The organism is Acinetobacter sp. AHP123, assembly GCF_023757925.1.
Classification (GTDB): domain Bacteria; phylum Pseudomonadota; class Gammaproteobacteria; order Pseudomonadales; family Moraxellaceae; genus Acinetobacter; species Acinetobacter oleivorans.
This window is the reverse complement of record NZ_CP092454.1, coordinates 2420896-2536238: the sequence shown is the minus strand read 5'-3', so window position 1 is coordinate 2536238 and position 115343 is coordinate 2420896. Positions and strand designations below refer to the sequence as shown.

The window sequence follows — 115343 nt, the reverse complement described above, 5'->3', positions numbered from 1 at the left end:
GATTTCTGTATCTGATAAGACAGGAATTGTCGAATTTGCTCAAAACCTTGCAGCTTTAGGGGTAGAATTATTATCTACAGGCGGCACATACAAGTTGCTTAAAGATAATAACATCGCAGTTGTTGAAGTATCTGAACATACTGGCTTCCCTGAAATGATGGATGGTCGTGTTAAGACATTACATCCAAAAATTCATGGCGGTATTCTTGCTCGTCGCGGCTTAGACGAAGCAGTAATGGAAGAACACAATATTGATCCGATTGATCTAGTTATTGTAAACCTTTATCCATTCGCTGCGACAGTTGCAAAACCTGACTGTACTCTTCCTGATGCAATCGAAAATATCGACATCGGTGGTCCTACAATGGTTCGCGCAGCTGCTAAAAACCATGCTTCTGTAGGTATTGTAGTAAATGCTTCAGATTACGACACCGTAATCAATGAATTAAAAACTGCTGGTTCACTTTCTTATGAAACACGTTTTGATTTAGCTGTTAAAGCATTTGAACATACTGCTCAATACGACGGCATGATCGCTTCTTACTTAGGCGCTCGCGTTGGTAAGACCGAAGGTGAAGCTGATTTATTCCCTCGTACGTTCAATACTCAATTGAACAAAGCACAAGATCTACGTTACGGTGAAAACCCACACCAATCTGCTGCATTTTACGTTGAAGCAAATGCAAAAGAAGCATCAGTTTCTACAGCAAAACAGTTACAAGGCAAAGAATTGTCTTATAACAACATTGCTGACACAGATGCTGCACTTGAATGTGTTAAATCATTCGCAAAACCTGCTTGTGTAATTGTAAAACATGCTAACCCTTGTGGTGTTGCTGTTTCTTTAGACGGCATTAAAGCTGCTTACGATTTAGCTTATGCAACAGATCCAGAATCTGCTTTCGGTGGCATTATTGCATTTAACCGTGAGTTAGATGTTGCAACTGCTCAAGCAATCGTTGACCGTCAATTCGTTGAAGTGATTATTGCTCCAAGTATTGCTGATGGTGTGCTTGAAGTTACTGGCGCTAAGAAAAACGTACGTGTTTTAGTATGTGGGGAATTACCTGCGATTGACGCACGTGCACCACAACTTGACTACAAACGCGTTAATGGCGGTTTATTAGTTCAAGATCAAGACTTAGGTATGATTACTAAAGATGATCTTAAAGTAGTCACTAAATGCGCACCAACTGAACAAGAAATTGATGACCTCATCTTTGCTTGGAAAGTTGCAAAATATGTAAAATCAAATGCAATTGTTTATGCGAAAAATCGCCAGACTATTGGTGTTGGTGCAGGTCAAATGAGCCGTGTTAACTCAGCTCGTATTGCTGCCATCAAAGCTGAACATGCAGGTTTGGTTGTTGAAGGTGCTGTGATGGCATCTGATGCATTCTTCCCGTTCCGTGACGGGATTGATAATGCGGCTAAAGCTGGCATTAAATGCATTATTCAACCAGGTGGTTCTATGCGTGATGAAGAAGTAATCGCAGCAGCTGACGAAGCTGGTATTGCAATGGTCTTCACTGGTATGCGCCATTTCCGCCACTAATTTAAATTTAGTCCTCCCTAACCCTCCTTTTATTCAGGAGGGTTTTCCACAATAATGGAGCTAACTCTCCAACTTGAGGGATAGAGGGAGATGAAAAGGATTAAAGTTAAGGAACAAATTAAAAATGAATATTTTAGTTTTAGGTAGTGGTGGTCGTGAACATGCTTTAGCATGGAAAATTGCGCAAGATACCAATGTTACTCAAGTTTTTGTTGCGCCAGGTAATGCTGGAACTGCAACAGAAGACAAATGTGTTAATGTTCAACTTGATATTTTAGACAACTCAGCAATCATCGCTTTTGCTAAAGAAAATAATGTTGATCTTATTATTGTCGGCCCAGAAGCACCATTAGTTAATGGCGTGGTAGATGCTGCACGTGAAGCAGGTTTAAAAATTTGGGGACCTACTCAATATGCAGCGCAGCTTGAAGGCTCAAAAGCATTTGCTAAGCACTTCTTAAAGCGTCACAACATTCCAACTGCTTTCTATGACGTTTTCACTGAAGTAGATGCAGCTAAAGCATATGTTGAAAAAAATGGTGCTCCAATTGTAATTAAAGCTGATGGTCTTGCTGCTGGTAAAGGCGTAATCGTTGCAATGACCAACGAAGAAGCTTTTGCAGCAATTGATGACATGCTTGCTGGTAACAAATTTGGTGATGCTGGTTCACGCGTTGTGATTGAACAGTTCCTTGCGGGTGAAGAAGCTTCTTTCATTTGTATGATTGATGGTAAAAATATTTTACCAATGGCAACTTCACAAGATCACAAGCGTATTTTTGAAGGCGATCAAGGTCCTAATACCGGTGGTATGGGTGCCTACTCTCCTGCTCCAGTGGTAACTTCTGACATTTTCGAACGCGTTATGACTGAAATCATGCGTCCGACTGTTGATGGTATGGCTGCTGATGGACATGTTTACACTGGTTTCTTATATGCTGGTCTAATGATTGATGAGCAAGGCCAACCACGTGTGATCGAGTTTAACTGTCGTTTTGGCGACCCAGAAACTCAACCGATCATGATGCGTTTAAAATCATCTCTTGTTGAATTGGTAGAAGCTGGTATTGCTGGTAATTTACCAAAAGAAGCTGAATGGGATGAGCGTAAGTCAATCGGTATTGTACTCGCAGCTGAAGGCTATCCGGATAGTGTACGCAAAGGCGATGTAATTTCTGGTATCGGACAATCACCTGAAGATACTAAAATTTTCCATGCAGGTACTGCAACTCGTGAAGATGGTCATATCGTGACTTCTGGTGGTCGAGTTCTTTGCGTAACAGCATTGGGCGACAGCGTTCTTGAAGCACAAATTAATGCGCTAGAAGTATGTGGTCAAGTTACCTTTACTGGTATGCAATATCGTAATGACATTGGCTACCGCGCAATTGCACGTGAAAAAGCTTAAAAAACCTACAAGTTTAAAATGCTAATAAAAAAGCCTCTATATAGAGGCTTTTTTATTACGTATCACGATATAAGAAAATCGTATAAATCTTTAAAATTTTGCTAAAGATATCAACAAATAAAAAGAAGCCCCCTATATCAAGCATACTTTTATTGATATCATTAGCATAACGTTGTAACTGTCATCAGACACTGCTGTTTTAATAATTTCCATAAAGACTTGCTCTACACATTATGACTGTAGAGAGTTTTTTAATATTCTAAATTTATGAATGCTCGTTTGGCTACTGTTGGGGATGAACTGTTTGGGGAAACAGTTTTTGTTTATTAAACAATTACCCTCTGTTATAGCCAAAATATGCAAGCAAATTATGGAACCCCAGAAAAAGATCACAGAGTTTAGACTAGTTGTAATTCCAACTCCTCTCTTTTCATATTGATATAGATCAATCGTTATTGTTCTATATCTTAATCAGGACTTTTTTAAATGAAAAAGCTGATCAGCCTTTTTTTAAGCATGTCAGTAGTATTATTGACAGCATGTAGCAAACAAGAAAATGCTCAACAAGCCGAACAAAACAATGATAGCTCACAAGTACAAACTGTAGTGATTGCCTCTACAGGTTCAGATGCTGACATTTGGCGTTATATCGCATCTTTACCTGAAACCCAAGCTGCTGGACTGAAGTTAGAAGTAAAAAACTTCTCAGACTCCGTTTCAATGAATACAGCAATTGCAAATAAAGAAGTAGATTTGAACGCATTCCAAGCTTATTCTTATCTTACTGCATTTAATAAATCAAACCAAGATAAGATTGCAGCGGTTTCTACCACTTATATTGAGCCAATGGGGATTTATTCAAGTAAATACAAAAAAATTGAAGAACTTCCTGAAGGTGCAATTATTTCAATCCCGGATGATGCTGCCAGCGAATCTCGTGCGCTACTCTTGTTACAAACTGCTGGCTTAATCAAGCTTAAAGCTGACTATAATCCTGTTCAGGGCAGTCCAATTGATGTTATCGAAAATCCCAAAAAGATCAACATCAAACCAATCAAAATGGAAACTGCATTACGTCTTAAAAATGAATTTGATGCAGTTGTATTAAATAATACCATAGCACTCGAGGGAGGTTTAAACGTACTCAAAGATTCTATGTTCTATGAACCTATTGATCAAATCTCAAAAATTAGTGTAAACGTTCTAGCAACTACTGAATCACGTAAAAATGATCCTGTCTTGCAAAAAGTTGGTAAGCTTTACCACAATGCAGCTGTTAAAAAATACATTGAAGAACACTTTGGTGGAACAAAAGTTGACGTAGATCAACCGATCAGCTATCTCTCAGAAGCTAAATAGTAATATAATAGCGGTAACATGAAACAGGCAAATTCTCTTTGCCTGTTTTTTCTTTCCAGCATAGTTTCTGAAGATATGATTCAATTTAAAAACATTTCAAAGCACTATCAGCTCAAAAGTCAAACCATACGCGCACTCGACGAAATCAATTTAGAGATTCCAGAGGGCAGTATTTTTGGCATCATTGGCTATAGTGGTGCAGGTAAAAGTACCTTAATCCGCCTGATCAACCTACTTGAGCGACCAACAGAAGGTCAAATCATTATTAATCAGAAAGATTTCACCGCTTTGGATGCGCGCTCATTACGTCAGGAACGTGCAAGTATTGGAATGATTTTCCAGCACTTCAATTTGCTACAAACCAAGACAGTTGCTGAAAATATTGAAATGCCAATGCGCCTACTGAATTACAATAAGGTAGAACGTGAAAAACGCCTGAATGAGTTATTGGAATTCATTGATCTTAAGCATAAAAAAGATGCTTATCCAGATGAACTTTCTGGCGGACAAAAGCAACGTGTCGGTATTGCCCGTGCTTTGGCAAATCATCCAAAAATTCTTTTGTGTGATGAAGCAACTTCTGCTCTAGACCCGCAAACTACCAAATCAGTTTTAGAACTGCTGAAGAAAATTAATCAAGAGCAAAAAATCACGATTGTTATGGTGACCCATGAAATGGATGTCATTGAAACTATTTGTGATCATGTGGCTGTGATGGAAGCAGGTAAAGTCATTGAACAAGGTTCAACGATTGATATCTTTAGTAAACCTCAACATCCAACGACTAAAAACTTCATTCAAACTGTTTTACATCAACAGTTGCCTGTAAATATTTTAAATCAGCTCGAAAACCAGCATCATCATAGTATTTACTGCTTACAATTTTTAGGACGTTCTGCTCAAGAACCTGTAATTCAGTCACTAATTAAACAATTCGATATTAGCTTAAATATTTTATTTGCTAATATGACTGAAATTAATGGCACAGTCATTGGTCAAATGTTTGTGCAGCTTTTAGGTGATCCTCAGCTCATCAAACAAGCTATTGAGTTTTTGGAACAAAATGAAGTAGGTGTAGTTCAATCAGGAGATCAAGTATGAGAGATTTAATCGTACAATGGTTAACTGAACTTACTCAACCTTTCTGGCACAGCTCCCTTTCTATTGATCAATTCGTTACAGCTTTGCAAGAAACCTTTAATATGGTTTTCTTCGCACTTTTGTTTGGTGGTATTTGGGGATTTATTCAGGGAATTATTTTATTAGTTACCCGTCCAGAGGGCATTTTACCGAATAAAGTGATTTATCATTTACTTAATCCAATTGTAAATGCTTTACGCTCCCTCCCTTTTATTATTTTACTTATTGCAGTGATTCCTCTTACTAAGCTATTAGTAGGTACTTCAATTGGTACATGGGCAGCTATTGTTCCATTGACTATTTATGTTGGTCCTTATATGGGACGTCTGATTGAAACTTCATTGCTTGAAGTCAATGAAGGAATTATTGAATCTGCTCAAGCAATGGGTGCTACACCTTGGCAAATTATCTATCGCTTTATTTTGCCTGAAGCACGCAGTTCGCTCATTTTAAACCTTACAACAGCGACAATCAGTCTTATCGGTGCAACCGCTATGGCTGGTGCAGTTGGTGCAGGTGGTATTGGTGATTTAGCGATTTCTTATGGTTATCAACGTTTTGATACAAGCGTTGTGATTTTAACAGTCATTATCCTATTACTATTAGTACAGATTGTACAAACGCTAGGAAACTGGCTCGCTAAACTCCGTTAAGTCATCCATACAAAAAAGCTCTCTTCTAGAGGGCTTTTTTTGTTTTATACAACTCTTTTCTTAAAGATAGTTGAGTACATGGCTCAATACCATTTTCTGGTATGATCAGATTTAGTCATTATTATTCATTTACTCTTTGGATTTAGTTTCAGGATAAAACAATGCGTTATAGAATTCATTTTATTGATGTGCAGAATGCCCTCCAAAACTATATCTGGATTTTAGAAGATACTGAAACCCAAGAAGCTGTAGCAGTTGACCCAACAGAAGCAGAACTAGTCACCCAATTTTGTCAGAAGCATCAGTTAAATTTAAAACAAATTTGGCTTACTCATTGGCATAAAGACCATATAGGTGGTGTTGCTGATTTAACGGCTGCTCAAAATATTACTGTCTATGGTCCCCGTGATGAGCTCTCAAAGATTCCGGGAATTACCCACCCCTTACAACATGATGATCATCTAAAATTTAATGATTTAAAAGTAGAGATTATTGCAACTCCAGGTCATACCTTAGGGCACATTGTATATTTTATTGAAGAATTAGAAGCTGTATTTTGTGGTGATACTTTATTTGCAATGGGATGTGGTCGCTTATTTGAAGGTACGGCTGAACAAATGTATCACTCACTGAGTCGTCTAGCAGCATTACCAACCAACACAAAAGTTTATTGCACACATGAATACACGCTTTCAAATGCCGAATTTGCTTTAACGGTAGAACCGCATAATCTTGCCTTAGCAGAACGAGCTCAAGAAGTCCGAGAACTACGTAAACAAGGTTTAATCACGCTACCAAGTACGATTGAACTTGAATTGGCAACCAATCCCTTTCTTCGCGCAGAAAGTGTTGAAGACTTTGCACATATACGTACTCTTAAAGATAATTTCTAAAATTGAGCTTTAAAAAAAAGATACGGTTTCATTTTAAGAACTGTATCTTTTTGCCTATTAGCTGTTGCCTGTAATTATATTTTACATTTACTCTGTTTTTTATTTGCTCACTATTCTAAAAATAACGTTGAATTTATATTTTCAAAAACACTCAAGAAGACAGCTCTTTAAATAAAAAGTTATTATTTTTCATATATATAATTAATTTATTATTTTATGAAAATGAAATCTTTTCTTACTTTTTTACAAGTTGAAAAATAAAAAAAAGTTTTACCCCTTTAAAAAATCCAATTAAAACCCTATTAATAAATAAGATGTAATGCCACGGATAGAAGGAGTTCTCACGTGAAAAAGGTTGTTAAAGCTAAAAATTTGATTGCGTTTCGCATTTGGTTAGAAAAGTTAGGGTATTCAGTTAAAAATCTCGCTGACGGGAAAGGTTTTACTTTTAGTTTTAAAAAAGAATATGGTTTGGTCACTTGTGAGTTAGCAGGTAATTCATTAGCTATGCAATTAGGTGAAGAGTTTGAGGATCACTTAAAAGCATAATTTTTTACGACTTGATTTTAATTACAGTACGGTCTTTCTTGAAAGACAAGTAATGTTGCAGAACTTTAGAATGGCTTAATTAAAATATATTTTTTAGTTATTAAATAAAAAATCTGTAGCAGGGCTACTCTCCCAAATTGCCCTTAGCTACAGATTTTTTTATTTTGTAAGGTTAATCTGCTTTATGGTTCTTTAATGCTTTATCAAGAAGATCTTTATCTAAAGCCTTATCCCAACGTGCCACCACAATTGTTGCACAAGCATTACCAACTAAGTTTGTTAATGCACGGCATTCAGACATAAAACGGTCGATACCAAGAATTAAAGCCATACCTGCGACAGGAACAGCCGGCACAACGGATAGAGTTGCAGCCAGAGTAATAAAGCCTGCACCAGTCACCCCTGCTGCACCTTTAGAACTTACCATTGCAACAAGAAGCAATGCAATTTGTTCACTAATTGATAAATCTACATTACACGCTTGTGCAATAAACAGAGCTGCCATAGTCATGTAGATATTTGTACCATCAAGGTTAAATGAATAACCTGTTGGAATGACTAAACCTACCACCGATTTTTCACAACCTGCTTTTTGCATTTTGTCCATTAAAGATGGCAAAGCTGCTTCTGAAGAACTTGTTCCTAAAACCAACCAAAGTTCATCTTTGATATAACGAATTAAATGAATAATTGAAAAACCGTTGTAACGAGCTACTGCACCTAAGATCACTACGACAAATAACACCGCAGTAATATAGAACGTCATAATTAATAGTAATAAATTACCAATTGATTCGATTCCATAAGCACCGATGGTAAAAGCCATTGCACCAAAAGCACCAATTGGAGCAAGCTTCATTAACATACCGACCAAATAGAAAACTGGAGCTGTTAAGTTATTTAAAAAATCGGTAATTGGGCGCGCTCGGTCGCCTAAAGCAGCTAAAGAAATACCAAATAACACCGCTACAAATAACACCTGCAAAATCTCGCCACCAGCCAGAGGACTGACTAAGGTTTGCGGGATAATATTCATGAAGAAGTCGGTAATATTTGTTGCATGTGCCTTCTCAACGTAAGTATTTACTTTATCGTTGACTAAGGTAGCAGGATCGATGTTAAGGCCTTTACCCGGTTGGATAATATTTGCCACAATCATACCAACCACAAGAGCCAAGCTTGAGAAGGTCAGAAAATAAAGCATCGCTTTACCAGTTACACGACCCACACGGCTCATGTTTGTCATACTGGCAATGCCTGTAACAACTGTTAAAAAGATGACGGGAGCAATAATCATTTTAACGATCTTGATGAATGCATCACCAAGCGGTTTTAAACTTTCGCCAAGTTCTGGGTAAAAATGACCAATTAAAATGCCCAAAATAATTGCAAAAATGACCTGTACATACAAAATTTGGTGAAATTTCTGTTTTTTCTGTACCGTTTCTTGGTCAAGGGTATTGAAATCCATTATCTAAATACCTTTTCGATGGGGATAAAAAAATAAAATATAAAGCTAGCACCACAAGCTGCTTTAACAAGGAAAAGCCATTGTAAAGAATAAAAAACACCCTGTGTTATAAATTTAAAAAATGTCAAATTCAAAAATCATGCATTAATTTGTATAGAATACTTTTTATTTTAAGATTTAAAAAATTATAAAATTTATTAAAAATAAGATTAAATTATTGTTTATATTAAAATTAAACTCTATTTAAGTTAATAAAACCGGCTTTAATAACTTGTTTAACTGATTCAGGACTATCATTTATTAAATAAATGACTTTATTAAAAACATGTAAATTATAAATTATGAAAATTTAATTTAAAAATAATAAGAAAAATTGATATATAATTTTTTAACAAGAGAAAATGCCTATTTCTTGTTAAAAAATTACACTAATAAGCTGTGATAAATTAATTAAAATTAGGGTGGGCCTTAAATAACCGCTCTAATAAAATATGGACATAGTCTAAGCTTAATGTACGATCAGTGAATAAGATGCGGAATAACATAGGTGCAATAACAGCTTCGATAATTTCTTGATTTTCTATAGTTAATTCACTACGTGCCTTAGCTCTGGCTTGAATAATATCAAGTTGTTGAACGATTAAAGTTTCGCACTTTCGAGCGTTTGAAGATTCAGTTGCATATAGCAAATCTCGTAGCAGTGTTTGTCCTACTTCAGAAGAGTACTCTTCAAAATATTGTTCGACCCATGTCGTGATATCAAGCTGAAATGAGCCTAAATCTTTTGGCTCCATATCGGGTTTCAGCTCATTAAGAGCAACATCTGAAAATAACTGATTGATATCTCCCCAACGACGATAAATTGTAGAAGGTGTTACACCTGCTTCATCAGCAATCATGGGTATAGTAATTTGGCTTTGCTCCAGATTTTTTTGAAGCTCTTTTACTGCTTGATGTACCGCAGTTTGAATTCTTTCACTACGACCACCCGGGCGTAACCCAGTAACAACTTTTGCCATTAATTAGCTCTACTTCAATAAAAACGATTAAAATAATATTTGTATATACAAAATACACTAAAGCTAAGGATTTGCTTTAGTGTAAAAATCATGTATAAAAGCTAAATATTCGCTTTTATGTTATTCATCTTATATGAACAATTCAAGTTCAAAACGGTCTGGATCAGTTTTTCAGTTAGATTCAACAGTAGCATTGACCTTAAACACAATCACGCTTATGACCTTTATGGCGGCGTCTAGTGCCCCTACGCCTTTATATCGTTTGTATCAGCAGATATGGCAATTTTCGCCCGTTATCTTAACTTTAATTTTTGCAACCTACGCGTTTACCTTACTTGCTTCTTTACTCATTATTGGTTCTTTATCTGATTATATCGGACGTCGGCCCGTCATTATTTCAGCAATTTTTTTGCAAATCGCTTCAATGAGCTTTTTCCTTTTTGCCTCAGATGTTTTTATGTTATTTATTGCGCGTGGCTTACAAGGTATCGCAACAGGTCTTGCTGTTTCTGCAATTGGAGCTGCAATTTTAGATTTTAGTAAGCATCATGGTTCCCTAATTAATAGTATTGCTCCAATGGTCGGAATGGCAGTAGGCGTTTTTATTACATGTTTTATTCTGCAATTTTCAGCTCAACCCTTACATTTGGTTTTTGAACTCTTATGTGTTTTGTTTGCATTTGAACTTATTCTAAGTTTCTTTAACCCTGAGACTGTACGCAAAAGATCAGGAGCTTTGGCTTCATTAAAACCCAACATGGCTATTCCTCATCAAGCAAGAGGTGCTCTATTAAGTATTAGTCCTATTAATATTGCGCTTTGGATGGTGAGTGGTTTTTTCTTATCACTTATGCCCTCTTTACTGGCAAAAATTTTTCAGACATCTTCAGCTTGGCTAAACGGCAGTATGTTTATGGCGCTCGCCCTTTCAGGTGCGGCAGGGATTCTGACGCTTAGAAAATCTACTAATTTTCGTATTTTGCTCACGGGCACCTTATCCATCATTATTGGTGCAACCGTTTTATTTTTAGCGATCAATTTTACAAGTGCCGTGGTTCTACTTATTGGTTCTATTATTACCGGAGTGGGTTTTGGTACAGCTTTTATGGGAGCAATTCGCACAGTCATGCCCCTCGCTTTACCCGAAGAACGCGCAGGTTTAATGGCTGCATTTTTTGTTGAAAGCTATTTGGCTTTTAGTGTTCCAGCAATTCTGGCAGGCTACTTTGTGGGTAAAATCGGACTTATGAACAGTGCCAATATTTATATGAGTTTAATTATTGGTCTTGCACTGATTGCCCTTCTAATGATTTTTAAAAATATTAAACGTGAATAAGGATTAAAAAAAACAGCCTCCATCAAGGCTGTTTTTTATTTTACTGATCACGCCAAGGTTTCAAAAACCGTTTTACATACTTTTTAAAAGGCCAAGTAAACTGTTTTACAAAACTATTTGGGATTTTATAACCTACTGTTCCATATACACTTGCCAAATGTTTAGGCATATAGACGGTTTTAAAAATGACATCATAGAGTGGAATAAAGGCGGCGTAATTTTTATCAATGGCAGGTTTTTCTGAAGAATGATGCCAATGGTGAAATTCTGGTGTTGCGATAATCCAGCGCAAATATGGAAAACGAAAACGTACATTGGAATGAATGAAAATAGCGTGAAATGAAATAAAAACTAAATAAGCAAAAACTGCTGAAGTATGAAAACCTAACAGGAAAATCGGTAAAGTCGCAATAAAGCGAGTCATTAGCACTTCAATGACATGCAAACGAGAAGATGCTAACCAATCCATATATTCAGTCGAATGATGAATCGCGTGAAAGCGCCATAAGAAATTAACTTCATGCATAGCGCGGTGCAACCAATACACCGTAAAGTCGACCACAATTAATAGTTCAATAAATTGCAGCCAAATCGGCTGAGCTTGTACATAAGGCACAATTGGATTATCAGGTAGATGCGTAATCCAATATTGAATCGGCATAACGGTTAAAAAGCTAAATAATTGAATGCCAATATGACTGACCATGAAATACTTCATATCGGTCACCCAGCCCACTCTTAATATTTTCTGTTCAGGATTTTTAGCAAAAAAACCTTCAAGCGGAATAAAAACAAACGCCAAAATAAATAGAGTTAAGACAAAATAATCGATACCTGCATAAAACGGTACACTTGGTAAAACGGGTGCCTCAATTACACCACAGCCCAAAACTGCTGCTATAAGTGAAAAACATAGTCCGTAAAAGCCATATCGGTTTTGACGGACAATTGCACTAAATGCACCGAAACCAGCGCTAATAATAATGCCCGTAATCAGGCCATAATAAAAAATATGATAATGTTTTGCGTAAAGAGGACGGAGTTCTGGGGTCGTTAATACACTGGGAAATAAAAAACATAATGCACCAAACAGACAAAGTAAGCTGAGTGACATTGAAATAAAGGCGCTGATTTTCCCTAAACCTGCGTTCAGTTCTAAATTCTCAAATTTTGCTCTTAATTGATCTGTCATAATTCATATACAATTCTTATTGTGTATAACGCGAATGCTATCAAAATTTAATAATAAATTGGAAAGAACTTTAACTTCTCAGATCAAAGCCATTAATCTGAAAATGAATTTTAAAATAGCTGTAAATTGTTCTTATAAAACTTCAAATATTTGACCGACAGATTGAATCAGCCATTTTCTAGCAATAATATCATCACTACGATTAAACCAGTTCAAGCTCACTTTAAAAGAATCCATAGCAAAAGGTAATTCAAACATTTGGACATTACCATGAGCTAGATAATGCCGAGCTGCTCGTGACGGTAATGTCACTAACATATCTGAACTCTGCAAAACACCTTGTAAAACACTAAAATGTGGAACTTCTAAACGAATTCGTCGCTTCAAATCCATTGTTTTCAAATATTGCTCAACTTGGATATGCCCTGTTGATGACTTGATGGCAACATGATCTTCTTGCAAATATTGATCTAATGTCAGTTGCTGCTGTAGCCTGGGGTGGTCAGCTCTAGCAATGCATACATATCTTTCTTCAAATAAAGTACGTGTTTCTATTTTAGGCATTATGGTCTGTGTACTATTAAATACGGCTAGATCTAAAAAACCATCAATAAGCCACTGTTCAACCTTAGATGACTGAATCTCTTCAATCTCAATTTGAATATAGGGCGCTGTTTTCTGCAAAAAAGCCATAAGACTAGGCAATAGGCAAATCTCCCCTGCGTCGGACAGTCCGATTCGGAAAGTTTTATTGGAGTTTTGAGGATGAAACTCCTGTGCTTGAGCAATCGCTGACTCGATATTAAAAATCGCTTGATGAAAAATCGGATAAAGCTCATGTGCAACTTTTGTCGGTTCGACCCCACCTCGACTTCGGGTAAACAACTCGTCATTTAACTGACGGCGTAAACGGTTCAAATTATAAGTCACAGAAGGCTGACTCAAATTTAATTTATCAGCAGCTTTACTAATATGACGAGACTCATAGATACAGACAAAAACTTTAATCAAACCTAAATCCATGGTTCTGATCCTTTAAATACTCTAAACAAAGACTTTAACTTCTTTGCTTAGAGTTTAGTTCCTTTTATAGGAATAAAAATGCTTAACTCTTATGGAGATATACTTGAATTTAGCATTACACGTTTAGTTCGATTACAAATACTTATGGCAATAACACTTAAGGTTGCCAGTACGCAAGGAATGGCTAGTGCGATAAAATTATATTCAATCGGTAGGTGCAAACTTAAAAGCCAGCCGCATAAAATCGGACCTAAAATCGCCCCAATACGGCCTACACCTAAAGCCATACCAATGCCCGTACTGCGAATTGGTGAAGGATAGAACTGAGCCATATAAGCGAGCAATAAAATTTGCCCTCCAATAGAAGCCGCACCTGCAACAGCAATGCAGAGATATAAAATCACCATAGGTAATGCATAGCTTAATAAATAAAGTGAAATTGCACCCGCCAAGAAAAGTGAACAAATAACTTTACCTAGGTGAAAACGATCAGCAAAGTAACCACCACCGATTGCACCTAACATCCCGCCCAAGTTTAGCGCCAATAAAAAGACCAGACTGGTTGATAAATCATATCCGGCCTCGACCATAAGTTTTGGTATCCAGTTACCGAGCGCATACACCATCAGTAAAGCCATAAATACACTCAGCCAGAAAAACATAGTGACTAAAGCACGGTTCTCGGTAAATAGAGCAACCAAAGGTCGAGCCGCAGTTTGTTGATTTTCTTGGTGTAATACGATGCTCGTATGATCAGCTATGCTTTGTTCTGGCGCTAACTGTTTAAGTAAATCACGTACCTCATTCCATTTTTTCTGGCGAACCAGATAATCAATTGATTCGGGTAAAAATTTCCAAATAATCGGTAATGAAATGAGTGGAATACCTGCCAAAATAAACATGATTTGCCAACCAAACTTAGGAACTAACCACATGCCTAAAAGCGCTGAGCTCATGCCACCAATCGCATAGCCGCTAAACATAAGCGATACTAAAGTTGATCGTAATTTCTTTGGGGCAAACTCGGTCATTATGGCAATGACATTTGGCATTACGCCGCCCAAACCAAGGCCTGCAATAAATCGATAAATGGCAAACTCTTTAGGACTGTTGGCAAAACCACATAACACCGTAAAACCACTAAAAATAAAGACACACAGCATAATTAAACGTTTACGGCTAAAGCCATACGACTCTAATTTGTCGGCCAAACTCCCGAAAATCATGGCACCAAACATCATGCCAAATAATGCAACACTGCCCAGCAATCCAGCAGTCATACTATCTAACTGCCAATGTTGCATGAGCTTAGGCAATGCCACACCATAAATGACTAAGTCATAGCCATCAAAAATAATAATGAGCGCACTCAGCAAGATCACCCGCCAATGTAATGGCGTTAATCTTGCATCATCAATCAATTGATTTGCATTTAGTTTTTCCATAATTGCTTTCCTTAGCAAATTGTGTATAAAACAAAAATTTATTTAAATGGTTGCCATTCCTAGCTGATGTAATTGTTGCTGTGCTTCTGCAACATCCTGTTCTAGATCGTGTTGCCATAACCAGTCAAAGCGATGCTCAAGATGTTCGCCAATTTCTGCAAACGTTGGGTACTGAGTCGAATAACACTCATAAATTTCGCCAGACTCACGAGAAGTTTGCTGAACACGACAAGCACGTTTTAAACGGAGCTTTTCATATATCGAAGACACATCAGTTAACTGATCTGCTTGTAAGTTTTTTGTCGACAATAAGGCCGCAAGGATTAATGCATCTTCAAGACCTTGGCCTGCTCCTGCACCTTGGTGAGGTAACATGGCATGTGCAGCGTCGCCCATGACAATGACATGACCTGAGGTACTTTGATAAGTCGAAAGTTCTTCAATTTCATGTAAGGCCCAAATGGTAGGCTGTTCAATTAAACCGAGTAGTGTTTGGCAACTTTCACTCCAGTCTGAAAAATCGGAAAGCATTTGAGCTTTATCGACAGGTTTAGTCCACGGTGTATCGGCTGGTAGTATTGTATCTTCGCGGTTTGAGCAGAAAGCAACAATATTAATTTGCTCCCCCTTACGAATTGGAAACGTTAAAATATGTTTGTCTTTGCCCAATAGCATTTGTGGAATATCTGCTAAATCTGTATCGCCATTAATTTGCTGCAAAGCTTCTTTAAATGAAGCGTGAGAAATAATGCCACGATATGCCCAAGTTCCTGAAAAACGTGGATGAACTAGTGGTAAATGATGAGAAGCTAAAACATATTGGCGTGCCACAGAGCGGATACCATCAGCTCCAATCAAATAATCGCACTCATGTTGACTACCATCATTAAAGTATAAAATCACCTGATCATCTTGTTCTTCAATCGTCTCTAGGCGTTTAGAAAAATGCACATTTTGTGTAGGCATGTGAGGAATAATGGCATCTAGAAAGTCAGCACGATGAACAGATGACTGCCCTACACCTGTCGCGATGGATGCAGATAAATATTCATCGGTATAACCATTGCGCCATTGAAACCAAACATCTTGAAAGGGTGGCGATACTTGATCTGCAATTGCATGATATTCGTTAGCTAAACCTAACAGTTCAATGGCTTTGACAGCATTAGCACCAAAAGAAATACCTGCCCCAATTTCAGAAAACTGAGGTGCAGATTCAAACATTTGGACATCTAAATGGGCGTGTTTACTTAAATTACTTGCTAAAGCCAGACCAGCAATACCACCACCGATCACGGCAATTCGAATATGTGTATTCATGTGTTTGTTCCTTAAACATCATTATCGTTTTCACATATTCATTTTTGAGAAGTTGGCTTATAAAGTCCAATTAGTATTTTTTTTATTCAATTATTTAAAAATTAAATAATAGGCATTGGGCGAGCCTCTATAAAACCTAAAGACCGCCCATGCTAATAAATGATTGTTAAAACACTTTATGGTGTGCCTGGCGGGGTTCCAATAGCATATTTCATTGGAGCTTCATAAGTTGTCTCTGCAACTGGCGAAACGCGCCAAATCGTATTGCCCACATCATCTGCAACTAATACAGCACCTGAGAAATCAATTGCCACCCCCACAGGACGACCATACGCTTTGCCTTTATCACTGAGGAATCCAGTCAAAATATCTTGCGGCGGACCAGAAGGTTGACCACTTCTAAATGGTACAAAAATGACTTTATAACCACTGTGAGGCTTACGGTTCCAAGAACCATGCTGACCGATCAATGCACCTCCTCTAAATTGCGGCATGAGTTCGGCTGCATAAAATGTGAGGCCTAAAGAAGCCGTATGGTTGCCTAGTGCATAGTCTGGTTTAATTGCACGGGCAACCATTGCTGGATTTTGTGGTTTAACTCGTACATCAACATGTTGACCATAGTAGCTGTAAGGCCAGCCATAAAAAGCGCCATCTTGAACTGACGTCATATAGTCGGGTACTAGGTCACTCCCAATTTCATCGCGCTCATTAACCACCGTCCAGAGTTTTCCACTTTGAGGTTGCCAAGCCATACCATTTGGATTACGCAGACCTGTTGCAAATGGGCGTGACTGACCACTTGCAATATCAAACTCCGTAATTTGTGCGCGACCTTTTTCTTGATCTAAACCATTTTCAGCAACATTACTGTTAGAACCGACAGTAATGTAGAGCTTTGTACCTTCGCGATTGGCAATTACATTTTTGGTCCAATGGTGATTTAAAGGGCCACCCGGTAAGTCCAACACTTTGGTTCCACTGGCCGTAATTTGAGTTTCACCTTCTTGATAAGGAAAACGCACCAGTGCATCTGTATTGGCGATATATAAGTTATTACCGACCAATGCCATACCAAATGGAGAATTTAAGTTTTGAAGAAATACTGTTTTCTGGTCAGCGACGCCATCCCCATTGGTGTCACGAAGTAAGCTAATACGGTTTGCACTTGGATGAGATGAGCCTGCACGTCTCATCACAAAAGACATAATTTTACCTTTAATTCCTTTGCTGTCTTCTGGTTTAGGCGGGGCATCCGTTTCAGCAACTAATACATCGCCATTTGGTAATACATAAAGCCAACGTGGGTGTTCAAGTCCTTTGGCAAATGCTTTGACCTTTAAACCTTCTGCTGGTTTTGGCATTACCCCACTCGGCCAGCCTTCTGCTGGAGCTATATTAACAGTTGGTAATAGGCTTGATTTAGGTTCAGGAAGTTTTGGGTCTGGCCCATAACTGTCGGTAATTGGATATTGAGAGGATGAAGCGCATCCAGCTAATGTAATTAAAACCGTAGTGCCCAAAATTGGCAGTAAAAAACGTATCGCCATGGGTTATCTCCATTTATTTTTTGTCGTCATGGAAATAGCGTAATTTATGTTTGCAATTAAACAAGCAACTTTAATGGAGTCTTTTGTTTATGGCTTGAAAAAAACGTTCTTTATCTTTTGGTGAAATCATCACTGAAGTAATTTCTCCATTTTTCATATAATAAATTTTGAGTCGATCTAATGAGAGTGCTGGAGATGAAAGTGGATTATGCGTCGGCTCTATTTGGGTAATATCATCAATATTAATTTTCCATCGAAATACCAAACTCTTAATCATTAAGGTGTTGTTTTCTATCACATAATAAGTATTAAAGATGGGAAGCCAAATAAGAAAAATGATTAAACTATAAATGACGAGATGTGGAAAATTTGAAGCTAAAGAATAATGATGATTTGCTTCATAAATCTTCATAAGGATATTGGCAGTGATAACAACAAATATTAATAAAAGCCACCAATCAATTTTTGATCTAAATTTCAAAAGTTATCCTCCACGTCTAAATCTCATTTATAACGAGTCTTTCTATATTTTTTATAAAATAATTGAACTAAAAATTAGCTTTAAATGTTAATGATACAAAATCTCGATCATCTATGGTGCTAAATTCATTAGAACCAAAAAAGTTATTATAGGCAATCTCTGTTGTATATTTTTGCTGATAAGCCATAGATAACGCCGCACTTATACTCATTTGCCCTTCTTGAAAGTTTTGGCTATATCCATAAACATCATGCCTAAAACTAAGACTTGGCGTAATCACTGTAGAGGGTAAAATATCTTGATAATTTAATGCACCACGTAAGCGATAGCCAAATGACCATTCATTAAAAAAACCATTTTTATTACAAAAGCGTTCATTCAAGTTATCTATTTCTGCGTTTGTAAGATGGGCTGTACCATACGGCGTACATTTAAAGTCACCTGTTTCAGGATTATAAGCCCCTGTTGAAAGCTCACTACGGCCAAATGCGCCTGTCCGGCCAAACCGATGATTACCAATATCTGCAATATGGTTTAAGGCAAACTCTGTAGACCATGTCATCGAATTTGCGCCCCAAATATTGAATATGCTATCAGTTGCTCCAACCGAAAATTGTGTTACGGGTAAGCGTACATATCCTTGAATATATTGACTTAATTCAACAGTTTTTCCCGGCGGCGCAAATGGTGTTCCTTCCGATAGTACTTGAGCATAGACAATGTCTGTGCCGTTTAGTTGTAAAGGTTGATTAAGTTTGTGGGTTAACTCACTAAAAACGGTTGTTGTTCCAAATTTCCCAGTCAAACTTAATCCAAACATTTTGATATTTTCAGGATAGATAGAAAAATAACTTGCGGTATTAAAATGTTCAGGTCCGGGTGCTGTTACAGCGGTTCCATCAAAGTTTGCATTACGGCTATGGTAGTTCGCATAGTAAATACCTAACTCAGCATTATTTAAACTTGGTAATGTCTGTTTTAAAGCAATGCCATATTGACCATTGTCCTTTGCTTTTCTACTTTCTGCACGTGGAATATAAGTACGTAAACGAATTGCAGTATCCGATAACTTATCTCCACCTCCAGCAATCAGAACTGGACCTGCGTTTTCGGGCACAAAGTCTGAAATCTCAAAGAAAGTTCCGTTACCATCAACAACTGAAGGTCTAAATTTAAATTGATAGAACCCTTCTATTTTCAAATTTTTATTAATGCTTGTGTCGAACGAAAACATTTCGGTTGGAATGATTCTTTCTTTTGCATCCCCACCCGGTCGGTTAATCGCGGCAAAATCAAATGCACTCACCGAATTTAAACCGTTTTGAAAAAACTGAGATTTCCCCCAATTTAAAGTCTGTTTGCCTAATTTTAAATTGATGTTTTTTCCACCACCCAGTTCAAAATCTTTCCATATATAAGCATTCCATAAATCGATACCTTTGAACTTTGCGAGCCTTGGCCACGCTGAATCATTAAAGGGTTTAAAGTCTCCGTGTCCTGTCTCATAGGCATGGTCATACCAGTATTTAGTGCTAATAACCGCACCTTGTTGTTTTCCATTTAGCTTAACTTCAGTTATGCCTCTGATAATCTGTGAAATAGCATCATATTTACTAAAATTCATACGCCCATCATCACCATTCACATCAATGCTAGCGCCTTGTTTGCCTATTTTGTTTGCGTCAGGCCGATAAAGTAATGAAACGGATGGGTCTTGCGTACTCCAACTGGCTCCTAAGCTTACTGTTGTCTTTGTCTCGAACTTCCAGTCTTTATCAATATCAAAATTGGCTGCATTTGCTTTAGACATAAATAAAATTAGGCTTAATGAAACACCTATTTTTTGAATATATAAAACGTGATTATTTCTTTGATTTAAATAGACGTAATGACCCATCATATTATCTCCCTATAAATATGATTTTTTATTTATTGCTTATTACTCAAAGCCATCCATTGGCTTTTAAATGGTTTACATAAGCAGGTATTTTTTGTACTAGGCAGGTTGTTCGACCTGATCTAATTGTTGAATGAATTGTTCAGCTAAAGGCCAATAGCCAAAGCCAGATGCAGGGTTTAAATGCCCCACTTCACCCAAATTTACGAGTTGACTACCCCACTTTTCTGCCATTTCACTTACAGCTTCATAACGAGCTAAATGGTCATTGGTGCTTGCAACCAAAATGCTGGGAAAAGGTAGTTCTTGATCTGGTAAAGGGCTCCATCCTTCTTGATGAAGTACGGTTGAGCTTGGATAATTTTCTGGCCAGCTTTCGTTTAAGTCAGGGGGAGCCACAAGTAAAGCACCCTGAATTGGTCTTTGATATTTTGCAGCCCATTGTATTGTCATCAGCACGCCTGCGCTGTGTGCAACCAAAATGACAGGCCCATGTATTTGTTCGAGTTGTGCCTGAATAGCAGCAACTCTATTTTCACAATTGAGTTTATTGGTTTGCACAGGTGGTACAGAGCGAACCTTTGCTAGCTTTGTTTCTAAGATTGTTTGCCAATGCTCGGGAACATGATCGCGTAACCCTGGAATAATTAAAATTGTTGCTTTGGTTTGTATTTTTTCCATTTCAACGCCTGTGAATTTTGCCATCTAGGATGCATAAGAATTTTTATAAAACTCCACTCACAATAAAGGCTCATTTCAGTTAATGGTGTACATAAGACGTCACGGACTTTTCATTTGACGACACATCTTTTTAAAATTTCGTAAATTAATTAAAGTAATTTTTGTAATTACAAATGAATTAAAAGAACAGCTTTAAAATTGATTTGACATCATGATTAGGCTCTTAAATAAAAGCTTTTTTAATGTAGATATTTTAGTTATAACTAGATATGAGCTGTAAGGAATATGGCTGATTAAGAACAGGAGATAATAAAATGGTGCCTCTTGCACATACCGCCTCTTTAAAAAATTATTTGGCAGTTGCTCAGCAATTAGATGTAAATCCCTACCATTTATTATCACGTGTTGGGCTTAGCCAAACTCAATTGAATGATCTTAAACAACGTATTCCTGTAGATAAAGCCATTACCTTGCTTGAAGACTCAGCCCAAATGAGTAACTGCGATGTTTTCGGTTTACATATGGCAGAGCAACGCGAAATCGCGGATTTTGGTGAACTGAGCTTATTATTAAGCTACCAATATACCTTGAGAGAAGCACTACAAACGATTGTTCGTTATAGGAATTTACTCAATAACTCACTTGAAATATATATAGAAGAAATTGACGATACGGTTGTTATTCGAGAAGAAGTTATAACCACAACTTGCGGATATAGTCGTCAAGCCACAGAACTTGCTTTAGGAATCACCCATCGTTTTTGTGCAGCGCTCATGATGCAAAAATGGCGACCGTTAAGTGTACACTTCACTCATAATCCGCCTAGTGATTTAACTTTGCATCGGCGGATTTTTGGCTGTGCACTCGAGTTTGGTAGTGACTTTAATGGCATTGTTTGTACGGCAGCCGAACTTGATACAACAAACCCTCAAGCAAATCTGGCGATGGCCAACCATGCACAGCGTTATTTAGATATTTTGCAGAATAGCAATGAATCGACCATGATTTTTGATATTCGTAAAAGTATTTATCTTCTTTTGCCAATGGGACGCGCTACGATTGATCAAGTCGCTCAAACACATGGTATTCACGTACGGACTTTACAACGTCGATTAGAAGAAGCTCAGACGAGTTTTAGTGATTTAATGAATGAAGTACGCAAAGATCTCGTATTTCGTTATTTAAAAAATCTAAATTATTCACTTGCTCAAGTGTCTGATATTTTAGGTTACTCAATGCCGAGTTCTTTTACGCGTTGGTTTATTAGCCAATTTGGTATGTCACCGAATACGTGGCGTAGTCATAATAAAGCCCTGCTCAATTAATTTCTCTTTATGTGAGGCTAAATGAAGTCATTTAAAATGTAAGGAAGCTGGAGAACCACTCCAGAACTTCCTTAAAAATCTAATTTTTGAAATTAAAACCACAAGCGCATAAGCCCAAGAACCAATACCACTAAAAAGATGCTTTCGCCGATCATTAAAAGAATCGGTTTAATGCCGACAGATGCTAATTCTTTTAACTGAGTTTTCATTCCTAAAGCACTAATTGCAATGACTAAAAACCAGCGTGATAAATCATTAATTCCATTTTGAACCATTGTTGGCACCCATCCTGTACTGTTAATACAAGCGAGTAGTAGAAAGCCAACGGCAAACCAAGGTAGTAATGGCGGTCGTTCTCCCGTTGAATCTGCACCTTGCATACGGGTAATCATGGCCGCACAAACAATTACTGGAAGCAGCATTGCCACACGCATCAGTTTAACTACAGTCGCCGTATCACCCGTTTGAGTAGACATGCTATAACCAGCGCCGACCACTTGCGCCACATCGTGAATCGTAGCACCTAGAAACACACCAGCTGCTTGTGGAGATAACTCTAGCCACTTCGCAATCATCGGATAGACAATCATTGCAAATGTTGAAAGTGCCGATACGCCAATCACGGTAAATAAAGTCGCTTTTTCTTTTTGCGGATGATTTGGAAAAGCAGCCGATAGCGCCAGTGCGGCTGAAGCACCACAGATTGCCGTTGATCCACCAGTGAGCATGCCAAATAGTTTTTGGAAACCTAAAATTTTAGCGGCAATGACAGAAACGGCGATTGTGACAATAACCAGAGTAACGACTAACGCAACAGGCTGCCAACCGAGTGCAGTAATTTGCCCCAAAGTTATACGCATGCCGAGTAACGCGATGCCCATCCGAAGCACACTACGTGCGGTAAACTCGATACCTACCTTGCATTTACTTTCAGCTGCTAAAAAATTCACGCTCATGCCGAGCAGTAGTGCAAATAGCATGACTGGCGCACCATAGTGCTCTGATAAAAAACAGGCAGCCGCAGCAACGACCGAACTGACCACAAAGCCTGGTGCTAATTCTCTTGTACGCTGGGAAAAATTTTTCAAAACTAAACTACTCATGATTTTCCCCACAGCCCATCATAATAAATACTTTGTCCTCGATCACTTCTACGGGATAGGTTGCAACTTTGAGCTGAGAAGAATTAACTAAACAGCCATTTGTTAAATCAAAGCGTAGACCATGGGCACAGCACTGAATCACTCGTCCTTCTAGACGTCCACTAAATAGCGATGCGCCCTGATGAGGACAGCTGTCATCGATTGCATAAAATTGAGCCGCAACGTTAAATAGTGCGAGAGTTTTATCTCCAATTTTTAAAAAAGCCCGCTCACCTGAATTCGGTATTTTCTCAAAAGGCACTTCAAATCGATTAGTCATATCAACTCTCCTTGCCCCAAAAGTGCTTCTTGCATCGCTTGATAAAGTGCATCTGCTGATTGCGCGCCCACCAAGGCTGAAGCCCGATCAAAAATAAAATAAGGCACGCCATTACCTCCTGTACTTGCAGAGATAAAATCTTGATGATCATGAATAAGTAAATCTTTGATCAGTTCATGCGGAAAACCACAGCGTTTCGCAATTTTGTATAAAGTAGTGGTATTTCCGATGTCTAACCCATCATAAAAATATGCAGCAAAGAGTTGTTCTAACAACGCATTGCACTGCTCAGGAGTACCTATCTTTAAAGCTTTATCAAATAAGCGATGAGCTTTGGCCGTATTTGGCATCCGTTTAATCTGTTCAAAATCGATCTTAAGCCCAACTTTATGTGCAGCTTTATTGACCTGCTCTTGTCTCATACGAACTGCTGTCAAGCTACCTAACCGTTTCAAATAAAACGTTTGAAAAGGTACCCCTTCAATTGCCAAGTCGGGTATGAGCTGAACACCTCGCCAGTGCACAACAACTTTGACTTCGGGGTGAAGCTGATAAAATCTATTTATAGCGATCAATAGCTGACGTTTTCCGATCAAACACCAAGGACAAATAAAGTCAAAAAATACATCAATGTGTAGTTGCCGAATCATCATTTGTTATTCATCCCGCATTTTTGTATTTGGTTACCTGAATAATTTTTAAGCTCAGTTATTCCTTGCTGCTCAAAGCGTGCAATATCTTTGTGATAATGGCGTTTGGCATAAAAAAATATGGTTGCGGCTGCAATACTGACCAATGGCATCAGTTGAAATGCACTGTGTAAACCAATCACATCAGATACTTTGCCAACGACTAAAGGACCAAGCGCTAAACCAAGAAAATTGTTAGCTAAGGTGAGTGTTGCAAATGCAGAGCCATGAACTGAGTTATGTGTGAGATTGGCCACCATGGCACTAGATGGCCCATTGGTTCCTAGAGCAATAAACATTCCGAGGCAGATGAGAAGTAACTGGTTACGTCCCGCAGGCACAGCAAAAGCAATTAATAAAAGAACACAACCAAGCAAGCAGTATGTAATCGCTAAGCTGACCTTACGATCTGGACAGTTACGGCCCAAATAATCACACAACATCCCGCATAGAATTGTGCCTACTGCACTACATAGCAAAATGACCGCTGCCATCACACCAGCCTTGTCGGTACTCATGCCATAATAGCGATTGAGATAACTCGGCATCCAGACAATCACTGTGCCACCAACAAATAATTGCAGACCACTACCAATGTAAGTAGCAATGACTGAACGACTTGAATATAAAGTTTTTAAAGGGCTTTTAATGTGCTGAGTTTTACTACGAATTTTATTTTGAGGTGCTGCGTTTATTCTGTTTTCTTTCACTAAAATTGGATATAGAAAAGCCAAAATGAGACCAAATAAAGCAATACCACCAAAAGCCCAACGCCAACCGAAATGCTGTGCGAGTACACCACCTAAAGCCACACCCAAAAATGAGCCAAATACGCCACCCGCCATAAAAGCACTGGCGAGTGTTGCACGCATTTCTCGTGGAAAAACAGCCACAACCACCGCGATTCCCACGCTGCCATAAGCAGCTTCACCCACACCAACCATAAAACGAGCAATAAACATTTGCTCATAATTTTCAGCCAGTGCACATCCTAAAGTCGCCAAACTCCATAAAGCCGCCATAATGGCCAAGCTTTTAACTCTTCCAAAACGGTCTGCCATTAAAGACAAAGGCAGAGTCAATAAACCCACCATTAAGGCGACAATGCCACTGAGCAAACCTAACTGGCTATCGCTGAGCAACCACTCATTTTTAAGTAAAGGAAAGACTGCGTTTAAGACTTGTCGAGACATGTAATCTGAAATGAGCAAACCAAATGTCAAAGCAAAAACAAGCCATGCATAACGACGAGGTATACTGATTGACGTATCAACATCGCTCATCTGATCTGAATACTGATGTGCATTCATACGACCTCCTTGTATTTTTTATAATTTCTATTTAGCTAGTGCAGCAACGCACTTTTAAAATCAAAGCGAATAAGCTGCACTACAATTGAGGTCTAAATTCCGTTAGACCTTGTCACATTAGTTACGCTGCGGCACACCCTTTTGCCCTGCTTTACGATTAGGTGCCATACCATTTGCGATTAGGGTTTCTTCAATACTGTTGTATTGCACCCCAATACGATAAATTTCACGGGCTTCTTTTCCTGAGGCAATTTCACGGCCTAATTCATGGGCAATCCGAACAGTTTGTTTAATTTGCTCTACAGATGAAAAACGGCGTCCGTGATGATCAATGATCGTGTCTTCATTACCCACACGGGCATGTAAACCCATTGCCATCGACATCGTGTTAAAAGGCAATACATTTTTGAGTAGCGATTCTGATGTCAAAGTACATCCATCAGGTACGCGATGAATAAAATTAAAGAAATTAAATGGGTTTGGACCATCAAAACCGCCACCGATTCCAATCCAAGTTAAGTTTAACGGCCCCATGTACAACCCTTTACGCACCATACGTTCTAGCGTCTCAAGCCCATGCATACCCGTTAACTGAAAGTGCGGTTGAATATTGTTTTTGCATAAACGTTTAATATGTTCAGTCACCCATGCAGGCCCTGCTGGCACAGTCATCTCTGCATATGCTACTTGAGTCGCAGGATGTGCCAATGAAGTCCCTTCTAAATATTCAGGATAGAGCAATTCCATAATATTCATTTGTGTGGTGTTAATTGCTACTGTAACCTGATCGGGCTTTGGAGTGAGTTCAGCCAACATATGTCGGGTGTCATCACTTAACCATAGAGCTGCCTCACCTTCACTCTCTGGTGCAAATGAAATCGAACCGCCTACCTGAATAATCATGTCAGGCACAGCTTCACGAACACCTGCGATAAGCTCATTAAATTTTGACAAGCGTTTAGAGCCTTTCCCATCAAGCTCACGGACATGTAAATGCAGCACCGTCGCGCCCGCTTCATAGCACTCAACCGCTTTTTGTATTTGCTCATCCATGGTCACTGGAATATCTTCAGGAAAGTCTTCTGGCATCCATTCGGGACCATACGGCGCAACCGTGATTACCACTTTTTCCATATTTTCCGGGTGCAATGAGTCGTCAAAGAATTGCATGCGCATCTCCATATATTTTTTAGAATTTTCAATTAGATAAAATTATTTAGCCTATAGATTTAATAGGTTGCGTCACCAATAATGCCGGCCCGTTCCATTTTTCGGTGGCAAGGTGGATAATCCATGACTGCATAATGTTGTGTACTGCGGTTATCCCAGATCGCAATGCTGTTAGGCTTCCAGCGCCAACGCACTTGAAACTCAGGAATATAGGCTTGAGAAATTAAGTAACGCAGTAGTTCAGCTGCGCCCGGATTGGCATCTTGTCCAAATCTGACTCGCTCTTTGGTGTGATAGTTACTAAAATGGGTTGTGAACGCGTTGACGTATAAAATTTTCTCACCTGTTTCAGGATGAGTACGTACCACAGGATGCTCAGCATCGGGAAACTTTGCTTTTAAGTCCAAGCGTTTTTCAAGCGGCATAGCCGCACCAAAACTCGCTTCTATGCTGTGATAAGCACGTAAGTCAGCAATCTTATCCTTAATATCATCGGGTAACGACTCATAGGCCATGACCATATTGGTCCACATGGTGTCACCACCTACTGGTGGGCATTCAACACAGTGCAACACACATCCCATCGGTGGAACTTTGCGCCAGCTTGCATCACTGTGCCAAGCATTTTCATAACGATCAACAGGGCTTTCCGGATGTTTATAAATCTGTACCAACCCCGGATGATCAGGATGGCTGCCTACCGCAGGATGATCTTCTAACTGTCCAAATTTTTCTGCAAATGCGACATGATCCTGACGGGTTAAGTGCTGATCTCGTAAAAACAACACACGATGTTTAAGTAGTTGTGTGCGAATTTCAGCAAATAATCCATCATCATAAATCGCATCGGCAAGTTTGACGCCACTGAGCTCTGCACCAATATTGCAAGTTAACTGTTCAATTTGCATAAGAAATCCCTTCAAATTACAAAGATTGATGAACCTATTGTTTTACGTGCTTCCAAATCACGATGAGCTTGTACGGCATCCTTTAGCGCATAACGCTGATTAATTTCAATTTTGATTCGTCCATGTCGAACATGATCAAATAATTCATTTGCCAGTTCTTTCTTCTCGGCAGGATCTGCAATGTAGTCGGCCAAAGCTGGACGTGTGACAAACAATGAACCTTTCACGGCAAGTAATACTGGATCAAAAGCAGGGATTGGACCCGATGCAGTTCCTACGCAGACCAACAAACCACGGCGTTTGAGGGAGTCTAATGAACTCATGAAAGTGGCTTGGCCAACACTATCGAAAACGACATTTACACCCACGCCACCTGTTAACTCACGTACACGTTCGGCAACATTTTCATGACTGTAGTTAATAACATGATCACAACCATGAGCTCGTGCTACAACAGCCTTTTCTTCTGAAGATGTGGTACCGATAACAGTCAAGCCAAGTAATTTAGCCCATTGAGAAACGATCAGCCCAACACCACCTGCGGCTGCATGTAATAAAATTGAGTCGCCCGCTTTAAAGTCATAAATACGGCGCATCAGATAAGCAGCAGTCAGCCCTCTCATGGTCATGGCTGCCGCTGTTTCACAAGTAATTTCTTCGGGTAATTTAATTAAAGCATTTGCTGGAATTAGACGGTGGGTACTATATGCACCTAAGGTATTTAAAAAACCTGTATAAGTAACTCGATCACCTACTTTAAGCTGAACCACTCCTTCGCCTAAAGCTTCAACGACACCTGAAGCTTCGACGCCCATGCCATTAGGCATTGGAATTTGATAGGTTCCATTACGAAAATATGTATCGGCATAATTTAGGCCGACTGCCACATGACGTAGGCGTACTTCTCCAGCTTTTGGATCTCCTACTTCTACATCTTCATAGCGCATTACTTCTGGCGTTCCTGTTCCATAGAAACGTATAGCTTTCGTCAACGTCATGTCCTATTCCATATTTTGGTTTTTTATTGAGTGCCTTTAAAAGCAATAACCAAAATTACAACAGTTAGGATATGGGCCACTTTACATTTCACGACACAAGCTTAACGTTTAATGACAAAGGATATTCCAAATATTGCTAAAGAATACTCCCAGCAATCGCAACAGATTTATGTAGATTGGCGCTATTAGAGTTTTTATTTTCGTTTAAGCTAAAACTTACCGCCTCTTTTGCATGAATGGTCGTAGTATCAAATAAAGGAACCGAGAATTTAAGCTCACCAATCAACATACAAATTTCAGTACAACCCAAGATAACGCCTTGGGCGCCTTCAGCTATGAGTCTCTCTACAATAGCGATGTACTGTTGCTGAGAATCTGGGTTGATCACACCTAAACAAAGTTCTTCATAAATGATGCGATGAACTATCTTTCTATCGGCTTCATTTGGAATAATTACCTCAATTCCATGATCTCGTAATCGAGCTTTATAAAAATCTTGCTCCATTGTAAAAGCGGTCCCTAACAGTGCAACTTTACCAATGTTTTGACTCAAAATTTCTTTTGCAGTTGCGTCAGCGATGTGTAAGAACGGAATCGAAATTGAATCTTCAATCTGTGCAGCAACTTTATGCATGGTGTTAGTACACACCAAAATACAATCTGCCCCTGCTTTTTCTAAATTTTGTGCTTGCTCAGCTAAATATGCGCCAGCTTCTTGCCATAAACCCTTCGCTTGCAAGGCTGCTATTTCTTCAAAATCTACACTATTAATAATGACCTTAGCAGAGTGTAATTTTCCTAATTTACGATGAACCATTTTATTGATTTGTTGATAATAAAGTGATGTAGATTCCCAACTCATTCCGCCTAATAAACCGATTGTTTTCATTATTGAACCCTTCTATTTATGCAAAACTTATCTATATCTCTTATGGGTAAAGCGCAGCTAGAATAAAATTGCTTTTTTTGATACTTAGAACTTTAAATGAAGTTAAAATATTTTGAGTAAATTTATACTTGATAAAAAAGATATGAACATCGATATATTTAATGATAATTATGAACACATTGGGATTATTGATAAAAAATTAGCCCACCAATTAGGTCTATGGCATAGGGTGTTTACTTGTCTTGTATATAACCCATCAACTCGATATGTTTATTTTCAGCTTAAAAATTCTGATAACTATACTTTTGATAGAAAAAATTTTCTTGATATTTCTGTTGGTGGGCATTACGAAGCAGGTGAAACCATTGAACAAGGAATAAGAGAGTGTGAGGAAGAGTTAGGAATTAAAATAGAATTCAACCAACTTATCTCTATTGGAATTCGACAGACTGCTTGCCATATTGCAGAAAATTATATTGCAAATGAATTTCAGCATATCTTCTTACTCCCTTTAAATATTGAATTATCTGAGCTAAAACCAAAAGATAATAAGGTAGTAGGATTTGTAGAAGTTCAAATATATGATTGCATTGATTTACTTCAACATAAAGTTAATACAATACAAATAAAACAGAGTATTAAAATCAAAGAAGACTTATGGGAAATAAGTACCGGAACCATTACATTAAAAGACTTTCCTCCAAATTATTTAGCTATTGATAAAATAATTGAGAGATTGCTCATCGCAGCTACGAGACAAATTTCTGGCGAAAATAGAGACAATATTTATTGGTGAGTTAAGAGTCAATTTAATGGAATTTTATTCATGCTTATATATTTTATAGGTCCGGGAGGTGCTGGAAAAACAACACTAGCCAAGCAGTTTTCTAAAGATTTTAATGCTATTTGCTATGATTTAGATGAACACTTTATGCTTAAAATAGGAAATATTTCTCAATTTATAAACACATATGGATATGAAGAATATGCAATTCAAAATATTGAGTTGTATCAAAATTTAATAAAAAATATAGACAACAATTTAATCAATATTATTGTGTATTCATCAGGATTCATGACTTATCCAAATGAACTCACAGCTAATTACCGCGAAATAAAGACTCAGATTGAAGATCATTATTTAACGTTTTTGGTCTTACCTTCTTTTGAGTTAGAAATTTGTGTAAAAGAAATTGTAAATAGACAGTTGCAACGCAAGTATTTAAACGGATCCGCCACAAGTGAAGAACATAAAATTAGAAATCGCTTCCCTTTATATATAAATTTAAAGTGTCAAAAAATTTTAACTAATGAAGCACCTTCAAAAATAGCATTCAAGCTATATAAACAATTTTTTTAATAAGAACGCTATGTTAGAAAAAGAACGTTGAATGTCACGACCATTTCTTGAAGTAAACTTATCTATTCTAGAAAACTCTCTCCATTAAACCCAAATCATAAAACAGAAGAATTCACGCAAACTTCACGACCAGCTCTTTAATTTAACCTTATAAAGTTGGCTCGGATATAGACATGAAAATTATAACTACAGCCCTAGGGTTGTTTACCTTGGCAGGTTTAACAGCGTGTAAAAGTGTGCCTAGCTACTCAGGTGACTACAGTAAAGCCGAACAAAAAATTACTGGAATAGAATTAAATAACCAACAAGCGCTAGATATTGGCAATCGTTTTGTTGCTGCATTTAATACACTTGGCACCCCTTCTTTTGTGAATAACGCGAGTCATCTTTACGCTGATCAACTTTATATCAACGATACACTCTCGCAGTTCTCTCAGAAAAAAGATCTGATTAAGCATTTTGAAGGTATGAATGCCCGAGTGAGTAATGTCACTGTAAAACTCATTAGTGCAACTCATCACCAAGATACAGCCTACATTCATTGGTACATGAGCTATGACTTTAAAATGTTAGGTCGCTCAAAAACCATGGCTTCTTATGGAATTAGTCAAATTAAGATTAATGAGCAACAAAAAATTATTTTCCAGCAAGATTATTGGGATCCGGCGAATGGCCTTTACCGTTCTTTACCAATATTTGGAGGAGTATATAAATGGATATTACCGTTCAAAAAAGTCGAATCTTGATATTTCTGGGAATCTTAATCGTATCTCAAGCGAATGCGGCTGAACTAAAAAAATGCAGTTCAGCTCCTTTAATGGTGACGAACAAGAAGGTGGGAAATGTCAGTTACTTTGCTGAAGATTGCCTAAAAAATTGGCAGAGCCAAAGCATTAAAATGGACTTTAGCTATAACCGCGATATTCCCGAGTGGGCATTTAAACGCGCAGCCACCCACTTTTTGAAGAAAAATGTTAGCGGCTTTGATGCAAAATCTCCGCTTAATCAGATTAATGAACTATATAGACCAATTAAGAGTGGAGATCTTTACAGTCTCTACTACCAACATGAAAATCAAAAACTAGAACTAAAATTAAACCAGAAGCTGCTCGGTTCTATAGACAATCCGAATGCAAATCAATATTTTAAAATCTGGTTTGGTAGCGAACCGTTTAATGCTAAATTAAAACAACAACTATTAAATTAATGGCTTAATAAAATCTCATGGGTAATCACTTTATCCTCATGGTTGAGGACCATTTTGAACTCGCAGCAACGGTCTGCGAATTTCTTGAAGTGCATGGTTATGTCGTCGACCATGCGCGTAATTTAGATGCTGCACGGACTTTTCTTAAATCTCAGCATTATCACCTTTTACTGCTCGACATAAATCTGCCTGATGGCTCTGGTTATGACCTATGTAACTGGCTACGTACCGAACAAGGTGTTGATATTCCCGTTCTTATGCTAACAGCAAGAGATACTTTAGATGACAAACTTAAAGGCTTTACTGCTGGCACAGATGACTATTTGGTAAAACCTTTTGATTTTAATGAATTAGTGATGCGGATTCGTGCATTAATAAAAAGAGCAGCTGGTGAAGTTACTCATCATAAAATTCAAATTCATGACTTAATTCTTGATAGTGCAACTCAAACCGTGGTTCGTGCCGGAAATAATATTGAGTTACCCCCTATTCAATTTAAACTATTAAAAATTTTGATGCGCCAGTCTCCAAAAGTGGTAACCAAACAAGAACTGATGATGGAGCTATGGGGAGACGAAGAACCTGAAAGCGATGCATTACGCAGTCATATCTATAATTTGAGAAAAATGGTTGATAAACCTTTTGACCCTAAACTATTACACACAGTAGCAGGTGTCGGTTTAAAAATTGCTTTAGACAGTTCTACAAGTTAACTCAAATAGACCACAACAATTAAGCCCGTGGTCGGCTCCAAATCGAGTTCAGGATGAGTGATTAAATAATATTGTCGATCAAACAACTCGACTCGCCATCCTAATTGTTTACAAAGCTTTTGTACCAATTGCAAACCAATGCCATGGCCTTTAGCCTTTAAAGAGAGTTGCGAATCGCTGAGCTCTTGTACTTTCACATCGTTAGGTAAAGAAATTCCAATTCCATTATCTGCAATAATTAGGCTGTTTTTTTGTTGAATGATGTCAATTTGTGAGCCTTGAGAATAGTTCAGCGCATTACGTAAAATATTGCTTAACACCATTTGTGTTATAGAGGGATATAACCAACGCGGCTGTTCAGAAAGATCGGGTTGAATATGAATATGTATGCCCTTACTCTCGCTGACCGCATCTAAACTTTCGACTAAATCCCTCACAATTCTGGATAAAAAATTCTTTTCAGACGGTAAGCTTTTTACTGTATTACGTGCGATTGCCAGTAAGGTATCGACTAATAACTGCATATCTTCAATTGTATTATGAAGTCGAATCAGGGCTTTATCCTCTCCATACTTCGCCTGACAAAGTTGCACATTACCCTTTAAGATTGTGAGCGGAGTTCGTAACTCATGGCTCACATCTCCAGTAAATTCCCTTTCGCGTCGAATAAAATCACTTAAAACCTGATGATATTTTTCCAAGGCTTGTTTGAGATATTCTGCTTCCATATTGCCATTGGTATTAATATCTTTAAAAGGAGAAGCTTGAGTGTCTTGATGTGCCCAATCAATATTTTCTAAAGCATTTGCTAAGCGCGTAATTGGGGAAAAATAGCGTCTTGCTCTTCGGTTTGACCACCACAAAAAGCTATATAAAACAGATAAACTGAACATGAGTGGAGCAAGTCCAAATAACCAGATCAGCTTATTGACATTACTTTCGCCAAATACTAATAGAACATGCTGACCGTTATGCTCACCATAGACCGTCATCCGTTCTTTACCATCAACAAATACTCGATGCACGCCACTTTCTAAACGCATGTCTTTAAAAGGTTGAGGTGCGACCTGTGTATTCCACCGATATCCATATAAATTTTTGGTATCAGGTAAATCTGCATTTGGATTACGTTCGATGCGTAACCAGTAATGTTCCATTTCCTGTTCTAAAGCAGTTTTAAGTAAAGAGCCTTTAATGACCCAAGCACTACAAGCCAACCCGACCACGATCGATAATGCAATCAGACCAATCTGCAACCAATAATATCGATTGAACATTTGGGCTAATGGATGACTAGCTTTGCCATCATGTCGAGTTTTTATCATATCTTTATCGCCGGGATAGGCTGTAGAAATTACAATGCTCTCTTTTTAAATAAAAAGTGACCAATGACCCATTCTTGTCCTTGCTCAAAACCGAATAGCTCAGCACAAGCCATAAAGAAAATACGCCAGCGTTGCCACCAAATATTGGCATCTTTTCCATAGATTTTTTTAAACAGTGGTTTCAGTTCGACTTCTTGGTTATCCATATTCTCAAGCCAAGCGTTTGCCGTTCTCATATAGTGCTCACCCGACCATTGCCACTGTTGAGCCAACTCTAAATGCTCTTGAAAATGCAAAAAAGTGGAAGTCGACGGCATTAAACCGCCAGTAAAGAAATATTTGGACATCCAATCATAATCTGATTTCACTTCAAAAGGATAATGTAAAAAGCGATGGCAAAAAATATGACACCAAAGTAAGCCGTCTGCCTTTAACCAGCCCTGAATTTTTTCAAAAAGACGTTGGTAATTACGGACGTGTTCAAACATTTCAACCGACACAACACGATCAAATTGGCCTTTATCTAATTCAAGTACATTTACATCACAGGTGAGCACTTCAACATTAGTTAAACCTCTCAATTCTGCTTGCCCGAGAATATGCTTTTTCTGAGTTGCAGAATTTGAAACAGCTATAATCTGTGAGCGTGGATAGTTTTCTGCCATCCACAAGGTTAAAGAACCCCAGCCACAGCCTAACTCTAAAATGTGTTGGCCATTTCTAAGTTGTGCTCTTTCGCAATAAAGCTGAAGTGCGAGCTCCTCTGCCTGATCTAAAGTTGTTATTTTAGTCGGGAAATAACAGGCACTATATTTGAGTCTTTTTCCAAGCACCGCCTGAAAAAACTCAGTCGGTAATTCATAGTGCTGCTCGTTTGCCTTGTCCGTTTCAACGGCGATTTCGCTCTTCTTCAGCATATTAAGCACATCCATGTAGCGCTGCGCCCCTTGTTCAGGGTCATAACGGCCTTCTTGAATTAAGCGTTTTTTGCTTAAAGCACGGATTGCAGCTCGAATTGCATGATCTGGAAGCACACCACTTTCAACAATTCTCAAAGACTGATGAACAATAAAATCCATATGCGCACCTATTTTTTGGGTTTTCGCGGAATAAACATTGATGTTTTTTGCTGATAATCACGATAATTTTGACCGCGACTTTTAATTGCTTGTTTTTCACTAAATGGAATACCCGTGACGTAATATAAAAACAGCCACATCAATAACGGATAAATCCACAATAAATATTGGCCTGCCGCTAAACCAATGATTGGATAGGCAAACCAATGTAACCATTCAAAAAAATAATTGGGGTGACGTGAATAACGCCATAAGCCCTGATCCATGGTTTTGCCATGATGATCTGGATTTAATTTAAACCGATATAACTGCTGATCAGCGATCTGCTCTCCAATAAAGGCAATCGCCATGATGACGGCCGCAATCACTAAAGTGACTTTATATCCACTACTCCATTCAGTTTCTTCTACATTGAGTAGCGTCCACATTGGTAAGAAGAACAAAAGCACTAAAAGTGTTTGAAAGATAAAAAATAAGAAGAAGCCAAAATGCTGAAACTTTCCCATGGCTTGACGCATGTTTGCGTAACGGCCATCTTCTTTTTGTTCAGATTGATAACGTCTTAACAGATGCCAAAATAATCTTAAAAACCATAGGCCGCTAAAAATACCGATAAAAAATCGTACTTCAACAGGAGCAACTGAAATGAGTAAAGAAGACACAATAATGTTTACTGCCAGACAGAAACTCCATGCGGCATCTACAATTCCAGCTCGACCATTTAGAGTGGCAAGTAGCCAGCTCAGTAACATGATCATTAAATCTAGAATCAGTAAATTCAAAAACATCAGCAGTCTCCTTACTTGAGTTGTTTGAGTTAGTAACTAGCACTCTCAAACAACAAGTGAACATTGCTTATCACGCCTTCTTTAAAGCCACCCTCGCAATAACATAAATAGAAATCCCACATGCGAATGAAGTTTTCATCGAAACCCAGAGCCAATACTTCTTCTCGTGCGGTTAAAAACCGTGCTCTCCAGTGATGAATTGTTTGTGCATAACTTAACCCAATGTCATTTAAATGCTTTAGCCTTAAACCACTTTCAGAGGCGGTTTGAGTCAATACACTCACACTAGGAATAAAGCTACCAGGGAAAATATAGCGCTTAATATAATCAACTGTATTTAATGCTTTTTTATAACGAAAATCTTCAATGGTAATGGCTTGAATAAATGCCAAACCTTTTGGTTTTAATAGCGCTTTACACTGATCAAAGTATGTTGATAAATATTGCGCACCAACGGCCTCAACCATTTCAATTGAAACTAGCTTATCGAACTTGCCTTCGAGCAAGCGGTAATCTTTTAATTGCACATCAATTCGATGTGCTAAGCCTGCGTCATTTACACGAGTAATCGCTTCATCATATTGAGCTTGTGAAATGGTAATGGTGGTCACTCTACAGCCATAATGTTGAGCTGCATAAATGGCAAAACCGCCCCAACCGCTTCCGATTTCAACCAAATGATCCAATGGCTTTAAATCTAACTTTTTACAGATTAGCTCTTTTTTAAATTCAGATGCGTCTTCGAGTGTCATATTTTCATTTTCAAAAAATGCGCTCGAATACATTAAAGATGGATCTAGAAATAATTTAAAAAAGTCATTGCTTAAGTCGTAATGCTCAGCAATATTTTTACGGCTACCGCTTAAAGAATTCTTTCTATTTTTATACCAAGCTTTAAGAAAAAGCTGGCTCGCTTGTGCAATAACATTCTGGTTGAACTGGTCCAATACATCTCGATTACGTGCCAAGATCTGCACCAACTCTACAAGTTGCTCGCTGCTCCAGTCACCACGGATATAGCCTTCCGCTGCCCCTAAAACCCCATTTTTTAAAATCAGATCCATCAGTAGAGGATTGCGAACTTCAATCACAGCATGTAAGTCTGAAACCTCGCCAACCGTACCACTCCACGCGCCCTGAAAAGTAATCTGTCCATAACGTAGTTTAAGAAGACTCTTGAGCAGTAACGGTAGTGAGTCATCTTCACCATAAAGAAATGTTTTTATCATGTCTTATCTACCTTTATCTTTTTAGGATGGCGATAAAATGGAACTTTTTTTCGCCACAACTTAAATGCCTCTAAATATATTGAAAACAGCATTTTAAAAGGCGCTAGGCTGTTCATAAGAGCATATCGATATTGCTGTGAAGGAAATGTGATGGGCACAAGTTCAAAGCGCATAGTGGCATCAAAGAGTTGTTTTTGTTCTTCAAAGAGCTGCATATGAATGACATTTTGCTGATCTGAAAAACTAAACCGCCAGTGATAAGTCAACTGCATGGGCATGAACGGCGAAACATGAAATGATTTTTCAAAATGAAAATCAAAACTCTGATAATCACCCATATTTCTTTGTTGTTTTGAGCAGTCATGTATATAAACTTTTCGTTCATTCCACGGGGTATTGGTAATTTCACTGACAATAAATACGGGTTTTCCAGTTTTATTTAAAACAAAATAAAATACGACCGAATTAAACCTAAAACCCAAACTACGAGGCAAAGCCAAGACTCTGATTTGCCAGTCTGGCCGAAGATGTGAGTTGTTATTTTGCAGTATCGCTTTCTCGACTCTATCCCTTATAGAGCCACGATACATGTTTAAAAAATCATTTTTAGATAGCTTTAATACATTCCAATGATCCGTCGACCAGAGTGAACAATCTTTTGTAATATCATCTAATTGATCTGGATCGAACCATAAATAATTTAAGGTCGATGTGAATTGATGCGGTTTTGGGCTATAGCGTCTGTGACGAATAAGTGCAGGAGCGATAGCAAGTTTATTTAATAACATTTGAAAGCTCCTTACCTATTTTTATAACGCTAAGAGTTGCTCTACAACACGTGCCGCACTGCGGGCACCATCTTCGTGAAAGCCCCAGCCCCAATACGCTCCACAAAACGAAGTCCGATTTTGTCCATTAATTTCTTGCCAACGAGATTGAGCTTTAATCGCTTTTGTATCAAACACAGGATGACGATATTTACGCTCAACCAAGATGTCTTCAGCTTTAATTTTCATATTCGGATTTAACGTAGAAAAAATCTGAGTAGCGCAGGATAAATTCTGCAAATTATTCATCCAGTAGGTAAAACCATAATGTATGTCGGATACTTCGTTTTGAACTTGAGATGCAGGAGTTACATGTACATGCCAGCTTGCCCACTGCAAACGGCTTTTAGGCATAATTGAAAGATCACGGTGAACCACCATTCGATTATCTTGATAACCAAATTGACTTAATATTTCCTGTTCAAGCAAAGAACTATCTTTAATTAAACTTAGGCTATCGTCGGCGTGGCTTGCAAAAATTACCCAGTCAAATTGGGCGTGCCCTTCAACGGTTTCAATCAAAACTGTTTCTGGTGAACGGCTCACAGCTTTTACTTCTGCAAACTTCCACTGAATGGATGGGCAATGCTTTTGAATAGCACGAATGTAACTTGCTGAGCCATGTTTAACTGTTTGCCATTGTGGCCGCTCTTTTAGCTGTAACATGCGGTGATGTTGAAAAAAACTCACCACAAATCGATATGGAATTTGGCCTACCTGCTCAACCGGAGCCGACCATAATGCGCCGCACATCGGATAAAGATGCTCATAACGGAACTCATGACTATATTTATGGAGGTCCAAATACTCTTCAATCGATAAATTAGGATCAATATCCGCCACATCTATATCTTTATTGTCATCATAAAAACGCAGCAAATCTGAGAGCATTTGCAGGAATTTACGGTTTAAAAAGTTCTGCGGACGGGCAAAGAGCGACCATTTTTTTGAAGGATTATATTGAAGTCCACTCACCAAATTATTTACTGAAAAACTCATATCGCTACTTTGAGTTTCTACACCTAATTTTTTAAGCATGTTGGTAAATAACGGATAGTTATAGTCATTAAACACAATAAAACCACTATCTACCGCGACTTTAGTGCCTTCTATCTCTAGCTCGTGAGTGTCAGTATGACCGCCAAAATAGTTATTTTTTTCATACACAGTGACCTGATGTTGTTCTGACAATCTCCAAGCTGAGTAAAGTCCAGATATACCTGAACCAATAATGGCAATTTTCATAACACTTCACCGTTTTCAATTTTTTCTATCGATAGGTTTTTAATCTTTTTATATTGGTAAACTTTATTTGGTACGGGCTTTAGTCCCCAGACTAAACCAAATAAAGACATCAGTTTGAGCACATAAAAAGTGATATCAATCTGCCACCAATAAAAGCCTTGACGCACACTGCCTGCGTAAAAGTGATGGTTGTTGTGCCATCCTTCACCCAAGGTAATTAAAGAAAGTAGAAAATTATTACGACTGTCATCTGGGGTATTAAATTCTCGTGAGCCATAACGATGAGCGAGTGAATTAATACATAAGGTTGCATGCGTTAATAAAACTGTGGAAATTACAAAACCCCACACTAAAAGCTGTAAACCATTCGTGCCCAACTCAGGGAAATGTTGTGCAAGCCATGAACCGAAACCATAAATTGCTAAGGCCGTCAAAATCACAATAGGCAAACTAAATCGGTCTAGCCAAATCAACTCAGGATATTTCAACCAGTCTTTAATGACTTTTTTTCGAGTGGCAAAATTCTGTTCATTTAAAAACCAGCCTACATGGGAATACCAAAAGCCTGCTTTCGCTGAATGCGGGTCCTGATCGGTGTCGGTAAAATGATGGTGATAACGGTGATGTGCTGCCCACCATAAAGGTCCGCGCTGCGCACTCATGGTTCCGATCAGTACAAAAATGAATTGAACAATACGTGATGTCTGAAAAGTTTTATGCGAAAGATAGCGGTGAAAAAAAGCAGTAATTGCAAACATGCGAAGAAAATAAAATCCAAGCATGAAAACAACCGCGAACCAAGATACGCCCACCCAAAATGCTGCTAAACAAGCGATATGTAATAAAATAAAAGGAATAATTCTTAACCATTGAATTTTCTTTTCAATGACATATTCGCTAGAAGCACCCACTTGCGCATTTTCTGAATCTGACCAGCTATCGATCCAGCGCAGAAAAAATTTAGACATTGATTCTTCCTGATCTAAAGCATTTCTTTTGGTTCTAATTTAGAAAATGCGCAATGAATTTTATGTGAAGTTCACTCAGTTACGAGATAAATATGAGCATCTACGCAACCAGCACTTCGCTATTTAGACTGTGTTGTCTTAACGAGTTTAGAAACGTCGTAGCCATAGCTCTTTGCGGTTTGCAGATAAGATTGATATGTCGCCTCATCAATTTGAGGACTACGAGAAAGAATCCATAAATATTTCTGGCTTGGGCCACCCACTAAAGCGACCTGATAATTTGGGTCAACTCTTAAAACCCAATAATCGCCTTTTGTAAAAGGAATCCATCTTAGTCCAGAAGGTAGAAAGCTCACCTTCAATTTACTGTTGCCTTCATTTTGCGAATAAGCAACGCCTTCAGATGAGATCGTTTCTCCATTTTTATTCGTACAGCTATTTAAAACACCAACGGTTTTGTCCGCGTTAATAGAATAGTTTGCAGTTGTATTGGCTACACAATTACGCTGAAAAAACATGGGTAAATGCGCAATTTCATACCACTTACCCGCGTATTTATTAATATCGATAGAATCAACAGCGACAGGTTTAGTATTTGTGTCGGCAAAGGTGCTCAAAGGAAGCATTAAGCTGACCGCTGTAAGACTGCTGCTCATGACCAGTGACTTAAATAATAATTTCATAACTACCCTCTTCTGTTTATTTCATATGATTAAACATACGTCAGAGGGCTGTGAACAAAGTGTGAATTTTAAAAATTAAGGAACATTAATAAGGATTTAATTGTATTTCTTTGCAGCATCTGCAACTGGAAAATCAAGCTCAAAGCACACACCCTCGACCGTGTTATAAACTCGATAAAGGCCATGATGTAGATCCATAATTGAAGCGACAATCGACAAACCTAATCCACCTGTCTGGTTCTCATCACTTCGACTTGAGTGGCATTGGTAGAATCTTTCGAAAAGGTGCTCAAGTTGATGGTCAGCAATTGAAATACCACCTGTTACAACAGTCAGGCTCACCCATTGCGTATGCTCAATCATCTTATGTCTAGTGGCAATATAAATAGATCGCTTGTCACCACCGTGAACCAGTGCATTTAAAATCAGGTTATAAATGGCTCTTTGAAATAACTCAGGATCTGCAAATAACGTTTGAGCTTCTAAGTTAAAACTAAAATGACACTTTTGTTCTTCAGCTTGATATTCAAAAATCTGGCATAGGCTATCTATAAGGTCTTGGACGTTTATTTCCTGTTTGTTTACAAGAACCATTTTCTGATCGGCTCTTGCCAAGAAAAGCATACTATCAATCATACGTTTTAATCTGTGGTAGTCCTCTAAATGAGACACCAGTAAATCTTCATATTGTTCAACCGAACGTTCACCAGTTAAAGCAATCTCGGTTTGCCCAATCAGATTATTTAAAGGTGTACGGAACTCATGAGCGATATCTTCAGAAAAACGGTTGAGCTGCGTATAGCCCTTTTCGATACGCTCAAGCATATGGTTTATATCTTTAGAAAGTAGCTCAACTTCTAAAGGTGAATTTGATAGATTTAATCTTTTCTGGAGCTGATTTACGTTAATAGAATGAGTTTGCTTACGAAGCTGCTGTAGTGACCTTAAACCTAAATGACACGCTAAAATACAAAGTACAAAGATTGCAAACACGCCCCCAACCACATACATCAAGAGACTTTCTTGAAAAGGTAAAAGAATATTGATGCGTTCCGACCACTGTTTACCTGCAATCAGCAAATAAGGTTCGTTATTAATCTTTATAGTTTTCCAAGCAATTCGAGTTGGATATGGGTTGTTAGCTAAATCTTGAAATTGAAGACTGTTGCGCTGTGCAAGCTCAGGTAACTGAATATGGAGCGGATTGATATTAATTAAAGTTGAGTCTTTATGAATGAGTAGAAACAAGTTGTCTTGGTTGCCAAGCATGTTTTGATACAGCTTAGGACGCGCAATGATTTGCTCTACATTTTCGCTATCTTGTAGCAAAATTTCCAAACGGTTAATTCTGTCTGCTAAAGCTTTATCTTGCTGCTTCAATAAAATTTGGTTAATGCCTAAATAGGTCATAAAGCCGACTGAACATAAAATTAAGGCAGAACAAAGCGTGACCAGTAATGTAATACGGACTTCAAGAGAACGCAGAAATTTAAAGTTCATAAGCTAACCGAAATTTTATAGCCCAAGCCACGTATGGTATGAATGAGTTTTAACTCATATCCCTCATCAATTTTGCTTCGTAAACGGCGTACAGCAACATCAATAAAGTTGGTATCAGTGTCAAAATTAATATTCCAAACTTCGGAACCAATTTGTCTACGCGTCACGATTTGCTCTTTGTTAAGTAGCAGGTAACGCAACAAATTAAATTCGGTCTTGCTCAGCTCAATTAAGTTGCCACTACGCCATACTTTATGAGCAACCACATCCATTTTTAAATCGCTAATAGACAATTCGTTTTCTTGCAGATATTGCTGTCGTCTTAACAGGCTTTTAATGCGTGCCAACAGTTCAATATAGGAAAACGGTTTAGCCAAGTAATCATCTGCACCTAACTCTAACCCTTTCACTCTATCCATCACCTGATCTTTTGCCGTTAAGAAAATAACCGGAATTTTGGAGAACTGGCGTAGTACTTGTAATACGCTCCAGCCGTCTATATCAGGCAACATCACATCAAGAATAAGCAAGTCATATTGATCTCTCTTTAGCATTTCCAAACCTTGAAGCCCTAAGTGAACACAATCCGCTTGATATCCAGACTCTTTTAATCCTTTGACCAAATAAGTGGCGATCTTGATCTCGTCTTCAATAATAAGGATACGCATTTTGTAGAGACTCATTTGAAAGATGACAACTTTGTAATGTGATTGTCACGCTTGAAGTTAAGCAATTTGTTTAAGATTTTCAAAGCGACATAGAGGCAATCATTATGAAAAAATTGAACTGGCTGATGTTAGCAGCCGTGCTATTCGGTAATAGTACTTTTGCACAGCCCCCTGCTTTGAATCAAGTTTATTCGTTAGATCTAAAAACCGCCCACCTGTTAGCCGATAGTGCGAAAGAGGCATGCAAAAAATTAAATCAAAACATTGCGGTTGTTGTTGTAGATCGCGGCGGTAATCCATTAACTGCCGAACGGCATGAGCTGGTGGGTCCGCATAATTTAATGGCTGCCGAGAAAAAAGCATATACCGCGTTATCTACCAAAACATCGACCTTAGTTTTAAGCCAAAACAGTAACCAAAACCCCGATGCAAAAAATTTAACCACCGTAGCAAATTTACTTTTGTTAGGTGGCGGCGTACCTGTTCGTTTTGAGAACCAAGTAATCGGAGCGATTGGAGTCGCGGGTGCTGGCGGCGCACAAAATGACAATCAATGCGCAAGCAAAGCCATTGAAACCATTTTTCATTCATAAGGAGCTTCAACATGCCTAAATCATTTATTGCTTTATCTTCATTATTTATTGCTTCGGCTACATTTGCACAAACTAATCCGCTAAGTGTGCATGTGTTAAATCTAGAGACGGGTTTGCCCTCTTCTCAGGTTGAAGTGATTTTAGAAAAAAATACCAATAACCAGTGGGTTAAACTCAATCAGCAAGTGACCGATTCAAATGGTCGGATCACTGCACTCTATCCAGAAAATAAAAAATTAGAGCAAGGAGTTTATAAAGTTACTTTTAAAACTGAAGACTGGTTTAAAAAGAATAAACAACAAACTTTTTTTGCCGAAGTACCTGTAATTTTTAAAGTTGATGGAAGCGTAAATCACTACCACATTCCGTTACTACTTAGCCCTTACGGTTACTCAACCTATCGAGGCAACTAAAATAGAAAACCCCTTTATCTGTTGTACACAAATAAAGGGGTTGGTTAAAAGCGATGCGTTTTACGAACAAACACCATTGCTAATAACCGATTTTTTGTTTGAATCTAACTCCACAATTGAAGAAGAAACAGTATTAATAATTTGAGTCATTGCCTCACTTGAAGCACTCACAATCGCATCCATCTTTTTAGCTTTTTGATCAATCGGCTGCTGAAAAGCAATTCGACAATTTAACTGAGATCCTGCATTTGTGATGACTTTTGGATTGTTTGACTCTAATTGACTAGGCGGTATTTGACGCTTCACCACCCAAGACACTGCAATATTAATATAGCTTTTATCTACAATATCAAAATGAGAAAAGTCTGTAGAAACTCGATATAAAGGCTGATTATTTCCAGCAAGCCCACTGCTATAACTATCAATTGCCCCTAATTTTTGCTGCAAACCCGCCGACAAGGTATCGCGTAATTGCGTGCCCATGGTCGATGTCCAGCGTTCATTATTTAACACTGTAGACTTACCACTACTGTCTTGGAGCACCAAAGGTGCACGGTCCAATCGGTCTGGAATCCCGACGGGTAACACCTCAATTACCTGCACAGTTGATTTGGTGGCCGCAGTGATTTTAGGGGAAATCGTATAATAGTTTGGCGTTGGCGAACTCGAACATGCCGTCATGGCAACCGCCGTTAAAAACAGGCCGCTCCCAAGCAGCCATTTAGCTGCTTTAGGATATTGAAAAGATAGAGTGTTTTTATTTTTCATCATCGGCCTCTGGTGTCTTACCACGAATAATTGATTCAGGGTGTTGCTCAATATAATCTGCCATTAACTGTAGTGAAGCTGCCGCACGTGTCATTTGCTGCAATGCTTTACGTACGTCTTGTTGTAACGGTGCATCACTCGACAAAATAGACTCGGACGATCTTACAGTTTTACGAACATCGTCTAGAGTTGCTTGTAAACCAGGGGCAACTTTTCCATCTAACTGTTTAATCAGTTTGTCAGTAGAGGCAATGGCGGTGTTCATATTATTGAGCGTTTTACGTACATCTTGCCCAATCTCAACTAATGGGAATTTCGTTAACTTGTCAGCAATCTGAGAAACTTGAGCTTGTAAGCCACTCAGCTCGGTTGGTGTAGTCGGAATTACTACACGGTTATCACTCAAAATTTGTAATGTCGCTGCTTTCGCTTTAGGGAACTTATCTAGTGCAATGTAATTTTGACCCGTGAGCAGATTGCCTGTTCTCATTTGAGCACGCCAGCCATGTTCAACAAAATCTTTGAAAATTTCACTATTTGGATTAAGCGCTTGACCATTTTCAACACGTGAAGGATAGATAACCGCCTCAACACGCATACGAATCTGTTTATAGTGGTCATAAAACTCTGCATTAATCGATTTAACATTACCAATTTCAATACCCATGAAATCAATTGGCGCACCAACAGAAAGCCCACGCAATGAATGATCAAAATACATAATCACGCCACGAGGTTGTCCGTCAGGCTCTTTTAATGCTTCAGATTTTGAGTCCCAGAGATTAAAGCGACTCTGATTCGCTGCCATTGTGGCATGTGAACTTTCAGGGAATCCAAATGCAATACCACCTGCGACAATACTTGCCAAAGATTGAGTATCTAAATTAAAGCCTGAAGCATTTAAGGTTACATCGATCCCGCTCGCCTGCCAAAAACGTGCATCGGTAGTGACAAACTTGTCATACGGCGCACGAATAAAAGTTTGCAGCTCTACAGATTTACCATCATCAGATAATTTATAGGCTGTAATTTGCCCTACGTTAATTCGACGATAATAAATTGGAGAACCTATATCTAAAGATCCCAAATCATCTGCATTTAAGAAAAATACTTTTCCGGGAACGTCTGAAGAAATCACTGGTGGTACTTCTAATCCAGTAAATTCGAACTTATCCTCTTCTGATTTACCGCCATCCACTTCAATGTATGAACCTGACAATAAGGTGTCTATTCCTGAAACTCCACTCGTCCCAATACGCGGTCGCACGACCCAAAATCGTGAATCTTTTGCTGCAAAGTTACTGGCGCCTTTACGTAAATCAATTCTGGCAATAACGTGTGAACGATCATCTGAAAGATCAATCTGCCGTACTACACCAATATCGACCTGCTTATAGCGAACTGTTGTTTTACCAGCAACCAACCCTTCAGCTGTGCGAAAAGACACATCAATGGTAGGGCCATGAGACAGCAACGCCTTTATAGCCAATGAAAGCGCGATTAAAAGAGCAATTAATGGAATCAGCCAAATCAAAAGAGGCTTCCATCGACTTTTCTTTTCTTGGGGTTCTGGCAAATCATTCATGTTATCCAGTTCAACATCCGGATCACGATGATCTGAGTTACCAGTGGTTATTTCGTTTTCAGACATACTCATTGTTCTTTTATTGACTGGGATTAATGGAATCATTATTCAACGGCGGATGTTCTGCCTGAATAATCTTTGGTTTTTCTGAAGCAAAAGAAGAAGGTTTATTTGTATTTTGAGATACGTAGAAATTATCCCAAATAATACGTGGGTCAAAACTTAACGATGCAAACATGGTTAACACCACAACTGCACCAAAAGCAATCGAACCCGGCCCCGCTAAAATGGTAGCAAGCGATTGAATCTGAATGAGTGCTGTTAATAATGCCACAACAAATACATCAATCATTGACCAACGGCCAATAAACTCAACAATTCGATATAATTTTACGCATTGCTCGGGTAAAAATTTCCAACCTGCCGATTGTTGAAGATATACCGCCACTAATAAAAAATACAAAATCAGTAGCTTCAACATGGGAATAAAAATACTGGCCATGAAAATAACCACTGAAACCAGATAGTCTCCGCTTTGCCAAAAGTAAATGACCCCACTCATGATGGTATCTTGCTGACTTCCCAAAAGTGAGTCAGTCACCGTCATGGGAAGTACATTGGCTGGAATATAGAGGATGGTTGCAGCCACTACTAAGGCAAAAGTTCGATTTAAACTCGCTGGCTTACGTGAATGCAGCACGCTATTACATCGAATACAACGTAAAACTTGAGGACTTTGGTTGAGTCGTCTTTTTTCATTTTTAGCAGAATTTACAACACCACAGCAGTGACACACAATTAATGAAAGATCTTTGGCTCTTGGATATTGCTTAAGCACTGACCCTTGCTGCGAGCTTTGGGTTTGGGTCACATTTTTTATCGTTTTCATGGCAGTGACCTATCAATTTCATTCCATATATCACTCACCTTTATGGAAGTAATATAGACCAACAATACACTTAAGATCGCAAACGCCCATAAAGCAATCTCAGGAATTACCAAGACCATTCCCATTAACTTCACAAGCGTGACCAAAATTCCGATTAAGAACACCTCAACCATTCCCCACACTCTCATAAAGAAAAGTGTACGTAAGGCCATCACCAAAAATGTAGGTCTTTTCTTCAATACGCTTACTGTGCCCAGTACATAAGAAAGTAAGAGAAGATAGGAAAGCGGCACAACAAAGGTAGTGATTAAAATGAGTACACCAACAAAAGCCCGATCATAATGAAACATCACCCAAACTGCCCCAAGTAAGGTGGTTTCAGATGTGTTTCCCTGTAATTCAATTTTTACAATCGGAAAGCTATTGGCAATAACAAATACGATTAATGCCGTTAAGATCAAAGCCAATAATGTCGAAAAAGGTTTGGTGTGCCGATAGAGTTCAGCACCGCAGCATAAGCAATAAGCTCTTTTTCCATAAGCAAGCGGGGTTCTACGATAGACAGTATCGCACTCCTCACAACCTGCTAATTCTTTAAGCTTCATAGTTATACCCTAAGGTTTATCGTTTTACTGTGTCACACAAAGCTCTTTTTATTACTAAGATAAATTAAAATATAAATCAATCTAAAAGCTATATCAGACAATGGAAATTACCATAAGTACTGTTCAATATATTGTTGAAACTGCTAAATAATCTGTACATATTCGGTGATCAAATAAAAATAGTTATATAAAGTCATAAGCTTAAGCTCAGATAATACACTTTTTGCCCCAAGTAGCTGAGCGTCAAATGAGTAAACCCTAACTATTGCTTAACATCTTTCCCTATTGAAAAGTTCATGTTGCTCTAGATCACTTTTGCCCCCTAAACGGCGCAACAAGAATCAGATTTAACGCAGCATATGACAGAACAGTTTCTGCAAAAATTTAGCATTCCTAAGCAGGATGTCATGTTTGTGATTGTGCAAATTAGCACAGAAGATTGGCACTTTGGTCATGCAAACGAGTAGCTCTTTTATTAAAAACGTTAGTATCAATAAACTAGGTTCCAAATTTAAAACCACATCAAACTTCTCTTTTTAATATGATAAATTTATTCAAATATAAAGATTAGATACCAATAAAACTCAACTCAAATATAAGCAGATTTAAAAACTTAAATATTATTATGAAGATTAATTTAAATATAAAAAATAAATTATGCGACACAATTAACAAAAATTTAATTTTAAGTGGATTATTTTTTAATTTTTTATAAATTAAAATACCCAATAAGAATAAAAAATAATTAATTATAAATATCAATACTTTAATAAAAATATTAAATCAAAAATTAGTATATATGCTCTTTTACATTATGAAACATTCTTTATATTATTGTAATTAAATTTTACTCCAAGTTAAAAACAAAAGTTGATTTAATCACTCAGAATTACCGATATATCTGGATCACAAGCATTTTAAATATATTATTTCTACAATTAAACTTAAGAAAGTCACCAGATTTGAAGGTTTGCTTAAGCAATTTTCATACTGTATTTTAAAAAAGGAAAAATAAATAATTTCATATATTAAAGATAGATCTAATAATAAAAGTGAGATCAAAATGATTGAATGGTTACAAAGTGTCTTAAAGCACAGCCCCGAAATATTATTGTTCTTATCACTCGCAATCGGCTTCTGGATTGGACAGTTCCAGTTTGGAAAATTTCAGTTTGGCGGAGTCGCAGGCTCCTTACTTGTCGCAGTTGTTTTAAGTCTTATTGGCGTACCTGTCGATAATGGCGTTAAAGCAATTTTATTTGCCCTTTTCATTTACGCGGTAGGCTTTGAAAGTGGCCCTCAGTTTTTTAAATCACTGGGTCCACAGTCCATAAAAGAAATTCTTTTAGCGGTATTTATGGCAGTGTGTGGCTTAGTCACCGTCTTAGTCATGGCTAAAATTTTTCACCTCGATAAAGGCTTGGCTGCGGGTCTCGCTGCGGGCGGCATGACTCAATCAGCCATTATTGGGACTGCTGGAGATGCAATTTCTAGACTCGACCTCCCACTCGCAGAAATTCAAAGGCTTCAAGCCAATGTCGCGATTGGCTATGCCGTAACTTACATTTTCGGATCATTGGGAGCGATTATTGTCTGTGTGAATATCTTGCCTAAATTTATGGGTAAAGAAATTCACGACGATGCATTAAAAGCTCAGAGTGAACGACTCAAAGGGGCTTTCGAATTAGCCCCAGGTCAAGAACTGGCAATGCCGGAAATTGTTGGCCGTATTTATAAAGTTAAGCAAGCCAATGGACACACTATTGCGGAGATTGAAGCAAAAGAACCGAGTATTACGATTGAACGGTTAAAACGTAAAGATCAATTTATTGATGTTGCTCCCGAACTGACCTTACAAACTGATGATGTCGTCTTGCTGGTTGGTCGTCGTGCCAATGTAGTTTCAGTTGCCGAGCAAATCGGTAGCGAATTACAGTCATCGCAAGGTATGGAAATGATTATGGATACCAGCGATGTCATCCTAAGAAATTCCAAATATCTCAACCGCACCTTAGGAGATATTAAGGCAAATACGCCTGCGTATTTAAAGCACGGTATTTATGTACTTGCGATTAAGCATAACGATGAGCCACAACCTTTAAGTGACGACACTGTTTTACGCCAAGGTGATGTAGTCACCGTCTACGGTACGAAAAGTGACCTCGATCGTTTAGTGAAAGAAGCTGGTAAAGCCCTACCTGAAAGCTTAAAAACGGACTGGATTTTCCATGGTGCTGGCCTTGTGGTCGGTTTAGTGATTGGTCTATTTGTGATTCGTTTAGGTGATGTGCCCTTAACTCTTGGTGCAGGTGGTGGAGCTTTACTATCAGGTCTTCTGTTTGGTTGGATTCGAAGTCGAAATCAGGTGCATGGCAATATGCCTCTAGCAGCTTCGCAGCTTCTTAAAGATTTGGGTCTGGCAGGATTCGTTGCTGCCGTCGGCTTACAATCAGGTTTGCAAGCCATTCAAACCATTAAAGAAAGTGGCCTTTCACTCTTTATGATCGGTGTTGTGGTAACACTGGTTCCGCTGCTACTTTCCATGCTCTTTGCTCGTTATGTTCTGCGTTATAACAACGTTGCAGTGATGGCAGGTGCACTATCGGGTTCACGCAGTGCAAACCCTGCATTTGGGGCCATCTTAGATAAAGCAGGAAACTCAATTCCGACCGTTCCATTTGCAATTACCTATGCCCTAGCAAATGTGTTCTTGACCTTACTCGGACCACTAATCGTAGGCTTGGCCTAACTTTATACATTGAATTAGAAATTTTATTCATCTCACTATAATTAAGGAGACGTCCCATGGGGAAAGTCGATTATTCTAAATATGCAAAACTCAGCCCATTTGAACTAAAAGATAATTTAATAGAATTAGCTCAAAGCAGAACTGACCGAATGATGTTAAATGCTGGGCGTGGTAATCCGAACTTTCTTGCGACTATCCCACGTCGCGCATTCTTCCAACTGGGTCTATTTTCAGCGACCGAATCAGAGTTCTCGTTTTCATATATGCCAGAAGGTCTAGGTGGTTTCCCGCGCCCTGTTGGACTTCAGTCACGTTTTGATAACTTCATTTTGGAAAACCGCGACAAACCCGGTGTGGTCTTTTTAGGTAAAGCCGTGTCTTATGTACGTGACCAGTTAGGTCTCGACCCAGATCTTTTTTTACTTGAAATGGTTGAAGGGATTTTAGGTTGTAACTACCCTGTGCCGGACCGAATGCTTAGAGTCAGTGAAACGATTATTAAAGAGTACGTCTTAAAAGAAATGGGCGTACAAGGCATGCAAAAAAGAGACTTAGATTTGTTCGCTGTTGAAGGCGGAACAGCCGCGATGGCATACATTTTTAACTCATTAAAAGAAAATAAAATTATTAAAAATGGCGACCGTATTGCTATTGGTAGCCCAATTTTCACGCCATATCTTGAGATTCCAAAACTTAATGACTATCAGCTTGAAGAGGTACTCATTGAGGCAGACCCTAATCTCGGTTGGCAATATCCAGAATCGGAGCTTAGAAAGTTAGAAGATCCGTCTATTAAAGCATTCTTTTTGGTGAACCCAAGTAATCCCCCATCTGTAAAAATGAGTGATGAAGGACTTGCGATTTTGGCAGATATCGTAAAAAAACGCCCTGATCTAATTATTTTGACCGATGATGTATACGGTACTTTTGCAGATAACTTCAAATCGCTATTTGCAATCTGTCCTGACAATACAATTCTGGTTTACTCATTCTCTAAATACTTCGGTGCAACGGGTTGGCGACTTGGTGTCATTGCACTTTCAAATAACAATGTGCTTGATAAACAAATTGCGAACTTATCAAAAAAAGAGAAGAAAGAGCTTGAAGAACGCTACTCATCTTTAACCACCGACCCTGCAAGCATTAAGTTTATTGACCGTTTAGTTGCAGACAGCCGTAATGTTGCTTTAAACCACACTGCGGGCCTATCTACACCACAGCAAGTTCAAATGGTTTTATTTGCCTTGTTTAATTTAATGGACTCACGTCAGAGTTACAAAAAAGCGGTTAAGTCTGTTGTGCGTGAACGCGATGCGGCACTTTACCGACAACTTGGTGTCGAGGTTCCAACAGATCCAAATGCTGTTGACTACTACACCTTGGTTAACCTTGAAAACACCTCACGTACTCTTTATGGAGATGAGTTTGCCGACTGGGTCATGAAAAATAAAAATCCGACAGAACTTTTATTTAGAGTAGCTGATGAAACAGGTGTGGTTTTATTACCGGGTTCTGGCTTCGGTGTGCAGCATCCTTCTGCTCGTGCATCTTTAGCTAACTTGAATGAATACCAATATGCAGCTATTGGTGATTCTCTAAGACGCTTTGCGGATGAAGCTTATGCAGAATATTTAAAAACCAAAAAAGGAAAATAAGTACCTATATAAAGTGAGGCTCTAACAGCCTCACTTTTCCTTTCTAACACAAATTCTCTATTTTCAGCTTTTTCAAATTAATAAGTTCAACTTAAGAAGTTATCTTTAAAAAATAATCTAGCAACTTATCAGGCTCTTCATTCTTATTTGAACTTAAACGCCCAAGAATTGCGCCATCAATCATAAATACAAAAATATCAGACTCCTCATACGAAGCTGTTTTCTTATTTTCCATGAGCAGGCTGAAAATTTCATTTTTAAGCCATTGTCTATATCTCACCGCACTTTGATAAGCATTGGGATAAAGCTTTTCAATTTCAAAAATCGCTTTAAACAACAAATAATAAGCACTTTTTAAGTCAGCATGTAAAAGATAGATTTGTCTAAGCTTAAGAGACAAATCTGGATATTGGCAAGATTCACACACTGCTCTCACTTTTTCTTTTAACTGGTCTTTTTGAAGGACCAGACACATTTCAATCAGTCTTTCTTTTGAATGAAAGTAGTTATAAAAAGTGGCTTTGGGAATTTTGGTCTCAATCATGATTCGGTCCACCCCGACCTTGTTGAAGCCATATTGTTTAAATAAATCTGCTGCTATGTGAAGCGCTCGCGTCGCTCTAGATGAAGCCTCTAAATTTTTCATATGTACCGCTTAAAATATTTTTTTGTTGTAAGTAAATGAGATAGAAATACCTTCACCAAAATATTAGGCGAGAAAACAGGCATGCCAAGGCAGCATAAAACCATGCCCTAGCGTATCTCAGACTTTATTGTTGCTATGAGTTTTAGTCGTAACGAAGTACAGTTTAATCTACAAATATTTAAACCGTTTTAAAGACCAGTTGAGCGGTATGGATAGAGAAAGCTTGGCAAAGGCCAAAAAATAAGAAGAAATAGTACGCATGGCGGACTCCTAGATGAAATAGAAGCTCTACCGAATTACTGTCAAATAATTATGGTGGCAGAACGAAGGTGGGTTGACAGACCAGTCATCTAGGAACCGGCACGCACAAGGCGTCCCACCTCCGTCCTACCGCTACGAAGGGAGGACGAACAAGTTCGTCACCAAAAAATTACTTTCTTGGTGCCCTAGATGAAAAACAGCCTGTCAAAGCCGGCTGGCAATGTAGGCCAGCAGGCAAAGGATAATCGGCGGGGTTTAGAGTGTCAATGTAGGGTTGAATAGAAAATGGTTAAATAATTATTGTTTTTCATTTAATTAGATATTTAAACTAAAGAGTATGTGAGCTTAATGCTAGTTCCGCTAAATATTAAAAGATTAAAAACCCGCTACCGAGTTTTTAATCTTTCGCTAAACAACCAATGAATCAAAATTCAACTTGTACCGTTACGGTGTCTTGATAAACTCCCGCTGGGGTAGTGTCTGCATTTTCATCAGTAATTTTGGTAGTAAAAACATAGTTCTGCTGCGTGACCGCATCATGCACACCCGGATTAATAGTCGCATTTAAACTCGACCAACGTTCACTACCACTTCCCCACCGATCATTAGATGAGTTTTTAAAAATATCATATTTTAAAAATACATTACCCGATTGAGACTTCATCGCCCGTTGATCACCATTTTGTGGAGATAAACCATTATTTAGACTGACGTAATATGGGGTCTTTAAAGAACATCGAATTCCCATAGAAGACTGTACAGGTTCAAGCTTCGATGCAAACGCAGCCGTACCAAAGTTAACATCTTGAGTTAAAATTCGGCAGTCTGGGAGAACCGTCACAGATAATGAACCTAGTGAATCTACGCCACTTCCCCAATTAAAACCAAGACCTAATATTCCCCGTGAAAATCCAGGGCTTTCAAAGAAAAGTCCAATTCCAGCAACAGCAATTGCTGGTACAGAATAAAACCATTTTACTTTTAAAGAAGTATCAGCTCGATACACACCTGGCGATACACTTTGTCCAGCTGGTAACCGTATATAAAAAGGTAAATTTCCATCTGGTCCACTAAAGAGGTTAACCAGTGTAAAACTACTCATATCTTTTTCTTGACCTAGACTAATGACTGAATTACCGCTGTCTAAAATAATGGCATTCAGTTGTTCTCCAGTTTGAGCATTAGTGAATGTATTTGGCATTTGATCTACGCGATATTTTAGGTAAGTCATGTTTGCTAAAGCTAAACTAAAGCCAGTACATGACAAACCTGAATTAAATTGCGAAGAATTTTCACCATTTTCCATCAAATAAATTGAAGGAACCGAAATTGATGATGTACCTGAAGCACTTACACTACACGAAGCATGTGCTAAATTTCCGGCTGCCATTAATCCAGAAAATATAAATAAATGACTAATTAATTTTTTGACTTTAATTTTCATGGTAAAGATACCTCATGGCAAATAACAGGTTTAACTACCACAATTTGTTGTTTCGCCTGCTCTACATCAACAGTGAAGTCTGCTTTGCAGATTGACTGATCTGAATGCTGAACGGTAATGGTGTTATTGGCTTTTAAATTCTCTAGATAAACAATGCCATCCATTCCCACATAAGAAGATTCTTGGTCATCTCTATGAACCACAGAACCTACAGAGATTGGTTTGCCATTTTCTTGAGTGAGATAAACATTTGCAGCAATTGATTCTTGAACTGGGAACTTAATAACAACGCCTGAACCACGTTTAGCAGCAATACGTTGTTCAACTTGAGTAATTGTAAAGTTCGAAGGTAAATCAATCGGATCAACACTATATTTACCCGAATAGTAAGGTGTTACTGAAGGCACAAAAATATGGCCCTTTTTATTACTACGACCAATTAAACTGTTTTCATATTTGACTAAAACATCTGCTACTTTGTTGGTATCAACTAACGCAAAAGACTCACCTAAACGATTCGATGCGAACAGATCCCCTGACATATATACCAAAGAGCCAGATAAACCAAACCAATAGTTATAATCATGATTTCCAGATAATCCGAAATCAGTATTAATATAATTATTTCGGTAATTTACTCGCGCCTGATTTAAATCTTCACTATTTTCATTAAAGCGTCGAGTTAAATCGACTCCAAAACCACCTTCGGATGGTACAGAGTGATTAAAGTTAATATAACCATAATCGCCATGATCATTAAATGAATAGCCTGTGTTTACGCTAGACTTACGATGGAATAAAGGTACAGAAAGCTGAAATGCAGCACTCCATTCATTCTCAACAAAATCTCGGTTTGCACTTAATGAAACAGTCACGCCGCTCATATAGGTAGGTAAAATCGGTGCCCATGACAAATTTAATAATTCATTTTTAAAGTCATTTGCTTCAGTATTAATATAACCGACTCCAAATGTACCTGAGTTTCTTGTTGCAAAATAAGTATTTGCCGTTAGGCTTTTATTACTATTTACTGAAATTAAATTACTATATTGCATTCTTGAAAGATCAGTATATTCGTCATCACGATGATTATGATTAATACTGAAACCAAATCGATTACGGTTATAACTATAGCCAATCGTATATTGCTTTCCGTCAAGATCTTTAACTTGATCTTGAGCCATAGATTTATCGGCTCTACTTTGCGTAAAAGAAGCACTTAATACACCTAAGTTTGCTAGCTTTAAAACAGACCCTGCACCCAATAATTGTAAGTCCGATGAAAGCTCCGTCCGCCCCTCTACTGTAAACCAATCATTTACCCCATAACGGGCATCGGCAGCACTTGCAAACTTCCCATAAGAAAAATTCTTAAGACCATAATCTTCACGAATGTTTCCTAAAGACAATGAATAGTCAAATAAGCCAGGTTTTAACAACGTATTAGAAATATAAAATGGCACAGCTGTAGTCACTTGACGTCCTACTGCATCAGTTGTAACCACAACTGCTTCGCCCTTACCGTTAATAAAGGGAACATTGTTTAAAATAAATGGACCAGATTGTACATCTGTTGAACTTGCCTTCTGCCCATTAATAATTAAATCTACAGTGCTCGGCAAGGCGGCTTGGCCTATAAATTGAGGCAATGGATAGGTAATTAAATCGGGGCGAGTTGAGTAGTTTCGTTGAACCTGAAATCCGCCCAATCTAACAGAACTGCCCCAAGTCGTTTTGTTACCGGTAATAATGTCGCCAAATAAGAACGATGTTGCGCTCTTTTGGCTATCAAATTGCCAAGATGTGTCATAACGTCGATAACCGTCGTTATTAAATGACTCTATGCCCTCTTCATTTTTAAATTGATTCTTTACATAGACACCAGAGTTCTTAATCACACCTAATGGAGAAAAAAAACGTTGCTCAGTAAACAAACTACTCGTTGACCCACCTTGAGAGGGTCTATATGTATAAAAGTCATAGTTATTCAGCAAGCCAATTCCTGACTGGGCTGTTTCTGGTTTATACCATGAGTCTTTACCCAATATTTGTGTTGGCATCCAAGCGGGTGGAATGTTTAACTGAAAATATTGATTTGATGAATTATATTCATAACTCACATCTTTCAAACGATCTAAAGAAATCCAGTCCGCTGCGTCTCCACTAAACCCTAAAGTTAAAATATCTTTATCTGTTAATACTGTTTCACTACTTGAAGACAGCATTTCTTCTGGAATACTAATTTCCAGCTCATCAACCAACTTCTTTTTTTGTATAAAATATTCGTCATTCTTAACAATGACTGGGACCACTTGCTGAATAGCGTATTTATTCACAACCAAGTCTAAATACAATTTAAACAATTGGTTAATATCATTTATGTTCTTTGGTGGTGGTGGTAAATCTTCAGCAAACACTATCTTGGGAACACTTAAACAACCACCAGCCAATAAAACCAACAAAATACTTTTGCACAAGGTATTATGCTGAAGGATCATGATGGATCCTCCATTTTTGCGATTTCAATTAACTCTTGTTTTACACCTGAGCTATCAACACCATATAAAGTAGAACTTTTTAATAATTCATTAGCAGTCGACTTATCAATTGCAAATTTTACAGTGCTATTTGATAAAACATAGCCAAAAGCTGCCTTACCTAAAGCAATGTTATTTGCAGTCTTTGACGTTTTAACCGCCGAAAGTCGAGCAAATTTCTGACCACTATTTTTAAGATATAATTCTGATTGACCGTTTTCGCCATTATGAACCGACCACTGTAAAACTGGTTTTGCTAAGGCATTTTTTGCATTAATTTTTTGACTTTCTTCAGTCAAACCACTACCAAGGCCTTTCCCATAGGCAAATAATGGAATTGAATAGCGCATTTGAAAATTTACTTTAGATGCATCTTGCTCATTTCCATCAGAGAGACGAATAGGTAATTCATCAACAATCAAACGATATGATTGCTCTTTACCATCTGGCAAATTAGCACTTTTGGTTAGACGCAACATGTGCTTCTCACCTGCTTTTATTTTTGCCACAGGTGGACTTGGTATAATTTCTAATTGCTCACCATAGTTATCCTTTAAGCCATCTTGATTCCATTTAAAAACACGAATCTGAACCATAGCATCTGACTTTCCAGTATTTTGGAGCCAGACCGCAGTCGCTTTTTCATTTGCTTCAATTTTGGGATAAATTGGCCAAATTAAAAAAGTTGCTTGAGCCATGACTGGCGTAACAAGTGATAATGTACTTGCAAATAAAAAAGATTTTAAAAGGCCATTTTTAATAAATGCTGAATTTTTCATACAAATCACCACGTAATCATTATTGAAACAGTATCTTTATAAATTCCGGCTGATCGGGATTCATTATTATTTTCTAAATCAACCACACCATATATCTCAAAATTTGCCAGATTGTTAGTTGCTGTTGTAACAGGTAACGAGAATTTATTACCGGCTACATATTCAGTAGTTAAACTACTAGAGTTATATAACTTATAATCAACATAATCAGAAGATGAACTATTTTTCATACGTCTACTATTATTTTCTAGATTTTCACCACCATCTAATGAAATACTAATAGGTAAATCTTCAGTACAGCGAATACTCCAAGTAGAAGCTGCATTAATAATACTTGCAACAATCTTATCTTTAGACAAATTTGAATGTTGACCAAAATCTATTTTCTGTTCCACATTATCAATTGAGCAACCATTTTCAATTGTTGCCTGAACTTTAAAACTAGATGAAGTTTCTGGACTTGCTGCATATTGAAGTTGACTATAAAAAACTAAAATAAATCCAGTTAACCAATAATATTTCATATTCTTAAAACTCAATAGTAATTGGCACTATATCTTTATATTCCCCTTTGGAAATATGACTACCATCATTTATAGCTTGCCCAAAAATATCTATATTTTTTTTAACACTCATATCATCAAGAACAAAAGTATCATTTGCTTTAATAACTTGCTTATTTAATCCATACAATAAATTATAGGCCACAAAATCTGTACCATTAGTTAATGCATGATAATAGTTCTGTGAAAATGATGATGGAACATTATTGTCATTATTTCCTGCACCAAAAATAATTTTCACTGTAGAAATGCCAGAACATTGAATTTGAAAACCTGAATTTCCATTATTAATTAAGCTTGCATCTAATATGCCACTAAAAGCAGAAGTTACCTCACCAAAATCAACACTACCAAAATTTAAGTTTGCAGTATTCCCCTCTACAATCTGATCACTTATAGAACAAGAAGGTAATAATTCAATTTGTGTAGATAGTTTTGCTTCAATTTCACCAGCATTAACTGAACAAATAAAAAAACTGAAAGATATAAATGCAAAAAAACGATTAATAACCATCCCCCCTCCTTTAAAAACAGGCTTACTCAATAACGAGTAAACCTGCTACTCAATTAATCATTTCTTTTTAATTTAGAAATTTACTGTCACTAATAGAGTATCGGTATAATCACCTTGTGTTTTGGCTGTACCTGTATTTGGAGCAATTGCACCGAAAACTGGTACAGCTGTAGCTTCTCCACCTACAGCACTAAACTGTTGAGGTTGATTAATAGCGTAAAGGTTTGTACGTGCTGCATCACGGTAAACGTTATAGGCAACTAAATCAGCAGATGCAGTATTTTTTAAACTACGGTCTGTACGTTCACCACCATCAATTGCGACTGTAAAATCAACAGGATCAGTACCATCACAAGTCACTGTAATATCACCGCCACCAGCCGCTGAAGCAACTTCTGCTGTCAAAACGTTGTTCCAAGTACCAGAAGTTTTACCGAAGTCTAAAGTACCAAACTTGTTCATATTTCCGTCAACTGTACTCCCACCTACTGTACAACCTGTTGAAACATTCAACTTAACATCAACTTGTCCTGTAACAGCTGCTTGAGTATTTACCGCATAACCAGCAACCATTAATGCAGCAAGAAGTGATTTCTGAATTTTTTTCATATACATAACCTACATATAAATAATATAATGCTTGAACTTGTAGAACAAAAAAGAATCAGATCAATAAATAAAATATATAAAATTTATTTTATTACTAAAACAAATCAATTATTTACCATTGTGTGATTCTTTTCACAATTTAGTAAAATTCATTTAACTTGTATACGTATATTACAAAAGAACAATCTTTCTTATTCAAAATTTAGATTAAAAAATAATAATGAAATCGACTAAAACATCTAATCTTCTTTTTAAATCACCATATTTCTTCATTTCAAAAAATAAAAATACACCCCAAAAAAAACAGATTTATCTTTAAAATACAGCAAATTAAATAAGCAGAAAAATTAGACAGATTTATAATAAAAAAATAGGTATTCTGACCTATTAATTCATCACCAAAATATGGTTAAATAAGTCGCATGACCTATTTTAAAAATAAATTTCTATACTATGACCTATAATTAAGTTTATAGGTCAAATGACCTAAAATCACATTAATAAATTGTTAAGATTTTATTTATATTTTTATTAATTCATAGTTTAAAATGCCGCCTTATTTTTTAATTTCAATTAAAGGTTGGACGATGATCAAAATTGATATTTTTGATAAAATAGAGAAAAAAAAGTCTTTTACCACCATTAAAGGGCACGTGAGAATAAAGGAAATCTTAAATAATGCTGAAATAATTTTTCTTAGTAAAGGTTATTCTGGGCTAAGTATGAGAGGAGTCGCAAGCCAAGCCAACATAACATTAAGCACACTACAGCACTACTTTAAAAATAAGGATATTTTATTACAAGCTCTATTAAATAAGCTAATTAGCGACTACAAAAATCGGATTGAGTATTTAATAAACATAAATCTTACTGAGATTCCACTTAATCGATTCATGAATATTATTACCAATATATTTCATGAGATAGAAAAGCCGAAAGTTACAAAAACTTTTAAAGAATTTTTTTCTATTCCAGATCATTTACCTTATGTACATGAAGCACTAAAAATCATACAAAACTATAACTTCGATCTTATGTATAAAATAATTTTACCAATACATAATGAAATATCATCAGAAGAATACAAAGAAAGAGCCATTATTATAATTACTCAATTAAATGGGTATTTAGTTCAATACTCTAACAATAATAAAAATGAATCCCATAAAGAGTTTATAAAAAATATTCTTTTAAAGAACATATCAAAATTAGTAAGCGAACCATAGGTTACAAAACATAGGAGTAAACTCCTCCTATGTTCTAAATTTTTTTTGTATTAGCGGATCAGAAGATTGCTTTCAAATTAAACGAATTGAGAAGCACATATCCAAATGCAAAATAGACTTCAGCAATATCTCTTGAAGAAATAAATGAACCTAAAGATAATAGGCCAAACCTAATTTAAAGAAAATTTTAAACTCCTAAAGTACTTCCATGAAAAATATTAATATTTTCAAATTTATAAACCTTGTGCTGGCCTTTTTATGGATCTATCAAGGCCTCGTTCCCAAATTTCTATTTCTGAATTCTGATGAAATTTTTGTGTGGCAATGGATAGGGCTATCACTTGAACATGCAAAACTTGCAGGCCATGCAAGTGGTATTGCCGAAATGATTTTTGGTTTATGTTTTCTATTTACTGCACATAAATATATTCACTATTTAAGCATTTGGGGTTTGCTTGGCTTACTTCTTTTAATTGGTTTCTTAATACCATCTACCCTGATCTTGCCCTATAACCCTATCGTAATGAATCTTTCAATGATAAGTTTATCTATTGTCTATCTCATCTTATTAAATGAGCAAAATTAACTTACAGCCATTCATTTAACTATTTTTAAAGATTTTATATAGAGCGTTCAATGAGTCTACCTAAAAGTGAAGTTTACTGTGTGGTTATTACAGGAAGTACAAAGGGTATTGGCTTAGCACTCGCCGAAGCTTTTTTAAAGCTGGAATGTTCAGTTGTAATTGCTGGACGTAACGCTGAGCACTTAAATCATGCCCTCACCCACTTAGACACTCATTTCAATAAAGAAAAATTTATGGGCCTATGCTGCGATGTGACTCAAATTTCCGACGTACAAACCCTATGGAATAGTGCAATTGAGCGGTTTGGGCATGTAAATGTCTGGGTGAACAACGCAGGAAGCTGCCACCCAACCAAAGACTTTATTGACCTTCAACCTGATGAATTAAACGCAGCTGTTTCAACCAATATTTTAGGCACGATGCTAGGTTCGCAAGTCGCTTTAAAAAGCATGCTCAAACAAGGTTATGGTCAAATCTTTAACATGGAAGGTTGGGGAAGCAACGGCGAATGGAGTGCTGGCATGACTCCCTATGCAACCACCAAACGAGCAGTCAGTTACTTTAGTAAAGCACTCTATAAAGAGACCAAATCGACAGCAATTTTAACTGGCACGCTAAGCCCAGGCATGGTGGCAACCGATTTATTAGTTTCGTCTTGGACCAATGGCAACATACAAAACTGGAAAAAAATGAAGCGCTTATTTTTCTTTGTGATTGATTCACCAGAAGTGGTTTGTGCCTATTTAGCAAAGCAAATTATGCAAAACAAAAAAGCCAACCGACGCATCGCGTGGATTACACCTTGGAAGCTTTTTCTTAGATTTTTGCAACCTTATTACTGGCGCAGAAACCCAGTTAAAGGCACAGCATTAGAGCACTTATAGTCGAGCTTAGCACTTGAAGCTCTTTTCATCATAAAATTGTTCAGCAGAAGTTCTTCTAAAAAGGCTTCTACTGAACTTTATACTCATCAAGAATCGCTATCTGAGCTATCTTCTTTATTTAAAATCCGCCCTTCCCGTTTTGGTCGAATCAATGGTGCTGTTGGTCGTGGATGCGTATGTGTATATTGCATGCCTACACCCGCATTTACATCATCTGCTGCGATTTCAGTTTCAAAACGCTCATTATCCAGATCTCGAATTTCCTCGGTAATTCTTTCTACTTCGTCTTCATCTACGCCAAGCTCTTGTAAAATAACACCGCCAAACTTAATTGCAGATTCAAATGTTTCACGAATCATAAAGTCTACTTTTTGTTTGACTAAATGCAGTGAATGCTCACGGTCATATGAACGGACTAATAGTTTTGCCAAAGGAAATTCGTGAGTTACAAGTTCTACAATTCGATTGGTCGTTTCCTTGCTGTCCACACACACCACAATCGCTTGTGCTGTTGCAGCACCAGAAGCATGTAGAATATCTAGGCGGCAGCCATCGCCATAATAAATTTTAAAACCAAATTTTTCGGCGTTTCGAATCATGTCGGTATTATTATCAATAATGGTGACATCGACACCTCTTGCTAATAATAATTGACTGGTGACCTGTCCAAAGCGCCCAAAACCGATCATTAAAACGCTACCACTTAGCCCGTCGGCAATATCGATGTTTTCTAGTGAAACCTTCGTTTTTGCTTGAGTAAAACGTTTGAAAATAATACCAACAATTGGGGTCAACACCATTGAAAGTACCACAATCGCGGTTAAGTTAGATTTAACTGTACTATCAATGACTTGTGCACTAAGCGCAGCCGAGAAAAGTACAAAGGCAAACTCGCCCCCTTGCGCCATGAGTAAAGCGCGATCCAATGCTTCAGTATGAGAGCTTTTCGTTACTCGGGCGACTATATAAATCATGAGCGCTTTGGCAAGCATCAGGGCAATTACCCCACTCACAATCAGTTGCCAATTCTGAGCGACAACTGATAAATCCAGTGACATGCCCACACCCAGGAAAAACAGTCCCAGTAATATTCCTCGGAATGGTTCAATATCAGCTTCAATTTGATGTCTAAAGGTCGATTCAGATAAAAGCACACCCGCTAAGAAAGCACCCATTGCCATGGTCAAACCACTGACTTGCATGAGTAACGCTGCGCCCAACACAACTAGTAAAGCCGCAGCAGTCATGACTTCTCGCGCTTTAGCGGCAGCCAAAAGCCTAAATAATGGGTTAAGTAGCCAATACCCTGCCGCAATCAGACCTGCAATTGCGAGTAAACCAATTCCTATGCTTTCTAGACGTACCGCTGTGCTTTCCACAACATGATTTGGTGCCATAAAAGCGACAATAGCCAGCAAAGGCACAATTAATAAATCTTCAAAAAGTAAGATGGCTACAATTTTTTGCCCACGAGGTTGAGTTAAATCACCACGATCACCCAACAACTGCATCACAATAGCCGTCGAGGTTAATACAAACCCTGCTGCACCAATAAAAGCCACTTGCCACGTAAACCCAAATAACAGCCCAACGCCAGTCAAAGCTAATGCACAAATGATGATTTGTAGCGTACCAAGGCCAAAAATTTCGCGTCTAAGACTCCATAAATGCGATGGTTGCATTTCCAAACCAATCACAAATAGGTACATCACGATTCCCAACTCGGCAATATGCAAAATTGCGGTGGAATCTTGAAAAAAGGCAAACCCGAATGGGCCAATAATCAGACCCGCAATTAAATAACCTAATACTGAACCTAAACCAATACGTTTAAAAATAGGGACTGCAATCACAGCCGCTGCCAATAAAACTACGGGGGCAACCAAACTAATTGAATGTGCTTCTGAGCTCATACATTTCTCATTTTATTTATCTGCAATTTATTCTATGTGAAACTAGGTTTAAGGGCGATTATTAGTTTTGAAAATAAGTATCCTAAAAATAAAATGAGTTAAATCATTAAAAATAGGGTCCAGACAGTACTAACTCTCTGGACCCAGCTTCAAACAGGCTTAGAAATAATTTTTTAAGTCATTTAAACCATCTGTGTAAATACCTGTATATAACTCTACAACCTCAGCTTCGGTAACATTGACAGGGGAAAAACTACCTTTCCACTCAACAATAGACACATTCGGTTTATCTGTTTCTTTAACTGTAATAGTAGCGAAGTAATTTTCTACAGGTGCTGGCCCCTTAAGGATTGAATAACTATAAGTTCTTTCTTTATAGTTAAAATTCTCTAAACGCTCAATAATATTACCGCCATCAGCTGCAATAAGATTGCGTATCATGCCATTTTCTTCCCACTCGCTTTTTACGATAAAGGGTAGCCATTTAGGTAAATTATTAAAGCCACCAATTAACTGCCATACTTGATCAGGTGAAGCTGGAATTTCTAAAGTTGCGATTGCATTAGCCATGAGTTTTCTCCGAATATTGAGTAAATTAGTTCAGTAATGAATAAATTAAATGAGTGTATCGACAACACCGCCATCAACACGTAATGCGGCACCTGAAGTTGCAGATGAAAGTGGTGAAGCAATATAAACAACCATATTGGCGACTTCGTCCACTTCTGCTGCACGTTGAATAATTGAACTTGGACGTGACACTTTGACAAATTCGTCAGCCTGATCACGTGTACTACGCCCTGCTTCTGCTGCTGCATCGGCAAGCATATTTTCTAGACCATCGGTAAAAGTTGGGCCAGGTAAAACCGCATTTACAGTCACGCCGGTACCCGCCAAACGTTTAGCTAAGCCATGAGATACAGCGAGGTTGGCACTTTTGGTCACGCCGTAATTAATCATGTCACCCGGAATGGCTACACCAGACTCAGAAGAAATAAAGATGATTCTGCCCCAGCCTTGCTCAACCATCGATGGTGCATAATGTCGAGCCAAACGCACACCAGATAACACGTTAACTTGGTAAAAACGCATCCACTCATCGTCAGGGACAGTAAAGAAATCTTCGTCATTAAAAATGCCAAGATTATTAACCAAAATATCTGCCTTCGGTTCAGCTGCAAATAAAGCTGCTGCACCTTGTTCAGTGGTCAAATCTGCTTCAACACCTCGTAAACTTGCTTCTGGAACACTTTGACGAATATGTGCAATTGCTTCATCAACACCAACTTGTTTACGGCCTACAACCACAACCGTAGCACCCGCAGATGCTAAACCTTTAGCAATACCTAAACCGATCCCCGAAGTTGAACCACTTACGACGGCGACCTTATTTTGAAGATCTAATTTCATGATAAAACTCGCTGTGGAGGGCTACCGCCCTCCTTAAAAATTAACGGATTGGTAAAGGTGCAAATTCAGATACAAGACCTTGGCGACGCATCTCTTCCCAGAACTCGGCTGGAATTACCGCATCTAGCGCAGCTAAATCTTCTGCCATTCGACCAGGTTTACTTGAACCAGGAATTACCGCAGCAACCGCTGGGTTTGCCAAAGAGAACTGGAGTGCAGCAGCTTTCACATCAACACCAAATCGTTGAGCAATTTGATTGATTTTCGCAACTTTATCTAAAATTGCTGGTGAAGCTTTTTGATATTCAAAGTGATCACCACCAACCAAAACACCCGAGCTATACGGACCACCCACAACAATGTCTACATTTTGATGGAATGCTTCTGGCATCAAACGTTGTAAAGCACGGTCATGGTCAAGCAAGCTATAACGGCCAGCTAACAAGAATGCATCCGGTTGAGCTTCGCTTAAATCTAAAGTTAATTCACATGGTTCAACACGGTTTACACCCAAGCCCCATGCTTTAATGACACCTTCTTCACGTAACTTAGTTAAAGCACGAAAAGCACCAGTTCGGGCAATATTGAACTGTTCTAACCAGCTATCACCATAAAAGTCTTGAGCGATATCGTGAATCCAGACAATATCAATACGGTCTGTTTTTAAGCGTTTTAAGCTGTCTTCGATTGAACGGTAAGTTGCATCTGCTGAATAATCATTCAGGATTTTATTTTTCAGGCCATATTCAAATAGACCACCTTTTTCGCCCAAATCACGTGAGGCTGCATCTTCTTCCTCATCCAACATGATGCGACCTACTTTAGTGCTGAGCACATAGTCATCACGTGAGTATTGAGATAGCGCTTCACCCATACGAATTTCAGAAAGACCTGAACCATAAAGCGGTGCTGTGTCGAAATAACGTACTCCTAAGTCCCAAGCTGCATGAACTGTTGCTTGAGCTTCTTCATCAGGAATATTACGGAACATGTTACCCAGTGGAGCACCACCAAAACCGATTTTTCCTGGAAGTAAGTTCTTAATTGCCATGATATTTTCCTCAATTTATTTATGCTCTCGAACTATGTTCTTAAGCGAATAACGGTGGCAGTTTTTCGGGCTGCCTTTGCGATGAGGAAAATATAACTTGATCACTTATGACATGATAGGACATAATTTAGCTAACTTGAGTCCCTTAAGGTCTTATATGATTGATTTACGCCAATTGAAATATTTCGTGGTGGTAGCCGAAGAAGAACACGTTGGCCGTGCTGCTGAGCGCTTGTACATCTCCCAATCCCCACTAAGCCGTCAGATTTCTCAGTTAGAAGAAAAGCTTGGTCTTATGCTATTTGAACGAAATCAGCAGCGTATTCGTTTAACTTCCGATGGACAGATTTTCTTGGATGAAGCTCGTGCGTTATTAGCACATGCCAAGCGCTTGGAATCCTTGGGGCGACGTTTAGGTTGTGGTGAAGATGGAGGCTTATGCATTGGCTATATTGAAAATGCGATGTATGCCGGTGTGCTGTCAAATACCTTGAAATCATTACGTAATTCTCGACCTGATATACATATTGCACTCTATAATCAAACCAGCTCAACTCAGTTTGAGGGATTAAAGCAACGTAGTTTGGATATTGCGATGGTTAATTACCCACCGGACCAACTTGATGTAGATTTATGCTATACCCAAGTTTTAGATGATCGCATGTTGCTTGCTTTACCCGAACAGCATCCGTTAGTGAGTAAAGCAGAGCTTGAAGCAAGTGATCTTGAAGGTGTTGAATGGATTTCTGTTATTCATGAAGAAGATGTCCATTCACGTGATGACTTTATTAGCGCTTGTGCCAAAGCAGGCTTTACCCCAGACATTAAACTTGAAGCTGGGGCACCTTTAACTGCTTTAGGATTGGTTGCAGCAGGTTTAGGCCTCACTTTAATTCAACATAGTTTGCGACATCATGTTCCAGATGGTGTGGTACTTCGTGAACTCCCGTGGATGTCGTACAACACTCAACTTTGGGCAGTTTGGCATAAAGCGAATTTACGTCCGTTGGTGGTACATTTTAGACAAATGTTGACGGAAGAATTTATTGTTAAATAACTGAAATCATTAAATATTAAATCTATTATCTTTTGATACTCCCGCCCATAAAAAAAGCCCTTACGGGCTTTTTTTAATTAAACAACAAATTTCAACATGAGCTGAATAACCGTGGCATTAATTAAATCGACAAAGAATGCACCACAAAGCGGAACAATTAAAAATGCCTTATGCGATGGACCATACATGTTGGTAATCGCTTGCATATTTGCTACTGCTGTTGGTGTTGCTCCCATACCAAAACCACAATGCCCTGCTGACAACACTGCTGCATCATAGTTTTTGCCCATTACACGGAACGTCACAAATGCCGCATATAACGCCATCGTAATGGTTTGAGCACCTAAAATTACCACAAGTGGACCAGCCAAATCTGCCAGTTGCCAAAGCTTCAATGAAAGCAGTGCCATCGCTAAATAAAGCGACAAAGATGCATTACCAAATACATCAATCGCACGGTCGAAAATATCAATTTTCAACACGCTTTCTAAAATATTTCTTAAGATTACACCACCACCGAGCGCCCAAACGAAGGTTGGTAACTCAAACCAAGTTCCCTTACTAAAGCCAGTCATAAACTCTGCAAACGCCAAACATGCTGCAAACATACCTAGTGTAGTAATTGCATTGTCGGCTGTAATTAAACGAACTTGATGCGGGTTTTCAAACGGCGCGAGGTCATCCGAATTGTGTTCAACATGACCATCACGCTGTTGTATTTCAGCATTGGTTTTCGGTTGTGCGAGGTTGTAACGATTGATAAGCAATTTCGCTAATGGGCCACCAATTACACCACCAATAATCAATCCAAAAGTCGCACTCGCCATTCCTAAAGCTAGAGCACCCTGAATACCATGCTGAGTTTCTAAAATTTCCCCCCAAGCCCCGGCGGTACCATGACCACCTGTTAAGGTAATTGAACCAGCAATTAAACCAATTAATGGGTCAAGGCCAAGCAAAGTTGCAAGACTCATGCCGACCGCATTTTGCACAACGATGAACGACGCCACACAGACCAAGAAGATAACCAAAGCCATACCGCCTTCTTTAAGCTTCATAAAATTGGCACTTAAACCAATAGAAGCAAAGAATACGAGCATAAAGCTGGTTTGCAATTCGCTACTAAAAACAATGCTATATCCCCATAGTGTATGGACAAGTAGAGAAATGACCGCGGCCACCAAACCACCTGCTACAGGTTCGGGAATATTGTAGCGTTTTAAAAAATCAATTCGATTAACAAGAAAGCGGCCCAACAATAAAACAATGACCGCCGAAATTAGCGTATAAAAACCATTAAAAACAAATTCCATATAAACTACTTTCTAATTACATTCCTAAAGGATTGTAAAATAATTATATTTTATTTTTTCATATGTAAAAAAAACACAAATAAACTTTACAAAACTACCCTACCAATAGATTTTTACTATTCTTAAAAAAAGCTTAAATTTTTAAAGGTTTTATACAAAAATTTTAAATAAATTTATTTCATTATTAATTTCAAATATTTATTTCAAATTATTTTTAATTAAAAATAATTATTCCTTGACACCTTAAACAGAAAATACTGTCTTTTGGGTCACGGAACTTAGAACTCATTCCCTTTAATATCCCTGAAAAGACCAGCTCCTTATTGCTCTGGGCAACATCTTTATAGGTTTTATATTCAATGAGTTTATTGCTTAAAATTCGTCAGAACGTTCCACAGCTACAGTCTATTAAAAAATCTCTTCAGACACGTGCTGGTCAAAAAATACCTCACATGTTGATCAATGCATCGGATCTATTTTTTAGAGGTCCTGAAATTGCCTTGTCAGGAAAAACACCTTTTGACGTGATCTATAAGCATGAAATTATTAGCTTACGCCATTATAGAAACGAAGCCGATATCTCTACACCTAAACACCGTGTTCCTTTAGTGATTGTTCCGCCATTAGCTGTGAACATGCTCATTTATGATTTGTTTCCTACTCGCAGTTTTATACGCTTCTTTTTGGCACAAGGGTTTGATGTCTATTTAATTGACTGGGGTGTGCCAACCCGTCACCAAGCAAAATACAATTTCGGCACTTACATTAAAGTCTTTATGCCTCAAATGCTAAAGCAGGTCCGCATGCACAGTGGTCAGCAACAGCTTTCTTTACATGGGTGGAGCTTAGGTGGTGCACTTTCACTCTGCTATGCCGCATTATTTAAAGATAAAGATATTAAGAATCTAATTATTCTCGCTTCCCCTATCGATACCCATAAAGCGGGTTATATGGGGAAACTTTATGGCAGTCTGACTAAACCTGCCGAATGGGTTCGTAAACATACGCCATTTCGTATTCGCCACCACGTACCAAGTAAGGCATTTCATATTCATGGCTGGCAAAACACGCTAGGTTTTAAATTAACAGACCCGATTGGAAATTTGAAAACGTATTGGGAACTTTTTAAGAATCTTGATAACCGAGAGTTTATTGTCGACCATGCAACCTCAAGTTCATTCATCGATAATATGCTCGCCTATCCGGGCGGTGTTATGCGTGACATTATCCTCCGTTTCTGGATTGATAATGAACTATCCAATGGCGTAATTAAATTCGGCGAACTCACAGCCTATCTAAAAGATATTCAATGTTCAGTACTCGCAGTCGGCGGCAGCACAGACATTATTGTGACTGCTGATGCTGTTAAGCCACTTATGACTTTGATTAGCAGCCAAGACAAAACCTTTAAAGTCGTTCCAGGTGGTCATATGGGTGTCGTCTCTGGAAGCCAAGCCCCTACTGCGGTTTGGCCAGAAATGAGTCATTGGTTAGCTACGCGTTCAGATTAGCTCACTCGCACATCATCAAACCAGTGTAGCCATATCTACACTGGTTAATATTCAAACTTTGCGAAACTATTTTGTTTATCTTTATTTATGTTGAAACGTATTTTTCTACGAATTTTTAAAATATAGAGATACTATAAATATATATTAGTATTTCAATTCACAAAAAAGTATTTAAATTATCCAAAAAATATAAATTTTATTTATTAAAAATATATTTTAAGAATAAAATATTTTATCAATCGTTAAAAATTATTCAAACAAAGTATCTGCCATCAAATTAATATTTTTCATTTTTAAAATTATCTTTATCAAGTAGATGTTACTTTTTGTTATTTATGTAAAGCTCATCTTAACAATAAAATCAAATAAGTATTTGTTAAATATAAATTTTTAATTAATTTTATTTTGTAAATTTCGTCTATTTTTTATACAAATGTAGGTAATTTCTCACAATCATGTAAGCCAAAACCTACAACACAACTAATTGTTTTTCTTATAATTAATTTCAGTACATATAAGCACTCTTTACTATTAAATAGAAAGCTGAGTATTAATAAAGAGATCTGGAGAAACGGTAACGTTATCTTTATTAATATAAAAACTCTTAATAATAGAAAAAGAATCTCAAAAAATTAATATGTACTATCTTTCCTCTGGAAACAGAGGAAAGATCTTTTTTTAATCATCAGATAGGATATAGAGAATGTTTATTGCAAAAAATATATTTGTATATTTACTATCAATGTTAGCTTTATGCTTAATGATTATTTTCTTTAATTATCTTGGAATGAACGAGACGATTAACCTTCTGCTCTCTTCAGCACTTTTTGGCATATTTATTACTTGGTATTTCAAAGGTAGCGGACTATGTCTCGCCTTATTTAGCTTTTTTTACTGGGCAATGTTTGTAATTAGTCAAAGTTTAGAGGTGATATGGATGCTCGCCAGTTCAGTCATTGTCTATCTAGTGATGACTAAAATGATTCCTAAACTCAAGACCATCCATATCGGTGTTATAGCTAAAAAGGGTTCACCCCACGCTTAACCATACCTACTTTCTTAACTGTATTAATTTTGCTTTGTTCAGCACGTAATAACTCATTTAAGAAAATTTTTAAGTTTTGCTCATCAAGACAAATGGGATTAAAACTAGTTTGTCCCATATTTAAGAAGAAAGATTCAATATTTGTATTACGCTGTACATATTTCATTGACCAACGCTGAAAAGAGTTCTTCTCGATGGAATATGTGCACAACCATTTAACATTGTAGTGTCTTTGATCATCTTTAATTCTTTCAAATAATCGCTCCACTAACTCTTGTTCACCTTCTAAACATTGAAAGAAAGCATTATCAGCATAATAGAGCACACCACAAATTTGATTCAAATCATTGAAATTTCTAGCTTCTGTTAAAATATCACGTAAATCTTGCAATAAATCTTCATTTTTTTCGTTTCGTTGACTGGCATAACACAGGCGAACGTTCATTAACAATTCCGTGAAATATAAAATTTCTTTATCTAAAGATTTTTCAATCTAACACATATCTCTTCCTGATAATTTATATTTCACCCCTACATTCAATATATGCTCCAAACAAACAACCGATAAGACAATAACCAAACTTATTAGACTTACAAACGATTAGGTGTAAAACAAAAAAAGCCCTCTTATAGAGGGCTTTTATAGCTTGTAAAAGAACAATAAAATTTTTTTTAAGCCTAAAATAAAAAAAAGCACTAAATAGTGCTTTTTTTCTTACTGAAATATTATTGTGGAATAATATTTACAGCATTTGGGCCTTTTTGACCTTGAGTAACAGTAAACGTTACACGTTGACCTTCGTGCAAAGTTTTGAAACCTGAACCAGAGATCTCTTTGAAGTGTGCAAACACGTCTGGACCATTGTCTTGTTGAATGAAACCGAAACCTTTAGTTTCGTTAAACCATTTTACTGTACCGCTTACTGTATTAGACATGATATATCCTACTGATTTCTAATATTTTAGTATCATTTAATAATGACACTAACATAACTTTGAAAAAAGAATAACAAATTGAGTTAAGATCTTAAAAAACGAAGGATTATGACTAAAACTACGATACTTTAAAGAAGATTTACTAACAAGACTTTTTTCTAGTTAAGAGCATGATACCTGAAATAAATTTCTATTCAAGCTTTTTATGAGAAAAATTTTATAAATTATAATAAAAAACCCAAAAACAATAACTTAATAGTGCAACTAAAACTTAGTATATTCCCTACCTAACCAACAACTTACATCCAATTAGATAAATTGTAGAAGAATAGAAAGATCAGCACTTAGAACGCATGAGATGACTGAATAAAAAATATAAAAAAGACTTTAAATAATTTGAATTTTAGAAATTCAGGCAATAAAAAAACTCCTAAACAGGAGCTTCATTTTTAAATCATTGGCAGAGGATCAAGGACTCGAACCTTGACGAACGGTTTTGGAGACCGTCATGCTACCATTACACCAATCCTCTATATTTATGATTAAACAACTAATGATTTAATCATAAAAAAAGCAAGAACATCGTCTTGCTTCTTTTAATGGTGGGGGCGAAGAGACTCGAACTCTTACACCTTGCGGCGCTGGAACCTAAATCCAGTGCGTCTACCAATTTCGCCACGCCCCCATCTGGGACATTTATTTAAAATAAATGTGGCAGAGGATCAAGGACTCGAACCTTGACGAACGGTTTTGGAGACCGTCATGCTACCATTACACCAATCCTCTTCCAAAACATAGATGACTTAACATCTACATTAACTCTAAGTTTTAACTTAAAGTGGTGGGGGCGAAGAGACTCGAACTCTTACACCTTGCGGCGCTGGAACCTAAATCCAGTGCGTCTACCAATTTCGCCACGCCCCCGATGGCTGTGTATATTAGCGATAAGATCTAACAGTGACAAGTGTTTTTTTTCTAAAAAAAACTGACCGTGTAAATTGTATACAGATACTAGATCAATGATTTTTATAAGTTTGAATGTGCTTTTAAACAATTCATCGCTTCAAACACGTTTGCAAACCTATTTTTTTGTTGTTTTTGCAATAAACCCGAAAGTAATGGATAAAAAATCATAAATTTCGCGGGTAATTGAATGGTTAAATTTTGACAATGCAATACTGCCCACTCATAGTAACTCCTTGCTTCTAAGCGAGTTTGAGTTAACCATTCATATAGAACGACACCAAATGCGTATAAATCGCTTTGTATATCCTTTGAAGCACCTCTAAACAGTTCTGGAGCCATATATCGTGGTGTAGCATCCATTCTTAAATCTGAGCTCGATATAAGTCGGGCTTTCTCAAAATCAATCAAATAAGGATTTTGCTCAAACTTTCGAAAATGTTCTTTCTTAATATCTCCATGAATCCAACCAAATTCATGAAGTTCTGCGAGCTTATCTAGTGCGGACCAAATCGTATGATATACATCTGTTAAATCTGCTTCATGAGACAATGAACCAAACCACAAATCAGTATTAAGTAAAACTAAAACTTTACCTAAAGAATGGTTTAATTGAGGAATGGCACTAACTTCGATTAAGTTATGAGGTAAAAGCCACGCAGGTTTCTTATGAGTAATTTCTTCGTAAAACAATTGTTCATGAATGAAATCTTGCACACTTTGAACATCTGTTTCAGGTAAATGATATTTTAACCAATAGTCTTTGTTATCTATGCTGCATGTCCATAGATACCGCCCTAAAGCGGCACTCGCAGGTTTTGTCACACTTTTTAAGTTTTGTATATGCGAAGCAAAATCATGCTTCAGCATAGTAAGACTCTGGCTGTTGTTGCTTTTCTTCAAAACGCAAAACTTCTAAACAATGTTGAATCGTCTTGCCAATACGAGCATGGGTCTCAATCGAAGAAATTTTTGGCCAAGTCGCACGTTCCCCTTCTCGCTGTAAGCGTTTAAACAAATGTGGACGTGGGTTTTGCAAAGTATAGGTATAGTGACTCAAGCCATATTTAGCAATGATATTCACATCACCATAATAACGCTGCCCCATTACCCCATAGCCATGATCAAGTAATCGTCTAATCGGAGAAATAGAACCAAGTCTTTGACGTGTAAAGTCCATAAGTCCCATGGATAACACTTTACCTTGACGTCTTAAAATCCGTTCAGGCCAACTTAAAACATCTTTACGAAAGCGGTCTGCATCATTTTGCATAAATGGAACAATATGCGGGTTCACCTGACTGGCAATGGTATAATTTAAATTATAAAGTCGGGCCATTCTTTCTTGCGGAAAATCATTTCTTACACTGCCATCTACCCATTTTGTGTTTGCCATGTAAGGTGTATGTTCACCGTCATAACGTTTGCTGGTTAAACGTACGGGTGGAAATAGCACAGGTACAGCACATGAAGCCAACACAGCACTCCACACTAAAACATTAGGCGTCATAATCGCATTCATGATGCGCGGATTTTCTGTTGCATCATACGGCGCAACTGCCACATTAATGTTTAAACCAGATTTTTTAAAAGCCTCTTCAAATGTGAGATCACCCAGATTTTCAACAAGGAACTTTTTCAAATAGTGCACATCGGCAATTCCACCATTTCCTTTAATGAGTTCACGAAGTTTTCTAAAATGAAAAGCATCACTAAAGAATTGTTCTCCATTTAATAAATTTTGAACATCTTCACTAGCAGAAGTTCCGAGCATGCCCGTCATAATTGCCCCTGCACTTGAGCCAGACAACACTTTAGGCATTAAATCTTGTTCAATTAAAGCTTTACAAACCCCAGTGTGAAAAAGGCCTAAAGTTGCTCCACCTGAGAACATAAGGGCTGGTTGTCCATATGCTTTTTCACAATTCTCAAAAAACTCAATTTTTTCTTTTCTTTGGAAGGTAATACATTCACTTGAAGCAATATAAGCCAAGCTTTGGCTAACTTCTTCAATATAATCTTCAATTAACTTTTTCGTTCCCACATGCGTTGCAGCAAACAACATAGGGTGACCAATATTTGCAATATCGTAAGTTAGACCTTCTTTGAGTAAATAAATAAGATCTAGCGTTCGATGTTGCTGACGATATCTTTTCAGTAAAGTGTATCTATAAGAAATGAGCTCTGCATCGAAGTAAGGCGAACTATTATCAAATTTCCACTCTTGCACCCCTGTTTCTTCATCTAGTTTTAATGCAAAAGATTTCCATTCTTCATAAGATTCAGCCATGTCTAACTGACGTTGTAATTTTTTGATACGGTAGGCCTGATGCGGATTCATATCACTGCGTATTTTTTCAAACATATTTCGTCCTCATCTTCACAGATGATTTTACTGAATAGACATAACAACACTATGCGCGGTCTGAAGATTTCAATCAATTGCAAAACCGATAAACTGTATAGACAATAACTTTTTTGTCAGCCTGTTAATTTCGGTGTTAGTATCCTAGTAAATTACTGTTTAACATGATTGACTTACCATGGCTACCATTGATTTACCAGATAATTTAGTTCAAACATTATCACTTGTATTAAATCAGTTACAGCAGGTCTTACCTGAACCTAAACAAGAAACAGATTTTAATGCACCTGCTTTTAGATGGGAAAATCAGCAACTTAAAGCCATCTATACACCCAAAAATATTTATCTTGATGACCTAAAAGGCATTGAACGTCAGAAAGAGAAAATCATTCAAAATACTTTGCAGTTTTTAAATGGTCTACCCGCAAATGATGTGCTTTTAACTGGCTCGCGTGGTACAGGCAAGTCATCTATTGTGCGTGCTTTATTGACTGAGTATGCCCCGCAAGGATTGCGTTTAATTGAAATTGAGCGTGATGACTTAGCAGATTTACCTAAAGTTCAGAAACTCATTCAAAACCGACCTGAAAAATACATCGTGTATTGTGATGACTTAGCTTTCAATGCTGAAGATGAAAATTACCGTAGTTTAAAAAGTGTATTGGATGGTTCATTACAGTCTGGTTCAAGTAATTTTATTATTTATGCAACCAGTAACCGCCGTCATTTGTTACCAGAATTTATGCATGAGAATACGCCTGTAACCAAGGTTGATGTACCTCAATATACCGAACTACATCCTCAAGAAGCAATTGAGGAAAAGATCTCTTTGTCAGATCGTTTTGGCTTGTGGTTATCTTTTTACCCAATGGACCAGAATTTATATTTAGAAATCGTGGAGCATTACATTCATAAGGCAAACATGGCTTTTAATGACGAAGTTCGCGCTGAAAGTTTGCGTTGGTGTCAAATGCGTGGTCAACGTTCAGGACGTGCTGCATATCAGTTTTCTAAGCACTGGATTGGTTTAAATGGCTTAAAAGAGTTGTCTAACAATTAAACAAAATGTCCCGCAAAGCCTTAGCTTTGGCCTGAAAACCGCTTAGTTTTGATAGTTGTTTTTCATAACCTAAAACAAAGATAGTCCTATCCTCATTTAGGTTTATATATGAAAAAACAATTGCCCAAAATTTCTATAGGCAGCAAAGTTTTAGGTCAAAGCTTATTGCTCGCGCAAAGTGTTATAGATAAAGCAGAAAAATACTCAACTCTTCCTTTTTCACAGTCTCATATTATTCAGCCTCGAGTTGATGAAAAATATTATAGCTGGACACATTACGGCATCTTTTTCCCACTTTTGCCTGAGCCACATCGCTATTTAAATATTATGATTTTATTAGGCACACCCAGTGCTCTTGCATTTGATCATGATGACATAATTCATGGAAATCCTCGAAAAACAGCGACTTTCTTTTCAAGTACAGCCGCAGTAGAGAAAGCTTTGCTTAAGGCTTATATCATTCCTGAAGATACAAAAATTAATGAAGATGGAAGCTTAATCGAACTAGGTCAAGAAATTTCAATTCAAGGAAAATTCCCAAAAATTCATATTAATGGACACTACGAGGGTCTTGATTTCGACTTTGATATTGATGTTACCTCTCATGTTTCATGGTTTATAAAAACACCGATTTATGATCATTTTAGTTTATTGGCAAAATTTAAAGGTTTCTTAAGCTATCAAGCAGAACGTATTGAAAGTGAGGGACTTTGCACTTATGAATATGCTCGAGCAGTTGGGGCTCATTCTATCGCAAATAAACTTATTCCTGATGCTTATAAACTGCCGCTTGATTTTTTTACTTATCAAATTATCAATTTAAATGAGACCACTCAACTTCTTCTTACCAAAGCAGATATTGCAGGTCAGACAGCAGCTTATACTTTGCATATTAGATATCTTGATCGACCTGCAGAAGTTTATACAGATGTCAGTTTTGATATTATTTCTCACCAAGTTGATGATTACATCTCACCGACTGGACAAAAGATGCGACTTCCTAAATTCTTTTCGTGGATTGCTCGAAATGAAGCTAAACAAATTATTTTAAATATTCAGGCAGAAATTGACTGCCCACTCCGCTATGGTCATGGGCGAGGTTATGCAAGTAGCTATATATTTACCGGTAATTATTTCGGTAATGAAGTTCAAGGCCGTGGTTATATCGAATATATAGATATTGAAAACCAACAAGCCTTTGAAGATGAATAGTTTTACTCAGGAATAGACAACTCAGTCATTGGCCAACGTGGTGTTGTGGTTACAGCTAAACCATCATGTTGGCCTGCTTTTAAGCGTTGATAACCTGCAAAAGCAATCATTGCCCCATTATCAGTACAAAGAGCAGGTTCTGCGTAATAAACTTGTGCCTTAATTTTAGCCAATGAAGTTTCCAACTGTTCACGTAATCGTAAATTAGCGCTTACTCCACCTGCAATAACTAGACGCTTAAGTCCAGTTTGCTTTAAGGCTTTTACTGATTTTTTTACCAAGGTATCTACAATTGCTTCTTGGAATGACGCAGCAATGTCAGCATCTCTGTTTTCACCATTCAATTTTTTCAATTGCACAGAAACAGCTGTTTTTAAACCACTAAAAGAAAAATCTAGACCTTGGTGAAGCATTGGTCGTGGAAATTCAAATGCTAATGGATTACCACTTAAAGCCAATTTCGCAATATTAGGACCACCCGGGTATGGCAAACTCATCATTTTTGCAACTTTATCAAAGGCTTCCCCAGCTGCATCATCAATAGATTCACCCAAAAGTTCATATTGACCAATACCGTGAGCTGCCATTAATTGTGTATGCCCACCTGAAACCAATAAAGCAACAAATGGAAATTCGGGTGGTTGACTTGAGAGTAAAGGTGCCAACATGTGCCCCTCCATATGGTGAACACCAATGGCAGGTTTATTTAAAGAAAAAGCTAAAGTTCTTCCAAATAAAGCCCCTGTCATTAAGGCTCCCATTAAGCCAGGACCACGTGTATAAGCAACAGCATCAATCTCTTGTTTTGTTACACCACTTTGCTCAAGCAATTGATTCATTAAAGGAATTAATTTTCGAACATGGTCTCGAGAAGCAAGTTCAGGTACTACTCCACCATATTCGGCATGAAGTTTAATTTGGCTATAAAGAACCTGTCCCCGCAAGCCGAGTTCGCTATCATAAAGTGCCAACCCTGTTTCATCACAAGAAGTTTCCAAGCCTAAAACAATCATCAAAACTGCCTTTTATATGAGTCAAAATATTGCAATCGCTATTATAGACTTGTGATATGAGTTGTAAATGAGTAAAATACTGACCTTCACTTGTGATCCGGCACAATAGTGTGCTTGATCTTATCCATAATCTAGAGGATTTTACATGCCACAAGTTAAGTTGAAAGAAGGCGAACCAGTTGACGTAGCTATCCGTCGTTTCAAACGTTCATGCGAAAAAGCTGGTGTTTTAGCTGACGTTCGTAAACGTGAATTCTACGAAAAACCAACTCAAGAACGTAAGCGCAAAAAAGCTGCTGCAGTTAAACGCTACCAAAAGAAATTGGCTCGCGAATCTGTACGTACTACTCGCCTTTACTAATTAATTTGTGATTGACTGCTGAATTATGACTACTTTAAAAAACCAAATTACTGATGCATTAAAAACTTCTATGCGTGCCAAAGATATGGCAACAGTGACGGTTTTGCGTAGTCTACAAGCAGCAATTAAGCAAATCGAAGTCGATGAGCGCATAGAGCTTGGCGACGCTCAGGTTCTTGCGGTCATTGAAAAGCAAATTAAACAACGTAAAGAATCGATCAAAGCCTTTGAAGGTGCTGGTCGTGATGATTTAGCTAGTAAAGAACAAGCCGAAGCTGAGATTTTATCTCAGTTTCTACCAGAAGCTATGACTGAGGAAGAGCTTGATTCTCTCATTGAGCAAACGATTTCTGCTCAAGAAGCAACTAGCATGAAAGATATGGGTAAGGTGATGAATTCTCTACGTCCGATCATAGCCGGGCGTGCCGATCCTTCTGTAGTTTCAGCAAAAATTAAAGCTAAATTAGCTTAATCTCTTCTTTTAAATTCTATATTCCCTCAAACCAAAGTTCCTTTTAGTTTGGGCGTGTTTATATATTTGAAGTTTTTGAAAGATATATTTTCAAATTTTCATTCTTCGCTCATCTTGCATTTGTTTCAATCTACTGTCTATTCTAGCCGACATTGCTTGATTGTCTTTTGCTAATCGTTGAGCATGCAACATCGATTTAATCGCATTCTCTTCACTCCCCGACCAATATTCGGCTTCTGCTCGATAGCGTAAAACATTGACTGCTCTCAATGGTCCTGTCTTGTCCAAATTAGCAGCCTGCTGCAAAAATTGCCAACCTTGGATATCTCTTGGGTTTTTATTGATAAACCGCTGAACAAGAGTTTGAACCTGTCCAAATTTACCTTGGCGTAGCAACACTTCAGCCAACTTATAACTAAAAGCCCTATTTTCAGGCATAGTCATTTGTGTAGAAGCAATTGAAGTATAGGCTTGATCCAACTTGTTTTGCCCCAGATAAATATCGGTCTGCAAGAGTGTAACAAGAGGTTTTCCACTAGATTTGACTTGATCTAAAGTAGATTGCGCCTGTGCATAATCACCTTGTTTTACATAAAAAGCTGCCAAAGCAATAAGACCCGCAATATTTTTTTGTGAGGCTAAACTCTGTAGCTGGTTTTCGGTAGCCTGATTTGAAACTACCATTGTGTACCATTTTAAAATTTCAAAATCAGCATCATATATGCGATTTTTGACTTTAGGCATCTGGTTCGCACGAAGTCGAGCTTCACTCATGCGTTCGGTCGTCAGTGGATGGGTCAGCCAAAAATCTGGTAAAAAACTTACCCGACTAGTTGCACGATGCATTGTTTCAAAATAGTCTGCCATACTTTGCGGGTTATAGCCCGCTGCATACATATATTGCATGCCAATACGGTCAGCTTCACGCTCCTGATTTCGACTATATGTTAACTGGCTATCCATTAATGCAGCCTGCGTTCCTAACATCACTGCTGCTCCAGCATCTCCACCACCCTGTGCAGCTATGGCAACACCAGCTAAAAGCCCAGCTAAACTTAATAACGTTTGGCCCTTAAAGGCTTCCTCTGAACGACTAAAATGTCTTTGGGATACGTGTGCAATTTCATGTGCCATCACCCCAGCAATTTCATCAATATTGCGAGCTGAAGCAATAAGTCCTGTATTAAGCGCAAATAGACCACCCGGAACAGCAAATGCATTGATTTGTGGATCTTTAATAACAACTAGACCAATAGGCTGACCAAGTTGAGTCTCACTCAAAATACTTGAAAATACTTGAAAAAATTGGTCTTCGAGCCAGATATCTTGGATAACGGGCATTTGTTTATGAACTTCACGGAAAACTTTTTCACCAATAAATTTTTCTTTTTGTTGATCAAGCAAACCTATTCCACTTCCGATATTCGGAATCTCTACCTGATTCGCAGATGGCTGTGGGTCGAAAGACTGTGCATACGAAGCATTTGCTATAAAAGTCGCACTTAAAATAACTGGCAAAAATCTCAAAAGTTTTTCTCTATTAAAATTAAACCATAAAAAAAGCCTATTGATGTAAACCACAAAAATTGGTTTTCAATCAATAGACTTTTACTATATCACTCGAAATCGACTAGTTTTGCAATGAAGTGTTATTAATCACTTATATAAAGTTTTGGTTTACCAAATATCTAGGTGTTTTATCTTCTAAAGCTTCAACCAAATTTCTATAGGCAAGATTTGCCATTTTTTTACGGGTTTCAGCAGTAGCCGATCCCACATGAGGCAAAGTCACTACATTCGGTAATTTAAAAAGTCCCGAATCTTGTAAAGGTTCTTTTTCATACACATCTAAGCCAGCAGCAAAGATCTGATTTTGCTGTAAAGCTTCAATTAAAGCTTGCTCATCAACTACTGAACCACGGGCAATATTAATAAAAATAGCGTGCTTTTGCATAAGCTTAAACTGCGCTTTGCCCATTAAGGCTTTCGATTCATTATTTAAATCAACTGCAGTGACTACAAAATCAGACTGCTGTAGCAATTGATCCAGACCAAGATATTCTGCATTTAATGGCTCAGCCAATTCAGGCTTTTCACGACGATTATGGTAAACAATATTCATGTTAAATCCATAAAAACCACGACGTGCAATTGCAGCACCAATATTGCCAAGTCCAATAATACCTAATGTCTTTCCAAAAACATCTAAACCGAACTGCTGAGGCCCTACCGTTCTTTTCCATTCACCTTGTTTAATCCAATGATCCAGAAAAGGTACTTTTCTAGCAGCACTTAGTAATAATGTAAAAGCAAGATCAGCTGTTGTTTCAGTTAAAACATGGGGGGTATTTGCTAACCAGATTTTTCTTTGGTTTAAATAAGCCACATCATAATTGTCATAGCCTACCGTTACAGATGAAATAATTTTTAGTTTTTGAGCAGGCGCAAGATTTTTTTCATTCAGTACTCGCCCCGCACCAATCATCCCATCAGCATCTACAACGTGTTGTCTTATTTGTTCATTAACATCACCCAATTTTGGGTTAAGAACGACAACATGATAATCCTGTTGTAATCGAGATAAAATTTCTTCATCAATTTGGCTAAAAACTACAACTTTTTTCATGTAAATCCCTACTACTCGTTGTTATCTTGCATTAATTTCCACAGCCTTTTTTTAAGGAGTGGTTTCTCCAGCATTTCTTTTAAACTTGCCAAATAGATGATATTGGCATGCTGAATATAAGAACATTCACCAAGACATAAGATCTTTTTATCTGCTGCAACAGCATCCAAGAAGCCTTGTATATATGAACCAGCTCCCCGCTGATCTTGATACGCAGCTAAAGGAAAAGGCCATTTTAGTTCAGCATACTGCCCTATTTTCGCTTTTTGTATGTTATTCCAAAGCTGTTTTTCTTCTTCACTTAAATTTGTAACATCTAAAAAAATAATACATTTTTCAAGAGAAAAAGCCTGCAACTCAAATGATGCAATTTTAATGGCAGGTGCTTGCACTTGATTGCGAGGTTCTATAACAGGTTGAGCCTGTATTGAAACTGGCGCTACAATTTCAGGCTCAATTTTTGGAATATCGTTAACTTTTGGCTTTGCTGGCTGCTCAAGAACCATGGGTTCTATAGAGGGTAGTATGATCGGTTCTGGTTCTTCTACAACATGATCTCGCCAAAGGCTTTGAGCATTATTTTTTTGGCACACCTGTGTCTTAGGAATCCATACATCAATCCCTAAAGTCGCCAATATATTTCTTTGCTGCCCAATCATGTTTAAATCAATACCTCTGCTTAAGCTACATTCTAACGGGCTTGAGTTTTTTTTTCAGTGTTTTATTTCGTTCAGCTGTTTTTATAATCGTAGATGTCTTTTAAATAATCATCACACTATTTCTTTTTTGCATTTGCTCAACAATTTCTTCTGTCTCAAAGCCAAATCGCCAATAAAGTAATTCAAGTACATCTAGTTCGTCTTGTGTGATAATACGATCACTCCACAAGCACATTTCTGCAATCGCAAGAATACTAAGACGGTCACGCAATAATAAACCTGCAATGTCATTTAAAATTTCAGCCAAATCTAAAGGCTCGTCTGAAATCTCATCATAGACATACATTTCATCTGGATTAAGTAGCGAACGCAAAATACGTTCACGTACTTCTAACTGATTTGGACTATTAATTTGCTGGACATGAAGCAAGGCATCAATTAAACGAACAATTTGAGGTTTTACTTCTTCAAATGCTGTTGGCAAATGTAACGGCATTAAATTCAACTCATATTTAACCCGCTCCAGCAAAAGCGCATCTAGCAAACCAATCTCACCATCTTCTTGAATAATAAGCGCTAGTTTTGTTAGAAATTGTCGCGCAATACTTGCCGGCATATGCCCAATGTTTTTACAAGCATCATGAAATATCTGAATATGGATACGTCCATCAAGATTTAATAAAGCATCAATAATGGCATGGCTAACTGGTGCATCTTTAGGGATGAATTCTCGATATTGGCGAATCATCAAAATAGCAACCATCACCTCGCGGGAACCCGTAGCAGTTTGTAGTGCACGCTGAATGAGCTCAGGACGCTTTTTATTGCGACGCACATCACTACTAAGAGGCTTAATGGCATCATTTAATGCAAAACTAATGGGTGACAACCTTAATAAAGGCAAAGGCTGTGGAGATGACCACGGAACATAAATTTCTTTTTCAGATTCTTCTAAAAAATGAAATAAACTAAATAACGGACGATTGCGAAGCTTTTTTAAATTTTCTAATTGTAAATCTTGTAGCAAAGTCGGATTTAACTCATAAATACGCTCACGAATACTTGGGTGAATATTCATCCAACTTTGCGGACTCAGTGAGTTAGCAAAACACATATGCGCGATTGATTCAGAATAGGCACTATGAATTTGTGAGCCAGAATGGTGAACATAAATACGCAACAAAGTCTGAGTATTAGCACTATTTTTTAATAATCGTACCGTTTTTTGGTCATTACGAAATGTGCGTCCACTTAAAGTTAAATATTTAATAAATCGGGTAATTAATACGCCTAGGCTTCCAGCTAGCCAAATAACACCACCCACTGCAACAAAGACTGTTTCAAATTTATGTTTATAACCTGGACTGTAGCGTTTAAAACCTTGTTTCGCTAATTTACTGCCCCACTGACTAAATGTCGTTAATCCACTATATAAAATCTTTAATTTAGTATTTTCAACAGCTTCACCTGACAAAATCTGATTAAACTCATGGCCCAACAAACCATATAGTTCAAGTTTATCCAGATTTTGCAAAGCTCCCCATGTTAAAATGATCACAATATCTTTAGGGTGAAAACCTGCTGTAAGCGCATTTACGCCTACTTCATCAGGCAAAACATATAAGGTTGGAACTTTAAGCGAAAAATTTTGCGCCAAATATTCAGTAATTTTTAATGCTTCAAGCTCCTCAGGTGTACTTTCTTCTTTTACTAAACGACGCGCTTTCAGTTGTTTTGCTAAAGAATGTCCACCTTTACGCAAGATATAAAGTTCAGTAACTACCGACCAAACCATAATAAAAAGCAATAGCGCGACGAAATATGGACTTAAGGTGTGCCACCAGATAGGCTGACTATAATCAAAAAAATGGACGAGTAAACCTAAAATTAAATTTAAGATAAAAATAGTAAGCAGCACAGCAACCAAACACATAGTGATGGACCATGCCATATTCTTATTTTCGATTAGATAGTGGCTTACTTCTTTCAATGTAAATATTCCCAATTACATTGTTAGTTTTCATCATAAAAGAAAAAAGCGGGAAACACCCGCTTTTTTCAGCTATTTCTATTCTTCTTTAATGCCTGTTAAATCTACAGAAGCAGCGTCAACATTCACATCAATGTAGCCATCTTTTTTCTTTTTAGCAGAATCATTACGCTTCTGCTCCAAATTATTTAGATAAGCACCATCAATATCGCCTGTTACATAAACGCCATCAAACACAGAGCAATCAAACTCAGTTAGATCAGGTACCTTGCTAGTACGTACAGCATTTTTCAAGTCTTCCAATTCTTGGAAAACTAAACGATCAGCACCAATAATTTCCTGGATCTGTTCTACACTGCGTTCTGAAGCAATAAGCTCAGCTTTAGCAGGCATATCAATACCATAAACGTTTGGATACATCACTTTTGGTGCTGCTGACGCAAAGTATACTTTTTTTGCACCAGAATCACGTGCCATCTGGATAATTTCGTTACAGGTTGTACCGCGTACAATTGAGTCATCAACTAGTAAAACATTCTTACCTTTAAACTCAAGTTCTACAGGGTTTAATTTCTGGCGTACTGATTTTTTTCGTTGTTGCTGACCTGGCATAATGAAGGTACGACCGATATAACGGTTTTTCATAAAACCTTCACGGAACTTCACACCTAGAATATTTGCAAGTTCTAATGCTGAAGTACGGCTCGTATCCGGAATTGGAATAACCACATCAATATCGTGGTCCTCACCCCAGTCACGTAAAATTTTATGGGCAAGTTTTTCACCCATTTTTAAACGAGCTTTATAAACTGAAATTCCGTCAATAATGGCATCAGGACGTGCAAAATAAACATATTCAAAAATACATGGACGGTATTTTGGATTAGCTGCACATTGTCTTGAGAACAATTCACCATCTGAATTGATGAAAATTGCTTCACCTGGTTCAATATCACGCTCAATTTTGAAACCAAGTGCTGTAATAGCAACTGATTCAGAAGCGATGATGTATTCCATCTCGCCTTTTTCAGTCATACGTGAACCATAAATCAGTGGGCGAATACCGTTTGGATCACGAAAACCAACCAAACCATGACCAGTAATCATTGCCACTACGCCATATGCACCTAGACAGCGCTCGTGTACACGAGAAACGGTGTGAAAGATATCATCTGGTGTAGGATTTAAAGTACCGTTCTTTTGCAACTCATGCGCGAATACGTTCAAAAGAACTTCTGAGTCAGAGTCTGTATTCATATGACGTAAATCTGTTTTAAACAGGTCATCATGAATATCTTCGGCATTGGTTAAGTTACCATTATGTGCAAGTGTAATACCGTAAGGTGAGTTCACATAAAATGGTTGTGCTTCAGCACTGCTAGCAGAACCAGCAGTTGGGTAACGTACATGGCCAATACCATAATTACCAAGTAATGCTCTCATATGACGAGTATGAAAAACATCACGCACCATACCGTTATCCTTACGAAGGAAAAGACGGCCTTCATGGCAGGTTACTATTCCAGCTGCATCTTGCCCACGATGTTGCAACATCGTTAAAGCATCAAACAACATTTGGTTCACTGGCGATTTACCGGCTATACCAACAACTCCACACATAGCAACCTCGCAGACAAGCTAGGAATTAATAAAAAGGATTCTTTGTCGAATGGTCGGATCGGTTTTCTAAATCTTCCGATTCGTCCATTGGTTTTGAAGGGGTGCTTGATGCACTACCTCCAGATGTTATTTGATGAAATGCCTCACTTGCAGCATCTTTAGACAATTCAGTTGCTAAAGGTGCATAAGGCAGTAAAAATTGTATAAGTACGGACTGTTTCCAATTTGGTGAACTTTCAACCCAAGGCCCAACGCCTTGCATTGTAATCAACACAACCAACAAGCCCTTTAAGGAACCAAAAGCACCACCTGCTAAACGATTTAATGGCCCCAATTTCAGACTTTTCAAGAGGCCATTTAAAAATGCAGTGACGATCCATGTTAAAACAATGATCATAAGTGCTATAAATGCAAAAGCTGCAATTTTTTGAACAACCGGATCATGACTCAAACCAGACATGGACGGCGCAAGAAGGACAGCATATTTTGCACCCATAATTAATGCAATGATCCATCCTACCAAGTTCGCAAAGGCTTTGATAAATCCTTGTCGCAAACCGTTTAGCCCCCCAATGAGCAAAAGTATCAGAATAATGATATCAATTGTGTTCATATTCACTTAAGTCATGGCTGCAACACATTGTTTTACTAATATAGGACCGGTGTAAATCAATCCGCTATAGATTTGTACTAATGTTGCTCCAGCTTGCTGTTTGACTGCTGCTTGTTCACCCGACAAAATTCCACCCACGCCAATCAACGGGATTTGTCCTTTTAACGTTTGGGCAAACAAACGTAAGCATTCGGTACTTTTTTCAAAAACAGGCGCACCTGATAATCCACCCGATTCGTTACCATTAGGAAGGTTTTCTACACCATCTCTAGATAAAGTCGTATTGGTAACGATTAAACCATCAATCTTAAATTGCAATAATTGTGCTGCAATAAACTCAACATCTTCAACTGTTAAATCAGGTGCAACTTTTAAAACTAAAGGAACATAATGGTTATATTGCTCGGCAAGCTCAAGTTGTCTTTCTTTTAATGTTTGCAATAATTCAGTTAATGCATCACCACTTTGTAAACTTCTTAAGTTCTTAGTATTTGGAGATGAAATATTAACAGTAATATAAGAGGCGTAGTTATAAACTTTCTCAAGGCAAATTAGGTAATCATCTACAGCCTTTTCTACAGGCGTATCTGCATTCTTACCAATGTTAATGCCTAGAATTCCTTTAAATTTTGAAGCTTTAACATTCTCAACAAGGTTATCAACACCATCATTATTGAAACCCATGCGGTTAATAATGGCTTTAGCTTCAGGAATACGGAACAATCGTGGCTGTGGATTACCCGACTGAGGTCGAGGTGTAATTGTTCCAATTTCAATAAAACCGAAACCCAGTCCGGCTAAAGAATCAATATGTGCACCATTCTTATCAAGTCCAGCCGCCAAACCTACCGGATTTGGAAATTCAATTCCCATACAGGTTGTTGGTTTTGATTCTACGCTTTGACGTAGTAGGCCGAACTTATGTGCTTTATCAAGCATAGATAATGTTAATTCATGGGCACGCTCTGGTGCTAAACTAAACAACATCGGGCGAGCAAGTGAATATAACATACCAATCACAGTCTACTGATTTTAGGTAGGCATATTATAGGCACAGGCAGCACAAAACACCATGCTTAAGAACACCATATTTTAATATGTTATTGAACCGTCGCTGTTAATTTAATCTGTCCGTCACTTGAAACCATTTCCATTTTTTGAATACTTAAGCCCATTTGTGCAAGTTGGGTTAAAAAGTTCGCTAAAATTGCATAATTCTGATGAGTAACAATAATTTGTAACTGCTCACCATTTTGTTGAGAAGTGACCGTTAAGCCTTGCTGCTGAGCTACACGTTGTATTTTTTCCGATTGACCCAACTCAAGTTCATTTGCGGGTTTCATGGTAACCGCATTGCTCTGCATCCATACCATCAAATCTTTTAAATCATTTAACCGTTGTTGCTGTTGCTCTGCCAAAGAATGCATTTTCCAAAGTGATGCTCCTACAATAGCCACAACGACAAAGATTGTAGTAAAGACCACCATAATACGTTCACGTACAGTTAAGCGATCCAAATATTGAACGATCTGTTCAACCCACTGATCAAAGCGGTTTTGCAATTGAGTTATCATTTTCATTATTGTATTTTCACCACCCCGATTGCCCCACCACCATCGGCTTGAACATTACCGAGCTCTGCTTTGAATCCCTGCTGGTTAAGTTGCTGAGTTAAAGCTTGCAAATCATCTGCCGACTTTGCTTTTAATGCCATTGTTAATATTGATGCATCATAATTTAACTGCTGAGCTAAAATTTGTCTTTGCATTAAAATAGGCCCAACACGACTCAATAAAGAAAGTGCTTGTGTATCACCTTGCTTACTCATGCGTAAATGACTTTCAAATTGACTTTTTATATTCTGCTCATTCACACGACTAGAAGAACCAAACCAATATTTATATTGCTCTATTGTCTGCTCAGCGGTTTGATTAGCCACACTTTTTAACTTTACCCAGCGCAACAAATCATAGCTAAACTGAACCACTATAATTGCTAAAATAACAGCAGCACATGCTTTCCAATACCCTGAAACCGTTTGCTCTTGCCCTTTAGCTTTAGGTAGAACATTAAAAGGATGCTGTTTAGGTTTATCTAAAGCCTGAAATTGATAAATAAATTCTGAACGCTGCTCAGCACTTGATGCTGCCATCAAGCTTTCTAATTGCTCTGATGTCAAACCACTATATTGATAATGTGTTTCAACCGGCTGGAACTCTAAAAATAATCCCAGATCATCTAGCGAATTACCGACCCATTTACTTTCACGCACAAGTAATTTCTGGTCAATATTACATAAGACTACTTGCTGATCTTGAGGTTCCGGTAAAATTAAAAAGTCTGGCAATAAAGCAACGAGCTTAATAGGCAGCAAAGCCATTGCATGTTGCCATGTTTCTACTGTTGTTTTTGCTACTCCTAATACGGTCAATTGATCAGCATGAAAATGGTGAACCACTTTCATATGATCAATCGGCAAAGTCACAAATTCTTCAAGCAAATATTTAACACCATCTGCCCCGAGTTGCTTGTAATGAGACTTCGCCATGTGCTGCTGGAGTACCTGAGCATGGCGACTAGGGAAAAAGATGACAGCTTCTTTTCCTTGATGTAGTTGCAGATCTTGTATTAATTGATCAAGACTTGCTGCCTGCAACCAGTTTTCTCCGTTAGACCAATGCCATATTCCATTGGTTTCAGGCATCCATAAATACAGCATAATGGGCTAAATGACCTTTTTAATTATATTGTGGGTACAAAACTATTTTTTTGTGTTGATAAACCAGTTGCAATCACAGCCTGATCATAAATTCGAGCTTCGGCAAGTGCAAATGGATTAAAGTTTTCATGAGTCAGTAGTTCAGCAATATGCCCTACTACATTCATATGACACACGACTACAATTGACTCATACGGAACCTGAGACAACCACTCAACCGCCTCTTTCGCATTATCGTCCGGTTTAATTTTATCGCATAACAGCACGGGAACATCTTTAAAATAAGTTTGAATATGCGCTAATGTTTCTTGAGCACGCAATAATGGACTCACTACAAAAATATCAGGCTTAACAATATCTTTTAAAAATGTTGCTGTCTGTTCAGCTTGAGCATGCCCACGAGCAGTAAGTGGACGTTTAGTATCATTACCATTGACTGGAGGAGCAGCTTCCCCATGACGAACTAATGTCAGTTGCATAAATATTCCTTGTTAATAATTCTTGCATTATAACCGTAATTTATGACATTTCTTCTTCAGACTTCATGATGAGGTAAAACAAACTCAACATCACTACGGTGCCCATTTTTCATAAGAGATAAGGCAATATTTAAAGGAGGCGCCCCCTCAAAGATAACTTCATATAAAGCATTGGTAATTGGCATATATACGTCTAATTCTTCTGCTTTACCGCGCACCTGAACAATTGTATTAATTCCTTCAGCGGTTTGCCCCAATTCTTTACTCGCTTGGTCAAGTGTTTTACCTGAACCCAAAGCATAACCAATTTGATAATTACGGCTTAATGGACTATTACAGGTTGCAAATAAATCACCCACACCAGATAAACCCAAGAAAGTAAGTGGATTTGCACCCTGCTTTACCGCGAAACGGCTCATCTCAGCCAAAGCACGCGTTAAAATCATACTCTTGGTGTTTTCACCAATTTTGTAAGCTGCACCAATTCCCATTGCAACGGCGTAAATATTTTTAAGTGCTCCACCCAGTTCAACACCATGTACATCATCACTACCAAAAACTCGGAATAACGCACTATGCAGAGCATGCTGTACAGCATAACGAACGAGTTCAGAATCGCTGGCAATAACAGTACCAGATGGCATTCCCGCCATAATCTCCTTAGCGAGGTTTGGTCCAGACAATACCCCATAAGGAACTTCTGGCAACTCTTCACGAATAATATCGCTCATGAAGCTAAAAGTTTTAGCCTCGACACCCTTGGTTAGAGAGACAATCGCTTGTGCAGTAATAAAAGGAGCAATTTGTTTTAAGACATCACGAAATGAATGGCTAGGAATGGCCACTAAAATAATATCTCGATCACATACTGCTTGTTCAAGGTCTGACACAGCACGTAATGAGGACTCTAAAACAAAGTCTGGCAAATAACGTTTATTAATATGGGTTTTATTGATTTCTTCGGCTGTATCAGCATCACGAATCCAGATCATGGTGTCGCAGCCATTACGTGCAGCTAAATTCGCCATAGCCGTACCAAAACTGCCTCCACCTAAAACAGTAATACGTAATGCTGTTTTTTTATCGACCGCAACAGGTTCCACTAAATCTGTAAACTTAAATTCAGTCATGCTTTATTATCCTATTTCTTACTTCTACAGACTTTTATGCCTGCCAAACTTTTACGAATTCTTTACTATCAATATCTGCACGCGGCGCAATCGCTTTAGCTGCCGTACCCACATAAATAATACCTGAGATTAAATCGTGTGGTTGCAATCCTAAATGCTGTTTTAACCAGTTTGATTCGACAACAGCACCACTACGCCACATGGTAGAAAAACCTTGCACTTGTAAAGACAATAAAAGGTTTTGTACGGCAGCCCCAGTACTTAAAATCTGTTCAAAATGTGGAACTTTAGGGTGATCTTGCAGCTGCGTAAGCGCCAAAATGAGTAAAGGCGCGCGGAAAGGATGTTGCTTCACTCGCTCAAGCTGTGCTGAGTCGGTTTCACCTAAATCAGCCAAAGCTTTTGCTAAAACCTCACCAAAAGCACCACGTTGTTCAGCCTCAATAACGACAAAACGTGTTGGTTTAAGTCTATGGTGGTCAGGAGCAGTTAAAGCAGCTTGAAAAGCCAACTCTAGTTGATCTGCATTTGGAGCAGGCTCAATCAATTGACCAATAGATTGACGTTGGTGAATATTCTGATGAATTATCTGTATTGCTGAATCCGTCATTAATATTGATCTAACTCAAAAAATTCAAAATAGATTAGCATAATCTACAGATAATCCACCATTGTATCTAGAACATAAAAATAACGAGTTCGTGCTTTGACATTTTTTTAAGACAAAACATCAAAACTTATACAACGTCTTCAAAATCAATTAGAAAACTTGTGTTCAAATAGTGAGATCTTTTGACGATTAGCGATATTAGGTGAAACATGAAAAAAATAATTTTAGCGAGTGCGTTGAGTAGTGTTGTTTTATTACTAGGTGCTTGTGCCACTACGCCTAAGAACACTCTGGCAGTTCAAAAAGAAAATAATCAATTTGAAGTCACAGGTATTGGTAAAACGAATCTAATTGCAAAAAATAATGCGATTACTGCAGCTCAAAAAACTTGTTCAAAAAGCACGAGTCCTGTTGTAGTAGATGAAAAAACAACATACAACGGTGTATTAAAAGATGTTGTAAGCGAAAAAACTGGCCAAATGGTTGAAGCAGCGGCTGGTGTAATTGGCACTTTAACTGGTAAAAATGCATCACTTGCAAAAGATGATGATTATCAAACAACCCTTACCTTCTATTGTAAAATTAATTAATCAAAAAAAATCCCAATCAGTTGATTGGGATTTTTTTATTAGCAATAACCGTCTAGACGGGTTAATGGCAATTTCTTACCAATTGCTTTTTCAATTTCCGGCAAGTAAAAAGCATCATCTTCAGATAAGAAACTAATACTTACACCTTGTGACCCAGCACGACCTGTACGTCCAATGCGATGTACATAATCATCTGATTGCTCAGGCAAAGTATAGTTGATCACATGAGATACGCCATCAACATGAATACCACGGCCTGCAACATCAGTTGCAATCATGACGTTATTTTTACCCTGCTTAAACTGCTCTAACATTTTTAAACGTTTATCTTGAGCAATTTCACCTGAAAGCATACCGACCCGATATCCATCTCTCTTTAAATGATCATAAAGACGGCGCACTTGATCACGTCGATTCGCAAAAATCATAACTTTATCGATAGGCTCTTCACGCAAAATATCTTGTAGTAAACGATATTTATCTTGTTTAGCGACTACATAAACGCGCTGCTCAACATCGTTGTTAGTTTTTTGCTCAGGTTCAATCTCAACAGTGATTGGTTCAAACAACCATTGTCTTGCCAAATTAAGCACATCATAACTAAAAGTAGCCGAGAACATGAGCGTTTGGCGTTGTTCCTTACGTGGGGAATAACGCACAATACGTTTTACAGAAGGAATAAAACCCATGTCCAATAAACGGTCAGCTTCATCGATGACTAAAAATTCAATTTGATCGAGCCAAACTTCTTTTTGTTCTACAAAATCAATTAGACGCCCAGGAGTAGCAACGATGATGTCGACAAAATTAGCATCTAACTGTTTCTTTTGCTTATCGAAATCTACGCCACCCAACAGTGTCACGATGTGTAAATCTGAAAATTTTGTGAGTAACTTTGCATCGCTTTCGATTTGCAATGCCAATTCACGCGTAGGCGCCAAAATCAAAGCACGTGGCTCACCACGAAAACGCTGCTCTTGAATCGGATTATGTAACAAGTCATTAATTACACTAATAAGGAAAGCAGCAGTTTTACCTGTTCCTGTTTGCGCTCTACCAATCGCATCATGCCCGCCCAACGTATATTTTAAAACCTTTTGCTGAATCGGGGTCATTTGCTTAAACCCTAAAGCATCAATCGCCTTTTTAAGTTGCGGATGTAAATTCAAGGTTTCAAAACCAGATGTCATAAATACGTGCTCTAACAAACAATCTCTCTAATGAGAAGATCATTATAAACAAAAACGCCCCAATTCAAAAATTGGAGCGTCCATGATTCATCAAAAAGATGAATTAGTCTAAAGGCTGAACGTTTTCAGCTTGAAAACCTTTTTGACCTTGTACTACACTAAATTCTACGCGTTGGCCGTCACGTAAAGAACGGTGACCGTCACCAACGATTGCGCGGAAATGAACAAATACGTCATCACCACCGTTACGTTGAATAAAGCCAAAACCTTTAGTGTCGTTAAACCACTTTACTACGCCTTGTTCGCGAGCTGTCATAAGTCAATCCTCAGATGTTGAAAAAAGGACCTTCCGGTGTTGCAAACAGCAGAGCAAACAAGTGTTTAAAATATTTATAATCTTAAAGCTTGTAATCATTCTGTAAAACTATCAACAATTTCCGGTTACATCCATTTGTTATAAGATTTTTAAACCAATTTAAGTGTGTGGTAAATCTTAAAACGGTTCGAGCTTACCACGGGTTTATGACAATTAATAGAATTTTTTTCAATTATTTCCCGTATTTTTAGTCGTTTTTTTAAACAGCTTATTACAATATTTTTTATAGGTAATTGCTTGTTTCTTCTTTTATAAAATGTGCGGCATTTATAAAAAAATTTGTTAGAATAATTTTTTTAGTTGTTTTGATGATGAATGACCAACACTTCTTCTACTACAGCACCCATTGAAATTAATGCTTTGGGCCAACCCTGTCCGATGCCTTTATTAATGCTAAAACGCGAACTCAAAAAAGTATCGGGTAAACAGCTATTCTTATTAAAATCTTCTGACCCTCATAGTGAAATAGATGTAACTCGTTACTGTGGTTTACATCATTTTATGTGTCAGACAACATATATATCTGAAAGAGAATTTCACTATTTAATTGAAACTCAATGATTCTTTGATAAACTAAAAGATTAGAAATTGCATAAAATTTTACATTTCTCTACCCAATTTTCCTTAATTATGAAGCTGATTCAAATTAAGATGAATTTATTGGTTATCCCATCCGATCCTACAAGGAGAAATCATGAGTGACAGCAGCAATCAATTGATGCCCCTGTCATTGTCTGCGCCCGGTGTAAACCTTGGTGCATATATCAGTACTGTCAATCAGATTCCTATTTTAACGGCCGAGCAAGAAAAAGAACTTGCTGAACGTTATTATTATGACCAAGATCTTGATGCCGCAAAAATGCTGGTAATGTCGCATTTACGTTTCGTCGTTCACATTGCGCGCAGCTATGCAGGTTATGGCCTACCACAAGGCGACCTTATTCAAGAAGGTAATTTAGGCTTAATGAAAGCCGTGAAGCGTTTCGACCCAAATATGGGCGTGCGTCTTGTATCTTTTGCCGTCCACTGGATTAAAGCAGAAATTCACGAATACGTTATTCGTAACTGGCGTATTGTCAAAATTGCAACGACCAAAGCACAACGTAAATTATTTTTCAATTTACGTAGTTTAAAAAAATCGAGTAAAAAATTAACGCTCGAAGAAGCTCAATCGATTGCGAATGACTTAAATGTTACTGCAGAACAAGTTCTGGAGATGGAAGGTCGTTTAACCGCTTATGATGCTGCTTTCGAAGCTCAAGGCGACGACGACGATGATACTCCGCATACTGCACCGGCATTGTATCTTGAAGATAATCGCTATGATCCAGCTCGTTTAGTTGAAAATGAAGACTGGGAAGAGCAAAGTACATCTGCTTTACATGATGCAATGGATCAGTTAGATGATCGTTCGCGTAATATTTTACAACGTCGTTGGTTAGATGATGATAAATCTACTCTCCACGAGTTAGCAGCCGAATATAATGTATCAGCAGAGCGTATTCGCCAGCTTGAAAAGAATGCAATGGAAAAAATTAAAATTGCTATGTCTGCAAGCTAAAAATAAGTTTAAAAATAAAAGGGCGTTTAGCCCTTTTGTTTTATCTGGCTATGTTTAGCCAACCCAATCTATGATAACGTTGCCTTTCATTATTCATTTGCGTTTTTTGTTATGTGGATTGCCATTTCAGCCCTTAATCTTGCCTTTGCAGTCATGTTGGGTGCTTTTGGAGCACATGGTCTTAAAGCTCACGCGAGTCCTGAGCAACTTGTTTGGTGGCATACAGCAACCGACTACTTTTTCTACCATGCTTTAGGCTTACTAGCACTTGGTATTTTAAGCAAAGTCATCCTGACGTTCCCCATTAAATTGCCATTCATATTAATTCAGATTGGTATATTATTTTTCTGTGGTTCACTCTATATCATGGCACTTGGATTACCGAGAATTTTAGGGGCAATTACCCCAATTGGCGGAGCATTTATGATAGCTGGATGGCTCGTTTTGGCTTGGAATGCCCTCAAATACGCAAAATAATTGGAATGTGATCATGCAAATTTATTTAAATGGCGAATTAACGGACACGCCTTGTCAAAACCTGTTGCAACTCATTCAGGAAATGGCACTTGAAGGAAAACGCTTTGCTGTCGAGCACAATCAGCAAATCGTTTCTAAAAGCAAATTAGAGCAAATCACTATTGCTCAACATGACCGTATCGAAATTATTCACGCTGTTGGCGGCGGCTAAGTCGGAGTTATCCATGCAAGACACCCCTCTCATTATTGGTTCACGTTCTTTTCAATCTCGTTTATTGGTAGGAACTGGCAAATATAAAGACTTAAATGAAACGGATTTAGCTATTCAAGCCAGTGGTGCAGAAATCGTAACTGTCGCAATCCGCCGTGTGAATATTGGACAAAATCCAGATCAACCGAATTTACTGTCTGTCATTCCACCAGAAAAATATACAATTTTGCCAAATACCGCAGGTTGTTTTGATGCTGATAGCGCAGTTCGTACTTGTATGCTAGCGCGTGAGCTACTCGATGGTCATAACCTAGTAAAACTTGAAGTTCTAGGCGACGAAAAAACCTTATATCCAAATGTAACCGAGACTTTAAAAGCAGCTCGAACTTTGATTGATGACGGTTTTGAGATTATGGTCTATACCTCTGATGACCCGATCATTGCTCAAGAACTTGAAAGTATGGGCTGTGTTGCGATTATGCCTTTAGGTAGTCTAATTGGTTCAGGTTTAGGTATCTTAAACCCGCACACTATTTCAATTATTAAAGAAAATGCAAAAGTACCTGTTTTGGTAGATGCAGGTGTTGGTACAGCAAGTGATGCAGCTATTGCTATGGAACTTGGTTGTGATGGTGTGCTGATGAATACAGCAATTGCAGCTGCTCAAAACCCTATTTTGATGGCTTCTGCAATGAAGAAAGCTGTTGAAGCTGGACGTGAAGCATTTTTAGCAGGTCGTATGCCACGTAAACGTATGGCAAATGCAAGCTCACCAGAAACAGGTTATTTCTTTAAATAATCTATTTCTTGCAAGAACACAGCCTTTAATTACCGTTGTAACTTTAGTGCAACTTGTATAGGCATTTTACTTTTCAAAGATGAAAAGTAACAAAAATCTTTTGTTTCGCTGATATTACATCCATGTAATACAGCGAAACGGTGGCATCCATGCCACCTCACGATAGTTACCGCTTACGAAAGTTTAACTTTAGTAAGGCTAAGCCACTTGCTCATCGCGCTTAAATACCAACTCTTTTGCTGATGAATTCTCCGCATCAAAGTAGTATCCATCAGTATTAAACGCTTTGATGTCTTCCGCTTTATTTAATTGGTTTTCAATCATAAAACGAGCCATTAAACCGCGTGCTTTTTTCGCATAGAAACTAATGACTTTATATTTACCATTTTTCTGATCTAGAAAAACCGGCTTCACAATTTCAGCCTTAATTTTCTTTTCATTGACAGACTTGTAATACTCATCTGAAGCTAAGTTTACAAGTAATTCAGAATTTATTGCTGCCAAATCTTCATTAATCTGGTTTGTGATAATTTCACCCCAGAACTCATATAAATTATGACCACGCGTATTTTTTAATTTAGTGCCCATCTCAAGACGATAAGGCATCATTAAATCTAAAGGACGTAATAAACCATATAGACCAGAGAGCATACGCAAATGCTGCTGTGCAAAATCAATATCTTTATCTTTTAAATGGTACGCATCTAAACCCGTATATACGTCACCTTTAAATGCATAAATTGCCTGACGAGCATTTGAAAAATCAAATTCGGGCTTCCAATCTCTAAATCGGTCTGCATTCAATGTGGCAATTTTTTCACTAACACTCATTAAACTCGCAATTTCCGAAGCAGAAAGTTTACGGCTAACATCAATTAATTGTGCTGAGTGTTCTAACAAGCGAGGCTGAGTAAACTCATCTGTAGGTAACGGTGTTTCATAATCCAAAGTTTTTGCAGGAGAAATTAAAGCAAGCATACATAACCTGAAAAAATTATTCTTAATACCAACTATAACAGTAGATATTTTTTAATGCTAACTCGTGTTTTCAATGACGACTATCGGTAAAATAGCATCACGTATTGTTATTTAGCGGTTCTTATATGTCTGAGCAAACTTTCATCCAGGGTCCAGTAGGTAAAATTGAACTTTTCGTTGACCGCCCTGAAGGTGAAATCAAAGGCTTTGCGGTTGTTTGTCATCCGCACCCATTGCAAGGTGGAACCCCTCAACATAAAGTCCCTGCCCTTTTAACCCAAATCTTTAATGAATATGGTTGCATTGTTTACCGCCCGAGTTTCCGTGGCCTAGGTGGCAGTGAAGGCGTTCATGATGAAGGCCATGGTGAAACTGAAGATATCTTAGCTGTCATTGAACATGTTCGTAAGCTTCATGAAGGCTTGCCATTTTATGCAGGTGGTTTCAGCTTCGGCTCACATGTTCTGGCAAAATGCTTTGCCCAGCTTAATCCTGAATCACGACCTATACAGTTAATTTTATGTGGTTTACCAACGGCTACTGTAGTAGGCTTGCGTCACTATAAAACTCCTGAAATTCAAGGTGATATTCTACTCATTCATGGTGAGCAAGATGACATTACCTTACTTTCAGATGCAATTGCATGGGCAAAACCACAAAAGCATCCAATTACGATTTTACCGGGCGCTAACCACTTCTTTACAGGATATTTAAAACAGCTTCGTCAAATCATTACACGCTTTATTATCATGAAATAAAGTATATTTGATGGACATAGATTGAGTCTATGTCCATCATTTCATAAGTGCTGTAACTGCTAAAAATTATTCCAACTTAATCCAAAACGGGCTAAATATTTTTTCACTCGGTCGCTATCGTTCGTTGTATTACGTTGTTGACGAGATACTGAAAAGAGCTGTCTTCCCGCCTCTGCCATTGATTTTGAATTTTCACAGACTTTGAGCACACCTCGTAATTGAATCTTATCAAATTCATCTATTTGTTCTAGCTGTTCAGGACTCAAATAGTTCAAAAGAATATCTTCATCTTTATCATTGTAAGATTCATCCTGAGTAAGCCAAAGTTGCTTTAGGCGTTGAATTTCTTTTTCTACAGCTTCACGACGAATTAATTCACCGTGAGATAAAGTTGCTAAACGAGTTACGCTCGCTGCTAAATCTCTAAAATTTCCTTGCCATGATGCATCTACTGATTTAGCAAACTTTAAATATGTTTCTAAAGCATCACGTTGAAAACGTAATTGTCTTTGATGAATTGCAGCAAAACGCTGTAGCTCAAAATCAATATTGGGTGCAATATCTTCTACACGGTCTTTTAAATTTGGTAAGAAGAACGTCCACGTATTCAAACGAGCCCATAAATCTTCACGAAAACGGCCAGCTTGAACCTCATTACGCAAATCACGGTTAGTACCAGCTATTAGTTGAAAATCGGCCTGAATTTCCTTATCACTCCCAACAGGAAAAAAGCTTTTATCCTCTAGTGCTTTTAGCAGCATTGCTTGTTCATCAAGTCCCAATTCACCGATTTCATCTAAAAATAAAATGCCTTGGTCAGCACTTTTTAATAAACCAGCACGAGATGCGGCTGCTCCTGTAAATGCACCTTTTATGTGACCAAATAAGGTCGACATAGCACTATCACCACGTAAGGTTGCACAGTTAACATCGATAAAACGACCGCTTAATTGAAATTTATCTTTCTTTAATTGAAAAATCTGCTTTGCCAAATGAGACTTACCAACACCTGTTGCACCCATAATCAAAATAGGCGCACTAGAGCGAGTTGCAACTAACTCAACTTCCTCAATAAGCTGATTAAACACTTTATTATGAGTAGAAATATTTGCTTTAAGTTGTTGCCAATTTTGCTTTTGCTCATCATCGAAGCGCTGTTTTAAAACATCGTATCGAGACAAATCCAGATCAATAATTCTATATTCACCTTCTGGGGTCTTTGGTTGATTAGGTGAGCTTTGGATAAGCTGAGCAGGTAAATAATGTGCATCTACCAATAAGTACCAACAAATTTGGGCAACATGTGTTCCCGTTGTGATATGCAATAAATAGTTATTTTTTTCGACATCAAACGGATAGGTTTTTACAAAATCATAAAGTGCCCCATAAACTTCAGCAAAATCCCAAGGGTCTCTAATACTCACCTTGTGTCCAGAAACCTGAGTTTGTGGAGAAATTTCTTTTGCGTCTGCTGCTATAGATTTAACTAAATTATGATGTTGTCGATCATGTAAAAGCACCAATTCATCTACAAGCAAATCTTCATGCATTAACAAGCTAATCGTAGGACGCCAACGTTGCCATCGATCTGGCTTTCTTCCCTGATCAAGTGTAGAACCGACAAAGCCAATAACGACTGTTTTCTTTGCATCCGCCATAATTTCTATAAAATTTTATAAGTGTCTATAATATACAATACGCATTTGACCAAAAAATTCCAAGAATATGCTTCATTTTACTTTTTTAGGCACATCTTCCGGTGTACCGACCTTAACACGTAATGTTTCAGGATTAGCAGTTCGTAACAGCAAAAATAAGGACTGGATTTTAATTGATGCCGGCGAAGGTACACAGCACCGCGTTCAACAAGCCAGACTTTCATTACAAAACCTAGTTGCCATTTGTATTACACACGTTCACGGCGACCATTGTTATGGTTTAGTTGGTTTATTGGCAAGTGCAGGCATGAATGCCCGTAGCAAACCATTAATCGTGATTGCACCGAAAGAAATTCAGCAATGGTTTGAAATCACTGCCCAGCTTACTGACTTACACTTACCTTACTCACTGCAATTTATTGATGTAAATGAAGCAATGCAGCCACAACAAATCACTGATGAATTCATTGTTCAAGCACACCCACTAAGCCATCGTGTTCCAAGTTTTGCTTTTAGCATTTACATCAAATCGATTCAGAAGAAGTTAGATACCCAAGCTCTAACTCAGCTTGGCGTGCCTCAAGGCGATATGTGGGGTCATTTAAAACGAGGATACGATGTTGACTTTGAGGGGCAAACTTTAAAAGCTCAAGACTTTATCAAAGTTCAAAATCAACAAATTCATGCAATTATAGGTGGTGATAATGACCAACCTGAACTATTAGTTGATGCTTGCAAAGATGCTCAACTCCTTATTCACGAATCGACTTACTTGCAAACGGTTTTAGATAAAGTCGGCAAAGGTCCAATGCATAGCTCAGCAAAAATGGTGGCTGAATTTGCAGAACAGCAATCTTTAAGTAATTTAATTCTGACGCACTTTAGCCCCCGACATCAAGATAGAGCTGGACAGCAAGCTATTACTGAAGAAGTTCGCCAGTTTTATAAAGGTCATTTTTATTTAGCCAATGATTTTGATGAATTTGCTTTAAATGAAGCTGGGCAGCTTTTAAAAGTCGATAAAAATCATAAACCCCATTAAGTCAATATATCCAAAAATATATTTAAATATATTTTTGGATATATTTTTAATATTAAAAACTGCCAATAAAATTCATCCCATATAAAATAAAATCATTTTTATTTATTATTTTCAATAATTTATAATTAAATTAAATGTTTTTAAAAAAAGTTGGCACACTCAGTGCAATAGTACAAAGCACACAACATCATTGGGATCTTGTGAATAACACCTGCCTGCAAACGCTTGGCAGGCAGGCTTTGAAAGGAAAAGAAAATGTCTGTCATTGAAGAAATTAACCAACAAGCTCAATTTGAACAAAAGCAGCAAGAACGTTCTTATCAAGTTCTGCAAAATGAAAAAAGTATGCCAGTCAAAATGTGGACTAAAGGTGTGCTTGTTGATGACAACTCAAAACAACAATTACTACAAACAGCTCAAATGCCTTTTATTTATAAATGGATGGCTGTAATGCCAGATGTACACTTCGGTTTAGGAGCAACTATTGGTAGCGTGATCCCAACTAAAGGGGCAATTATTCCTGCTGCTGTGGGTGTAGATATTGGTTGCGGAATGATGGCAACTCGTACAAGCTTAACTGCTTCAGATTTACCAGATAACTTACATGCTCTACGTACTGAACTTGAACGATTAATTCCACATGGAATGACTAAGCGCGGACGTGATCGTGGTTCATGGGAAACTCCACCAGAAATGGTAGATCAAGCTTGGGCTGATCTGGTTGCAGATTTTGAATACATTTGTGCAAAACATCCACGCTTAAAAAACACCAATAACCGCAAACATTTGGGGACTTTAGGTACTGGAAACCACTTTGTCGAAATCTGTTTAGATGAGCATGATCATGTTTGGATTATGTTGCACTCAGGTTCTCGTGGTGTAGGAAATGCTATCGGTAATCATTTTATCGAACTTGCCCGTAAAGACATGCAGAAGCATTTCATTAATTTGCCAAATAAAGATTTAGCATACCTAGTAGAAGGAACTGAACACTTTGATGATTACTGGTTTGCTGTAGGTTGGGCTCAACGCTTTGCAATGAAGAACCGAGAAATCATGATGCAATCTGCGATTAAAGCCTTGGCGACTATTGTACCAAAGCCTTTTCAGGCACGTTTGGAAGCAGTGAACTGTCACCATAACTATGTGGAAAAGGAAGAACACTACGGTGAAGAAGTGATGGTCACTCGTAAAGGTGCAGTCCGTGCGCGCTTTGGTGAATATGGAATTATTCCAGGTTCAATGGGTGCGAAGTCGTTTATTGTCCGTGGGCTTGGAAATCAGGAATCTTTCTGTTCATGTTCGCATGGTGCAGGCCGTGTTATGAGCCGTACTGAAGCAAAACGACGTTTTACTGTGGAAGATCAGATTGCACAAACTGAAGGTGTGGAATGCCGTAAAGATGCTGCTGTTATTGATGAAATTCCTTCGGCATATAAACCGATTGAAGATGTAATGAAAGCACAAAGCGATTTGGTTGAAGTAGTGTATACCTTACGACAAGTGGTGTGTGTTAAAGGGTGATTATGGAAAAAGATAGTTTAGATATTCGAAGCTATAGAATCAGGGCAAATGAAGAAAAGCATCTGTTTCTGCCTAGATATCCCTATTCCATCATCTTGGTTGTGGAAACCGATCAAATTCTGCCTAAATGGCGTAATTAGATCTGTGAGCAGATTGTCTATTCAAAACACTGTATTCAAGCAATGGTTACAGGGTATGAGTGTTCTATTTGGCATGATGTCCTAGATGAAACATATCTAGTTTTTTACAACTATCAACCACCAGCCGATCATTGCTTTATGACAACTTGGCATGAAGATGAAACTTTAGAAGACATTACTGAATGTGCAAAAACTACGATGCAATTAGAAGATATTTCAAACTTAGTGATTGTACATATTGAATAAAAGGTAAATAAAATGAAACTCGCAGAAGCACTTTTACTTCGAAGCGATCAACAAAAAAAGCTTGCTTCGTTAAAACAACGAATTAATGCCAATGTATTGGTACAAGATGGTGATGAACCGAGTGAAGATCCAAATGAACTGATCAAACAGATATTTGCTTTAACTCAGGAAAGCAATCAATTGATTTGTCGTATTCATTTGACCAATGCACAAGCAAAACTGGAAGATGGCAAAGTATTGTTGTCTCTATTAAGCTTGCGCGATAGTTATGCTGAACAGCATAAGATTTTAATAGATGCGATTGCCAATACACATCACGAACCTGATCGTTATAGCTCACGTGAAATTAAGTGGAAGAAAGTCATTCCTGTTTCTAGCTTACAAAAGCAGGCAGATGATATCAGTGCGAAACTCCGTGATTTAAACATCAAAATTCAGGCTGCTAATTGGCAAATTGATCTAATCGATTAAACAATAGATTTTGTGAAATCTGTTTCACAATCAAAGTTTGGACATACTGGGCGAGTACAAGATCCTGCGTTACTCCGATCTGAGGGATTGAAAATAATTCAGGCGGCTATGGCAGCATGTGAGCCGTGCATCGATATTCACTTATCAGGCTCAGCACTATGCACCTAGCAAACCTTTGTCGAAAGCAAAGTCACGCGTTACTTCGCATTACCATGTACTGACATGTATGTTCATTAAATTAGAAAATAAGGAAAATAGAAGTGAATACAGTTTTGGCAAATATGCCAAAAGCCATTCAAATTGATGGATCACAAGGTGAAGGTGGTGGACAGATTTTAAGAACTGCCCTTGCGCTTTCAATGATTACAGGCCAACCGTTTGAATTAATTAATATACGTGCAGGACGTAAAAAACCAGGGCTAATGCGTCAACATTTAGTTTGTGTACAGGCATCTCAACAAATTAGCCAAGCTTATGTGGAAAGCGCTGAATTACATAGCCAGCGTTTATATTTCGCACCTCAGCATGTTCAAAGTGGTAAATATCAATTTCAAATTGGTTCAGCGGGTAGTACAACACTAGTTTTACAAACGCTTCTACCTGTTTTGTTATTACAAAATGAAGCTAGCGAACTCACCATTTCAGGCGGTACACATAACCCACTTGCACCAACAGCAGATTTTATTAAACACTGCTTTTTACCTGCTCTAGCGAAGATTGGAATTAACGTCGATTTTAGATTAAATAAAGCTGGCTTTTTTCCAATTGGTGCTGGTGAAATTCAGATTACTGTTCAGCCATGGCAAGATCGAAACAGCTTAAATTTATTAGATCGTGGTGCTTTGCAAGGCAATGAAGCTTTTGCAGCTGTATTAAATCTTTCAGAAGAAGCACAGATAGCACAACGTGAATTAACCACATTAAGTAAAAAACTAAACTTAAGCTCTCAGCAGCAATTTCATTTAAATGGAATTAGCCAAGGCAATACAATGTATGTGAAAGTTGCTCATCAATATCACACTCAACTTTTTACAGCTTTAGGTGAAAGGAGCAAAAGTGCAGAGCAAATAGCTGATCATTTAGCAAAAGATGTAAAGCTATATTTATCTTCGCAGGCTGTTGTAGATGAATATTTGGCAGACCAGTTACTGCTACCTTTGACATTAGGTCAAGGGGGTGAATTCACCGCACAATGTATTAGCGAACACACTCGTACTCAAGCGGCCATGATTGAAAAATTTATTGATTGTGAAATCGAGTTTGTTGAGTTAAATCCAAAGCATTTTCATGTAAAGGTTAAAGTTTAAGAAGCTCATACCTGAGCTTCTTATCTCTTAAAAAATTACTCTACAGATGCCAAAGCTGTCACCAACAGCTTCCAGCATTTCTCTACAGTCTCTACTCTGACTCGCTCGCCTGGTGCATGCGCCCCCTGAATATCTGGACCAAACGAAACCATCTGTAAATGTGGATAATGCTCGGCAATAATTCCACACTCCAAGCCTGCATGAATCACTTTAAGATTTGGTTCAATGTTAAATGCCTTTTGATAGGCCTGCTGTAAGCACTTTAAAGCAGCCGAGTCAGGATTTGGTGTCCAACCCGAAACCAATGGTGTGAGTGCTGAGGCTATATTAAATTGACTAAAATGTGCCTGAATTTTTTCTGCAAAGTCTTGAGCCTCTTGGTTCACCATTGAGCGGACCATTAAAACAGCTTTTCCGCCCTCTCGATTTAGTTTTACGACCCCAATATTATTTGAAGTTTCAACTACGTCTGGTAAAGCTTGACTCATACTTGCAACGCCATAAGGGCTTGTTGCTAAAGCTTGTAACCACTCGTTTTGCTGTTGTTGAGCAATCACTTCGGTCACTTCAACGCTAGTAGGTTGAATAGTTAATCGCAGGTTGTCATCAATACCCTGCAGTTGGTTTTTCCATACTGCTTGATATTCAGCGAGTAATTTTTCTAATTCGGGTAATTGGTTAGACGAAATTGCAATAGTCGCTACAGCTTCTCTCGGTAAAGCATTACGCGCCGTGCCACCTGTAAACTCAACAAGATGTCCACCAAGCTTTGCTAAATACTCATTTAGAAAGCGAGCTAAAATAACGTTGGCATTGCCACGTCCTAAATGAATATCTACGCCAGAGTGACCACCTTTAAGACCGACAACCTGAATATTTACAACCGTCAAGTTTTCAGGAATTGGTTCATAAATAAGTGGCTGTTCTACTTCAACATCAATACTGCCAGCACATCCGAGATATAACTCACCCCACTCTTCTGTATCAATATTAAATAGCCATTTCCCTTTTAGTACACCTGCCTGTAAAAGCCGTGCACCACTCATGCCTGCTTCTTCATCAACTGTCAAAAGAACTTCAATTGGTCCATGAGCAATATCATTTGAATCTAATACTGCCAAAGCTAAGGCTACCCCAATGCCATTATCAGCACCTAAAGTAGTATCTTTAGCAATCAACCAGCCATCTTCAAGAACTGGGCGAATAGGGTCCTTAAAAAAGTCGTGTACTGTGCCAGTGTTGGCTTGTGTGACCATATCTAAATGGCCTTGCAGAATAACGCCAGACACATGTTCTTTACCCACAGTCGCATTCTTACGGATAATTAAATTACCGACTTCATCTATGTAAGTTTCTAAATTTCGACTTTCAGCCCAGTTTTGTAAAAACTCACGAAGCTGCTGTTCATGCTTTGAAGGACGAGGAATAGTGCAAAGTGTTTGAAAATGCTGCCAAACGACTTGAGGAGATAACGCTGCAATATTGACTTGTGTCATGAAAACCATACTCTAATTATGTAAATATCGTAATAATTTCAATATACACAATGCATTAAAGATAGGTAGGAATTTCGGGAAAGATTTTGTATTTTTATCTTTAATCTAAAGAGATAGTACGACTTTTTAAAAAGCCGTACTTCATAAATAAGTCTTAACAGTCGTATGCTTAGTTTTTCCATTCAAATGCTGAAAAGCTATGATCAGCTTTCAAACTATTTTCAACGGCCTGCGCAAGCTGACGAATAATGCTTTGTGTTTCGATTTTCTCAAACCAGTCTTGTTCTTCATCAGGATTGGCAGAAATTTCACACATCAAATGCCCTTCATGGTCTGTTTTCTGGCAAGTAATAGACAAAGGTAAAAGATGATTATCAATACTGACTTCTACCTTTTCATGCTCATGCACAATGTGCTGTGCATCAAAGCCATAATGCCCCAATTGTTTAAACAGTAAAGCCGCTACATATTCTTGAGTGATATGGCATTCATTTGGTGGATGATCAAGCACCCCATGTTGTGGGCAACTGGCAATAAATTGTAATTTTTTCATCCTTTGTCCTAACACTTTTATCATTATCTGCGCTTAGCATAAGCAATAAACAAACAGCAGCCAAGCCTTTAGCCCGCTGCTGCCGTTGCTATTGTGTTAGCAATTATAAAATGTGTCAGGTCAAAAGTTATTGGCTAACTTCGATTGTTAAGCCTGCACGATTCGCCAACTCAGTGAAAGTTGGGAAGCTTGTCGCCACAGTTTCAGTACCCTGAATGGTAATCGGACCAGAATTACGAAGACCTGCCATACTAAAACTCATGGCAATACGGTGGTCATGATGTGATTCAATTTCACCACCAGCAAAGATTGGTGACCAATCACCTGACTTACCCTTACCTTCGATAATGATTCCATCATCAGTTGGCGTGCAGTCAATACCCATGATTTTTAAGCCATCTGCCATAACCTGAATACGGTCAGATTCTTTCACACGAAGTTCTGCCGCACCAGTTAGTACCGTTTGGCCTTCGGCACAAGCTGCTGCAATAAATAAAGCTGGGAATTCATCAATTGCTAAAGGTACTTGGTCTTCTGGTATATGAATGCCTTTAAGCGTGCGTGAACCTTTAATATGAATATCAGCAATAGGTTCGCCACCAGCAATACGTTCATTTTCAACAGTTAGATCAGCACCCATCTGTTTTAAAATTTCAATTACGCCAGTACGTGTTGGGTTAATACCTACAGCTTCCAGAACAACATCGGAACCCTCAGTAATTGCAGCACCCACCATAAAGAAAGCAGCAGATGAAATATCTGATGGTACTTGAATGTCAGTACCTACTAATTTTCCGCCACCAACAAGAGAAATTTTGTTGCCTTCGGTTTTAACATCATAACCAAATGCGCGAAGCATGCGCTCTGTATGGTCACGAGTTGGCTCTGGTTCTGTAACAGAGATTTCACCTTCAGCCCATAGGCCCGCAAGTAAAATACCAGACTTCACTTGAGCAGATGCCATAGGTAAATCGTATTGAATCGCTTTTAACTGTTGACCACCAGTAATGCTTACAGGTGGTGTACCTTTCTCACCCGTAGTCTGAATTTGTGCACCCATTAAACGTAATGGCTTAGCAATACGCTCCATTGGACGCTTAGAAAGTGATGCATCACCGGTCATCACTGAATCAAACTTTTGCGCTGATAGCATACCTGAAAGCAAACGCATGCTTGTACCAGAGTTACCCATATACAATGCACTTGCAGGTGCTTTTAAACCATGCATGCCTACGCCATGAATGGTCACTTCCCCATTCTTTGGGCCTTCAATGCTTACGCCCATGTCACGAAAAGCTTGCAAAGTTGCTAAAGCATCTTCACCTTCGAGGAAGCCTGTTACATGCGTAGTGCCTTCGGCAATAGCACCAAACATAATGGAGCGATGTGACACAGATTTGTCACCCGGTACGGTAAATTTACCTTTAAAAGCCTTATTTCCCGGTAAGATACTGAATTGCTGTGTCACCTTATTTTTCTCCATTAAAGGTTTTTTGGCTAACATATGATTGAAATGCTGACGTGCTGCCTGAGCATGGCCGAGTAAACCCATTAATGCATGAGAATCTTCGTTTTCAATCAATTTTCTAAGTACGGTAAGTTGCTTTTCGAAGCCATCTACAGCATTTAATATTGCTGTTTTATTGGCAAAGAAAATATCATGCCACATTTGAGGATCACTAGCCGCAATCCTTGAAAAGTCACGGAAACCACCTGCTGCATAACGGAAAATATCAAGATTATCTTCACGATTTGCAAGTTGCTCGACCAAATTAAATGCCATTAAATGTGGTAGATGGCTCGTATGTGCCAGCACTTCATCATGCTTAGCAACATCCATACAAATGACTTCAGCTTTAGCAGCTGACCAAAGTTGAATCAGTTTATCAACAGCCCATTCTGCACTTGTCGGTAACGGCGTTAAAATTACTTTGTGATTTGCAAATAGGTCAACCTTACCTGCATGAACACCCGTGTGTTCACTACCTGCAATAGGGTGTCCCGGTACAAAACCTGCTGGTAAATTTTCACCAAATACAGCTTTTGCTGCATCAACGACATTACCTTTTGTACTTCCCACATCAGTTACAATCGTGGTTTCTGACAAATAAGGTTTAATTTGCTCAAGCACTTTTTGTGTAGCACGTACGGGCAAGGCTAAAACAACTAAATCTGCCCCTTTCACGGCTTCAACAGGATCAGAAAATCCTTCTTGTATTAAGCCAAGTGATTTTGCATCTTCTAAAGTTTTCTGTGAGCGTGTAGATGCAACAACAGTTGTGGCCAACTTTTCTGCAACAATAACACGAGCTAAACTCGACCCGATGAGTCCTAAACCAATAAATGCAACTTTTTTAAATAGGGGTTGTGACATAACTTCAACTTTGCTTTTGCTCAAAGTTATTTAAACCATTGAGCAATTTGTTTTTAAGCATAATGACATGCTTATCTTGATGCATGTCATTATTCCAACATAAGTGATTACAGAACAGCAGCAGGATAAGAACCTAAAATACGAATCTCTTTCACCATTGGGCGAATATCATTAATCGCAGCAGCAACATTCTCTTGTTCGATATGACCTTCTAAATCGATAAAGAATACATATGCCCACTTTTCAGGTAATGCTGGACGAGTTTCAATACTTGTTAAGCTAATATTATGTTTTGCAAATGGCGCTAAAATTTCTAATAAAGCACCCGCACGGTCATGTGCTGAAATCAATAACGATGTTTTATCGTTGCCGCTTTGTGGAATTTTTTCACGGCCAATCACCAAGAAACGAGTTGTATTTTCCGGATTATCTTCAATATTGCTATGTAAGATTTCAAGGTTATACATGCCTGCTGCAATATCAGATGCAATCGCTGCTGAATGCCATTCGTTGCGAATACGGCGGGCAGCTTCAGCATTTGAGTTTAAAGCAACACGTTCAACACCAGGATAATGCGCGTCTAACCACTGGCGACATTGAGCCAAAGTTTGCTGATGAGCATAAATCTGCTTGATACTGTCTTTACGTGTATTTTCAGAAACAAGAAATTGATGATGAATACGTAATTCAACTTCACCAATCACATTTAAATTCGATGTTTTAAAGCAATCTAAAGTATGGTTTACAACACCTTCAGATGAGTTCTCAACTGGAACTACACCGTAATGTGCACTACCAGCTTCCACTTCACGGAAGACTTCATCAATCGTTGGAAGCGGGCGTACAACCGCATCCTTACCAAAATGCTTAAGCACAGCAGATTGAGTAAAAGTACCTTCTGGCCCTAAAAATGCAATACTTTGCGGCGCTTCTAAAGCAAGGCAAGCAGACATAATTTCACGGAACAAACGTGCCATGGTTACATCAGACAAAGGACCTTGGTTACGCTCCATAACTTTACGTAAGACCTGCGCTTCACGTTCAGGACGATAAAACAAAGGATTCTCTTCGGAAGCAAATTTAGCTTTCGCAACAGCTTCAGCAAGGCTTGCGCGTCGATTTAATAATTCTTGAATCTGTTGATCCACGCTATCAATATCTTCGCGAATTTGTTCTAAACTAAGAGAAGTCGTTTTGTTTTGATCATCGTTGATCATTAGAATGCAGCCTCAGTAAAATCATCTTTTAAACGAGAGTATAACAATAGTCTGCTTTGATTTGTTAGGCAATATGGCTGTAAGAGCTTTTTTCATTAACCTTTTTGCACACATTCCTTGAATTGCTTTATTTGATAATGATTTTCATTTATTATTTGTGTAATAAATTTTATTATTCCCCATTATGCATAAATCATTTTTCTTTTTACCTTGCTGTTTCCTTTTAAGCTCATTAATAAGTAGCTCTGTTTTGGCTCAAACTTCCACACAAAATCAATCAAAAATCGTTTTTCAAAATAATCAGGCACAATTTCAAATTAAATCTAAAAATACAGGCCATGATTATCTTATTCAAATTTATAAACCACCCGTTGCCCCACCCCAACAGGGTTATCCAGTACTTTATATATTAGATGGCAATGCAACATTTCCAAGTGCTGCCAATATTGCCCAGTCAATTGGTGCAGGTTCTGCAAAATTAGGCCTAGACCCGCTCATGATCGTCGCGGTTGGCTATCCGCAGCAAAAAACTTTTGATGTGCAAAAACGTGCTTATGATTACACACCAAAACCTTCTGCTGAATTTCAGGCACAAGGTAAATATAAATATGGTGGTGCTGACAAATTCATCAATTTCTTAAATGATGAACTCAAACCAGAAATTGCAAAACAGTTTCCAGTTAATAGTCAACAACAGAGTCTATATGGACATTCTTTTGGAGGCTTGTTGGTTCTTTATCATTTTTTTCAAAAGCCAGATGCATTTCAGCGTTATTTTGCTGCAAGCCCTTCTCTTTGGTTTGATCAAGGCATGTTATTTAAAAAGTTAGATCATTGGCAAAGTCAAAAACAAAGCAACTCTCCGATGCTTTTGACCACAGTCGGTACACATGAGCAAGGCGGGCCTCGTACTCAACTTGATAATAAATTTAATGAAACAGATTTCTTTAAAGCTCTGGAAAATAAACGTTCAGATCAATTTACTTATTGGCATTTTTATAACCCTGCTGAACAACACATTACAAATTTGTATGCGAGCCTACCTAAAGCTCTTATGTTTGCTTCGTGCAAAGACCTAGAAAGCTGTAAATCTTTATTTGATGGACCATTCCAGCAGCCAGCCAAGTAAAAAATTACATTTAAAGATGATTATTTCGTTGTTCTTAAAGATAGTCCTCTTAATGCCTAGATTGGTTATACTGACCCAATATGTCATAACAACAGTAAAATAGAATGAATAAAATTATTGTTTTAGGCTTACTGGGTCTTACAGGTTTTAGTTTAACGGCTTGTAGCGGTTGCCCCTTAATTGCAGGATGCAATGGTAGGGATAATTCTCCGTACTATATGACAACTGTCAGTAATCAAGTTCGTGGTATTCCAATCCCCCCCCAAACCAAGCTGACTTATCAGTCCCAAAATTTCAGGCAGAAATTTGAGCAAACACATGCTTTAAAAGAGAAAAATTTATCAGGCATCTATTTACAAGAAGGTACAGCAATCATTTGGGGCGGTATGCCAGTAGACATGTTTATACAGTTTTCTAATCCCGAAATGAAAGGCTTCTCGGTCTATCCAGCACGAGGATTTAAAGCAGAATTATCAAATGAGTTTTTACGTTTATGGAAAAGCTGTGAAAGCGATTTAAACATTAACTTAAAGGACCCAAATGACTGGTCATTTAATCCTGAAAATATGAAAATAACTGGTTGTGGTGTCGTCTTTCAAGAACGTAGTGAATACACCGAAGATTCATTTCATCAAGATGAAGCCGATGAGTTTTTAAGAAAGATGAATCATGCATTACAGCAATTACCGAAACAACAAGACTATCCTGTCATTCAACAGAAGAATAAATAGTTAAAAACAAAACAGCCTGTTCTAAGACAGGCTGTTTTTTCTCTGCTTAATTAGGCTTTGCCAATTAATCCACGGGCTACGATTTCTTTCATAATTTCATTTGTACCACCGTAAATACGTTGGATACGGGCATCTACAAAGAAACGTGAAATTGGATATTCAGTCATATAACCATACCCACCAAAAAGCTGGAGTAAGTTGTCTGCAACCTTCATTTGCATATCACTACTGAAACTTTTCAATGCTGCAGCTGTTTCTACATCTAGTTTGCCTTCTTGATATAAGGCAACGTTTCTTTCATAAAAAGCTGCTGTAGCAAGCTCATCAATTTTTGCTTGTGCTAAAACAAAACGTGTATTTTGGAACTGTGAAATAGGTTGACCAAATGCTTGACGCTCTTTTACATAAGCTGTTGCCAAATCAATCGCACCGCGAATTGCCCCAATTGCAGTAGATGCAATTGCAGTACGTTCACGAGGTAACTCTTGCATTAAATAAGCAAAACCTTGCCCAGCTTGGCCAAGTAATTGGTTTTTAGGTACTTTCACATTGTCAAAAAACAACTCAGATGTATCTTGAGAATGTAGGCCGATTTTGTCTAAATTTGTGCCTTTTTTAAAGCCTTCCAGATGTGTATCTGCCAATAATAATGACACACCTTTCGCCCGTGCTTGAGGATCAGTTTTTACTGCAAGCACGACAAGATCAGCATGCTGTCCATTTGAAATAAATGTTTTTGAACCATTTAATAAATAGTGATCGTCTTGCAAAATGGCACTGGTACGCATTGATTGTAAATCCGAACCTGCTCCAGGTTCAGTCATACCAATTGCACCAACAACTTCACCTGTTACCATTTTCGGTAACCAATATTGTTTTTGCTCTTCTGTCCCGATATGTAAAATATACGGTGCAGCAATTTCAGAGTGGCAAGAAATAGCTGTCGATAATGCACAAAAGCCAGCACGTGCAGATTCTTCAACTAACATTAATGAGTAGTAGGTTGGAACCCCATAACCACCATATTCTTCTGGAACATCTACACATAAATAGCCATTTTCACCCAGTTGATTCCAAACTGAACGAGGCATAATTCCTTCGCGTTCCCATTGGTCGTAGTGAGGCGCAATATGCTCACTCATAAAACGTTTAAAATTATCACGGAATAATTCTAAATCTGCATCGTATGCCAACATAATATTTTCCTTCAGCTTTATTGTTTTATCGAATCTCATTGCTGTGCATGCTAATCATTTTTTTAGCAACTGTCATGGCATAGCTGCTCATTAAAACTGTACTTTTCAGTCAGCCAATAAAAAAGGAAGCTTTAGCTTCCTTTTTTATATAGGTTTCTTTGAATTAATCTAGACCTTCAGCGACTTGAGGACTTTTTGGTTCCATCATTTTTCTGTCAACTTCATCTGGATTATTTAAAGCATCATTAAGCTTATCTTTATCTAAAGCACCGACCCATTTAGCAACAACAATCGTCGCTAAAGAGTTACCAACAAGGTTAGTTAAAGCACGTGCTTCTGACATGAAACGGTCAATACCTAAAATCAATGCCAAACCTGCAACCGGAATATGTCCTACAGCAGACAAAGTTGCCGCCATAACAATAAAACCAGAGCCAGTTACACCCGCCGCACCCTTAGATGAGATTAAGAGTACTAATAGCAAAGTAATCTGATGTTGAATATCAAGCTGAGTATTCGTTGCCTGAGCAATAAAGATTGCAGCCATAGTCAAATAAATTGACGTTCCATCTAGGTTAAATGAATAACCTGTTGGAATAACCAAACCAAC

Annotated in this window: 112 protein-coding genes, 4 tRNA genes and 1 pseudogene (2 of these 117 only partly in view); 42 read left to right on the top strand and 75 right to left on the bottom strand. The window is 37.9% G+C overall.

Translation table 11 applies throughout. The features are described 5' to 3' along the window. The 7 genes from purH to MJX77_RS12045 form a co-directional block, all read left to right on the top strand. Positions 1 to 1555 carry the 3' portion of a bifunctional phosphoribosylaminoimidazolecarboxamide formyltransferase/IMP cyclohydrolase gene (gene purH / locus MJX77_RS12075; protein WP_252059189.1) on the top strand. It extends 20 nt beyond the left edge of the window, so the window shows 1555 of its 1575 coding nt (coding positions 21–1575); its start codon lies off the left edge, out of view; it ends in the stop codon at positions 1553 to 1555. A gap of 124 nt (positions 1556 to 1679) precedes the next feature. Next, the gene (gene purD / locus MJX77_RS12070; RefSeq protein ID WP_013197324.1) at positions 1680 to 2963 is read left to right on the top strand and encodes a phosphoribosylamine--glycine ligase; all 1284 of its coding nucleotides are present in this window, start codon (positions 1680 to 1682) and stop codon (positions 2961 to 2963) included. A gap of 486 nt (positions 2964 to 3449) precedes the next feature. Further along, complete coding sequence (locus MJX77_RS12065; RefSeq protein WP_252059188.1) at positions 3450 to 4322, top strand: MetQ/NlpA family ABC transporter substrate-binding protein; 873 nt, start codon at positions 3450 to 3452, stop codon at positions 4320 to 4322. A gap of 75 nt (positions 4323 to 4397) precedes the next feature. Continuing rightward, positions 4398 to 5423 carry a methionine ABC transporter ATP-binding protein gene (locus tag MJX77_RS12060; RefSeq protein WP_005306792.1) on the top strand — a complete coding sequence of 342 codons (1026 nt, stop codon included), beginning with the start codon at positions 4398 to 4400 and terminating at the stop codon, positions 5421 to 5423. Continuing rightward, positions 5420 to 6115: a methionine ABC transporter permease gene (locus tag MJX77_RS12055; RefSeq protein WP_004791423.1), complete on the top strand. Its 696-nt coding sequence runs from the start codon at positions 5420 to 5422 to the stop codon at positions 6113 to 6115. The genes MJX77_RS12060 and MJX77_RS12055 overlap by 4 nt, the downstream gene beginning before the upstream one ends. A 161-nt stretch (positions 6116 to 6276) precedes the next feature. Continuing rightward, positions 6277 to 7008: a hydroxyacylglutathione hydrolase gene (gloB, locus tag MJX77_RS12050; RefSeq protein WP_252059187.1), complete on the top strand. Its 732-nt coding sequence runs from the start codon at positions 6277 to 6279 to the stop codon at positions 7006 to 7008. A 345-nt stretch (positions 7009 to 7353) separates the two neighbouring features. Next, on the top strand, positions 7354 to 7557 hold the full coding sequence (locus MJX77_RS12045) for a hypothetical protein (protein WP_003652518.1): 204 nt from the start codon (positions 7354 to 7356) through the stop codon (positions 7555 to 7557). Positions 7558 to 7729: 172 nt separating this feature from the next. Here the strand turns inward: MJX77_RS12045 and MJX77_RS12040 are convergent, their stop codons facing one another. Further along, positions 7730 to 9028 carry a dicarboxylate/amino acid:cation symporter gene (locus tag MJX77_RS12040; RefSeq protein WP_004791418.1) on the bottom strand — a complete coding sequence of 433 codons (1299 nt, stop codon included), beginning with the start codon at positions 9026 to 9028 and terminating at the stop codon, positions 7730 to 7732. Between the two features lie 446 nt (positions 9029 to 9474). After that, positions 9475 to 10047 carry a TetR/AcrR family transcriptional regulator gene (locus MJX77_RS12035; RefSeq protein WP_005306800.1) on the bottom strand — a complete coding sequence of 191 codons (573 nt, stop codon included), beginning with the start codon at positions 10045 to 10047 and terminating at the stop codon, positions 9475 to 9477. 133 nt (positions 10048 to 10180) lie between these two features. Between MJX77_RS12035 and MJX77_RS12030 the strand changes: the two genes are divergently transcribed. After that, the gene (locus MJX77_RS12030) at positions 10181 to 11383 is read left to right on the top strand and encodes an MFS transporter (RefSeq protein WP_252059186.1); all 1203 of its coding nucleotides are present in this window, start codon (positions 10181 to 10183) and stop codon (positions 11381 to 11383) included. A gap of 40 nt (positions 11384 to 11423) precedes the next feature. On the opposite strand, the gene MJX77_RS12025 is transcribed toward MJX77_RS12030, so the two are convergent. The 8 genes from MJX77_RS12025 to MJX77_RS11990 all read right to left on the bottom strand — a co-directional run bounded on the left by MJX77_RS12025 (position 11424) and on the right by MJX77_RS11990 (position 20996). After that, on the bottom strand, positions 11424 to 12575 hold the full coding sequence (locus MJX77_RS12025) for a sterol desaturase family protein (RefSeq protein WP_252059185.1): 1152 nt from the start codon (positions 12573 to 12575) through the stop codon (positions 11424 to 11426). A gap of 132 nt (positions 12576 to 12707) precedes the next feature. Continuing rightward, the gene (locus tag MJX77_RS12020; RefSeq protein WP_252059184.1) at positions 12708 to 13598 is read right to left on the bottom strand and encodes a LysR family transcriptional regulator; all 891 of its coding nucleotides are present in this window, start codon (positions 13596 to 13598) and stop codon (positions 12708 to 12710) included. Positions 13599 to 13687: 89 nt separating this feature from the next. Beyond that, a complete protein-coding gene (locus MJX77_RS12015) occupies positions 13688 to 15043 on the bottom strand; it encodes an MFS transporter (protein ID WP_252059183.1) in 1356 nt (451 codons plus the stop codon). Positions 15044 to 15085: 42 nt separating this feature from the next. After that, entirely contained in the window at positions 15086 to 16363 is a 1278-nt protein-coding gene (salA, locus tag MJX77_RS12010; RefSeq protein ID WP_252059182.1) for a salicylate 1-monooxygenase, read from the bottom strand. A 176-nt stretch (positions 16364 to 16539) separates the two neighbouring features. Next, the gene (locus tag MJX77_RS12005; RefSeq protein WP_252059181.1) at positions 16540 to 17913 is read right to left on the bottom strand and encodes a PQQ-dependent sugar dehydrogenase; all 1374 of its coding nucleotides are present in this window, start codon (positions 17911 to 17913) and stop codon (positions 16540 to 16542) included. Between the two features lie 70 nt (positions 17914 to 17983). Next, positions 17984 to 18394: a PH domain-containing protein gene (locus tag MJX77_RS12000; RefSeq protein WP_252059180.1), complete on the bottom strand. Its 411-nt coding sequence runs from the start codon at positions 18392 to 18394 to the stop codon at positions 17984 to 17986. Between the two features lie 67 nt (positions 18395 to 18461). Continuing rightward, the gene (locus MJX77_RS11995; RefSeq protein WP_252061332.1) at positions 18462 to 20291 is read right to left on the bottom strand and encodes a DUF1302 domain-containing protein; all 1830 of its coding nucleotides are present in this window, start codon (positions 20289 to 20291) and stop codon (positions 18462 to 18464) included. Positions 20292 to 20390: 99 nt separating this feature from the next. Beyond that, positions 20391 to 20996 (bottom strand): RBBP9/YdeN family alpha/beta hydrolase, encoded by a 606-nt coding sequence (locus MJX77_RS11990; protein WP_252059179.1) that lies wholly within the window; start codon positions 20994 to 20996, stop codon positions 20391 to 20393. Positions 20997 to 21286: 290 nt separating this feature from the next. Between MJX77_RS11990 and MJX77_RS11985 the strand changes: the two genes are divergently transcribed. Continuing rightward, positions 21287 to 22297: an AraC family transcriptional regulator gene (locus MJX77_RS11985; protein ID WP_252059178.1), complete on the top strand. Its 1011-nt coding sequence runs from the start codon at positions 21287 to 21289 to the stop codon at positions 22295 to 22297. A gap of 92 nt (positions 22298 to 22389) precedes the next feature. On the opposite strand, the gene MJX77_RS11980 is transcribed toward MJX77_RS11985, so the two are convergent. From MJX77_RS11980 to MJX77_RS11945, 8 genes are all read right to left on the bottom strand, one after another. After that, positions 22390 to 23400 (bottom strand): YeiH family protein, encoded by a 1011-nt coding sequence (locus MJX77_RS11980; protein ID WP_013197308.1) that lies wholly within the window; start codon positions 23398 to 23400, stop codon positions 22390 to 22392. Then, complete coding sequence (locus MJX77_RS11975) at positions 23393 to 23701, bottom strand: Rieske (2Fe-2S) protein (RefSeq protein ID WP_252061331.1); 309 nt, start codon at positions 23699 to 23701, stop codon at positions 23393 to 23395. The genes MJX77_RS11980 and MJX77_RS11975 overlap by 8 nt, the downstream gene beginning before the upstream one ends. Positions 23702 to 23715: 14 nt before the next feature. After that, a complete protein-coding gene (locus MJX77_RS11970; protein ID WP_252059177.1) occupies positions 23716 to 24372 on the bottom strand; it encodes a DsbA family oxidoreductase in 657 nt (218 codons plus the stop codon). Continuing rightward, the gene (locus MJX77_RS11965) at positions 24369 to 25718 is read right to left on the bottom strand and encodes an MFS transporter (RefSeq protein ID WP_252059176.1); all 1350 of its coding nucleotides are present in this window, start codon (positions 25716 to 25718) and stop codon (positions 24369 to 24371) included. The genes MJX77_RS11970 and MJX77_RS11965 overlap by 4 nt, the downstream gene beginning before the upstream one ends. A gap of 117 nt (positions 25719 to 25835) precedes the next feature. After that, entirely contained in the window at positions 25836 to 26888 is a 1053-nt protein-coding gene (locus MJX77_RS11960; protein ID WP_039247269.1) for a beta-keto acid cleavage family enzyme, read from the bottom strand. Positions 26889 to 26947: 59 nt separating this feature from the next. Beyond that, positions 26948 to 27796 (bottom strand): TauD/TfdA dioxygenase family protein, encoded by an 849-nt coding sequence (locus MJX77_RS11955; protein ID WP_057070496.1) that lies wholly within the window; start codon positions 27794 to 27796, stop codon positions 26948 to 26950. A gap of 11 nt (positions 27797 to 27807) precedes the next feature. Beyond that, entirely contained in the window at positions 27808 to 28794 is a 987-nt protein-coding gene (locus MJX77_RS11950) for a quinone oxidoreductase family protein (protein WP_252059175.1), read from the bottom strand. Positions 28795 to 28930: 136 nt separating this feature from the next. Further along, the gene (locus tag MJX77_RS11945) at positions 28931 to 29683 is read right to left on the bottom strand and encodes an aspartate/glutamate racemase family protein (RefSeq protein WP_252059174.1); all 753 of its coding nucleotides are present in this window, start codon (positions 29681 to 29683) and stop codon (positions 28931 to 28933) included. Positions 29684 to 29825: 142 nt separating this feature from the next. Here MJX77_RS11945 and MJX77_RS11940 point away from each other — a divergent pair, with 142 nt between their 5' ends. The 5 genes from MJX77_RS11940 to MJX77_RS11920 all read left to right on the top strand — a co-directional run bounded on the left by MJX77_RS11940 (position 29826) and on the right by MJX77_RS11920 (position 32963). Then, positions 29826 to 30479 (top strand): NUDIX hydrolase, encoded by a 654-nt coding sequence (locus MJX77_RS11940; protein WP_252059173.1) that lies wholly within the window; start codon positions 29826 to 29828, stop codon positions 30477 to 30479. Positions 30480 to 30509: 30 nt separating this feature from the next. After that, positions 30510 to 31043 (top strand): shikimate kinase, encoded by a 534-nt coding sequence (locus MJX77_RS11935; protein ID WP_252059172.1) that lies wholly within the window; start codon positions 30510 to 30512, stop codon positions 31041 to 31043. Between the two features lie 173 nt (positions 31044 to 31216). Next, a complete protein-coding gene (locus MJX77_RS11930; protein WP_252059171.1) occupies positions 31217 to 31789 on the top strand; it encodes a nuclear transport factor 2 family protein in 573 nt (190 codons plus the stop codon). Next, on the top strand, positions 31756 to 32250 hold the full coding sequence (locus tag MJX77_RS11925) for a chalcone isomerase family protein (protein ID WP_252059170.1): 495 nt from the start codon (positions 31756 to 31758) through the stop codon (positions 32248 to 32250). Before MJX77_RS11930 ends, MJX77_RS11925 begins: the two co-directional genes overlap by 34 nt. A 17-nt stretch (positions 32251 to 32267) precedes the next feature. After that, positions 32268 to 32963 carry a response regulator transcription factor gene (locus MJX77_RS11920; RefSeq protein ID WP_111854289.1) on the top strand — a complete coding sequence of 232 codons (696 nt, stop codon included), beginning with the start codon at positions 32268 to 32270 and terminating at the stop codon, positions 32961 to 32963. Here MJX77_RS11920 and MJX77_RS11915 read toward each other — a convergent pair. The 10 genes from MJX77_RS11915 to MJX77_RS11870 all read right to left on the bottom strand — a co-directional run bounded on the left by MJX77_RS11915 (position 32960) and on the right by MJX77_RS11870 (position 43275). Continuing rightward, a complete protein-coding gene (locus MJX77_RS11915; RefSeq protein ID WP_252059169.1) occupies positions 32960 to 34288 on the bottom strand; it encodes a sensor histidine kinase in 1329 nt (442 codons plus the stop codon). The two genes, MJX77_RS11920 and MJX77_RS11915, sit on opposite strands and share 4 nt — an antisense overlap. 29 nt (positions 34289 to 34317) lie before the next feature. Then, positions 34318 to 35367, bottom strand: coding sequence for an SAM-dependent methyltransferase (locus tag MJX77_RS11910; RefSeq protein WP_252059168.1), 1050 nt, complete (start codon positions 35365 to 35367; stop codon positions 34318 to 34320). Between the two features lie 8 nt (positions 35368 to 35375). Further along, entirely contained in the window at positions 35376 to 36155 is a 780-nt protein-coding gene (locus MJX77_RS11905) for a DUF1295 domain-containing protein (RefSeq protein ID WP_199942738.1), read from the bottom strand. 29 nt (positions 36156 to 36184) lie between these two features. Continuing rightward, a complete protein-coding gene (locus MJX77_RS11900) occupies positions 36185 to 37384 on the bottom strand; it encodes an SAM-dependent methyltransferase (protein WP_252059167.1) in 1200 nt (399 codons plus the stop codon). After that, a complete protein-coding gene (locus tag MJX77_RS11895) occupies positions 37381 to 38172 on the bottom strand; it encodes a DUF1365 domain-containing protein (RefSeq protein WP_252059166.1) in 792 nt (263 codons plus the stop codon). The genes MJX77_RS11900 and MJX77_RS11895 overlap by 4 nt, the downstream gene beginning before the upstream one ends. A 21-nt stretch (positions 38173 to 38193) precedes the next feature. Continuing rightward, positions 38194 to 39456 carry an NAD(P)/FAD-dependent oxidoreductase gene (locus MJX77_RS11890; protein WP_252059164.1) on the bottom strand — a complete coding sequence of 421 codons (1263 nt, stop codon included), beginning with the start codon at positions 39454 to 39456 and terminating at the stop codon, positions 38194 to 38196. Beyond that, positions 39453 to 40424 (bottom strand): acyl-CoA desaturase, encoded by a 972-nt coding sequence (locus MJX77_RS11885; protein WP_252059162.1) that lies wholly within the window; start codon positions 40422 to 40424, stop codon positions 39453 to 39455. The genes MJX77_RS11890 and MJX77_RS11885 overlap by 4 nt, the downstream gene beginning before the upstream one ends. Positions 40425 to 40543: 119 nt before the next feature. Then, positions 40544 to 41107: a lipocalin family protein gene (locus tag MJX77_RS11880; RefSeq protein ID WP_151822695.1), complete on the bottom strand. Its 564-nt coding sequence runs from the start codon at positions 41105 to 41107 to the stop codon at positions 40544 to 40546. Between the two features lie 96 nt (positions 41108 to 41203). Beyond that, a complete protein-coding gene (locus MJX77_RS11875; RefSeq protein ID WP_252059160.1) occupies positions 41204 to 42607 on the bottom strand; it encodes a heavy metal sensor histidine kinase in 1404 nt (467 codons plus the stop codon). Further along, a complete protein-coding gene (locus MJX77_RS11870) occupies positions 42604 to 43275 on the bottom strand; it encodes a heavy metal response regulator transcription factor (RefSeq protein WP_252059159.1) in 672 nt (223 codons plus the stop codon). Before MJX77_RS11870 ends, MJX77_RS11875 begins: the two co-directional genes overlap by 4 nt. A gap of 125 nt (positions 43276 to 43400) precedes the next feature. On the opposite strand from MJX77_RS11870, the gene MJX77_RS11865 reads away from it, so the two are divergent. After that, on the top strand, positions 43401 to 43868 hold the full coding sequence (locus MJX77_RS11865) for a GlcG/HbpS family heme-binding protein (RefSeq protein ID WP_081313722.1): 468 nt from the start codon (positions 43401 to 43403) through the stop codon (positions 43866 to 43868). 11 nt (positions 43869 to 43879) lie between these two features. Further along, a complete protein-coding gene (gene uraH, locus MJX77_RS11860; RefSeq protein ID WP_252059158.1) occupies positions 43880 to 44281 on the top strand; it encodes a hydroxyisourate hydrolase in 402 nt (133 codons plus the stop codon). Positions 44282 to 44341: 60 nt separating this feature from the next. Here uraH and MJX77_RS11855 read toward each other — a convergent pair whose 3' ends face one another. Genes MJX77_RS11855 through MJX77_RS11840 form a run of 4 tightly spaced genes read right to left on the bottom strand, consistent with a single transcriptional unit; the run spans position 44342 to position 48128 of the window. Then, positions 44342 to 45049: a PqiC family protein gene (locus MJX77_RS11855; RefSeq protein WP_252061330.1), complete on the bottom strand. Its 708-nt coding sequence runs from the start codon at positions 45047 to 45049 to the stop codon at positions 44342 to 44344. Then, positions 45039 to 46706 carry a PqiB family protein gene (locus MJX77_RS11850; protein ID WP_252059157.1) on the bottom strand — a complete coding sequence of 556 codons (1668 nt, stop codon included), beginning with the start codon at positions 46704 to 46706 and terminating at the stop codon, positions 45039 to 45041. Before MJX77_RS11850 ends, MJX77_RS11855 begins: the two co-directional genes overlap by 11 nt. 7 nt (positions 46707 to 46713) lie before the next feature. After that, positions 46714 to 47523 carry a paraquat-inducible protein A gene (locus tag MJX77_RS11845; protein ID WP_252059155.1) on the bottom strand — a complete coding sequence of 270 codons (810 nt, stop codon included), beginning with the start codon at positions 47521 to 47523 and terminating at the stop codon, positions 46714 to 46716. Further along, a complete protein-coding gene (locus MJX77_RS11840; RefSeq protein ID WP_252059154.1) occupies positions 47520 to 48128 on the bottom strand; it encodes a paraquat-inducible protein A in 609 nt (202 codons plus the stop codon). Before MJX77_RS11840 ends, MJX77_RS11845 begins: the two co-directional genes overlap by 4 nt. 1063 nt (positions 48129 to 49191) lie before the next feature. Here MJX77_RS11840 and aspT point away from each other — a divergent pair. Beyond that, the gene (gene aspT / locus MJX77_RS11835; protein ID WP_250375402.1) at positions 49192 to 50877 is read left to right on the top strand and encodes an aspartate-alanine antiporter; all 1686 of its coding nucleotides are present in this window, start codon (positions 49192 to 49194) and stop codon (positions 50875 to 50877) included. Between the two features lie 56 nt (positions 50878 to 50933). Then, the gene (locus MJX77_RS11830; RefSeq protein WP_013197283.1) at positions 50934 to 52532 is read left to right on the top strand and encodes a bifunctional aspartate transaminase/aspartate 4-decarboxylase; all 1599 of its coding nucleotides are present in this window, start codon (positions 50934 to 50936) and stop codon (positions 52530 to 52532) included. Positions 52533 to 52623: 91 nt separating this feature from the next. Here the strand turns inward: MJX77_RS11830 and MJX77_RS11825 are convergent, their stop codons facing one another. From MJX77_RS11825 to MJX77_RS11795, 7 genes are all read right to left on the bottom strand, one after another. Beyond that, positions 52624 to 53178: a TetR/AcrR family transcriptional regulator gene (locus MJX77_RS11825; RefSeq protein ID WP_252059153.1), complete on the bottom strand. Its 555-nt coding sequence runs from the start codon at positions 53176 to 53178 to the stop codon at positions 52624 to 52626. A 685-nt stretch (positions 53179 to 53863) separates the two neighbouring features. After that, complete coding sequence (locus tag MJX77_RS11820; protein ID WP_252059152.1) at positions 53864 to 54883, bottom strand: Csu type fimbrial protein; 1020 nt, start codon at positions 54881 to 54883, stop codon at positions 53864 to 53866. Continuing rightward, positions 54880 to 57381, bottom strand: coding sequence for a fimbria/pilus outer membrane usher protein (locus tag MJX77_RS11815; RefSeq protein WP_252059151.1), 2502 nt, complete (start codon positions 57379 to 57381; stop codon positions 54880 to 54882). Before MJX77_RS11815 ends, MJX77_RS11820 begins: the two co-directional genes overlap by 4 nt. Continuing rightward, entirely contained in the window at positions 57378 to 58211 is an 834-nt protein-coding gene (locus tag MJX77_RS11810) for a fimbrial biogenesis chaperone (RefSeq protein WP_252059150.1), read from the bottom strand. The genes MJX77_RS11815 and MJX77_RS11810 overlap by 4 nt, the downstream gene beginning before the upstream one ends. Continuing rightward, positions 58205 to 58723 (bottom strand): Csu type fimbrial protein, encoded by a 519-nt coding sequence (locus tag MJX77_RS11805; RefSeq protein WP_252059148.1) that lies wholly within the window; start codon positions 58721 to 58723, stop codon positions 58205 to 58207. Before MJX77_RS11805 ends, MJX77_RS11810 begins: the two co-directional genes overlap by 7 nt. A gap of 4 nt (positions 58724 to 58727) precedes the next feature. Further along, positions 58728 to 59276: a spore coat protein U domain-containing protein gene (locus MJX77_RS11800; protein ID WP_252059146.1), complete on the bottom strand. Its 549-nt coding sequence runs from the start codon at positions 59274 to 59276 to the stop codon at positions 58728 to 58730. 72 nt (positions 59277 to 59348) lie between these two features. Then, a complete protein-coding gene (locus MJX77_RS11795; protein WP_252059145.1) occupies positions 59349 to 59885 on the bottom strand; it encodes a Csu type fimbrial protein in 537 nt (178 codons plus the stop codon). 587 nt (positions 59886 to 60472) lie between these two features. Here MJX77_RS11795 and MJX77_RS11790 point away from each other — a divergent pair. The 3 genes from MJX77_RS11790 to MJX77_RS11780 all read left to right on the top strand — a co-directional run bounded on the left by MJX77_RS11790 (position 60473) and on the right by MJX77_RS11780 (position 62581). Beyond that, positions 60473 to 61111 carry a TetR/AcrR family transcriptional regulator gene (locus MJX77_RS11790; RefSeq protein WP_252059144.1) on the top strand — a complete coding sequence of 213 codons (639 nt, stop codon included), beginning with the start codon at positions 60473 to 60475 and terminating at the stop codon, positions 61109 to 61111. 208 nt (positions 61112 to 61319) lie between these two features. Then, the gene (locus tag MJX77_RS11785; protein WP_252059143.1) at positions 61320 to 61697 is read left to right on the top strand and encodes a DoxX-like family protein; all 378 of its coding nucleotides are present in this window, start codon (positions 61320 to 61322) and stop codon (positions 61695 to 61697) included. Between the two features lie 50 nt (positions 61698 to 61747). Continuing rightward, on the top strand, positions 61748 to 62581 hold the full coding sequence (locus MJX77_RS11780; protein ID WP_252059142.1) for an SDR family NAD(P)-dependent oxidoreductase: 834 nt from the start codon (positions 61748 to 61750) through the stop codon (positions 62579 to 62581). 86 nt (positions 62582 to 62667) lie between these two features. Here MJX77_RS11780 and MJX77_RS11775 read toward each other — a convergent pair whose 3' ends face one another. From MJX77_RS11775 to MJX77_RS11760, 4 genes are all read right to left on the bottom strand, one after another. Further along, positions 62668 to 64494 carry a monovalent cation:proton antiporter-2 (CPA2) family protein gene (locus tag MJX77_RS11775; RefSeq protein WP_252059141.1) on the bottom strand — a complete coding sequence of 609 codons (1827 nt, stop codon included), beginning with the start codon at positions 64492 to 64494 and terminating at the stop codon, positions 62668 to 62670. Between the two features lie 159 nt (positions 64495 to 64653). Then, entirely contained in the window at positions 64654 to 65064 is a 411-nt protein-coding gene (locus MJX77_RS11770) for an SRPBCC family protein (RefSeq protein ID WP_252059140.1), read from the bottom strand. Positions 65065 to 65109: 45 nt separating this feature from the next. Next, the gene (locus MJX77_RS11765; protein ID WP_252059139.1) at positions 65110 to 65904 is read right to left on the bottom strand and encodes an SDR family NAD(P)-dependent oxidoreductase; all 795 of its coding nucleotides are present in this window, start codon (positions 65902 to 65904) and stop codon (positions 65110 to 65112) included. Between the two features lie 40 nt (positions 65905 to 65944). Then, on the bottom strand, positions 65945 to 66955 hold the full coding sequence (locus MJX77_RS11760) for an aldo/keto reductase (RefSeq protein WP_252059137.1): 1011 nt from the start codon (positions 66953 to 66955) through the stop codon (positions 65945 to 65947). A gap of 157 nt (positions 66956 to 67112) precedes the next feature. On the opposite strand from MJX77_RS11760, the gene MJX77_RS11755 reads away from it, so the two are divergent. Beyond that, positions 67113 to 68012 carry a LysR substrate-binding domain-containing protein gene (locus MJX77_RS11755; RefSeq protein WP_252059136.1) on the top strand — a complete coding sequence of 300 codons (900 nt, stop codon included), beginning with the start codon at positions 67113 to 67115 and terminating at the stop codon, positions 68010 to 68012. Positions 68013 to 68089: 77 nt separating this feature from the next. On the opposite strand, the gene gltS is transcribed toward MJX77_RS11755, so the two are convergent. Beyond that, positions 68090 to 69325 carry a sodium/glutamate symporter gene (gene gltS, locus MJX77_RS11750; protein ID WP_192835444.1) on the bottom strand — a complete coding sequence of 412 codons (1236 nt, stop codon included), beginning with the start codon at positions 69323 to 69325 and terminating at the stop codon, positions 68090 to 68092. Positions 69326 to 69684: 359 nt separating this feature from the next. Here gltS and MJX77_RS11745 point away from each other — a divergent pair, with 359 nt between their 5' ends. Both MJX77_RS11745 and MJX77_RS11740 read left to right on the top strand, forming a co-directional pair. Then, the gene (locus MJX77_RS11745; protein WP_252059135.1) at positions 69685 to 70836 is read left to right on the top strand and encodes an alpha/beta fold hydrolase; all 1152 of its coding nucleotides are present in this window, start codon (positions 69685 to 69687) and stop codon (positions 70834 to 70836) included. Between the two features lie 703 nt (positions 70837 to 71539). After that, positions 71540 to 71881 (top strand): hypothetical protein, encoded by a 342-nt coding sequence (locus MJX77_RS11740; RefSeq protein ID WP_252059134.1) that lies wholly within the window; start codon positions 71540 to 71542, stop codon positions 71879 to 71881. Here the strand turns inward: MJX77_RS11740 and MJX77_RS11735 are convergent. From MJX77_RS11735 to MJX77_RS11700, 8 genes are all read right to left on the bottom strand, one after another. Continuing rightward, positions 71856 to 72326 (bottom strand): AnBLUF65 family BLUF photoreceptors, encoded by a 471-nt coding sequence (locus MJX77_RS11735; protein WP_252059132.1) that lies wholly within the window; start codon positions 72324 to 72326, stop codon positions 71856 to 71858. The two genes, MJX77_RS11740 and MJX77_RS11735, sit on opposite strands and share 26 nt — an antisense overlap. Positions 72327 to 72607: 281 nt before the next feature. Then, positions 72608 to 72817 (bottom strand): cold-shock protein, encoded by a 210-nt coding sequence (locus MJX77_RS11730; RefSeq protein ID WP_003650775.1) that lies wholly within the window; start codon positions 72815 to 72817, stop codon positions 72608 to 72610. 458 nt (positions 72818 to 73275) lie between these two features. Beyond that, positions 73276 to 73349: transfer RNA gene (locus MJX77_RS11725), tRNA-Trp, on the bottom strand. Between the two features lie 68 nt (positions 73350 to 73417). After that, positions 73418 to 73502, bottom strand: a tRNA-Leu gene (locus tag MJX77_RS11720). A gap of 27 nt (positions 73503 to 73529) precedes the next feature. After that, positions 73530 to 73603: transfer RNA gene (locus tag MJX77_RS11715), tRNA-Trp, on the bottom strand. A 53-nt stretch (positions 73604 to 73656) separates the two neighbouring features. Beyond that, positions 73657 to 73741, bottom strand: a tRNA-Leu gene (locus MJX77_RS11710). Positions 73742 to 73843: 102 nt separating this feature from the next. Continuing rightward, positions 73844 to 74650, bottom strand: coding sequence for a protein kinase domain-containing protein (locus tag MJX77_RS11705; RefSeq protein WP_252059131.1), 807 nt, complete (start codon positions 74648 to 74650; stop codon positions 73844 to 73846). Next, entirely contained in the window at positions 74637 to 76145 is a 1509-nt protein-coding gene (locus tag MJX77_RS11700; RefSeq protein WP_005306944.1) for a DUF3336 domain-containing protein, read from the bottom strand. The genes MJX77_RS11705 and MJX77_RS11700 overlap by 14 nt, the downstream gene beginning before the upstream one ends. A gap of 178 nt (positions 76146 to 76323) precedes the next feature. Here MJX77_RS11700 and MJX77_RS11695 point away from each other — a divergent pair, with 178 nt between their 5' ends. Both MJX77_RS11695 and MJX77_RS11690 read left to right on the top strand, forming a co-directional pair. After that, complete coding sequence (locus tag MJX77_RS11695; RefSeq protein ID WP_151826862.1) at positions 76324 to 77205, top strand: ATP-binding protein; 882 nt, start codon at positions 76324 to 76326, stop codon at positions 77203 to 77205. 108 nt (positions 77206 to 77313) lie between these two features. After that, on the top strand, positions 77314 to 78417 hold the full coding sequence (locus MJX77_RS11690; RefSeq protein WP_252059130.1) for a DUF6670 family protein: 1104 nt from the start codon (positions 77314 to 77316) through the stop codon (positions 78415 to 78417). A gap of 2 nt (positions 78418 to 78419) precedes the next feature. Here MJX77_RS11690 and tsaD read toward each other — a convergent pair whose 3' ends face one another. After that, positions 78420 to 79430, bottom strand: a complete 1011-nt coding sequence (tsaD, locus tag MJX77_RS11685) for a tRNA (adenosine(37)-N6)-threonylcarbamoyltransferase complex transferase subunit TsaD (protein ID WP_005306952.1) — start codon at positions 79428 to 79430, stop codon at positions 78420 to 78422. Between the two features lie 145 nt (positions 79431 to 79575). Between tsaD and rpsU the strand changes: the two genes are divergently transcribed. Together rpsU and MJX77_RS11675 are read left to right on the top strand one after the other, a co-directional pair. Beyond that, on the top strand, positions 79576 to 79791 hold the full coding sequence (gene rpsU / locus MJX77_RS11680) for a 30S ribosomal protein S21 (RefSeq protein WP_001136722.1): 216 nt from the start codon (positions 79576 to 79578) through the stop codon (positions 79789 to 79791). 25 nt (positions 79792 to 79816) lie between these two features. Continuing rightward, positions 79817 to 80263, top strand: coding sequence for a GatB/YqeY domain-containing protein (locus MJX77_RS11675; protein WP_004791284.1), 447 nt, complete (start codon positions 79817 to 79819; stop codon positions 80261 to 80263). Between the two features lie 90 nt (positions 80264 to 80353). Here MJX77_RS11675 and MJX77_RS11670 read toward each other — a convergent pair whose 3' ends face one another. The 12 genes from MJX77_RS11670 to MJX77_RS11615 all read right to left on the bottom strand — a co-directional run bounded on the left by MJX77_RS11670 (position 80354) and on the right by MJX77_RS11615 (position 92709). Beyond that, complete coding sequence (locus MJX77_RS11670) at positions 80354 to 81781, bottom strand: M48 family metalloprotease (RefSeq protein WP_151768201.1); 1428 nt, start codon at positions 81779 to 81781, stop codon at positions 80354 to 80356. A gap of 142 nt (positions 81782 to 81923) precedes the next feature. Next, a complete protein-coding gene (locus tag MJX77_RS11665; RefSeq protein WP_252059129.1) occupies positions 81924 to 82889 on the bottom strand; it encodes a 2-hydroxyacid dehydrogenase in 966 nt (321 codons plus the stop codon). 11 nt (positions 82890 to 82900) lie between these two features. Beyond that, positions 82901 to 83548 (bottom strand): hypothetical protein, encoded by a 648-nt coding sequence (locus MJX77_RS11660; RefSeq protein WP_252059128.1) that lies wholly within the window; start codon positions 83546 to 83548, stop codon positions 82901 to 82903. 100 nt (positions 83549 to 83648) lie between these two features. Continuing rightward, positions 83649 to 85538 (bottom strand): M48 family metalloprotease, encoded by a 1890-nt coding sequence (locus tag MJX77_RS11655; protein ID WP_005306963.1) that lies wholly within the window; start codon positions 85536 to 85538, stop codon positions 83649 to 83651. Between the two features lie 78 nt (positions 85539 to 85616). Further along, positions 85617 to 87158 carry an amidophosphoribosyltransferase gene (gene purF / locus MJX77_RS11650; protein WP_252059126.1) on the bottom strand — a complete coding sequence of 514 codons (1542 nt, stop codon included), beginning with the start codon at positions 87156 to 87158 and terminating at the stop codon, positions 85617 to 85619. A 25-nt stretch (positions 87159 to 87183) separates the two neighbouring features. Beyond that, a complete protein-coding gene (locus MJX77_RS11645) occupies positions 87184 to 87771 on the bottom strand; it encodes a CvpA family protein (RefSeq protein ID WP_107882606.1) in 588 nt (195 codons plus the stop codon). A 6-nt stretch (positions 87772 to 87777) separates the two neighbouring features. Next, entirely contained in the window at positions 87778 to 88782 is a 1005-nt protein-coding gene (locus MJX77_RS11640; protein ID WP_252059124.1) for a quinone-dependent dihydroorotate dehydrogenase, read from the bottom strand. 89 nt (positions 88783 to 88871) lie between these two features. Further along, a complete protein-coding gene (locus tag MJX77_RS11635) occupies positions 88872 to 89351 on the bottom strand; it encodes a type II secretion system protein M (RefSeq protein WP_013197251.1) in 480 nt (159 codons plus the stop codon). Beyond that, a complete protein-coding gene (gspL, locus tag MJX77_RS11630; protein ID WP_174758720.1) occupies positions 89351 to 90490 on the bottom strand; it encodes a type II secretion system protein GspL in 1140 nt (379 codons plus the stop codon). The genes MJX77_RS11635 and gspL overlap by 1 nt, the downstream gene beginning before the upstream one ends. 23 nt (positions 90491 to 90513) lie before the next feature. Next, the gene (locus MJX77_RS11625; protein ID WP_004791265.1) at positions 90514 to 90969 is read right to left on the bottom strand and encodes a SixA phosphatase family protein; all 456 of its coding nucleotides are present in this window, start codon (positions 90967 to 90969) and stop codon (positions 90514 to 90516) included. A gap of 56 nt (positions 90970 to 91025) precedes the next feature. Continuing rightward, complete coding sequence (locus MJX77_RS11620; RefSeq protein ID WP_005306983.1) at positions 91026 to 92099, bottom strand: NAD(P)H-dependent glycerol-3-phosphate dehydrogenase; 1074 nt, start codon at positions 92097 to 92099, stop codon at positions 91026 to 91028. A gap of 34 nt (positions 92100 to 92133) precedes the next feature. Then, positions 92134 to 92709: a nitroreductase family protein gene (locus MJX77_RS11615; RefSeq protein WP_252059123.1), complete on the bottom strand. Its 576-nt coding sequence runs from the start codon at positions 92707 to 92709 to the stop codon at positions 92134 to 92136. Between the two features lie 209 nt (positions 92710 to 92918). Between MJX77_RS11615 and MJX77_RS11610 the strand changes: the two genes are divergently transcribed. Next, complete coding sequence (locus MJX77_RS11610) at positions 92919 to 93299, top strand: hypothetical protein (RefSeq protein ID WP_003650739.1); 381 nt, start codon at positions 92919 to 92921, stop codon at positions 93297 to 93299. A 38-nt stretch (positions 93300 to 93337) separates the two neighbouring features. Here the strand turns inward: MJX77_RS11610 and rhlB are convergent, their stop codons facing one another. Continuing rightward, on the bottom strand, positions 93338 to 94489 hold the full coding sequence (gene rhlB, locus MJX77_RS11605) for an ATP-dependent RNA helicase RhlB (RefSeq protein WP_004791258.1): 1152 nt from the start codon (positions 94487 to 94489) through the stop codon (positions 93338 to 93340). Between the two features lie 103 nt (positions 94490 to 94592). Beyond that, a complete protein-coding gene (locus MJX77_RS11600; RefSeq protein WP_000126912.1) occupies positions 94593 to 94805 on the bottom strand; it encodes a cold-shock protein in 213 nt (70 codons plus the stop codon). A 375-nt stretch (positions 94806 to 95180) separates the two neighbouring features. On the opposite strand from MJX77_RS11600, the gene MJX77_RS11590 reads away from it, so the two are divergent. From MJX77_RS11590 to MJX77_RS11570, 5 genes are all read left to right on the top strand, one after another. After that, a complete protein-coding gene (locus MJX77_RS11590; protein WP_336624778.1) occupies positions 95181 to 95426 on the top strand; it encodes a sulfurtransferase TusA family protein in 246 nt (81 codons plus the stop codon). 133 nt (positions 95427 to 95559) lie between these two features. After that, on the top strand, positions 95560 to 96426 hold the full coding sequence (gene rpoH, locus MJX77_RS11585; RefSeq protein WP_004791254.1) for an RNA polymerase sigma factor RpoH: 867 nt from the start codon (positions 95560 to 95562) through the stop codon (positions 96424 to 96426). 111 nt (positions 96427 to 96537) lie between these two features. Beyond that, entirely contained in the window at positions 96538 to 96903 is a 366-nt protein-coding gene (locus tag MJX77_RS11580; protein WP_004643452.1) for a DUF423 domain-containing protein, read from the top strand. Positions 96904 to 96916: 13 nt separating this feature from the next. Beyond that, positions 96917 to 97114, top strand: coding sequence for a sulfur carrier protein ThiS (gene thiS / locus MJX77_RS11575; protein ID WP_004791249.1), 198 nt, complete (start codon positions 96917 to 96919; stop codon positions 97112 to 97114). Between the two features lie 13 nt (positions 97115 to 97127). Next, the gene (locus MJX77_RS11570; RefSeq protein WP_001154366.1) at positions 97128 to 97913 is read left to right on the top strand and encodes a thiazole synthase; all 786 of its coding nucleotides are present in this window, start codon (positions 97128 to 97130) and stop codon (positions 97911 to 97913) included. A 198-nt stretch (positions 97914 to 98111) separates the two neighbouring features. Here the strand turns inward: MJX77_RS11570 and yaaA are convergent, their stop codons facing one another. Beyond that, positions 98112 to 98891, bottom strand: a complete 780-nt coding sequence (yaaA, locus tag MJX77_RS11565) for a peroxide stress protein YaaA (RefSeq protein WP_252059121.1) — start codon at positions 98889 to 98891, stop codon at positions 98112 to 98114. Between the two features lie 125 nt (positions 98892 to 99016). Here yaaA and MJX77_RS11560 point away from each other — a divergent pair, with 125 nt between their 5' ends. After that, positions 99017 to 99649 (top strand): alpha/beta hydrolase, encoded by a 633-nt coding sequence (locus tag MJX77_RS11560; RefSeq protein ID WP_174742979.1) that lies wholly within the window; start codon positions 99017 to 99019, stop codon positions 99647 to 99649. Positions 99650 to 99708: 59 nt separating this feature from the next. On the opposite strand, the gene rtcR is transcribed toward MJX77_RS11560, so the two are convergent. Further along, positions 99709 to 101307, bottom strand: a complete 1599-nt coding sequence (rtcR, locus tag MJX77_RS11555) for an RNA repair transcriptional activator RtcR (RefSeq protein WP_252059120.1) — start codon at positions 101305 to 101307, stop codon at positions 99709 to 99711. 67 nt (positions 101308 to 101374) lie between these two features. Between rtcR and MJX77_RS11550 the strand changes: the two genes are divergently transcribed. From MJX77_RS11550 to rtcA, 5 genes and pseudogenes are all read left to right on the top strand, one after another. Further along, a complete protein-coding gene (locus MJX77_RS11550) occupies positions 101375 to 102349 on the top strand; it encodes a ribonuclease Z (RefSeq protein ID WP_252059119.1) in 975 nt (324 codons plus the stop codon). Positions 102350 to 102604: 255 nt separating this feature from the next. Then, complete coding sequence (locus MJX77_RS11545; RefSeq protein ID WP_252059118.1) at positions 102605 to 103873, top strand: RtcB family protein; 1269 nt, start codon at positions 102605 to 102607, stop codon at positions 103871 to 103873. 2 nt (positions 103874 to 103875) lie between these two features. Beyond that, positions 103876 to 104259 (top strand): annotated as a pseudogene (locus MJX77_RS11540) (DUF7684 family protein). A 12-nt stretch (positions 104260 to 104271) separates the two neighbouring features. Beyond that, positions 104272 to 104730, top strand: a complete 459-nt coding sequence (locus MJX77_RS11535) for a DIP1984 family protein (protein WP_252059117.1) — start codon at positions 104272 to 104274, stop codon at positions 104728 to 104730. Positions 104731 to 104990: 260 nt separating this feature from the next. Further along, complete coding sequence (gene rtcA / locus MJX77_RS11530) at positions 104991 to 106037, top strand: RNA 3'-terminal phosphate cyclase (RefSeq protein ID WP_252059116.1); 1047 nt, start codon at positions 104991 to 104993, stop codon at positions 106035 to 106037. A gap of 35 nt (positions 106038 to 106072) precedes the next feature. On the opposite strand, the gene MJX77_RS11525 is transcribed toward rtcA, so the two are convergent. The 4 genes from MJX77_RS11525 to pheA form a co-directional block, all read right to left on the bottom strand. Further along, positions 106073 to 107533, bottom strand: coding sequence for an aminoacyl-histidine dipeptidase (locus MJX77_RS11525; RefSeq protein WP_252059114.1), 1461 nt, complete (start codon positions 107531 to 107533; stop codon positions 106073 to 106075). Between the two features lie 169 nt (positions 107534 to 107702). Further along, positions 107703 to 108086, bottom strand: a complete 384-nt coding sequence (locus MJX77_RS11520; protein WP_005068294.1) for a hypothetical protein — start codon at positions 108084 to 108086, stop codon at positions 107703 to 107705. 127 nt (positions 108087 to 108213) lie between these two features. Continuing rightward, positions 108214 to 110460: a bifunctional prephenate dehydrogenase/3-phosphoshikimate 1-carboxyvinyltransferase gene (locus MJX77_RS11515; protein ID WP_252059112.1), complete on the bottom strand. Its 2247-nt coding sequence runs from the start codon at positions 110458 to 110460 to the stop codon at positions 108214 to 108216. A gap of 107 nt (positions 110461 to 110567) precedes the next feature. Beyond that, positions 110568 to 111677 carry a prephenate dehydratase gene (gene pheA / locus MJX77_RS11510; RefSeq protein ID WP_003650703.1) on the bottom strand — a complete coding sequence of 370 codons (1110 nt, stop codon included), beginning with the start codon at positions 111675 to 111677 and terminating at the stop codon, positions 110568 to 110570. 184 nt (positions 111678 to 111861) lie between these two features. On the opposite strand from pheA, the gene MJX77_RS11505 reads away from it, so the two are divergent. Beyond that, on the top strand, positions 111862 to 112806 hold the full coding sequence (locus tag MJX77_RS11505) for an alpha/beta hydrolase (protein WP_252059111.1): 945 nt from the start codon (positions 111862 to 111864) through the stop codon (positions 112804 to 112806). 104 nt (positions 112807 to 112910) lie between these two features. Then, positions 112911 to 113537, top strand: a complete 627-nt coding sequence (locus MJX77_RS11500) for a hypothetical protein (RefSeq protein WP_252059110.1) — start codon at positions 112911 to 112913, stop codon at positions 113535 to 113537. Between the two features lie 50 nt (positions 113538 to 113587). On the opposite strand, the gene MJX77_RS11495 is transcribed toward MJX77_RS11500, so the two are convergent. Together MJX77_RS11495 and MJX77_RS11490 are read right to left on the bottom strand one after the other, a co-directional pair. Continuing rightward, on the bottom strand, positions 113588 to 114733 hold the full coding sequence (locus MJX77_RS11495) for an acyl-CoA dehydrogenase family protein (protein WP_004791229.1): 1146 nt from the start codon (positions 114731 to 114733) through the stop codon (positions 113588 to 113590). A 163-nt stretch (positions 114734 to 114896) separates the two neighbouring features. Then, positions 114897 to 115343, bottom strand: the 3' portion of a protein-coding gene (locus MJX77_RS11490) for a dicarboxylate/amino acid:cation symporter (protein WP_049837098.1). The gene runs 912 nt beyond the window's last position; only the last 447 of its 1359 coding nucleotides appear in the window; its start codon lies beyond the right edge, outside the window — the gene reads right to left on this strand; it ends in the stop codon at positions 114897 to 114899.

Coding starts and splice junctions, on each gene's coding strand:
- MJX77_RS11770 (WP_252059140.1), bottom strand. CDS start 65,064: ATGGCTAATGCAATCGCAACTTTAGAAATTCCAGCTTCACCTGATCAA.
- MJX77_RS11950 (WP_252059175.1), bottom strand. CDS start 28,794: ATGACGTTGACGAAAGCTATACGTTTCTATGGAACAGGAACGCCAGAA.
- MJX77_RS11760 (WP_252059137.1), bottom strand. CDS start 66,955: ATGGCAATTAAGAACTTACTTCCAGGAAAAATCGGTTTTGGTGGTGCT.
- rpoH (WP_004791254.1), top strand. CDS start 95,560: ATGAGTGACAGCAGCAATCAATTGATGCCCCTGTCATTGTCTGCGCCC.
- MJX77_RS11765 (WP_252059139.1), bottom strand. CDS start 65,904: ATGAAATTAGATCTTCAAAATAAGGTCGCCGTCGTAAGTGGTTCAACT.
- MJX77_RS11855 (WP_252061330.1), bottom strand. CDS start 45,049: ATGAAAAATAAAAACACTCTATCTTTTCAATATCCTAAAGCAGCTAAA.
- MJX77_RS11965 (WP_252059176.1), bottom strand. CDS start 25,718: ATGAATGCACATCAGTATTCAGATCAGATGAGCGATGTTGATACGTCA.
- MJX77_RS12025 (WP_252059185.1), bottom strand. CDS start 12,575: ATGACAGATCAATTAAGAGCAAAATTTGAGAATTTAGAACTGAACGCA.
- MJX77_RS11780 (WP_252059142.1), top strand. CDS start 61,748: ATGAGTCTACCTAAAAGTGAAGTTTACTGTGTGGTTATTACAGGAAGT.
- MJX77_RS11590 (WP_336624778.1), top strand. CDS start 95,181: ATGACCAACACTTCTTCTACTACAGCACCCATTGAAATTAATGCTTTG.
- MJX77_RS11935 (WP_252059172.1), top strand. CDS start 30,510: ATGCTTATATATTTTATAGGTCCGGGAGGTGCTGGAAAAACAACACTA.
- MJX77_RS11850 (WP_252059157.1), bottom strand. CDS start 46,706: ATGAGTATGTCTGAAAACGAAATAACCACTGGTAACTCAGATCATCGT.
- MJX77_RS11920 (WP_111854289.1), top strand. CDS start 32,268: ATGGGTAATCACTTTATCCTCATGGTTGAGGACCATTTTGAACTCGCA.
- MJX77_RS11515 (WP_252059112.1), bottom strand. CDS start 110,460: ATGTCACAACCCCTATTTAAAAAAGTTGCATTTATTGGTTTAGGACTC.
- gltS (WP_192835444.1), bottom strand. CDS start 69,325: ATGGAATTTGTTTTTAATGGTTTTTATACGCTAATTTCGGCGGTCATT.
- MJX77_RS11660 (WP_252059128.1), bottom strand. CDS start 83,548: ATGATTGGGCAGCAAAGAAATATATTGGCGACTTTAGGGATTGATGTA.
- MJX77_RS11785 (WP_252059143.1), top strand. CDS start 61,320: ATGAAAAATATTAATATTTTCAAATTTATAAACCTTGTGCTGGCCTTT.
- MJX77_RS12055 (WP_004791423.1), top strand. CDS start 5,420: ATGAGAGATTTAATCGTACAATGGTTAACTGAACTTACTCAACCTTTC.
- MJX77_RS11970 (WP_252059177.1), bottom strand. CDS start 24,372: ATGATGATTCGGCAACTACACATTGATGTATTTTTTGACTTTATTTGT.
- MJX77_RS11820 (WP_252059152.1), bottom strand. CDS start 54,883: ATGAAAATTAAAGTCAAAAAATTAATTAGTCATTTATTTATATTTTCT.
- MJX77_RS11675 (WP_004791284.1), top strand. CDS start 79,817: ATGACTACTTTAAAAAACCAAATTACTGATGCATTAAAAACTTCTATG.
- MJX77_RS12015 (WP_252059183.1), bottom strand. CDS start 15,043: ATGGAAAAACTAAATGCAAATCAATTGATTGATGATGCAAGATTAACG.
- MJX77_RS11905 (WP_199942738.1), bottom strand. CDS start 36,155: ATGTTTTTGAATTTACTGATTCTAGATTTAATGATCATGTTACTGAGC.
- purD (WP_013197324.1), top strand. CDS start 1,680: ATGAATATTTTAGTTTTAGGTAGTGGTGGTCGTGAACATGCTTTAGCA.
- MJX77_RS11980 (WP_013197308.1), bottom strand. CDS start 23,400: ATGAGTAGTTTAGTTTTGAAAAATTTTTCCCAGCGTACAAGAGAATTA.
- MJX77_RS11790 (WP_252059144.1), top strand. CDS start 60,473: ATGATCAAAATTGATATTTTTGATAAAATAGAGAAAAAAAAGTCTTTT.
- MJX77_RS11695 (WP_151826862.1), top strand. CDS start 76,324: ATGGCTACCATTGATTTACCAGATAATTTAGTTCAAACATTATCACTT.
- thiS (WP_004791249.1), top strand. CDS start 96,917: ATGCAAATTTATTTAAATGGCGAATTAACGGACACGCCTTGTCAAAAC.
- MJX77_RS11930 (WP_252059171.1), top strand. CDS start 31,217: ATGAAAATTATAACTACAGCCCTAGGGTTGTTTACCTTGGCAGGTTTA.
- purF (WP_252059126.1), bottom strand. CDS start 87,158: ATGTGTGGAGTTGTTGGTATAGCCGGTAAATCGCCAGTGAACCAAATG.
- MJX77_RS11900 (WP_252059167.1), bottom strand. CDS start 37,384: ATGATAAAAACATTTCTTTATGGTGAAGATGACTCACTACCGTTACTG.
- MJX77_RS11735 (WP_252059132.1), bottom strand. CDS start 72,326: ATGAACGTTCGCCTGTGTTATGCCAGTCAACGAAACGAAAAAAATGAA.
- MJX77_RS11885 (WP_252059162.1), bottom strand. CDS start 40,424: ATGTCTAAATTTTTTCTGCGCTGGATCGATAGCTGGTCAGATTCAGAA.
- MJX77_RS11880 (WP_151822695.1), bottom strand. CDS start 41,107: ATGAAATTATTATTTAAGTCACTGGTCATGAGCAGCAGTCTTACAGCG.
- MJX77_RS11795 (WP_252059145.1), bottom strand. CDS start 59,885: ATGAAAAAAATTCAGAAATCACTTCTTGCTGCATTAATGGTTGCTGGT.
- pheA (WP_003650703.1), bottom strand. CDS start 111,677: ATGATCAACGATGATCAAAACAAAACGACTTCTCTTAGTTTAGAACAA.
- MJX77_RS11535 (WP_252059117.1), top strand. CDS start 104,272: ATGAAACTCGCAGAAGCACTTTTACTTCGAAGCGATCAACAAAAAAAG.
- MJX77_RS11520 (WP_005068294.1), bottom strand. CDS start 108,086: ATGAAAAAATTACAATTTATTGCCAGTTGCCCACAACATGGGGTGCTT.
- MJX77_RS11620 (WP_005306983.1), bottom strand. CDS start 92,099: ATGACTGAATTTAAGTTTACAGATTTAGTGGAACCTGTTGCGGTCGAT.
- MJX77_RS11805 (WP_252059148.1), bottom strand. CDS start 58,723: ATGAAATATTATTGGTTAACTGGATTTATTTTAGTTTTTTATAGTCAA.
- MJX77_RS11875 (WP_252059160.1), bottom strand. CDS start 42,607: ATGAACTTTAAATTTCTGCGTTCTCTTGAAGTCCGTATTACATTACTG.
- MJX77_RS11690 (WP_252059130.1), top strand. CDS start 77,314: ATGAAAAAACAATTGCCCAAAATTTCTATAGGCAGCAAAGTTTTAGGT.
- uraH (WP_252059158.1), top strand. CDS start 43,880: ATGCCTAAATCATTTATTGCTTTATCTTCATTATTTATTGCTTCGGCT.
- MJX77_RS11840 (WP_252059154.1), bottom strand. CDS start 48,128: ATGAAGCTTAAAGAATTAGCAGGTTGTGAGGAGTGCGATACTGTCTAT.
- tsaD (WP_005306952.1), bottom strand. CDS start 79,430: ATGATTGTTTTAGGCTTGGAAACTTCTTGTGATGAAACAGGGTTGGCA.
- MJX77_RS11775 (WP_252059141.1), bottom strand. CDS start 64,494: ATGAGCTCAGAAGCACATTCAATTAGTTTGGTTGCCCCCGTAGTTTTA.
- MJX77_RS11550 (WP_252059119.1), top strand. CDS start 101,375: ATGCTTCATTTTACTTTTTTAGGCACATCTTCCGGTGTACCGACCTTA.
- MJX77_RS11960 (WP_039247269.1), bottom strand. CDS start 26,888: ATGCAATTCTTTGACGACTCATTGCACCCGGAAAATATGGAAAAAGTG.
- MJX77_RS12035 (WP_005306800.1), bottom strand. CDS start 10,047: ATGGCAAAAGTTGTTACTGGGTTACGCCCGGGTGGTCGTAGTGAAAGA.
- MJX77_RS11915 (WP_252059169.1), bottom strand. CDS start 34,288: ATGATAAAAACTCGACATGATGGCAAAGCTAGTCATCCATTAGCCCAA.
- MJX77_RS11740 (WP_252059134.1), top strand. CDS start 71,540: ATGTTTATTGCAAAAAATATATTTGTATATTTACTATCAATGTTAGCT.
- MJX77_RS12060 (WP_005306792.1), top strand. CDS start 4,398: ATGATTCAATTTAAAAACATTTCAAAGCACTATCAGCTCAAAAGTCAA.
- MJX77_RS11495 (WP_004791229.1), bottom strand. CDS start 114,733: ATGTTGGCATACGATGCAGATTTAGAATTATTCCGTGATAATTTTAAA.
- MJX77_RS11800 (WP_252059146.1), bottom strand. CDS start 59,276: ATGGTTATTAATCGTTTTTTTGCATTTATATCTTTCAGTTTTTTTATT.
- MJX77_RS11825 (WP_252059153.1), bottom strand. CDS start 53,178: ATGAAAAATTTAGAGGCTTCATCTAGAGCGACGCGAGCGCTTCACATA.
- MJX77_RS11815 (WP_252059151.1), bottom strand. CDS start 57,381: ATGATCCTTCAGCATAATACCTTGTGCAAAAGTATTTTGTTGGTTTTA.
- MJX77_RS11865 (WP_081313722.1), top strand. CDS start 43,401: ATGTTAGCAGCCGTGCTATTCGGTAATAGTACTTTTGCACAGCCCCCT.
- MJX77_RS11910 (WP_252059168.1), bottom strand. CDS start 35,367: ATGGATTTTATTGTTCATCAGTCTTTGAGAATTGTTGAAAGTGGTGTG.
- MJX77_RS11940 (WP_252059173.1), top strand. CDS start 29,826: ATGAACATCGATATATTTAATGATAATTATGAACACATTGGGATTATT.
- MJX77_RS11870 (WP_252059159.1), bottom strand. CDS start 43,275: ATGCGTATCCTTATTATTGAAGACGAGATCAAGATCGCCACTTATTTG.
- MJX77_RS11625 (WP_004791265.1), bottom strand. CDS start 90,969: ATGCAACTGACATTAGTTCGTCATGGGGAAGCTGCTCCTCCAGTCAAT.
- MJX77_RS11700 (WP_005306944.1), bottom strand. CDS start 76,145: ATGTTTGAAAAAATACGCAGTGATATGAATCCGCATCAGGCCTACCGT.
- MJX77_RS11525 (WP_252059114.1), bottom strand. CDS start 107,533: ATGACACAAGTCAATATTGCAGCGTTATCTCCTCAAGTCGTTTGGCAG.
- MJX77_RS11730 (WP_003650775.1), bottom strand. CDS start 72,817: ATGTCTAATACAGTAAGCGGTACAGTAAAATGGTTTAACGAAACTAAA.
- MJX77_RS11990 (WP_252059179.1), bottom strand. CDS start 20,996: ATGGCAAAATTCACAGGCGTTGAAATGGAAAAAATACAAACCAAAGCA.
- MJX77_RS11830 (WP_013197283.1), top strand. CDS start 50,934: ATGGGGAAAGTCGATTATTCTAAATATGCAAAACTCAGCCCATTTGAA.
- MJX77_RS11890 (WP_252059164.1), bottom strand. CDS start 39,456: ATGAAAATTGCCATTATTGGTTCAGGTATATCTGGACTTTACTCAGCT.
- MJX77_RS11745 (WP_252059135.1), top strand. CDS start 69,685: ATGAGTTTATTGCTTAAAATTCGTCAGAACGTTCCACAGCTACAGTCT.
- MJX77_RS11500 (WP_252059110.1), top strand. CDS start 112,911: ATGAATAAAATTATTGTTTTAGGCTTACTGGGTCTTACAGGTTTTAGT.
- yaaA (WP_252059121.1), bottom strand. CDS start 98,891: ATGCTTGCTTTAATTTCTCCTGCAAAAACTTTGGATTATGAAACACCG.
- MJX77_RS11705 (WP_252059131.1), bottom strand. CDS start 74,650: ATGCTGAAGCATGATTTTGCTTCGCATATACAAAACTTAAAAAGTGTG.
- MJX77_RS11570 (WP_001154366.1), top strand. CDS start 97,128: ATGCAAGACACCCCTCTCATTATTGGTTCACGTTCTTTTCAATCTCGT.
- MJX77_RS11645 (WP_107882606.1), bottom strand. CDS start 87,771: ATGAACACAATTGATATCATTATTCTGATACTTTTGCTCATTGGGGGG.
- MJX77_RS11640 (WP_252059124.1), bottom strand. CDS start 88,782: ATGTTATATTCACTTGCTCGCCCGATGTTGTTTAGTTTAGCACCAGAG.
- gspL (WP_174758720.1), bottom strand. CDS start 90,490: ATGCTGTATTTATGGATGCCTGAAACCAATGGAATATGGCATTGGTCT.
- MJX77_RS12040 (WP_004791418.1), bottom strand. CDS start 9,028: ATGGATTTCAATACCCTTGACCAAGAAACGGTACAGAAAAAACAGAAA.
- MJX77_RS11615 (WP_252059123.1), bottom strand. CDS start 92,709: ATGACGGATTCAGCAATACAGATAATTCATCAGAATATTCACCAACGT.
- MJX77_RS11545 (WP_252059118.1), top strand. CDS start 102,605: ATGTCTGTCATTGAAGAAATTAACCAACAAGCTCAATTTGAACAAAAG.
- MJX77_RS11925 (WP_252059170.1), top strand. CDS start 31,756: ATGGATATTACCGTTCAAAAAAGTCGAATCTTGATATTTCTGGGAATC.
- MJX77_RS11600 (WP_000126912.1), bottom strand. CDS start 94,805: ATGACAGCTCGCGAACAAGGCGTAGTAAAGTGGTTTAACGACACTAAA.
- MJX77_RS11505 (WP_252059111.1), top strand. CDS start 111,862: ATGCATAAATCATTTTTCTTTTTACCTTGCTGTTTCCTTTTAAGCTCA.
- MJX77_RS11665 (WP_252059129.1), bottom strand. CDS start 82,889: ATGAAAAAAGTTGTAGTTTTTAGCCAAATTGATGAAGAAATTTTATCT.
- rtcR (WP_252059120.1), bottom strand. CDS start 101,307: ATGGCGGATGCAAAGAAAACAGTCGTTATTGGCTTTGTCGGTTCTACA.
- salA (WP_252059182.1), bottom strand. CDS start 16,363: ATGAATACACATATTCGAATTGCCGTGATCGGTGGTGGTATTGCTGGT.
- MJX77_RS12030 (WP_252059186.1), top strand. CDS start 10,181: ATGAACAATTCAAGTTCAAAACGGTCTGGATCAGTTTTTCAGTTAGAT.
- MJX77_RS11985 (WP_252059178.1), top strand. CDS start 21,287: ATGGTGCCTCTTGCACATACCGCCTCTTTAAAAAATTATTTGGCAGTT.
- aspT (WP_250375402.1), top strand. CDS start 49,192: ATGATTGAATGGTTACAAAGTGTCTTAAAGCACAGCCCCGAAATATTA.
- rpsU (WP_001136722.1), top strand. CDS start 79,576: ATGCCACAAGTTAAGTTGAAAGAAGGCGAACCAGTTGACGTAGCTATC.
- MJX77_RS11580 (WP_004643452.1), top strand. CDS start 96,538: ATGTGGATTGCCATTTCAGCCCTTAATCTTGCCTTTGCAGTCATGTTG.
- MJX77_RS11755 (WP_252059136.1), top strand. CDS start 67,113: ATGATTGATTTACGCCAATTGAAATATTTCGTGGTGGTAGCCGAAGAA.
- MJX77_RS12005 (WP_252059181.1), bottom strand. CDS start 17,913: ATGGCGATACGTTTTTTACTGCCAATTTTGGGCACTACGGTTTTAATT.
- MJX77_RS11995 (WP_252061332.1), bottom strand. CDS start 20,291: ATGGGTCATTACGTCTATTTAAATCAAAGAAATAATCACGTTTTATAT.
- rhlB (WP_004791258.1), bottom strand. CDS start 94,489: ATGACATCTGGTTTTGAAACCTTGAATTTACATCCGCAACTTAAAAAG.
- MJX77_RS11560 (WP_174742979.1), top strand. CDS start 99,017: ATGTCTGAGCAAACTTTCATCCAGGGTCCAGTAGGTAAAATTGAACTT.
- MJX77_RS11610 (WP_003650739.1), top strand. CDS start 92,919: ATGAAAAAAATAATTTTAGCGAGTGCGTTGAGTAGTGTTGTTTTATTA.
- MJX77_RS12020 (WP_252059184.1), bottom strand. CDS start 13,598: ATGGATTTAGGTTTGATTAAAGTTTTTGTCTGTATCTATGAGTCTCGT.
- MJX77_RS11845 (WP_252059155.1), bottom strand. CDS start 47,523: ATGAAAACGATAAAAAATGTGACCCAAACCCAAAGCTCGCAGCAAGGG.
- gloB (WP_252059187.1), top strand. CDS start 6,277: ATGCGTTATAGAATTCATTTTATTGATGTGCAGAATGCCCTCCAAAAC.
- MJX77_RS11955 (WP_057070496.1), bottom strand. CDS start 27,796: ATGCAAATTGAACAGTTAACTTGCAATATTGGTGCAGAGCTCAGTGGC.
- MJX77_RS12065 (WP_252059188.1), top strand. CDS start 3,450: ATGAAAAAGCTGATCAGCCTTTTTTTAAGCATGTCAGTAGTATTATTG.
- MJX77_RS11895 (WP_252059166.1), bottom strand. CDS start 38,172: ATGTTATTAAATAAACTTGCTATCGCTCCTGCACTTATTCGTCACAGA.
- MJX77_RS11635 (WP_013197251.1), bottom strand. CDS start 89,351: ATGAAAATGATAACTCAATTGCAAAACCGCTTTGATCAGTGGGTTGAA.
- MJX77_RS11945 (WP_252059174.1), bottom strand. CDS start 29,683: ATGAAAACAATCGGTTTATTAGGCGGAATGAGTTGGGAATCTACATCA.